This window comes from Pseudomonas arsenicoxydans, assembly GCF_900103875.1.
Taxonomy (GTDB): domain Bacteria; phylum Pseudomonadota; class Gammaproteobacteria; order Pseudomonadales; family Pseudomonadaceae; genus Aquipseudomonas; species Aquipseudomonas arsenicoxydans.
In genome coordinates this window covers 2,546,678-2,659,684 of sequence record NZ_LT629705.1, presented here as the reverse complement: position 1 = coordinate 2,659,684, position 113,007 = coordinate 2,546,678, and the positions used below count along the sequence as shown (strand labels likewise).

The window sequence follows — 113,007 nt, the reverse complement described above, 5'->3', positions numbered from 1 at the left end:
AACTACAGCTACATCGAAGCCAGCCGTTCACTCGGCATTGGTGAATCGGCATTGCGCCGCTGGGTTGACCAGATTCAGAAAGAACATAAAGGCGTCACCCCGCAGAGCAAGGCACTGACTCCGGAACAGCAAAAAATTCAGGAGCTGGAAGCCCGGATTGCTCGGCTTGAGCGAGAGAAATCAATACTAAAAAAGGCTACTGCGCTCTTGATGTCGGAAGATCACGAGCGTTCGCGCTGATTGACCAGTTGAGCGCCCATGAGCCGGTTGATTGGCTGTGCAAGGTGTTTGACGTCACTCGCTCGTGTTACTACGCCCAGCGCCTGCGGCGCCGCACGCCGGATGTTGAACGGCTTCGATTGCGTAGTCGCGTCAGTGAGCTGTTCTCGCAAAGTCGCAGCTCTGCGGGCAGTCGCAGCATCCTGTCACTGATGCGTGAAGACGGTGAGCAACTCGGTCGATTCAAAGTGCGTAGCTTGATGCGCGAGCTTGATTTAGTCAGCAAACAACCCGGCTCCCATGCCTACAAACGAGCAACAGTAGAAAGACTGGATATCCCGAACACATTGAACCGCGAGTTCGACGTGCCAGCGCCCAATCAAGTCTGGTGCGGCGATATCACCTACATTTGGGCACAAGGAAAGTGGCATTACCTGGCTGTCGTCCTGGATCTTTGTACGCGTCGGATCGTGGGCTGGGCGCTGTCGGAAAAGCCAGACGCTGAGCTGGTGATCAAAGCGCTGGATATGGCTTACGAGCAGCGTGGCAGGCCTTCGGATCTGCTATTCCACTCAGACCAGGGATCGCAATATGCAAGCCGACTCTTTCGCCAGCGGTTGTGGCGATACCGCATGCGCCAAAGCATGAGTCGACGAGGAAACTGCTGGGATAACGCACCGATGGAGCGCGTATTTCGCAGCTTGAAAACAGAATGGATACCGACCGTGGGCTATCGAACTGCGCAGGAAGCACAGCGCGATATCAGCCATTTTTTGATGCATCGCTACAACTGGATTCGGCCTCACCAATTCAACGATGGGTTGGCGCCAGCGCGGGCCGAGGAAAAACTTAACGTCGTGTCCGGGATTAGTTGACCACTACACAGTGACTACTCTTACCTGACCCCATCGCACTTCAGTCTCATGCCACCCTAAACATCACCCACCTGCTACAACGCTTTATCCGTGAAAGCTATGCCAGGAGCATTGGCGTTTTCCCAAAATGAAAAAATGGCAACTGCTAAGCATCGGACAAACGCCCTGCCCCCGAGACTGCTTGCATTGCTATGTAGCACGATGAGTGTGCCGCCCTTGTTCGTTGATGCACGGTAGGTCTGCCAGTCCGGCAAGTCGCCCTTGGTTTTGTCGGTGATAAGCGAAACCTGCTTCACGGGAGAAGCAAAACGAGCGGCCTGCTCCCGAACGGAGCACCAAAGCTTGTTGAAGCTAAGCGCCCGGTACGCCTTCAGGTAGCGACTTCCCCGGAGCGCTGGGAGCACTGCCGGTGAGAAACCGAAGAATAAATCAGGCTCTGTTCCGAAGCGCTGAAGAGGCGCCGAAGAGAGGCGCTGAAGACTAATGAATTTTACGTAGAAACACTACGTAGAATCCTAGAATGCAAAAAGCCCCAAGACCTTGATCTATGGGGCTTTTTTATGTATGGCGGAGAGATAGGGATTCGAACCCTAGGTACCGGTGAAGGTACAACGGATTTCGAATCCGTCCCATTCGGCCACTCTGGCATCTCTCCAACGGCGCGCATCATAACAACACTTTTGCCGGAAGCGAACCCCCTAAGCGAAATTTTTCCGTGCTATCAGATGCTTGCGTCGATTAAAGCGGTACGCCCAGACGATTGGCGACTTCTTCGTAGGCTTCGATGACGTCACCGAGGCCCTGACGGAAGCGGTCCTTGTCCATTTTCTTGCCGGTGGCCTTGTCCCACAGACGGCAGCCGTCCGGGCTGAATTCGTCGCCCAGGACGATGGAGCCGTCGGAGAACACGCCGAACTCCAGTTTGAAGTCGACCAGCAGCAGGCCGGCGTCGTCGAACAGTTTGCTCAGGACTTCATTGACCTTGAGCGACAGTTCTTTCATGCGAACCAGTTGCTCGGCGGTGCCCCAACCGAAGGCCACGACGTGGGATTCGTTGATGAACGGGTCGCCCTTGGCGTCGTCCTTCAGGAACAGTTCGAAGGTGTAAGGGTTGAGTTTCATGCCTTCTTCGACGCCCAGACGCTTGACCAGGCTGCCGGCGGCGTAGTTACGCACGACGCATTCGACCGGGATCATGTCGAGTTTTTTCACCAGGCATTCGTTGTCGCCCAGCAGTTTGTCGAACTGGGTCGGCACGCCGGCCGCTTCGAGTTTCTGCATGATGAAGGCATTGAACTTGTTGTTCACCATGCCTTTGCGGTCGAGCTGCTCGATGCGCTTGCCGTCGAACGCCGAGGTGTCGTTGCGAAACAGCAGGATCAAGCGGTCAGCGTCGTCGGTCTTGAAAACCGATTTGGCTTTGCCGCGGTAGAGTTCTTCACGTTTTTCCATGATGGGCTCCGCTTGCTAAGTAGGTGGGCTAGGCGATGTGTCGCCAGTCGAGCCCTGAATCTTGATCGGCCAGTTGCAGCCAGTCCGGGTCGCACCCGAGGGTGTCGACAAAACATTGCCGGGCCAGCTGCGGCAGGTTGTTCTTGCTGCTCAGATGGGCCAGGACCAGGTGTTGCAGGCCTTGCCAGCCCAACTCGGCCACCAGGAATGCCGCCTGATGGTTGTTCAAATGTCCCAGTTCACCGCCTACCCGCTGCTTCAAGAAGTACGGGTAGTGACCACGAGCGAGCATGTCACGGCAATGGTTGGACTCGATCATCAATGCATCGAGGTCCCGATAGCCGTCCAGCACCTTCTCGCAATACGAACCCAGGTCAGTCAGCAGGCCGAAGCGCCGCTCACCGTCACTGAAGACGTACTGCGTCGGCTCCTGAGCATCGTGGGCCACGGCAATGACCCCGATGCTCAGTGCGCCGATCTGCAGTTGCTCGCCGCCGGCCAGAAGGCCAGCCGGTTCAATCGGTTTGCGCATCCCGCGCAGGGTGCCGCGACTGAGGTAGACAGGAAGATTGTAGCGCCGAGACAGCAAACCCACGCCATGCACGTGGTCGGCATGTTCGTGGGTCACGAGTATCGCGCTCAGCTGAGACGGGTTCACACCCAGTCGCAGCAGGCGTTTTTCGGTTTCCCGCAGGGAGAAACCACAATCGACCAGTACATAGGTATCAGCGCTGGCTATCAGCGTGCCGTTCCCTTGGCTACCGCTGCCGAGAACGGCAAAACGCATGTGATCAGCCCAGGTTGTCCTGAATCACGCTCAACACTTTGCGCGCCACTTCTGCCGGCGCCACGGTGTTGATGTTTTTCTCGACGGTGACCTGAACGTTGTCGCCAACCTTGCTCAGGCGAACCTGATAACGCTCGGCACGGGCTTCAACTTCTTCCTTGGTCGGCGCACTGCCGAACAGGCCGCTGAAGAAGCCAGGCTTCTCGTCTTTCTTCTCGGCTTTTTCGGAAAGGTTGATGTAGTACAGACCGAGGCTGCGGTTGATGTCTTCAACCCGCCATTCGCCCTGTTCCAGCGCACGACCGACGCTCGACCAAGCACGGTCCAGGTCATTGCCGACGTTCAGAACCGGGTTGCCGCTGCCGTCTTCGCTCAGGCTGACACGGCTTGGCGTATCGAAATCACGCGAAGCCAGCATCGAAACCGAACCGCCCTTCTCAGAAGTGCGGCTCATGCTCGCGAGCATGTCATCGACCAGTGCTGCGTCCAGGCCAGTGTTGACCGAACGGTTGGTGAAGGCCACATCGGCGGTGCTGCCGGCAGGACGCTCGGCGCTGACCACGTAGACTTCACTGGTGTTGCGTTGCACGCCCGGCTCGATACGCACCCGAACGCGGGTTTCGCTGTCGGTAGCGACGCCGGCTGCGCTCAGGCGCTTGGCCATCGCTGCGGACAGTTCGTCGGAATGTTGCCAGGTGGTGGTGAATTCTCCGGTTTGCGGGCGCTGTTCGTCCAGACGGAAACCGTTGTCCTGGAAGAATTGCACGGCCACTGGCCAGACTTCAGCGGGTGGATTCTGGGCAACGATCCAGCGCGAATCACCGGTCTTTTGCAGGGAATACCCGGTGGCGTCGGCCACTGCCGACAACGGCTGCGGACGCGGCACGACGTATTCGCCCTTGGCGGTGTCATCAGCAACGTTACGTGGAATAGGCAGCAGCGGGTCCAGACGTTTGGAGGTGCTGACGTCCGGCGGCAATTGCATGGGTGCAGTCTGTTGCGCTTCCAGGTAGTCGCTACCACGGTCACGGAAATAACCTTCCGGGCCCCAGACCCATCCACAGCCACTGGTGCTGGAGATAATCAAGGCAAGTGCGGAAAGTCCGGCCAATCGCTTCATGCGTAGTGCTTCCTCAATTAAACCAGTACGCCGGACTGGCGCATGGCCTGCCGCAGCGGTTCGTGACAGGCGGCGCTGAGCCAGGTGAGCGGCAGACGGATACCGTCCGGCATCAAGCCCATTTCATGCAGAGCCCATTTCACGGGGATAGGGTTGGATTCGATAAACAGGGTTTTATTGAGCGGCATCAGCTTTTCGTGAATTGCGCGGGCCGTGACGGCGTCGCCTTTCAGGGCAGCGTTGCACAGGTCCGCCATGTCGCGCGGGGCGACGTTGGCGGTCACCGAGATGTTGCCTTTGCCGCCGAGCAGGATCAGTTCTACTGCGGTGGCGTCGTCACCGGACAGAACCAGGAAGTCTTTGCTGACGCCATCGATGATGGCTTTGGCACGGCTCAGGTCGCCGGTGGCTTCCTTGATGCCGATGATGTTTTTCACGGTCGACAGGCGGATCACGGTTTCGGTCAGCATGTCGCACGCCGTACGGCCCGGCACGTTGTACAGGATCTGCGGAATGTCGACGGCTTCGGCGATGGCCTTGAAGTGCTGGTACAAGCCTTCCTGGGTCGGCTTGTTGTAATACGGGGTGACCAGCAGGCAAGCGTCAGCGCCAGCGGTCTTCGCATTGGTGGTCAGCTCGATGGCTTCGCGAGTTGAATTGGCGCCGGTACCGGCGATCACCGGAATGCGCCCTGCAACCTGCTTCACCACGTAACGAATCACTTCGATGTGTTCGTTCACGTCAAGGGTGGCCGACTCACCTGTGGTGCCGACGGCCACGATGGCGTGGGTGCCGTTTTGCAGGTGAAAGTCCACCAGTTTGCTCAGGCTGTCCCAGTCGAGACGACCTTGTGCATCCATGGGTGTGACCAGTGCCACCATACTGCCCGCAATCATGCAACCGCTCCTGCCGGAAAAAGAGAGCCGTAATGGTACTGGCGCCAAGATGCTTGTACAAGCGAAGTACTGCGCTGCTGCCATTCCCCTTGGCGCTGCTTTTCGCTACCCTTCAGACTTTGATCGGTACTGATAAGCTCGTACGCCGGGTTCCAGCCTCCATTTTCGGCATCACAAGCCCCGATCCAGCGTTGCCGCCCCTCGCTCCTGCCACTCTGGAGCACGTTGCAACCTTCCGGCTCGGGTTTTCTGAATTCGCATCCGCAGGCTCGTCCCCGGTAAAAAAGCCCATTAAGGTATCGACCGCTCATCGCTTTAGGAATGCTGCATGTCCACCCCCACAGTTCGCGAACAATTCCTTGTCATCAGTGCCCTCGGCGCCAACCCCATGGAGCTGACTAACGTCCTGTGCCGCGCCAGCCATGAAAATCGCTGCGCCGTGGTCACCTCTCGCCTGACCCGACATGGCGAGTGCAGCGCGTTGGTTCTTGAGATCTCCGGCAGCTGGGACGCCCTGGCGCGCCTCGAAGGCAGCCTGTCGAGCCTCGCCAAGAAGCACGCCTTCACCGTTAACGTGGTGCGCAGCGCGGCCTTGGAGAACCGTCCACAGGCCTTGCCGTACGTCGCTTATGTCAGCTCGGCCTATCGCTCGGACATCATCAACGAGCTGTGCCAGTTCTTCATGGATCACAACGTCGAACTGGAAAACCTTACGTGCGACACGTATCAGGCGCCGCAAACCGGCGGCACCATGCTCAATGCCACGTTTACCGTGACCTTGCCTGCAGGCGTGCAAATCAGCTGGCTGCGCGATCAGTTCCTGGATTTCGCCGACGCGCTGAACCTCGACGCCCTGATCGAACCGTGGCGCCCACAAAACCCAATGTAAGGAAGCTTTCATGGCTGTTGCCATCGACCAACCGGTTGCCGACTTCGAAGCACCCGCCACCAGCGGGCAGACCATCAGCCTCGCAAGCCTCAAGGGCAAGCAAGTGGTGATCTACTTCTATCCGAAGGACAGCACCCCGGGCTGCACGACTCAGGGTCAAGGCTTTCGCGATCAACTTGAAGCCTTCAAGGCGGCCAACACCGAAGTATTCGGCGTGTCGCGTGACAGCCTCAAATCCCACGAAAACTTTAAGGCCAAGCAGGCGTTCACCTTCGAGCTGATCAGCGACAAGGAAGAAGCGCTGTGCCAGTTGTTCGATGTGATCAAGCTGAAGAAGCTGTATGGCAAGGAATACATGGGCGTTGATCGCAGCACTTTCCTGATCGACAAGGAGGGTGTGCTGCGCCAGGAATGGCGTGGCGTGAAGGTCCCAGGGCATGTTGATGCGGTTTTGGCTGCAGCTCAGGCTCTGAACAAGGCCTGATTCATCTGTTGCCTGTTATTACGCCTTCGCGGGCAAGCCCGCGAAGAGGCGCTCAGCCTTACTGAAGAATCAGGGCTGAGCGTTAAAGCAGTGGCGCCACTACCGGCTCCTTGCGTGGCCACGCGTCCAGCACAGCCTTGAACAGCGTCGCCAGGGGAATCGCAAAGAATACCCCCCAGAAGCCCCACAACCCGCCAAACAACAACACTGCACAGATGATCGCCACCGGGTGCAGGTTGACCGCCTCCGAGAACAGCAGAGGCACCAGCACGTTGCCGTCCAGGGTCTGAATGATTCCGTAGACCGCCATCAAATAGATGAACTGATCGCTCCAGCCCCACTGGAATAACGCAATCAGCATCACCGGAACCGTCACTACTACCGCCCCGACATACGGCACCACCACCGACACGCCCACCAGCAATGCCAGCAGCGCGGCGTAGTTGAGCCCCATAACGACGAAGCCGATGTAAGTCACGCCACCGCAAATGACAATCTCGATGACCTTGCCGCGAATATAGTTGGCGATTTGCCGGTTCATCTCATGGGCAACCCGTGTGATCAGCGTACGCTCACGCGGCAGGTAACCAAGCACCCACTGGCCGATCATCTCCCGGTCCTTGAGGAAGAAGAACACCAGGATCGGTACCAGGACCAGGTAGATCATGATGTTCACCAGCAGCGGCAGACTCGACAGCGAGAAGGTCAGCGCCCACTGGCCAAACTTGCCGATCTCGCCCCGCGCCACTTCGATAGCCTGCAACACCTGCTCATCGGACACCAGATGCGGATAACGCTCAGGCAGCAGCAACAGCAGCGATTGCCACTTGGCAAGCATGCCGGGCAGTTCATTGAAGAGCGTGATCAGTTGATGCCAAAGCAACGGCACCACAACAACGATGAAGACCAGTAAAAGTCCCATGAACAACGCAAAGACCAGCCCAACCGCGACACCGCCGGGAATGCGCAGGCGCTCGAGCGTGACGACCAGGCCTTGCATCAGATACGCCAGCACCATCCCGGCCAGCACCGGCGCGAGCATGCCACCCAACGTGAGCACGGCGGTAAATGCCAGAATCAGCAGGACCGCCAGCACCACGGCTTCTTCGTCGGAAAAGTAGCGCTGAATCCAGTCGCGTAACACCTTGAACATCAATAATCCTTAGAAATGAACGCAGCAGGTTCAGGCTTTTTTCAACCAATAGCGGTAAATACCCGCCTCATCTTCTTCGCGAAGCAGCGTATGACCGGCCAACCGGGCAAAGGTGCGAAAGTCGCGCTGGGAGCCGGCATCTGTCGCGGTGACCTTGAGCACAGCGCCACTGGCCAGCCGATTGAGCTCCAGCTTGGCCTTGAGCAAGGGCAAGGGACAATTGAGGCCACTGGCGTCCAGTTCGGCGTCATGGGCTACAGCATCGGTCATTACGTCACTCCGGGTCAGGTGGTGGAGTTGCCTAGAATATCTGGTCCCAAGCCAAGTGTCCGGCTACAGTAAGCTCTTTGTCGACTAAGGCTTTGTGCATGACTTTTTTGCGCCCTACCCTGCTGACGCTCGCTTGCCTGCTCGCCTCACCGGGCTTCGCTGACGACTTGCCGTCACTCGGCGACGCCAGTTCTGCCATCGTCTCGCCGCAACAGGAATACCAACTGGGCCGCGCATGGCTGGCGCTGTTGCGCAGCCAGGTCAAGCAGCTCAACGATCCGCAGCTCAAGGATTACGTCGAATCCAGCGTTTACCGACTGGTGGAGACCAGCCAGGTCAATGACCGGCGCCTGGAGTTCATCCTGATCAACAGCCCACAGCTGAACGCCTTTGCGGCGCCGGGCGGGATCGTCGGGGTCAACGGCGGACTGTTCCTCAATGCGCAGACCGAGGGCGAATACGCGTCGGTACTGGCCCACGAACTGGCTCACTTGTCGCAACGCCATTTTGCCCGTGGCGTTGAAGCGCAACAGCGCATGCAAGTGCCGATGATGGCGGCGCTGCTGGCCGGTATCGTGATTGCAGCAGCTGGCGCTGGTGATGCGGGGATTGCGGCGATTGCCGGCACTCAGGCAGCAGCCATTCAGGAACAGCGACGCTTCTCGCGCCAGAACGAACAGGAAGCCGACCGCATCGGTATCCTCAATCTGGAAAAAGCCGGTTACGATCCACGGTCGATGCCGACCATGTTCGAGCGGTTGATGCGCCAATACCGCTTCGACGCCAAACCACCAGAATTTCTGCTGACTCACCCGGTAACCGAATCGCGTATCGCCGACACCCGGAACAGGGCCGAACAGGCTAAACTGGGCGGCATCGAAGATACGATGCGGTATCAGCTGATTCGTGCGCGCGTCCAACTGATCTATGAAGAAACCCCGGGACTGGGCGCCAAACGTTTCCGCGCGCAACTCGATGAGAACCCGAGCAGCGACGTCGCCCGGTATGGTTTGGCCATTGCCCAGATCAAAGGCGGCCAGCTCAATGAAGCACGGGAGAACCTCAAGCAGCTGCTGGCGAAGTCGCCGAACGAAATCATCTACAACCTGGCACAGGTCGATCTGGACATCACCAACAACCGCCTGCCCGATGCGCAGACACGGGTCGACCGGATGCTGACCCAGTATCCCGGCAACTATCCGTTGAACCAGGTGCGCGTGGATCTGTTGCTGAAACAGAACCGCGCCGCCGACGCCGAAAAGGCGCTTGAAGGCCTGCTCAAGTCGCGTCCGGACGATCCAGATGTTTGGTATCAGGTGGCCGAGACTCGCGGCCTGTCGGGCAATATCATTGGCCTGCATCAGGCGCGTGCGGAGTACTTTGCCCTGGTTGGGGATTACCGTCAGGCCATCCAGCAACTGGACTTCGCCAAACGCAAGGCCGGTACCAACTTCCCGTTGTCATCGCGCATCGATGCGCGCCAACGCGAACTGATGGAACAGGAGCGCATGATCAAGGACATGATGGGCTGACGCGTACAAGGAACCTAAATTCCGGACACAAAAAAACCGCCTCTTTCGAGGCGGTTTCTTATTCAGCCACCGACTGGTTTATTCAGCCAGTTTGAAGGTGATGAAGCTGGCATGACCTTGACGCAGAACACGCATCGAAACCGAGCGATTCTTCGGCAGCGCCTTGGCAATTTCAGTGAACTGTTTGCTGTCGCTGATCGCCTGATTGTTCAGGTGAGTAATGACATCGCCAGGTTGCAAGCCAATCAGTTCAGCAGGACCGTCTTGCACCTCCTTGATAACCACCCCACCCTTGAGGTCATAGGTCTTCTTCTGCTCAGCGGTTAGATCGCCGACGGCAACACCCAGACGATTGCTGCTGGCTTCAGCACCGGATTTAAGCGGTGAATCCAGCTCCGCGCCCTCATCAGGGATCGCACCCACTGTCAGTTCGACATTTTTGCGTTTGCCTTCACGGATCACTTCGAGATTGGCCTTGGCGCCTTCTTTCAGCGCGCCGACCAGATGCGGCAGATCAGCAGACATAACGATCGGTTGACCGTTCATGCTCAAGATCACATCACCCACCTGCAGACCACCTTTGGCTGCCGGGCCGTCGTCCTGGATCTGAGCCACCAGCGCACCGGCCGGTTTTTCAAGACCGAAAGACTCGGCCAGATCCTTGCTCACTTCCTGAATCACCACGCCCAACCAGCCACGGCTGACTTTGCCACCGGTTTTCAGCTGGTTGGACACGTCCATCGCAACATCGATGGGAATCGCGAACGACACGCCCATGAACCCACCGGAGCGGGTGTAGATCTGCGAGTTGATCCCGACCACTTCACCGGCCAGGTTGAACAGCGGGCCACCGGAGTTACCCGGGTTAATCGGCACGTCAGTCTGGATGAACGGTACATAGTTCTCGTTCGGCAGACTGCGACCGATGGCGCTGACGATGCCTTGGGTCACCGTGTGATCGAAGCCGAACGGCGAGCCGATGGCAACAACCCACTGGCCGGCTTTCAGGTCTTGGGATTTGCCGAGTTTCAGTACCGGCAGGTTTTTGCCTTCGATCTTCAGCAATGCCACGTCGGAACGCGGATCAGTGCCGACCAGCTTGGCTTTCAACTCACTGCGATCGGCAAGGCGAACGAGAATTTCGTCAGCATCAGCGATCACATGGTTGTTGGTCAGGATGTAGCCATCAGGCGAGATGATGAACCCCGAACCCAGGGACTGCGCCTCACGGCGATCACCACGAGGCGAGCGCGGCTGCGGCATGCCCCGTTCAAAGAACTCACGCAGCGCGGGCGGCAAGCCCTCGAGATCAGGCATCTGGCCAGAAACTTTGCGATCTGGCAGTTTTTGCGTGGTACTGATGTTTACCACCGCAGGCGAGGCCTGTTCGACCAGTTGCGTGAAGTCAGGCAATTCGACTGCTTGAGCAGTGACCGCCTGACCGAGCACCAGCACGGTGGCAAAAATGGAGAGATAAGACTTCAAGCGTGGTATCGACATACGGCTCCCGTTACGACGAGCATGGTTAAGCGATATGGAGCAAGGAACACCGGGAAAGATACGCCGGTATTTTTGTTCCGGGAACAACAAAACAAGGCCAGAGCCGTGAGGCTCTGACCTATAGAAAAATTCAGGTTTTTTTGCAAATTGAAATGCTCACCAAACATTTCGGTATCAGCTCACTACTTGGTTGCAGTGGCATCGGTGCGCATGGACAGCGCAATCCGTTCGGCAGTACCTATCGGAATCTCGCCGACCACAGTCACCATTATCTCGCCTTGAGGAGTCGTCAAGCGCCGGGACACAGCGACGGTTGGTCCTAGCTGTGTCCGGGTGTCGGTGACAGTCGCACCGTTCAACGGCTCAAGAAATACCGAGAAGCGCGCCAGACCATCGTCATACATCAGACTGTTGACCTGGGTTTTGGTCTCAGGATCCTTGCGGGCATTGCTGCTGGTCAACTCGAAACCTGGCGGTAGCCAGTCCGAATGCCAGACTTGCGCAACCTTGGCGGCAGAAGCCTTGTCGGTATCGAGGGCAATAGCCTTACAGTCGGGGCCCGGCTGCAATTCACTTTCTGGCGGTACATCGGTGTCCAGTTGCGTGAACTGGAATCGCTCCAGCAATTGCCCTTTCTCATTCAGCAGCAATGATTTGAGGGGCAAGCCGGTTTCTTTATCCAAATGCAGTTCAAAGCCGTATCGGTGCTGATCACGGGGTACCAGTGAAACGATCACTGCCGCCCGTCCAGCCACACGCGACTTGCCGATCACGGCAAGGTCGTACCAATTCTTTAGCTTTTGTGGATCGAGTGAACGAGCAGCGGAGCTGGGGGAATCCCCAAGCCCTGCGATCAGGGTGCCGCTGACGCATTGAGTATGCCCATCAATGCGCACGACTTCCTGCGCTGAGCCGTCGAGCTGGAGTAAACGCTCTCGGACCTTGCCATCCTGGACGCGGTGCCAGATGTTATGGGTAGAAAAACTACCGTTACGCTCGTAAACAAAAGTGCCGTGAAAGCTTTGCTGTTGCTCGGCTTGGCCCAGGCGTGTCAACCAGTCCTGGGCTTCATCAGCATGGGCTGGAACAACAAACCAGCCACCGAGCAGAAGCGAAAGTAGAGGTATGGCGCGCATGATCCTCCTTAACGGTTTTCCAGGCTCGCTGCACGAGCGTAAGGCAGAGCGCTTTCAGTACCTTTCAGTGCAGCCTGTTGAGCATGTTGGCGCAAGTAACCTGGCAGACGCTGATCGTGCCAACCTGGCTGACCTTGCAATACGCCGTTGGCCATAGGGCCAGTGGCATCCGAACTCTCATTGTAGCCTGCTAATACGGCTGGGCCTTTAACTTGAGGAGCGACCAGGCTTTGTTGACTGGAACGCTGTGCCAGCTCAACACCAGCGATCTCGTCCTGGTTATAAAGACGAACACCTGCCAGCACGGCAACGGTCACCGAAGCAGCGACGGCCAGTCGACCCAGGCTACGCCATGGACCGCGAGAGGCTTTTGCCGGCACGGCTTCGTCAGCCAACGCAGCAGAGACTGCCGCGGCGATGTCCAGGCGTGGAAGCAGCAAATCCTTGTGCATCACTGCCCGAGCGATTTGATAACGAGCCCAGGTTTCACGGGTTTCGACATCGTCAAAGGCATTCAATACCCGACGCAATTCCAGTTCGTCCGCTTCGTTATCCATCACTGCGGACAGCGATTCCTGCAGGGCTTCACGACTCATGGCGTTCCTCTCTTGGCTATCGCCGCTGTCTCAGTTTTCCTGCAACAACGGCTGCAGGGCTTTATCGATGGCCTCCCGAGCGCGGAAAATCCGGGAGCGCACGGTACCCACCGGACACTGCATGACGGCTGCAATGTCCTCGTAACTCAGACCATCGAATTCACGTAAAGTTAAAGCCGTACGTAAATCTTCTGGCAGTTGCTGGATGGTTCGATGGACGGTGCCTTCGATCTCATCCCGCAGCAATGCACGCTCTGGCGACTCGAGATCCTTGAGGCCATGATCGCCATCGTAGAACTCTGCATCTTCGGAACTGACATCGCTATCCGGCGGCCGACGGCCGCGTGAAACCAGATAGTTCTTCGCCGTGTTGATGGCGATGCGGTAAAGCCACGTATAAAACGCGCTGTCTCCGCGAAAGTTTCCAAGTGCGCGGTAGGCCTTGATAAAGGCTTCCTGTGCCACATCTTGGGCTTCATGGGTGTCGTGCACGAAACGCACGATCAACCCGAGAATTTTGTGCTGATATTTCAGCACTAGCAGATCGAAAGCTCGCTTGTCGCCGCGTTGAACGCGCTCGACGAGCTGCTGATCCTCTTCCTGGGTTAGCATGAACACTCCTCGATAAGCTCGGAAGAGGCTTGCATAACTAAACGACCAGACTTGCAAACATAGACTCGGGCTTTTCGCAAAAGTTCTCCCCCTCCAAGCAAGTTTCCTGCGGGCTCTGATTTGGCACGCACGAAAAGCGCAGCTCGGCATGACCCGGCTGCGCGAATAATCTTGTCATCGGATCCGCCAGGAAGGACCAACCGCACGTCCCATCCTGAAGCCGACACTGTCCTTCTTTTCAGGCACCGTCTATTGATCTTGAGCCTTCCGCAAAAGTTCCAAATATTTATAGCCGGGCGAAAGCGACATTGTGCAACCGTGAATAGAAAAAGACTGTTAAATCGTTGATACAGTCCCCTTGTCGCCAAACCGGTGGAAAAACCATCCGACGAAGCGTCAGATATTTTCCGTCACAGTAGTTTCACAATGCCATATGCGCTCGGGTATTGTGCCGCTCCCCCCCTCTATATACTAGTGGGCTGTGTGGCTGCCTCGACTCTCCGTTCCAGGAGTCTTGCGCCAACCCCGACCCGGGTCGCTTTGAGCGGAATCCTGAAATGAGCCAACAGTTTCAACATGATGTTCTGGTCATTGGCAGCGGCGCTGCCGGTTTGAGCCTTGCGCTGACCTTACCCGGTCATTTGCGTATCGCCGTACTGAGCAAAGGCGACCTCGCCAACGGCTCGACGTTCTGGGCCCAGGGCGGTGTCGCCGCCGTTCTGGATGACACCGACACTGTCGAATCCCACGTCGACGACACCCTCAATGCCGGCGGTGGCCTGTGCCACGAAGACGCCGTGCGCTTTACCGTCGAGCACAGTAAAGAGGCGATTCAATGGTTGATCGACCAAGGCGTACCGTTTACCCGTGATGAACAATCCGGCACAGAGGACGGTGGATTCGAATTTCACCTGACTCGCGAGGGCGGTCACAGTCATCGGCGGATCATTCATGCTGCCGATGCCACAGGCGCGGCGATATTCAGAACCTTGCTCGCCCAGGCCAGACTGAGGCCGAATATCGAACTGCTGGAACAGCGGGTTGCCATTGACCTGATCACCGAAAAACGCCTGGGCCTTGAAGGCGATCGTTGCCTGGGCGCTTATGTGTTGAATCGCGGCACCGGCGAAGTCGACACTTACGGCGCACGGTTCGTGATCCTCGCATCGGGTGGCGCGGCCAAGGTCTACCTTTATACCAGCAACCCTGACGGTGCCTGCGGTGATGGCATCGCCATGGCCTGGCGTTCGGGCTGTAGGGTGGCGAACCTGGAGTTCAACCAGTTCCACCCGACCTGCCTCTATCACCCGCAAGCCAAGAGTTTCCTGATCACCGAAGCCCTGCGCGGCGAAGGTGCTCACCTGAAGCTGCCTAATGGCGAACGGTTCATGCAGCGCTTCGACCCGCGCGCCGAACTGGCTCCACGGGACATCGTCGCCCGCGCCATCGACCATGAAATGAAGCGCCTGGGGGTCGACTGCGTCTACCTGGACATCAGCCACAAGCCCGAAGCATTCATCAAGTCGCACTTCCCGACGGTGTATGAACGCTGCCTCGAGTTTTCCATCGACATCACCAAGCAACCGATCCCGGTGGTTCCGGCGGCGCACTATACCTGCGGCGGTGTGATGGTCGACCAGAACGGTCGCACCGACGTGCCCGGACTGTATGCCATTGGCGAAACCAGTTTCACCGGCTTGCACGGCGCCAACCGCATGGCCAGCAACTCGCTGCTGGAGTGCTTCGTTTACGCCCGCTCGGCGGCGACCGACATTCTTGAACAACTGCCGCAGGTTTCGGCCCCTGTCGCCCTCCCCGTCTGGGATGCGAGCCAGGTGACCGACTCCGACGAAGACGTGATCATTGCGCACAACTGGGACGAATTGCGGCGGTTCATGTGGGACTACGTCGGTATCGTGCGCACCAATAAGCGCTTGCAACGCGCGCAGCATCGGGTGCGATTGTTGCTGGACGAGATTGACGAGTTCTACAGCAACTACCGCGTAAGCAGAGACCTGATTGAACTGAGGAACCTTGCTCAGGTAGCGGAACTGATGATCAGATCTGCCATGGAACGCAAGGAATCTCGGGGTCTGCACTACACGCTGGACTATCCAGAGATGCTGCCAGAGGCGAAGGATACGATCCTTACACCCGACAAATGAGGCACGTTAGGAGCCCTCAGCGTACATCGTTTGACTGGGTTTTGTAACAGGTTTGGCGCACATTTGTCCCAGCCTCTGGGGTCCTTATGGTGCGCCTGCGAGGGTCCCTATCGCGCCTGAGCGCCTACGCGAGGCCACACGGGGGAACCTGAGCCTGTAGATGCAATGAGGTGGTCATTCCCAAATTTTCTGTATTTTTCCGTCAGGGTCCTTTGAGGTGCCCGTAAAGCCAGAAGACCACTTGGACAGCCACGCAGACCCAGTAGAGGGCCTGCAAGTGGTCCATTGGGCTCTCCTTGAGGGTTCGTTTAGATGGCCTTGAGGCCGAGCTTGATAGCACATGCTGGGGTAATGTGTCCTTTCGCTACAGCAGCGCGTAGGCCCTTCTGGGTGTTCTTGTGTGGAGGCTTGACGCTCCAGTCACAGCGGTCATTGAAGACACTACGCTCAAGGATGGCAGCGCTATGGACGTTGCCCATGCTGCGCATCTTGTCGGCCACCAGTAAGGCGACCTCGGGCATCTCAAGGATCGCCTCGAAGGCGTCATAGACCATCGTCTCGAATTCTTGGGAGACCCATGCGGCGTACTTCAACGCGGCCCTTTTCGTTGCCTTGGTGGTCGGAGTGGCACCCTCGCCTACCGTGTCCAAATTATGGATACGCTCCATTGCCTTGGCATCCTTGTCGCGCCACCGGCTTGGTCGTTTCGTCTTGGGCAACTTGAGGGCCTGCCAGATTTCAGTCAGGTCCCACATGCCAGCATCGTTGGCCTTGAACGGCTTGTCTTCGATGACTATCAGATGACCAGCGTGCTTGTGTTTGATGTCGATAGGCAGCATCTCGGTTTGGTTGGTGATCAACATGTTCATGGTTTCCTTTTGTTTGCTCTCTGAGTTCGCTCCCACGGGCAGCCGAAAGACCCCATGACGGGTACTGACAGTGGCTCAGAGAACAAACAGAAAGACTTTCGTAGGTGATGCCCAGCGACGGGCGATAGGTGGTGTAGCGGTCAGCTCAGATTTGAGCCGTCCTACTTCTCTCTCGATAGCGCTTACGCTTGTCATACTTGAAGGCCCAATAGAGCCTTGACGATTCCTTGAGGGTCTTCCCTTCGAGGAGGAACCGTAGGATGAGCTGTAGGTGATTCTTGGCGTTGCGGTTCATGGACGGTGTCTCCTCCTTGGATGGTGCCCCAGCCGATCCCTCATTGGGTCGGTCTTACGGGGCTCTCATAGATCAAGCGATCAGGTCAGCTTGACGTTGGTAATCATCGGAAAGGCTACCGTGTCAGTTTGAAGACCATCAGCAGTCAGCTTCACCTTGACCTTGCCGTTAGCCACGATGTCCACGACAGCCATGATCTCAAGGTCCCAGCATTGATGGGCACCGTTGCGGGTCGCTTGGATCTTCCAAACGTTGCCGTCACGGCCTTCGCGGTAGCTCAGCGAGGTGAACAGCTTGGGCAACAGGAACAGACCATAGTCAGTACCGCTGTAAGGCTGCACAGAGGCACCAATGAGGTCCTCAAGGTCACCTACGCCAGCTCGTTGAGCAGCACGGTTAAGAACGGCTACCAGAGAGACAGGCAGCAGGACCACGAAGTCGCTCAGCTCAGTGCCCACGGTTTGGTTGATGTGCATGGTCAAGGTGTCGATGAGGTCCTCAGCGATCTCTACAGGCTTGCCGGTTGGCTTGGCCACAGAGAAGCTCTCGGTGCTTGGGGCAGTCGACAGGATTGCAGCGATCTTGCCAGCAGCACTGAGTTCAATATCACGGAGGATCTTGTCAGCGGTCTGGGCCATGGAGCCCTCGGTGAAGCCAGCCATCAGGTTATGGTCGAGGATGGTGACCCGGTGACTGATGGCCAATGCCTTATCGGTTGGCTCCGTAAAGATCACAGAACCGGCCAGGACTGCACCTTTGCTGATGGTCTGGTTATCCCAGTTTTTACGAGGGTCGAAGGTGACGGTACGATCAGCCATCGTAATGATTTGCTGACCCGTGGCAGTAGAGCCAGCCGGACGGAATTCGCAAGGGGTCGCCTCCATGGCAGCTTCGCGCCAATCATCACCGTTCAAGTGGTCCTCAGCGGCTTCCACGAGGGCTTGCACATAGACGGACACATCGGTGGCCGCGAGGGTATCGCTACGGACATCAGCGGTGTTGAATTGGATCGACCCGGCCAAGTGCTCATTGCCATCGTTGATAATGGCAGTGGTGTAGGTCGAAGGTTTGACGTATTGGTTAGGTACTCGCATGGGAATGGTGCTCCTGAGTTAATGAATGAAGTGGTTGGGTGTCGAGGTGCTGGCTACTACCAGCCAGAATTACGGGAGGCAGCACGGACACGAGCGCTTTGCTCACGGATGGCTTCAGCACGGGCTTCCCTGTCGGCTTTCGCTTGAGCCAGCTCACGGGGCGTAGCTTCACGACAGCGCTCAGCATGAGCATTAGCCTCAGCTTGTTGACGGGCTCGCTCAGTCGCCTTTGCGTGCTGGTCTTGGCGGTACTCACGGGCGACATCGGGGATCGCATCGAGCGACAGACCGGCCTCATCGAACGCCTTAACGACCTCGAATTGACGACCACGGACGGAGCCGCATTGGGCGACCAGAATGGGAAGCAAGATGTTCTCTACGTACTCACGGTTCATGGTTTGGCCGTACACGGTTACTTCGTTCTTCAGGACTTTGGTGATGTTGATAAGCATGGTGGTGGATCTCCTGTGAGGTGACCCTTTGATCGACCTTGGCGCCATAGACGCGCACGACAAGACGGCAAGGAGGGAGCCGCATGGGCATCTTCCAAGGTCGATCAAAAGGTTCTTGGTTTGGGTTATGTGGCTAACGCTGGATCAGGACATGGCGGACCTGAGCGGGCATCTTTGAGGGCAACCGTGGCGACGGTCGTTGGAGCAACTGGCGAGCAGCTAACGACGACACAGAAATCTTTTTTCTGATCGCTGAGTGTCTGTCTACAATAGTGAGGGTTTTTAAACGTCCCTTGACGGAACCTTCAAGTCCTGAGTGCGATTCGCTCAGTTCCCGTCAAGGGAATGCTCAACGGGGTCGAAGCGATGGCCTGAAGGCAGAGACCCTTGGCGACCAATTCCGAGAGCTTCTGAGCAGCCATCGAGGAGCACTTAAAGGACACTTCACGAAGCATGGCGTCCATGTCGAAGGTGACCGTCCCAGCCTCGTAGGTTCTAAAGGAGGCGTTGCGAGAACTCAGGATGTTCCGTAGACCCATGAGCTGACCTCGTAAAGGTTTGGTGAAGATCAGAGACAAGGTGTCGAGGTCGATCTCAGAGAGCTGTGAGCTTGCTGGGCAGGTGATGGAGTTGGTCATGAGAGTTCTCCTTGAAGTTGTTCTTTAAGAAGCCCTTGAAGGGAAGATGATTAATAAAATCAAAATTCATCTCCTCATTGAGAATGGTCGATAAGCGTTCTGTTATCTGGTCGATTCCGTTGGTCCTTCAGGGCTCGTTGAGTTCTTTAATAGTATGCGGCATTTAATCAGAGGCGCTTTCAGCACCCAGTGTTCTCAGGTCGTGGTGCAGCTTTGCGAGGACTTCTGGGCTCGGTGGCTCAAGTTGGTCCTCCCAGTCGTTAGGCCGGGTCGAGTCCCTCAAGAAGCCATAACACATCTCGTAGCTCAGGCCATCGGGTCGGCTCTTAAGGAGGTACGGCATTGCCAATTCAATGGCCTTCACGTATCGCTGCGCTTGTCGAAGACCCAACCTGTATTGGGTCATGACGGTGGCCGCAGAGACGACTTCAAGTTCCGAGAGGATCGCAACGAGGCGCTTAACGGACAACGGTTTAGATGAGCCGCCTACGCCGATAGCACGGTCATGCCAGTCAAGCCGAGCGATGCCCGCAAGGATGTCCATAGCGAATTTGGGGTATTGACCCCAGTACGTGTGTGGTCCTATGAAGCCTTGGAACAGGTTGTTGATGATCTTGGTCGGTCGGCCTCGGCCACGCTTGGGGGTCTCGGCTACGGCGGTGGTGATGGCTTCGTGTTGAGCAGGGTTGTAACTGGTCATTGGATCTCCTCAAAGTTGTGTGTGGTCGCAACAGTGAGGGTTTTTAACGACAACGGACTTTCGACCAGCAAACACGGGGCATCTCAGGGATTCGTCACAGATTCAGCCAGGAACAGCCTTCAGCACCACGACGCTACGTGAAGGCAGCAAGGCGAGGACCCAGCGAGTTACTCAGAATCGACGTAGGAACGCCTTATTTCAGCGTGTCGCCAGCCTTGCGGATCGCTTGGAGGTCCTTGTGATACCAGACCGTGCCCTTGGTGACGCCCTCGTAAGGGCTCTTGACGGTGACCACAGGAGCGCCCTGAGTGGGCATCGCTTGGATCAGCAGCTTGAGTTCCGCAAAGTCAGCCCGAAGGGCCTTGAGTTCATCCATGAGACCCAGTGCGATAGGGTTGGTGGACTCCTCAGCCTTGTAAGAGCCGGTCTTGCGGATGGTCGGGAGGACTTCCTCTGTGACCCACTTGCGGAAGGGCTCAGAGGCTGGTGAGTTGCCTCTAAGGAGCATCTGGTATGTCTGAGGCTCAGTCATCATTGCCGTAGTGGACCGTAGACGCTGGCCCCGGTAGTCCTCAGGGACCTTGATGGAACTTTCTTCCATGAAGCTCGCAATGGTGAAGCGGGGGCCATCCTTGCCTACCTTGGATTGGCGGTAGGCCATAACGCTACCCGAGTAGTCACGCAGACCAGCGGCTTTAGCCACTTGGATGCCCACAAAGATCAGCTCGTGCTCAGGGTGACCCACGAGGACATCCAGCTCGATGCCCATGAAATTACGCTTTTCAAAGCAGGTCCACCGCAAGCGGCAGACCCTTCATAACCTCAGAGTAAGGCGGTCTTCAGCGCCTCGGCCATACGGCCAATCTCCACAGACGCGCCAGCCCCGTACAGGTCGTAGCTGATCGACCCCGAAGCGTGCCCCAAGATGGACTCAGCGGTCCCCACAGGAATCTCAGCGGTCTTCAAGGCGCCCGCCAGCGAATGACGTAGCGAGTGGAAGGTCTGGGTTCGGTCGGCCTTTAGGCTCAGGACATCTCGAAGGGCACCATTTAGTAACGCAGAGAACTGACCACCACCCAGCGCGAACAAACGGCTGTCAGCCTTCTCAGGGACAAACTCAAGGAACGCCTGAAGGTCAAACCCATAGGCCCCATCGGTCAACGGGATGACCCTCAAAGCGCTCTTGGTCTTGGCTGTCTTGCCATCGTTCCTGTTGATGTCGATGACCCAGACACCAGCGACCTGCTTAACGTCAGCCTTGGTCAACTGTCGAAGCTCCTCGATACGGGTCCCAGCGATTACCCCAAGGGACAATGCCCAGCGCTGCCATGAGTCTACTGGGAGGGCCTTAGCGTGAGCCATCAGGGCCTTGACTTGATCCTGAGAGAACGCCTCACGGGCGCTATCAGTGCCCTTGGATGGCTTCAGATCATCTGTCAGTGCCCTTGGGATGTAATCGTTATTCACAGCCCAATTCATGACAGTAGACAGTCGGGTCAAGATCTTCTTCACGGTGGACGGCTTGCGATCCTCAAGGAGTTTGTCCCTGAGGTTCTTCATGTGCTCCCGCGTGTGGGTCTTCATGTCCAAGTCACCGAGAATCTCAGCAATAACCTTACAGGTGGACGTTACGTCCCGCATGGTGCTGGCCTCGACGTTGTCCTTGAGTTCGTCCATGTAGAGCCCTGAGAGAGTCTTGAAGGTCAAAGGCTGAATTGGTAATACAGATAGGGACGGAGACAGGGGCACTGGCGTGCTACAAGACAGCTCCTCAACGAGCCCCACGAGTTCCGATGGGCGACCCTCAAGTCTCTCCTGAGCAGCCCTGAGAACCCGTTGCCCCATCCCTACGGCCCGATGCTGGTCCTTATTGAAGCCCTTAACGGAGGCAGCCTCAGCAAGGTCATTGCACATCTGGTCGTAGACCTCCATGTACAGGCTCCGCGTTTCATCGCTATGGCTCATCGACAAGGCTTCCTCAGCGATCACCTTCAGGGCTTCCTTGAGGTCATCCCACGTAGCCTCAGGCTGGTCGAGGTGGAATCGGGCGAGTGTCTTGATGATGTCCTTAGAGAGCGTCATTGCGGTGGCCTTGTCGGTGGTTCTCAGTGAAAGCGTGAAGAAGCCCGTAGCGGTGCCTTTAGGTCGAAGGCGAAGGTAATAGCGACCAGACCGGCGATAGTGGTACGGCTTGGCGAGGGCAGTTTGTAACAGGTTTGTCCCAGTTTGGGAGCGTTGGTTGATGGTCATCGGCTGAAACCCCTGTATCCATTGGGTTTAGCCTCATAGAGTCGAGTTCTACAGCAACTATAAGGTCAGTCGCGATCTGATCGAGTTACGCAACCTGGCCCAGGTCGCCGAGCTCATGATCCAGTCAGCGATGGAACGCAAGGAAAGCCGCGGCCTGCATTACACCCTCGACTACCCGAACATGCTGCCCGTCGCCCTGGACACTATTCTGGTGCCGCCCACCTACGTCGACTGAACTTGAGTCGGACCCGCAGGCGGCGATGGACATCCGCCGCCTGCGAGTCATGGGGGACGCAGAGTGACCTGACGCGGCGTTCGCCTCGCAGACGAAATCGCAGGACCACCATCAATGGCAATGCCAGGCTGTCCGGTCGCAGTTGCACGGACTGCCAGCCCGCCACCTGATTCCACAATTGCCAGCCATCGGCATCGCGACGCAAACCGCGGAATGCTTGCGGATGTGTCAGCAGAATTTGTCGCGGCAGCAGCCAGCTGCCATGCGCCAGGCACAGCGCGAAGGCAGGCAAACTGACCCAGACGGGTATCGAAAGAAGAAACAGCGAACCCAGCGCGAACAGCTGGGCCAAGACATAAGCCGCCAGCAATTGCCGTGAGGCATGCCAGCGGCATTCGAACGCGTTACTTGGGCTGGACACGATCCAGGATCATGCGAACCATGCGCTGAAGCTCCGGATCTTCGGACTCGGCGCGTTCCATGAACCAGCCGAACATGTCCTGATCTTCGCATTCGAGCAGCTTGCGGTAGCAATCGCGGTCGACGTCATTGAGGTGCGGGTAGACCTCTTTCACGAACGGCACCAGCAACACGTCAAGCTCAAGCATGCCGCGGCGGCTGTGCCAGTAGAGGCGATTCAGTTCAACATCTTCGACCATGGAGCGCTCCTCAAATAGGCGGCAAGTATACAGCCCCGGGCACGCTCGAACAGCCGGCTTTGGTCGGGCATGTTCAAGCCTTTGTGAACTACCCATTTCAAGAGCGCCCCCTTATGATGTCCCCCAGACTCTTTACCCTGCGATGACCCATGGCCGATTCTGCTTTTTTCTGCACCCTGTCTCATGAAGGCGTTCTTGCCGTCCGCGGCGCGGATGCGAGCAAATTCCTGCAAGGCCAACTGACCTGCAACCTCAATTACCTGAGCGATACCCAAGCCAGTCTAGGCGCTCGCTGCACGCAAAAAGGGCGCATGCAGTCCAGTTTCCGCATCCTGCTCGAAGGTGACGGCGTGCTGATGGCCATGGCCACCGAGCTGCTGGAGCCGCAGCTGGCGGACCTGAAAAAGTACGCCGTGTTCTCCAAGTCCAAGTTGACGGATGAAAGCGCTGCCTGGGTCCGCTTCGGCCTTGAGCATGCAGACGCCGCGCTGATCAGCCTGGGACTTGAGCTGCCGGCCGACACCGACAGCGTCGTGCGCAATGACGGCCTGATCGCCATTCGAGTCTCGCCGGAACGCGCCGAACTGTGGGTTGCCGCCGATCAAGCCGATGCGATCAAGGGCAAGTTGTCCGCACAGCTGGCCGAAGGCAGTCTGAATCAATGGCTGCTGGGCCAGATCCGCGCAGGGATCGGCCAGGTCATGCCGAGTACCCGTGAGCTGTTTATCCCGCAAATGCTCAACCTGCAAGCCGTCGGTGGCGTCAGCTTCAAGAAAGGCTGCTACACCGGTCAGGAAATCGTTGCGCGCATGCAGTACCTGGGCAAACTCAAGCGCCGCCTGTATCGCCTGACACTGGATGCCAGCGAATTGCCTGAGCCTGGCACGCAACTATTTTCACCAACCCACGGTAGTTCCATTGGCGAAGTGGTGCTGGCTGCCAATGGCCCGCAAAACATTGAACTTCTGGCGGTGCTGCAAGCCGAAGCAGCTGAAGGTGGCGATATTCATCTGGGCGCGCTCGAAGGGCCTGCCCTGTACCTGCTTGACCTGCCTTATCAACTGGATCGCGATCGCGAAATCCAGCGCTAACTGCAGCACTTGTTGCAACACCCTAGAGAAAATAGATGAGCGAGCTGGCGGATAAGGTCCAACAGGATTTGGTTGAGGCCATCGATAACGATGACCTGGTTCTGCCAACTTTACCGGAAGTGGCCCTGCAGATTCGCAAGGCTGCCGAAGACCCGGAAGTCAGTGTCAGTACCCTGAGCAAAGTGATCGGTCGCGATACCGCGCTGTCTGCGCGCCTGATCAAAGTGGTCAATAGCCCACTGCTGCGCGCGACTCAAGAAGTGACTGACCTGCACACGGCAATCACGCGTCTAGGCGTTAACTACAGCAGCAATCTGGCGATCGGTCTGGTGATGGAGCAGATTTTCCATGCCCGATCCGAAGTGGTTGAGCAGAAAATGCGCGATGTCTGGCGCAAAAGCCTGGAAATCGCCGGTATCAGCTACGCGCTGTGCCGCCGATACACACAACTCAAACCTGATCAGGCGGCGCTCGGCGGGCTGGTGCATCAGATCGGCGTATTGCCGATCCTGACCTACGCCGAAGACCATTATGAATTGCTGTCGGACCCGGTCAGCCTCAACCATGTGATTGACCAGATTCATCCGCTGATCGGCGACAAACTGCTCAGGGTCTGGGAATTCCCGGAAATGTTGGTGCAACTGCCGGGCCTGTATCTGGATTTCAAACGCGAGTCCGAACGGATCGATTATGTCGATCTGGTCCAGGTTGCAAGCCTGTATTGCCATAAAGACACCGACCATCCCATCGCTCGCATCGATGCGTTCAGCGTGCCAGCCTTCAAGAAATTGGGGATCGATCCGCAGAACGAGTCAATGTGCCGGAGCCTGGAAGAGTCGCGGTCGATGTTTTACTAGTCGGGACTGCTTGCGATGGGGCCATTAAGGGCGCCATCACTCTCCCGCAATAAAACTCACCCGAACTTTCAAACCCGTCGATTCGCCATCGTGCAGACTGATTTGCGCCAGGTGTGCGCGACAAATCTCACCGACAATTGCCAAGCCCAACCCCGAGCCGGCCACCTGCTGATTTCGCCGGTAAAAGCGCTCGAACACGCGATCCCGCTCATCAATGGGAATGCCTGGTCCGTCATCCTCGACCTCCAGCACCGCTGGTGCCGTAACCCGCAGAATCACATTGCCACCCGGCGGTGTATGCGCCAGCGCATTGTCCACCAGATTGCTCAGCAGTTCGTTCAACAGCGTCGGCTCCCCGCGCATCCACACCGGCTCATCCGCCTCCAGCGCCAGAGCCACGCCGCGCGCGTGAGCCAATGGCGCCATCGCCATGCCCAGCTCTCGAGCCAACTGACTCAGGTCCAGCAATTGCGCCCCGCCCTCGGCAATCGCCCGGGCACCGTTTTCTACCCGTGCCAACGAGAGCAATTGATTGGCCAAATGCGTCAGACGGTCAGTGCCTTGGGCTGCGGTTTCCAAGGTGCTGCGCCAGGTATCGGGTTCATTCGAGCGCAAACCAAGCTCAAGTCGCGCCTTCAGAGCGGCCAATGGCGTGCGCAATTCATGGGCGGCATCGGCGATGAACTGCGCCTGTCGCTCGAATTGCCCACGCAGGCGTTCGGTAAAGTGATTGAGGGCCCGCACCAGCGGCCATAACTCGTGTTGCACTTCCACCAGTGGTAACGGCCGCAGATCGTCCGGCTGGCGCTCTTCCACCGCCGTGCGCAAGCGTTCCAGTGGACGCAACGCCGCACTGACCGCAAACCACACCATCAATAAAGCACCGATGGCCAACATGCCCAGACGCAGCAGCGTGTCGGCGGCCAGGCTGCGGGCCATCGCCACCCTGGCTTCGTCGGTTTCGGCCACGCGTATTTCAGCCATGCCATTCATGTTCGGCTCGCTTACCGGCTTGAGCAAGCTCACCACACGCACGTTCTGCCCCCGGTACTTGGCGTTGTAGAAACGCGCCAGTGCGGGATAGTCATCGGTGCGCGGGGTTCCCGGCGGCGGCGGCGGCAGGTTTTCGTAACCGGAAATCAACTTCTGATTGATGTCGTTGACCAGGTAGAAAATCCGCCCGGCGCTGTCGTAAGCGAAGGTGTCGAGGGCCACGTAAGGCACGTCGGCACTGAGGCTGCCGTCGCGCTGGGACACGCCGGCGGCAATGGTCCGCGCCGACGCCAGCAACGTCCGGTCATAGGCGGTGTCCGCGGCTTCGCGACCATTCCAGTACGCGCTCAAACCGCTGGCCAGCATTAACACCACCAACAACAGCGCCAGGTTCCACAACAACCGCCAGCGCAGGCTGCTGGGCTTATGCATCGCGGCTTTCCAGCAAATAGCCGAGGCCGCGGAAAGTCACGATGGCGACTGGCTGGCCGTCGAGTTTCTTGCGCAGGCGGTGGACGTAGATTTCGATCGCATCGGGGCTGGCTTCTTCATCCAGACCAAACACCTGAGAGGCCAGTTGCTCTTTGCTCATTACACGACCAGGCCGGGCGATCAATGCTTCGAGCACGGCCTGTTCGCGTGAAGTCAGGGTCAGAAGTTCTTCGCCGAGGGTGAAGCGTCGCGTGTCCAGATCGTACGCCAGCACGCCACAGCGTTGCTGACGTTCGCCACCGAGCACACTGCGGCGCAACAAGGCTTTGACCCGCGCTTCGAGCTCCGTCAGCTCAAACGGTTTGGCCAGGTAATCATCGGCGCCCAGGTTCAAGCCGTGCACCCGATCCTTGACGTCGCTGCGAGCGGTCAGCATCAACACCGGCAGGTTCTTGCCCCGGGCCCGCAGGCGCGCCAGCACTTCGAAACCATCCATGCGCGGCAGGCCGACATCAAGGATCGCCATGGCGTATTCCTCGCTGCCCAAAGCCAGGTCGGCCGCCACGCCATCGTGCAGCACATCCACGGTGAGCCCGGTGCTCTTGAGCGCCTGGGCGACACTTTCGGCGAGCTGCAGATGGTCTTCGACGAGCAGAACACGCATGGATCTTTACCTCATTCAGGGATGTTCGACGCCATTCTTTGGCGCGGAGTTTACAGCCGCATCCGCTGCTGTGAAGCCGCAAAACAGTGAAAGTCCACTGAAAGGTTAGCGAAAGGTTGGGTCGTTAGAGTCGGCCCACGGAGGGTTTCGACTGCAGACCGTCCAATCGTAGTTTGAAAACGTGCTTGAACGTAGCTCCCGAAAAACGCCTTGAAGCGTTTTCGCCAATAAGAACAATAAACAGAGGTACTGCACCATGCCGCGCATCGCGCTTGAGACCTACCCGCCCCACCCTTCCTCCCGATTCCCATCGTTGACGCTTGCCTGCGCCGTTGCCGGCTGCACGACGCGAAACCGCCGCATCTGAAACATCCCCAAAAACAAAAACTCCCGTGGAGACAACAATGAATCGATCACTGCGCCGTTTCGCCCTCGCCGCCAGCTGCATGCTGTTCGCCGGCCAACTGATGGCCGAGCCAAAACGCCCTGAATGTATCGCTCCGGCCTCGCCTGGTGGCGGTTTCGACCTCACCTGCAAACTGGCGCAAAGCGCGCTGGTAAACGAAAAGCTGCTGACCAAACCGATGCGCGTGACCTACATGCCCGGCGGTGTCGGCGCGGTGGCGTACAACGCGGTGGTTGCACAGCGCCCGGCAGACGCCGGCACGCTGGTGGCGTGGTCCAGCGGTTCACTGCTGAACCTGGCCCAGGGCAAGTTCGGTCGTTTCGATGAAACCAACGTGCGCTGGCTGGCTGCCGTCGGTACCAGCTATGGCGCCATCGCGGTGAAAAGCGATTCGCCTTACAAGAACCTGGACGATCTGGTTCAGGCGCTGAAGAAAGATCCGAGCAAAGTGGTGATCGGTTCCGGCGGCACCGTCGGCAGCCAGGACTGGATGCAAACCGCACTGATCGCCAAGGCGGCCGGGATCAACCCGCGAGATCTGCGTTACGTCGCCCTCGAAGGCGGCGGTGAAATCGCCACTGCCCTGCTCGGTGGTCACATCCAGGTCGGCAGTACCGACATCTCAGACTCGATGCCGCACATCCAGAGCGGCGACATGCGCTTGCTGGCCGTGTTCGCCGAAAATCGCCTGGACGAGCCGGAAATGAAAGACATTCCGACCGCCAAGGAACAAGGCTATGACATCGTCTGGCCAGTGGTTCGCGGCTTCTACCTCGGGCCAAAGGTCAGCGACGAAGACTACGCCTGGTGGAAAAACGCTTTCGACAAGCTGCTGGCGTCCGAAGACTTTGCCAAGTTGCGCGATCAGCGCGAACTCTTCCCGTTCGCCATGACCGGCCCAGAGCTGGACACCTACGTGAAGAAGCAGGTCGCGGACTACAAAGTGCTGGCCAAAGAGTTCGGCCTGATTCAGTGATCGCCTCTGTCTAGCGGCCGCGGCCCCCGTCCTGCGGGGTCGCGGCACAGGAGTTTCCCATGCTCTTACAACGCATTTTTGCTTCGGTGCTGTTATTGGCCTGTGTTGGCCTGGCACTGATGGCGTGGCCGTACCAGGCCGCTTTTTCCTACGAACCGGTGGGTCCTCGCGCGTTTCCGCTGTTGATGCTGGGCCTGATGGGGCTCGGCTTGCTGTACATGGTGTTTCGGCCAACGCCGATCATCCACAGCGACGACGACCCGAAACTGGACCGTGAAACGCTGATCAAGATCGGCATCTGCGTGGTGCTGTTGCTGGTGTTCGCCGGCACCTTCGAACCCCTTGGTTTCATCGTCTCCAGCATCCTGATCGGCGTTCCCATGGCTCGCCTGTACGGCGGCCGCTGGCTGCCGAGCGCGGTGATCATCAGCCTGATGGCCATCGGTCTTTACCTGCTGTTCGACAAGTTGATGGACGTGCCTCTGCCCTTGGGCGTACTCGACGTTCTGGAGAACTGATATGGATACTCTTGGCTATTTGGGTCAGGGCTTCGGCGTGGCGCTGACCCCATACAACCTGGTGACCGCGCTCTGCGGCACCCTGATCGGCACCGTTGTCGGCCTGTTGCCGGGCCTGGGCCCGATCAATGGCGTGGCGCTGTTGATCCCGATCGCGTTCGCCCTGGGCCTGCCACCGGAGTCGGCCCTGATCCTGTTGGCGGCGGTATACCTGGGCTGCGAATACGGCGGTCGTATCAGCTCGATCCTGCTGAACATCCCCGGTGAAGCCTCCACCGTCATGACCACCCTGGACGGTTACCCGATGGCGCGCAAAGGCCTGGCCGGCGTGGCCTTGTCGTTGTCGGCGTGGAGTTCGTTCATCGGAGCGTTCATCGCTACTTGCGGCATGGTGCTGTTCGCGCCGTTGCTGGCGAAATGGGCGATTGCCTTCGGGCCGGCGGAATACTTCGTGCTGATGGTATTCGCGATTGTCTGTCTCGGCGGCATGGCCGGGGACCGACCGCTGAAGACCTTTATCGCAGCGCTGATCGGTCTGTTCCTGTCGAGCGTGGGGATCGATGCCAACAGTGGCGTCTACCGCTTTACTGGCGACAACATCCATTTGACTGACGGCATTCAGTTCGTGGTGCTGGTGCTGGGCCTGTTCTCCATCAGCGAAATTCTCCTGTTGCTGGAAAAGACCCATCGCGGCCAGGAAGCGGTGAAAGCCACCGGGCGCATGATGTTCAACTTCAAGGAAGCCTCGGCGGTGTTCGTGGTGAACATCCGTTGCGGTCTGCTGGGCTTCATCATGGGCGTGTTGCCGGGTGCGGGCGCGACCCTCGCCAGCGCCGTGGCCTACATGACCGAGAAGCGTATCGCCGGCGCCAAGGGCACTTTCGGCCAAGGTGACATGCGCGGTCTCGCCGCCCCGGAAACCGCCATCGGTGGTGCAGCCTGCGGTGCGCTGGTGCCGATGCTGACACTCGGCGTTCCAGGTTCGGGCACCACGGCGGTGATGATCGGCGCGCTGTCGCTGTACAACATCACCCCCGGCCCGCTGCTGTTCCAGCAACAACCTGACATCGTCTGGGGCCTGATCGCCTCGTTGTTCGTCGCCAACGTCATGCTGGTGATCCTCAACATCCCGATGATCCGCATTTTCACCCGCATCCTCGCCGTGCCGAACTGGGCGCTGGTGCCGGTGATCGCGATCATTACCGGGATCGGCGTCTACGCGGTGCACGCTACCACTTTCGACCTGTTCCTGATGATCGGCATCGGTATCTTTGGTTACATCCTGCGCAAGCTGGACTTCCCGTTGTCGCCGGTCCTGCTGGGTTTCATCCTCGGCGGCTTGATGGAACAGAACCTGCGTCGCGCCCTGTCGATTTCCAACGGTGCGCTGGAGATCCTCTGGTCGAGCCCGATCACGTTCGGTGTCTGGGTGCTGACGGCGATCATGCTGTTGATGCCGATTCTGCGGATCTGGCGCAAACGGTCGGTTGCGCGTCGCGCTATCGCCGATGTCTGATCGAACACCCTTCAACGCCTGGTGGGGTACGCCGCTGGTCGGCGCGCTGGGCGGTTACCTCGCCAGCCTCGTCGGCTGGCCGTTGCCATGGATGGTCGGCTCGTTGCTGGCGATCATCCTGGTGCGTTGCCTGACCCCCTGGCAATTGGCGGAAATACCCGGCGGCCGCAAGTGCGGCCAGTGGATCGTCGGTATCGGCATCGGCCTGCATTTCACCCCGATCGTAATGGAGCAGGTGCTGAGTCACTTCGGCCTGATCTTCTGTGGTGCGTTGATCACCAGCCTGTCCGCCGTGGTCGGGGTCTGGTTGATGCGGCGCACCGGTGAAGATCGCGCCACTGCATTCTTTTCCAGCATGCCGGGCGGCTCCGGAGAGATGGTCAACCTCGGCGCGCGTAATGGCGCGGTGCTTAGCCGGGTTGCGGCAGGACAAAGTCTGCGGGTATTGGTCGTGGTGCTGTGTGTGCCGGCGGCGTTCAAGTATTTGTTGGGTTACGGTGCGCCGGTCTTGCATCCCACCGAGGTCAACTGGTGGCTGCTGGCCCTGCTGTTCCCGGCCGGCGCGTTAGCGGCCTTGATCTGGGAACGTCTGCGCCAACCCAATCCCTGGCTGTTCGGGCCGTTACTGGTCAGTGCGACCGTGAGCATTGGTTGGGATTTGCACATCGGCTTGCCCAATGGTGGCAGCCAGATCGGTCAATGGCTGATCGGCAGCGGGTTGGGCTGTCACTTCAATCGGCAGTTTTTCCGGCGCGCACCGTCGTTCATGGGGCGGACCTTGATTGGCACGGTGCTGACGATGTTGATCGCCACAGCAGCGGCACTGGGCTTGAGTGCGCTGACCCATCTGGATCTGCGTTCGCTGACCCTGGGCATGATGCCCGGCGGGATTGCGGAGATGAGCCTGACGGCAGAAACCCTGCAATTGTCCGTACCGCTGGTCACGGCGATGCAGGTGATGCGGCTGTTGTTTGTGTTGTTTCTGGCGGAGCCATTGTTCAGGTATTGGAACCGGCAACCGGAACAGCCCTTACACTGATCGTTCCCACGCTCTGCGTGGGAATGCAGCCTTGGACGCTCTGCGTCCATCCAAAGCCGAACGCGGAGCGTCCGTTGAGGCATTCCCACGCAGAGCGTGGGAACAATCTTTACGCCACGGGCGGCAACCGCCACTCGATCGGCGTCTCGCCATTCTGCTCGAGATACTTGTTGGTCCGGCTGAAATGCCCGCAACCGAGGAAGCCGCGATAGGCGGACAGCGGTGACGGATGCACCGAAGTCAGCACCAGATGCTTGGTGGCATCGATGAGTTTCTGCTTGCTCTGGGCGTGCGCGCCCCACAGCAAAAACACCAGATGCGGCTGATGCTCGCTGACCACTTCAATAATCCGGTCGGTGAAATGCTGCCAGCCCTTTCCGGCATGGGCGTTGGCGTTGGCACGCTCCACGGTCATGGTGGTGTTGATCATCAGCACGCCTTGGTCAGCCCAGCTTTGCAGGCAACCGTGATTGGGGATGTCGATGTTCAGGTCGCGTTTCAGCTCTTTATAGATGTTCACCAGCGAAGGCGGCGCCGGCACGCCCGGTTGCACCGAAAAGCACAGCCCATGGGCCTGGCCCGGGCCGTGGTACGGGTCCTGGCCGAGAATGACGACTTTGACCTTATCCAGCGGCGTCGAATTGAGCGCGTTGAAAATCATCGGTCCAGGGGGGTAAATTTCTTTGCCCGCCGCGCGCTCCTGCTGCAGGAAATTACGCAACTCTGCCATGTAAGGCTGGTCGAATTCGGCACGCAGCGCTTCCTTCCAGCTCGGTTCGAGTTTGATACGGTCGTCAGCAGTCATGGTTACATCCGGCAAAAACAATGGGGCGAACCCTAGGAAAGCTGACCATGGTTGTCAATTGATCTGACGCAGATCCGCCACTTTCCTGTACAGCGATCATACTGAACGCTTAATTTCCCTATCGAGGTCACGATGAATCTGCACTTCGAAGAACTCACCGGCACCGACGGCGCCCGCATCGGCATCGCCAGCCTGGATGCCGAAAAGTCCCTCAACGCGCTTTCCTTGCCGATGATCAACGCCCTGCGCGACCAAATGGACGCGTGGGCCAAGGATCCGCAAATTGTCTGCGTCCTGCTGCGCGGCAACGGCGCCAAGGCTTTCTGCGCCGGCGGCGAAGTGCGCAGCCTGGTGGAAGCCTGTCGCGCGCATCCGGGGGAAGTCCCGCCGTTGGCTGCGCACTTTTTTGCCGCGGAATATCGCCTGGACTTCAATCTGCACACCTATCCCAAACCGCTGATCTGCTGGGGGCATGGCTACGTGCTGGGCGGCGGCATGGGGTTGTTGCAAGGCGCGAGCATCCGCATTGTCACGCCGAGCAGTCGCCTGGCGATGCCCGAGATCAGTATCGGCCTTTATCCGGATGTCGGCGCCAGTTGGTTTCTGTCACGCCTGCCCGGCAAGCTCGGGTTGTTCCTGGGGCTGACCGGGGCGCACATGAACGGTCGTGATGCGATCGATCTGGACCTGGCCGATCGTTTCCTGCTCGATGAACAGCAACAAGAGCTGATCGAAGGCTTGCTGCAATTGAACTGGCAAGAACAGACACCGATGCAGCTCAACAGTCTGCTCAAGGCCTTGCAACAGGAAGCCGTCGCGCAAATGCCCGAAGCGCAATGGTTGCCGCGACGCCAGCAAATCGACGAACTGCTGGACGTTGCCGATGTGCCCTGCGCCTGGAAAGCCATCAGCCATCTGCGCGACAGCACGGATCTGCTATTTAGCCGCGCCGCAAAGACTATGAGCGAAGGCGCGCCACTGACTGCTCATCTGGTGTGGGAACAGATCGCCCGTGCCCGGCATATGTCGCTGGCTCAGGTTTTCCAGATGGAATACACGATCAGCCTCAACTGCTGCCGACATCCGGAGTTCAGTGAGGGAGTTCGAGCGCGATTGATCGACAAAGACCAGAAACCGCATTGGCACTGGCAAGACATCAATGTGCCTGAAGCGGTCGTGGAAGCGCATTTTCACAAGGTCTGGGAAGGTCGGCATCCGCTGGCGGACCTTTCCGAGTACTGAAATTCGGGCACAAAAAAAGCGGCGCATCATGCGCCGCTTTTCTGAAGGTTTTTCGTCAAGAATTACCAGCGACCACCTCGGTCACCTCGGTCACCATGATCGCCGCGACCATCATGGTCGCCTCGTCCACCGTGATTGCGTCCACCATCGCCACGGTAGTCGTTGTTCCAGCCACCGCGGTTACCGCCGTCCCTATCGTGATTCTGATGGCCCCGGTAGTCGCCTCGTTGCGACTGGTAATAGCGGGGGGCCGGTTGATAAACCCGCGGCTGGTAGTAATACCGTGGGGTTGGCTGGTAATACCGGGCCGGTGGCGCGTAGTAACGACGCGGCTGGCTGTAGTAGCCGTCGCCACCGGAATAATAGACTGGCGCTGGCGAGGTGTAGACCTCGGAACGGTAGTAGCTGGCTCCTCCATCGGAATAGGGTACGCACGCACCAAGAGACAATCCCAATACAGCAATCAGAAGAATTCGTTTGATCCGTTTTCGACAGAGCATGGCGGCCTCCTGGACCGCGAGTGAGCCATACCAGCGACGCTGGCAGGCGACAGTCAATTATTCGGTGACTGTCGATAGATCAGACATCGATTTCGAAATCTGGTGCGTTTCTGAAACACATTGAAACAAGTAGCCGATGAAAGGTTTTTCACCTATTCATGCGCTGATTAGTGGTGGCCACCGTGGTATCCACCTCCGTAATGACGTGGCCCGTACCCGCCCCAATAGTAATAGTGATAGCCGCCGTAAAAACGGGGGCCATAGTAGTAACGGGGGCCGTAATAGTAGTAATAGGGCGAATAGCCAGGGTAGTAATAGGGTAAATAGCCGGGGTAGTAATAAGGCGCGGAATACACATCGTAACCGCCGGCGTAGTAATAGCAGCCGGCCAACCCCAGACCGAGAACCATACCCAACAACAGTCGACGAAACATGGCGGCCTCCTGAAAGACCCTCAACCGCAACAAGCCGGCTGACACCACTTTTGACTGGCAATGCCGGGCCGAGTGCCGAGTGGCGCGGACCTTCGGATCAGTGGCCGGCCCGATCCATTGCGGTGCACCCACGCACCATCACAAAGCACCCTCCTCGCCCTATTCACCGCGCCCATCGCCCAATCTCCCACGCTAGAGCGCTCCAGCCGACTTGGCACGGCTCTCGCTTTAGTAATCCCGTGCAGGAGTCATCACAGGTTCGCGGCACCACAATTTGCAATGGCTGACTAGGGTTCCGGCTCGCTTAAGCGAGTGGCTGGTCCGAGAGTTGGCGACCTCCAGTTGAGGTTACACGGCGGGACAAAAGCCCGGGAGACAAGCCACCGTTCGCGGTGCCGCGTTGACTCCTGCCCGCCCTTGATCAACTGGAGAACCACCCATGCTCAAGCTTCGTTTACCCGCCCTGCTCGCTGCTGCTTTCGCAGCCCTCGTGAGCGTCTCGTCCCAAGCCGCACAGAAAGACCACTTCAGCGTCTGCTGGACCATCTACGCCGGATGGATGCCGTGGGAATACGCTGGCAGCCAAGGCATCGTCGATAAATGGGCGAAAAAGTACGGCATCAAGATCGACGTAGTGCAGCTCAACGATTACGTCGAATCGATCAACCAGTACACCGCCGGCCAGTTCGACGGCTGCACCATGACCAACATGGATGCACTGACCATTCCCGCCGCCGGTGGCGTCGACAGCACCGCGCTGATCGTCAGCGACTTTTCCAACGGTAACGACGGCATCGTGCTCAAGGGCGATGGCAAGAAAGTCACCGACCTCAAGGGCATGGATGTCAATCTGGTCGAGCTGTCGGTTTCCCACTATTTGCTGGCTCGCGCGCTGGATTCGGTCGATCTCACCGAGAAAGACTTGAAAGTGGTCAACACCTCCGACGCCGACATCTCGGCCGCCTTCAACACCGATCAGGTGAAAGCCGTCACCACCTGGAACCCGATGCTTTCGGACATCAAGGCCAAGCCTGCGGTGACCGAAGTGTTCAACTCCAGCCAGATTCCCGGCGAGATCATGGACATGATGGTGGTCAACAGCGCCACCCTCAAAGACAACCCGGCCCTGGGCAAAGCGCTGACCGGCGCCTGGTTTGAAGTGGTCGCATTGATGAACGAGAAAAACGCCGCCAGCAAAGTCGCCCTCGAACACATGGCCAAAGCGTCCGGCACCGACCTGGCCGGTTTCCAGGCGCAACTCGACACCACCAAATTGTTCGCGACGCCCAAGGAAGCCCTGGACTTCTCCACCAGCAAGCAACTGCCGGAAACCATGCGCAAGGTAGCCGAGTTCTCATTCCTGCACGGCTTGCTCGGTGAAGGCGCCAAAGACACCAGCGCCGTCGGCATGGCCTTCGCAAACGGCGTGACCAGCGGCGACAAAGGCAATCTCAAGCTGCGCTTCGACCCGACCTACGTGCAGATGGCGGCCGACGCCAAGCTGTAAACAGGAGGACTGGCCATGCGCCTGATCAATCGCCACCCGGATCGCCCGAGTCGCTTGCTGTTGGTGATCCTGCCGTTCGCCCTGGTGCTGTTCGCCTACTTCATGGGCTCGGCCGAGCGGCTGACGGACAACCCCAACGACAAACTGCTGCCGAGCGCCGTGCAAATGACCGACGCGGTCAAACGCCTGGCGTTCACCGCCGATACCCGCACCGGTGAATATGTGCTGTGGCAAGACACCGCATCCAGCCTGCGACGGCTGGCCATCGGCCTCGGCATCAGTGCGCTGGCCGGGCTGTGCCTGGGCATTGCCGCCGGCACTTTGCCGCTGTTTGGCGCACCGTTGTCACCACTGCTGACCGTACTGTCGATGGTGCCGCCACTGGCGATCCTGCCGATTCTGTTCATCGTGTTCGGGCTGGGGGAATTGTCGAAAGTGATGCTGATCGTGATCGGTATCACCCCGTGCCTGGCGCGGGACCTTGAACAGCGCGCCCGGGAAATTCCGGTCGAGTTGCTGATCAAGGCCCAGACCCTCGGCGCCTCGACCTGGACACTGATGCTGCGCGTGGTGCTGCCACAGCTGTTGCCTCGCCTGTTGATCTCGCTGCGGTTGATGCTGGGCTCGGCGTGGTTGTTCCTGATCGCTGCCGAAGCCATCGCCTCCACCGACGGCCTCGGCTACCGGATCTTCCTGGTGCGCCGCTACCTGGCGATGGACGTGATCCTGCCGTACGTGGTCTGGATCACGCTGCTCGCCTGGCTAATGGATTGGGGCCTGAAACGCCTGACCCAACGCGCCTTTCCCTGGTATGAGGGGGCCCGCGCATGAGCTTCATCACAGTCAAAAACGTTTGGCAGCAGTACGCCGATCAGGTGGTGCTCGAAGGGTTGAACCTGACCGTCAACGAGGGTGAATTCTGCACCCTGGTCGGCGCCTCGGGTTGCGGCAAATCGACGTTCCTGCGGCTGTTGCTTGGCCAGGAACGCGCCAGTCGCGGTGAGATTCTGCTCGACGGCCACGCCCTGGCCGGCGAGCCGGATTCAAGCCGTGGCGTGGTGTTCCAGCGCTACTCGGTGTTCCCGCACCTGACAGTGCTGGACAACGTTGCTCTGGGCCTCGAACTGCCTCGTTCGCCATTGCTCGGACGCTTGTTCGGCAGCGCCAAACGCGACGCTCGGGAACAGGCCTCGATACTGCTGCACAAAGTCGGGCTCGGCCATTCGCTGGATAAATACCCGGCGCAGCTCTCCGGCGGTATGCAGCAACGATTGGCTATCGCCCAGGCGCTGATCATGAAACCCCGGGTGTTGCTGCTCGACGAACCGTTCGGCGCCCTCGATCCGGGCATCCGCAAAGACATGCACGGCCTGCTGCTGGAGCTGTGGCGCGAGACGCAACTGACCGTGTTCATGGTCACCCATGACCTGTCCGAAGGTTTCAGCCTCGGCACGCGCCTGCTGGTGTTCGACAAGGTCCGCGTCGACCCGCACGCCCCCGGCGCCTATGGCGCGCGCATCACCTACGACATCCCTTTGAACAGCGACCGCCGCGTCAATCGCGCCGCCGTCGACGCCCTGCCGCAAGCCCTGGCAGGCACGCTTCGTATCGCTTAGAGGAATTTTGCAATGACTGATTCGACTCAACTGTTCCCACCCTTCGCCGAAGAAATGCTCCCCGGCGGCGGTCATCGTTCCTTCGTGTTGAAACGCGGCCAATTGCTGCGCCTGACTGACCTGCGCGGCGGCGCCAACGTCAGCCTGACGCTGCTCAACGCCAATGAAAAAACCGAACGCCTGAACCTGCCCGACAGCCTCAAATGCCAACACACCGCCAAGCTCACCACTGGCCATTGCCTGTACTCGGACATGGGCCGCGTGCTGGCCGCCATCACTGCCGACACCTGCGGCTGGAGCGACAGCCTCGGCGGCGTGCTCTGCGCCGAAGAAGTCGCTGAAAAGTACGGCGCCGGCCGCTACCAGGAACTGCGCAATGGCTTCTTCCGCAACGGCACCGACAACCTGTTGGTGGAACTGGGCAAGTGGGGCCTGGGCCTGTCGGATTTGCTGATGACCCTCAACCTGTTCAGCCGCGTCAACGTCGATGAGGCCGGGCGTTTCCACTTCGTCGAAGGCAATTCCAAAGCAGGCGACTACATCGAGTTGTACGCGCCAATGGACACGCTGGTGGTGCTCACCGCGCTGCAACACCCGATGGACCCGTCGCCGCAATACGCACCGAAACCATTGAAGCTGAGCTGGATGAACGCCGACGCCAGCGTCGCCGAACACTGCCGTACTTCGCGCCCGGAAAACCAGCGCGGCTTCATCAACACCGACCGTCTGTTCGCCTGAGGATCGCTGCCATGTCACTCGCCATCGCTACCACGCACAAGCATCCAGAAACGGCGGTCTACCGCGCCACCATCCCCGCCGGCGAACCCTGGCTGATGGAGGTCAAGGCCGGCCAGACCCTGCGCATCCTCGATCTGGAGGGCAACCAGGCCGTCGACACCTTGTTTTACAGCGTCGCCAACCCGAAGGAACGCTACGACGTGCAGCGCACCTTGCGTCGGCAGAACAGCGTCTATTTGAGCACCGGCAGCGTGCTGTATTCCAACCTCGGCAAACCGATGCTGACCATCGTCGCCGACACGTGCGGCCGCCACGACACCCTCGGCGGTGCCTGCGCGCAGGAGAGCAACACCGTGCGTTACGCACTGGAAAAACGCTACATGCACAGCTGCCGCGACAACTACCTGCGCGCTTGCGTTCATGACGGACGACTGGGCAAGGGCGACATCGGGCCGAACATCAATTTCTTCATGAACGTGCCGGTCACGGCTGATGGCGGGCTGACGTTTGAAGACGGCATTTCGGCACCGGGCAAATACGTCGACCTGCGGGCCGAGATGGACGTGATCGTGCTGATCTCCAACTGCCCGCAATTGAACAACCCGTGCAACGCCTACAACCCGACCCCTGCGGAGTTGCTGGTATGGAACTGAAAATGGCGTGGTTGCGGCGGTGGTTGTTTGCGTTGTGCCAGGCGCGTTCGGGCCAGTGCCTCAAACAGCCCAAACACCACTAAACCCTGTGGGAGCGGGCTTGCCCGCGATGAGGCCAGCCTATTCAACATTGATGTCGACAGACACACCGCCATCGCGGGCAAGCCCGCTCCCACAGGGGTCGGTGGTGATCTGAAAAAAATTGATTCTGCCGTCGGGGACGACCCCGGCGCTCATCGAAAAACTGCGGGACGGCCCGCATCCCCTTCAGGGGTTATGCCATGTTCGAAAAAGTCCTGATTGCCAACCGTGGCGCCATCGCCTGCCGCATCCTGCGCACACTGCGTGAATTGCAGGTCAAAGGTGTCGCCGTTTACTCCGAAGCCGATGCCGCCAGTTTGCACATCCTGCAAGCCGACGAAGCCCACAGCCTCGGTGAAGGCGCCGCCGCCGGCACCTATCTGGCGGTCGACAAAATGCTCGCCATCGCCACCGCTACCGGCGCCACGGCGATCCACCCCGGCTACGGCTTCCTCTCGGAAAACGCTGGGTTCGCCGAAGCCTGCGAAGCGGTTGGCATCGCCTTCATCGGCCCGACCCCGGAGCAGCTGCGGGTGTTCGGCCTCAAGCACACCGCACGTGCCCTGGCCAAACAACATGGCGTGCCGATGCTCGAAGGCACCGAGCTCCTCGACAGTCTCGACGCGGCCTTGATCGCCGGCGAGCAGGTCGGCTACCCGGTGATGCTCAAGAGCACCGCCGGCGGTGGCGGCATCGGCATGCGCGTGTGCCGCAGCGCAGCCGAGTTGAGCGAATCCTTTGAAGCGGTGAAGCGCCTCGGCCAGAACAATTTCAGCGACGCCGGTGTGTTCATCGAGAAATACATCCAGCGCGCGCGGCATCTGGAAGTCCAGGTGTTCGGCGACGGTCGCGGCGACGTGATTGCCCTCGGCGTGCGCGATTGCTCGGTGCAACGGCGCAACCAGAAAGTCCTCGAAGAAACCCCGGCGCCGAACCTGCCTGAAGGGATGGCCGATGAGTTGTGTGCGGCGGCGATCAAACTGGCAAAAGCAGTGAACTACCGCAGCGCCGGCACCGTGGAATTTGTCTTCGACAGTGAAGACCAGCGCTTCTATTTCCTGGAAGTGAACACCCGCCTGCAAGTGGAACACGGCGTCACCGAGCAAGTGTGGGGCGTGGACCTGGTGCGCTGGATGGTGGAACTGGCGGCCGGTGACTTACCGCCATTGAGCCAGTTGAGCCAGGGCTTGAAGGCAGACGGTCATGCGATTCAGGCACGGCTCTACGCCGAAGATCCGGGCCGTGATTTTCAGCCGAGCCCGGGTTTGCTGACCGCTGTGAATTTTCCGCTCGCCGATGGCAAACAGCTGCGCATCGACACGTGGGTCGAGGCCGGTTGCGAGATTCCACCGTACTTCGATCCGATGATCGCCAAGGTCATCAGCTGGGCGCCGACGCGTGAAGAAGCGCGCGCCGATTTGCATCAGGCGTTGGGTGACAGCCTGCTCTATGGCGTAGAAACCAACCGCGATTACCTGCGGCAGATTCTGCAGGATGTGCCGTTCGCCAGCGGTCAGCCGTGGACCCGTTGCCTCGAAGGTCTGGTGTATCAGGCCAACACGTTTGAAGTGCTCAGCGCCGGCACCCAGACCAGCGTCCAGGACTATCCCGGCCGTCTCGGCTACTGGGCGGTGGGCGTGCCGCCGTCAGGGCCGATGGACAGTCGCGCGTTACGCCTTGGCAATCTTTTACTGGGCAACGACGAAGGCGCCGCCGCGATTGAAATCACCATGAGCGGGCCGCTGCTGCGCTTCAATTGCGATGCGGTGGTGGCGGTGACCGGGGCGGTGATTCCACTGACGTTGAACGGTGAAACCGTCGCGATGAATACGGCGCTGCTGATTCCTGCCGGTGCCACGTTGAGCCTTGGCACGATTGCCGGTGCCGGTGCACGCAGTTACCTGTGCCTGCGCGGCGGCCTGCAAGTGCCGGATTATCTGGGGAGCAAAAGCACGTTCACGCTGGGACAGTTTGGCGGCCACGGCGGTCGTGCGCTGCGCGCGGGTGACGTGTTGCACATGCCTGCGTTGATCGACCGTGGTGTCGGTCAGCAATTGCAACACATCTCCGAGTTGCCTGCCGTGCGGCAGATCCGGGTGATCTACGGTCCCCATGGCGCGCCGGAATACTTCACCGAAAACTACATCGGCACCTTTTTCGCGACCCAGTGGGAAGTGCATTTCAATTCCAGCCGCACCGGCGTGCGCTTGATCGGGCCCAAGCCTGAATGGGTGCGTGCCGACGGTGGCGAAGCCGGGCTGCATCCGTCGAACATCCATGACAATCCGTATGCCATTGGCGCCGTGGATTTCACCGGGGACATGCCGGTGATCCTGGGGCCGGATGGCCCGAGCCTGGGCGGGTTTGTCTGCCCGGTGACGGTGATCGAGGCGGACCTTTGGCAGCTTGGGCAACTGAAGGCTGGGGACAAAGTGCAATTCCAACCGGTCGACCTAAAGACCGCCCGCACTCTCGCCCTGAAATGGAATACCTGTGGGAGCGGGCTTGCCCGCGATGAAGTTGATGCGGTGTCTGGTAGGGCCTCATCGCAGGCAAGCCTGCTCCCACAGGAGATTGTGTCGCCTGTGGTGCTGGATCTGGGTCAGGGGGATACGCGGCTGGTTGCCAGGTTGTCGGGTGATACTCACCTGCTATTGGAAATCGGCGCACCTGAGTTGGACCTGGTCCTGCGCTTCCGCGCCCACGCCCTGATGCAAGCGTTGGAAGGCAAACACCTGCACGGCGTCATCGACCTCACTCCCGGCATTCGCTCGCTGCAAGTGCACTACCAGCCCGAGCAACTGCCGCTGGCCGATCTGCTCGGCATCGTTGCCGGAGAATGGGACGCCGTGTGCGCCGCCAAAAACCTGCAAGTGCCCTCGCGCATCGTGCATTTGCCGCTGTCCTGGGATGATCCGGCCTGCCAGTTGGCGATCGAAAAATACATGACCACCGTGCGCAAGGACGCGCCGTGGTGCCCGAGCAACCTGGAGTTCATCCGCCGCATCAACGACCTGCCGAACCTCGACGAAGTGCAGCGCACGGTGTTCGACGCCAGCTATCTGGTGATGGGCCTGGGCGACGTCTACCTCGGCGCGCCAGTCGCCACCCCGCTCGATCCACGCCATCGGCTGGTCACCACCAAGTACAACCCGGCCCGCACCTGGACCGCCGAAAACTCGGTTGGCATCGGGGGCGCCTACATGTGCGTCTACGGCATGGAAGGCCCCGGTGGTTATCAGTTCGTCGGTCGCACGTTGCAGATGTGGAACCGCTACCGCGAAGTCGCGGCGTTCGATGGCAAACCGTGGCTGCTACGCTTTTTTGACCAGATCCGTTTCTACCCGGTCAGTGCCGATGAACTGCTGCGCATTCGTCGCGACTTCCCCCTTGGGCGCTTCGATCTGAACATCGAGCACAGCCAGTTGAACCTGGCGGATTACCAGGCCTTCCTGGCGAAAGAAGCCGAGACCATCGCCGCCTTCCGCGATCAACAACAAGGCGCGTTCAACGCCGAACGCGAACGCTGGATCGCCAGCGGCCAGGCGCATTTCGACAGTGAAGAACTGATCGCGCAAGTGACTGAAGACGCGCCGCTGGCCAGCGGTGAAATGAGCGTTGACAGCCACATCGCCGGCAATCTCTGGCAGGTGCAGGTAGAGACCGGCAGCCGCGTGGAGGCCGGCGATGTGCTGGTGATTCTGGAGTCGATGAAGATGGAAATTCCGCTGCTCGCGCCCCTCGCTGGCGTGGTGCGCGAGATTCGTGTGCAACCGGGTTCGGCGGTGCGCGCCGGACAGCGCGTCGTGGTGCTGGAACTCGACTGAAGCCATTTTGAAAAGGATCAAGCCATGAACATCAATCTGCAACTCGACGCCCTGCGCAGCGCTTACCGCGACGGCAGCACCACGCCTCGGCAACTGCTGCTGAGCCTGCGCGACAAAGCCGCGGCACTGAACCCGGACTATCACCTGTTCATCCACTTGCTCAGTGTTGAAGAACTGGAACCGTACCTGGCGGCCCTCGACGGCCGCGAACTTGACAGCCTGCCGTTGTACGGCGTGCCGTTCGCGATCAAGGACAACATCGACCTGGCGGGCAGCCCGACCACGGCGGCGTGCCCTGAATTTACTTACGTGCCGCAACGCTCGGCGACCATCGTCGAGCAACTGTTGGCACTGGGCGCGATCCCTTTGGGCAAGACCAATCTGGACCAGTTCGCCACCGGGCTGAACGGCAGTCGCTCGCCGTATGGCGCGTGCCCCAACAGTGTGTTGCCGGAGTATCCGTCGGGCGGTTCGAGCGCCGGCTCGTCGCTGGCGGTCGCGCTGGGCGTGGCGAGTTTTTCGCTGGGCACGGACACGGCGGGGTCCGGGCGAGTCCCGGCGGCGCTGAACAATCTGGTCGGCCTAAAAGCGACCAAAGGGTTGATCTCAACGGCGGGTGTAGTGCCGGCCTGTCGCACCCTCGATTGCGTGACGACGTTTACCGCGACGGCTCGGGAAGCCAGTCAGTTGCTCGCGCTCACCGCGCACCTTGACCCACGGGACGAATACAGCCGCCGCAATCCGCTGTGGAATGACGGCTCGGCGTTCGGCGCACCGCGCCCTTTCCGTTTCGGCGTGCCCCGTGCGCAGGATCTGGAATTCTTCGGCTGCCCTGAAGGCCCACTGCTGTTCGGTGATGCCATCGATCAGCTCAAGGCGTTGGGCGGCGAAGCGGTGGAGCTCGATCTGTCGCCGTTCCTTGAGGCTGCGCGCCTGCTCTATGAAGGTCCGTGGGTGGCCGAGCGTTTCAGCGTCGCCGGCGAACTGATGGAGCAAAATCCGCAAGCCGTGTTGCCCGTGATCCGCGCCGTGCTGGCCAAGGCACCGGCGGTGACGGGCGTGCAGACCTTCCGCGCCCAGTATCGACTGCAAGCCTTGAAGGCGCTGTGCGACAAGGCGCTGGAAGGACTCGACTGCGTCGTCACACCGACCATCGGCCGCCCGGTTACGCTGGCGGAACTGGACGCCGAACCGGTCCTGCGCAATTCGGAACTGGGTTACTACACCAACTTCATGAACCTGCTCGATTACGCCGCCGTTGCGGTGCCAAGCGGCTTCATGGGCAATGGCTTGCCGTGGGGCGTGACGCTGTTTGGCCGGGCGTTTACCGATCAGTATCTGTTAAGCGTGGCGGATGCGTTTCAGCGTCCTTCGGCTGAGCCAGCGCCGACAACGGTCGCCCGCAATGACCGCGCACGCCTGGTGGTGTGCGGCGCGCATCTGGACGGGCTGGCGTTGAACTGGCAATTGAAGCGGCGCGGGGCTCGGTTGGTCGAGACCACGTTCAGTTCACCGGACTATCAACTGTATGCGTTGGCTGGTGGGCCGCCGTTTCGTCCGGGGATGGTTCGGGTGAAGGATGGCGGCGTGGCCATTGCGGTGGAGGTTTGGGAGTTGCCGAGCAGTGAACTGGGCTCGTTCCTGACCGGGATTCCAGCGCCGCTGGGATTGGGCAAGGTGCAACTGGCGGATGGGCGCTGGGAGAGCGGGTTTATCTGTGAGGCGTATGGGTTGGAGGGGGCGGTGGATATCAGTCATCTCGGCGGGTGGCGTGCGTATCTGCGATCCCTTTCATAGCGCGAAAGAACGACTAGACACCTGTGGGAGCGAGCTTGCTCGCGATAGCGGATTGTCAGGCAACATTTATTTTGCCTGTTAGACCGCCATCGCGAGCAGGCTCACTCCCACAAGGGCCGGGCGCAATCTGCAGGGAGCATGTGAGCCATCATTCGCGCTGAACATGGGGCAGTTATTTCCCGGCAGTGCCATTAGAATGCCTGCCATCGGGTCACTGCCAACGGAAACGTCATGCCGCTTCGATCGCCGCTGTACTCACAACGCTCGTTGGTCCTCACGCTCATCGCGTTGCTGGGCGCAGGCTTCCTGGCCACGTCTCTCCTGAGCTACTACGCCTCGCGCGCGTCGATCCGCGACAGCATCATCAACACCGAACTGCCGCTGACCTCCGACACGGTCTACTCGGAAATCCAGAAAGACCTCGTCAGACCGATCCTGATTTCCTCGATGATGTCCCGCGACACCTTCATGCGTGACTGGGTGGTAAACGGCGAGCAAGACCCCGATAAAATGACCCGCTACCTCAACGAGGTCATGACGCACTACGGCGCCTACACCGCCTTTTTCGTTTCCAACACCAGCCTCACCTACTACCACGCCAAGGGCGTACTCAAGCAGGTCAAATCCACTGAGCCGCGCGACGCCTGGTATTTCCGCGTACGCGACATGGCCGATCCCTACGAGATCAATGTCGACCCGGACCTCGCCAACAAGGACAACCTGACCTTCTTCATCAACTACAAGGTCTACGACTACAACAACCGCTTCATCGGCGCGGCGGGCGTCGGCCTGACGGTCGATGCGGTGATCAAGCTGATCGACAAATACCAGCAGCGTTACCAGCGCAGTGTGTACTTCGTCGACAACTTCGGACGCCTGGTGCTCACCGGCGCCGAGGGCGGCCCACAAGGCGCGCATATCGGACAGAAACTCGACGAACTGGACAGCATGAAGGGGCTGGTCAGTCAGTTGCCCAAACCCCACAGCGGCAGCTACGAATATTCCGTCTACGGCCAGGGACATTTCCTCAATGTGCGGTTCATTCCGGAATTGAACTGGTACCTGTTTGTCGATAAACGCGAAGACGGCGCGCTCAATGACATCCGTCAGTCGCTGTACCTCAACCTGCTGATCTGCCTGCTCGTGACGCTGATCGTGCTGGCCCTGCTCAACCGGGTGATCAAGCGCTTCCAGGGCAAGATCCAGGCGCAAGCGACACTCGACAGCCTGACCGAATTGCCGAACCGTCGCGGCTTCGACCTGCTGGCCGCGCAAGCCATGCACGAAGCCCAACGCGAGCCCAAGCCGCTGACTGCGTTGTTGCTGGACCTGGATCACTTCAAGGCCTTGAACGACACCTACGGTCACCTGGCCGGCGATCAAGTGCTGATCGGCTTCGCCCGGGACCTGGAGAGTTGCCTGCGCCATTCCGACATTGTCTGTCGCTGGGGTGGCGAAGAGTTCATCGTGCTGCTCAAGGACACCGACGGTGAGACCGGTCTGATGATCGCCGAGAAAATTCGCCAGCACGTCGAACAGCAGCGTTATGCCTACAACGGAAATGAACTGCAGCTGACAGTCAGCATCGGCCTGACCACCTTGCAAGTCGATGAAACCTTGCACACCCTGCTCTCTCGGGCCGATCATGCGATGTACCGGGCCAAGCAAGCCGGCCGCAACCGAACGTGCGTGGAAATGCCTCACTCCAGTTATGAATACAGTCCTACATGAATAATCCTGACCTGTGCCCGGCCTGCGGCGCCTCCAACGCCTGCACCCTGGCTGACCCGCGAACCGTCGATCAAACGTGCTGGTGCTTTGGCGTCAGCATCGACCCTTCGGTGCTCGAAGCACTGCCGGCGGAACTGCGCAATAAATCCTGCCTGTGCCCACGCTGTGCCGAGGTCGAGGCGCAGTTGTAAGCACCCGCTCGGCTGATCACGTAAGATACGCGCCCTTTCACCACTGATCCTTTGTCATGCGCGTTGACCGTTTCCTCAGCAATCTACCGCGTTTCAACCGTCAACAGGTCCGACTGTTGCTGGTGGAAAAGCGCGTGCGGATCGACGGAAAAGTCGTCAGCGACCCGCACGCCCAAGTGCTGGAATTCAGCCGCGTCGAGGTCGATGGGGATGTGCTGCAAGTCGGCAAGCCCGCACGTTATTTCATGCTGCACAAACCGCCCGGCTGCGTCAGCGCCACCCGCGACCCGCAACACCCGACGGTCCTAGACCTGATCCAGGAGCCGGACAAGGACGACCTGCACATCGCCGGTCGCCTGGATTTCAACACCACCGGCCTGATGCTGATCACCAATGACGGCAGCTGGTCGCGACGCCTGACCCAGCCGCAGACCAAGCTGCCCAAGGTCTACTACGTCGAGACCGAGCAAGAGATCGGCCCGGAATATGCGTTGAAATTCGCTGAAGGGCTGTACTTCGCTTTCGAAGACCTCACCACCCAACCCGCCGGGCTGGACGTGCTCGGACCCACGTCCGCTCGACTGAGCATCGTCGAAGGTCGTTACCACCAGGTGAAGCGGATGTTCGGCCACTTCGACAACAAAGTGCTGCGCCTGCACCGTGAACGCATGGGGCCGCTGGTGCTCGATAACGCGCTAAAACCGGGCGAGTACCGTGCGTTGCGCACCGAAGAGATTCAATTGATCTAAGCAGCCTACCGCTCAGCAGAAGTTGTCGAACAATTTACGAAAGACACTTGCGCGATGCCGTCTCCCCTGCTTGAATCAGGTCGTCAGCCGAAATGTGACTGACGAGTCACAACATACTTCTAAGAAACTTTTTGCCGGTTAGAGAACCCTCAGGTTCCGCCTCAGACCGGCAGACTGCCCGCCAATAATAATACCCGTCGACCTGCAGTACGGATCGACATGGGCCTCCAAATTCCAGGCGTATGCCTACCTGTCACAAAGCTCGTGCAATCTCTTTTGCGCGCATACCCGCTTGCTTGGAGTCTTATGACATGAGGCCAGAAATCGCTGTGCTGGATATACAGGGTCAGTATCGGGTTTACACGGAGTTCTATCGCGCAGACGCCGCAGAGAAGACCATTATCTTGGTCAACGGCTCGATGGCCACGACTGCGTCGTTTGCACAAACCGTGAAAAACCTTCACCCGCAGTTCAATGTGGTCTGCTACGACCAGCCCTACGCGGGCAAGTCAAAAGCCCACAACCTGCATGAAAAATTGCTGACCAAGGAAGTCGAAGGGCAGATCCTCCTGGAGCTGATCGACCACTTCGCCGCCGAACACGTGCTGTCGTTCTCCTGGGGAGGCGCCGCGACCCTGGTCGCTCTCGCTCACCAGCCACGACGCATCGAAAAAGCCGTGATCAGCTCGTTCTCTCCGGAAATCAACGCGCACATGCTCGACTACCTCGAGCGCGGCATCGACTACCTCGGCAGCCGGGACGGCGACCGGGTCGGCAACCTGGTCAACAGCACCATCGGCAAACACCTGCCGACGCTGTTCAAGCGTTTCAACTATCGCCACGTCAGCAGCCTGGCCGAACATGAATACGGGCAGATGCACTTCCACATCAGCGACCTGCTGCACAGCGATCGTCAGTGCTTCCTCAAAGCAGCTGAGAAAATCAACGTGCCAGTGCTGTTCATGAACGGCGAATGGGACGAATACACCGCCGCCGACGGCGCCCGCTTATTCGCCAACCACGTGCAACACGCCACCTTCAGCACCTTGCAAGCCACCGGGCACTTTCTCGACATGGAACACAAAGCCGCTTGCCGAGACAGCCGCGAGGTACTGCTGGGCTTCCTGAAACCGGCGCAGCACGCCAGCCGACCGCGTTACCACTGCGTCCAGGACCAACATGCATTGGCCATCTGAAACAGCGTCATCACGAGCAAGCTTCGCCCCACAGTGTTGAATGCATTCCTGTAGGCACGAGGCTTGCCCGTGATAGACCGTTTCACCTGCACCAAACGCATCGCGCGCAAAGAAAAACTTCATTTCCACGCGCACATCTGGTACAAAGTCAGCCGCTCTGAGCGGGTGTCGTATAATGGCATTACTCCAGCTTCCCAAGCTGATAACGAGGGTTCGATTCCCTTCACCCGCTCCAATCGAATTTAGGTCTCACGTTGTTTTTTGACGGGGGATGCAGATAAAGAAAAAACCGGCCTTGATGGCCGGTTTTTTTGTGTCTGGGGTTTGTGTTTCGAAGCGAAAAATCAGCGTTTTCGCGCAAAACCGGTGTTTTGTTAGCGTTTTTCTTGCCCAGGTAACGGTTTTCTCTGCACCCTTTGCCCTGTATGACCAGATCAACTCGGAGACCGTGGAATGAACCGTAAGCTAATTCTCAACCAAGAAGACCTGAAAGCTGCATTTGCTCGAGTGGAGCAGCTGTGGGGGGCAGGCATTGGTTCGCCTGAAGGTGATGATCTGGAAACTCTGGCGCTGCTCATCGAAAAGTACGAAGACGAGCATTACCCGATGCCGCCCTCCAATCCGATTGAGGCTCTTAAATTCCGTGTGGATCAGCAAGGCCTGTCTCGTTGAAAACAGGATTTAGTGAACCGCTGATTTTTCATCCTGAATGATCAATCAATGCCCGTCATTAGCTGTCGAGAACCCATTCACTAGTGGCACGAAAGTGGCCAATTTTCGAAAAGGCAAGGTCCTACACTACGGTGGGAATTGTCCGTAGACTTGCGCATTGCTGCGCTGTTGTCACGAGGCCTATAGTCCGTTCCGCGCCCAAATGGCGTATTGGGTTTGGCGACTCGATGACAACGATTCAGAAACACTTCGAGCTTTTTCGGAGCTTTTTCTGACTGCACTTTGCTGCGCTTTTTTTGGTAGCTGTGCGTGGGAGACCTTCGGGTCTGCCGGTTTCACCGTTGTCCGGTTCGCCAACCCGCGTACGGCTGCCACCCTAATTGTTTGGCGACGATTGAGTGGTAGGTCTTCCACCTACTAACGGTAATTACGCATGAACGAATACATGGCTTTAACCAGCAACGCCGACGACCTTCCCTCCCTGTTCGTCAACACCACCCAACCGCTGCATTCCCTGCTCAGCACCGCCAGTTACAGAATCCGGGCTGTCACGCAGCTTCTTGAAAACCTCGCGATGCGAGGCGACATCACGTCTGACTCGGTGATCCTCAGCGACTTTGCGTTGCTCTGCTGTGTGCCCTTGCGCGACGGTTGCGATGTGCTGGATGTGATCGCTCGACGTATGGATGCGCAATAGTTGTGACATAAGATTGGGGCGCCTTTCGGGGCGTCCTTTGCGTTCGCCCAACCTGCTAGCATTTCCCTGTCTTCAACCACCCTCTCCCACGCGCGGCCATCAACGAACACGCGCCATCACTCTGCGAGGGAACCCAATCGGCCGCACATGAGTGCCGCCCGTGAACAATCTCAACAGAGCCGCCCAAACATGACCCAAAACATCTACGACGACGCGGAATTTTTTCAGGGCTACAGCCAATCGGCTCGCTCCATCGGCGGCCTCGACGCAGCGCCTGAATGGCCTGCACTCAAAGCCATGCTCCCGCCCATGAAAGGGCTGAAGGTCGTGGACCTCGGCTTCGGTTATGGCTGGTTTTGCCGCTGGGCCAGTGAACAAGGCGCGGAAAGCGTGCTGGGGCTCGACGTCTCGGAAAAGATGCTGGAACAGGCGCGTCACACGACGTCGGCGACGAACATCCAATACGCCCGTGCCGATCTGGAACAACTCGACCTGCCCGAAGCCAGTTTCGATCTCGCCTACAGTTCCCTGGCATTGCACTACATCAAGGATCTAACTGGCCTGTTCGCCAAAATCCACGCGGCCCTTAAACCTGGCTCGCGTTTCGTATTTTCAATCGAACATCCCATCTTCATGGCCCCCAGTAATCCGGGATGGCTGATCGATAACGAAGGGAACAAGCGTTGGCCGCTGGACAGTTATCAACGTGAAGGCGAGCGCGTAACCAACTGGCTGGCCGAAGGCGTGATCAAGCAGCACCGAACCCTCGGCACCTTGCTCAATACCCTGATTGGCGCTGGTTTCAGCATCCAGCATGTCAACGAATGGGGACCGAGCGATGCCGAAGTGGCGGCCCAACCGGCGCTGGCCGAGGAGCGGGAACGGCCGATGATGTTGCTGGTGCAAGTACAGCGCTGACAACCGGCCAGCGCTGGATAAGTGATTTCAGCGAGTCGCGACGATAAACAAGCGCGGGAACGGTAGCAGCACTGAACCATCGGCCAAGGTCGGATAAGCCCGCTCGATCGCCGTTTGGTACTGCTTGAGGTACTGGGCTTTTTCCGCCTCATCCAGTGGATCGAGAAACGGCCGTAAACCGCTGCCCTTGAACCACTCGACCACACCCGACGCGCCACCCGCGAGCGGGTGATGGTAGGTGGTACGCCACACGTCGACTCGCGTACAGTGCGGTCGCAACATCGAGTAGTAATCGCTGGCGCTCGCCATTTCCGTGCGTTGCCCGGCGGCGTCCGCCAACTTGCTGACCCATGGCCCATCGGCAGCCACTTCACGCATCAAGCGGTGCGACGGTTCGTTGAGGTTGTCGGGCATCTGAATCGCCAGGCTACCGCCCTGTGTCAGCCGGGCGGCCAGCGCTGGCAGTAACGTTGCGTGATCAGGCAGCCATTGCAGCACCGCGTTGGCGAAAATCACATCGAACGGGCCCGGCTCGTTCCAGGTATCGATATCAGCGGTGTCGAAGCGCACTTGAGGCAAGCGCTGGCGGGCGGCTTCGATCATGTCGGCCGAACTGTCCAGGCCGCGCACCGTGGCATTGGCGAAGCGCTCGACCAGCAATTGGGTCGAATTACCGGGGCCGCAACCGATGTCGATGGCCACGCGCGCGTCCACGGGCGGGATCGCCGCGAGCAAGTCACGGGCCGGGCGTGTGCGTTCATCTTCAAAAGCGACGTATTGTTTGGCGGACCAACTCATTGCGTTCTCCTGTCGGTGTGTAGATGTGGCCAGAGGCGCACAACCGGTTCGCTACGATACTCCGACCCGTGCGCCCTGCCCTATCCAACCTATGGCGAAAGAAATCAGTTTACCCAACCTCCGCGTTGCCAATACCAGCCCTCATTACGCCGCTCCCAGTGCGGATGCACATAACGATAGCCCGGTCGCTCCGCAACCCAGTGACCATGAACCGCGACGTAGCGCCCACCATCCCAACGCCAGTATCCCCGAGACCAAACGTACCCCGGGCGCGCCACCGGTTCGATTTCGATCACGCGCTCCGGCGGTGCCTGCGGCGCAATGACTTCGACGTACTCGCGCGGCGCTGGACGCCGCTCATGAACCACCCGTTCCTGCACACAGCCGGAAGCCGTGAACATCACCGCCATTAACGCCATATAACGTAACCACATGCTGCCTCCTCAGGCTTGACCGCCACATCGAGTGAACCAGCAAAAAACGCCCCCTTTTTCTGCCCTGCTCCTGCCTGGCTCACTACTTTTGTAACAGGTCATATCTGTCTATTACCTGAACTGGCCTCACTTGGCGCAGGTGGCACAAGGGAGTTTTCAATAAGCGTTTTCTTATCGCCAAATCGTCGGAAGCCACTACTTTTTTGACCGTTCGTCGAGCGAGCAGGCCAGCAATTTTGACAGCCTGTGTTTCGCACCTATAGTCCTAATCGCGGCCCGTCGGAAGGAACCCGAACCGTTTGTTTTCACGCAAGGAGCCAGGCCAGCTCATGCCCGTGACAGGTGGGTTCCGCCCGTAGTGTTTGCGCAACGGCCACAAGGCAAGCAAGCGTTGTTGTGCCTGGAAAGAAGCCAGGCACTCACTATGAACAAGGAGCTTTACTATGTCTCGAGTCACGGATGTACTGGTTTCAATCGACACCGAAACCATTCTGAAAAACTACCCGAACATCAGCAAAAACCCTGCTTCGCCAACACTCATCGACGTCAATCATGTGTACATGGTGACCAACCGGGACAACGTCATCAATGGCCAGGCCGGTGGCGAACTCAATTTGAAGGCCCAGGTGGGCGACCTGATTCGCTGGCGTGAAACCAGCCTGTCGCAGAGCTTCGAAACGGCCGTCATTTTCTACAAATTCATCGGCAACGTCGGCAACGAATTGATCTCTACCCCCACGCCGCGCAAGGCTACCGCCTGTGTCGCCGTCCCCAACACCAGCAATCCATCGGTGCCGAGCTGCCAGAAAGTCGATAACCATTACTGGTCCTCGGAAACCCTTTCGTGCGGCAGCGTGACCTACCACTTCCACTTCCTGATCGTGGATCGCGATTGCAAGATTGTCGGCTGCTGTTCGTGGGACCCGTTCATTACCATCCGTAATTGATCAGAGGCTGGCCCCTTGGCGACAAGGGGCTTGCCCAATACGTTGCCGCTTCGACAGGAACAGGATGTCTTGCATGAACCGAAGCGGTTGCCGTTTTGCGCCAACATCATGAAAGGAATCCATGATGACTTCCGAACCGATCAAATCCCCTGCATCCAGCATCGCGCCAGCCAATAATGTGCTGCTGATCGTCGATGCCGAATCATTGCTGTCACGCTATCCGCAACCCAGCCTTGAACCGCAAAACCCGACCGCGATAGAGAAAGGTTTTATCTTCGCCGTCAGCGGCACACAAACAACCAAAAGTGTCACAAGTGACAGTACGTTAAAGCTGTTCGCCCTAAACGGAAAAAACTTCCATCTGCGCGGCAGAACCGTCAGTTTGCTCGCCGAGCACAGCGTGGTTTTTTACGAGGTGTCTGTAGGCGATGCCGGGGTACTTTCGCCCCCTGAACTGGTGGTCCACGGCAACCTGACCGTGCCCGCACCCGATCCGGCAAACCCGACTCAACCGGGCAGCCATACGGCGGATGATCATTATTGGCATTTCACGCAATTGGCCTCCGGGGTGGAGGCGTGCGTACTGAATTTCATGCTGATCGATAAGAACTGCGAGGCCTTGGGGTACTTCAGTTGGGCGGTTGAGGTGAAGATGACCGACTGAGCCGATCTATACAAAAAAACCGGCCTCAAGGGCCGGTTTTGTCGTCCACCAGTAAGCGGCTAGTCGTAATACCCAACAGTTTTCTTCAAGTGATCCGAGTATTCGTAGATATCATCGATAGAGTTTATGGCGTGCCGGGTTTCGTTCTTCTCTTCATCAAAGATACCGATGTACTTCTGTGACCGATTGAAGTGCAGACGACAGATCGGTTTGCGGTTGTTATCGTCGAGCAGAATGCCGAAATAACTTTGTGTATCCCGCTGAACAATACGTTTAGCATCGACAACAGACCGAACCACAGCGCGGACGATGTGATAGCCCTCCAGCTCTTCCAATGTCGTCAGGACCTTGTCCTCTGACTCGTCACGCAGATCCGGTTGCTCAGTACCACCGGAAGAAACTGGCAAAGAGGCCAACGCAGGTTGAATAGCCCCGCTCATGGCCGATTTAAGCCTGTCGTTGATCTGGTCGTTTAGAAACTGCACCACAGCTTTTCTCGTTAGCTCATGGAACTGCTCACGAACTTTCTGCGTGATTACCCCCTCATAAACGCGCGAAGCAAACACTTTTACAAAGTCGTCATCAGGCTTGCTGACCTGCGAAGCAATGACCTTTTTGATTTGGCTGACGTACTTCAATTCACCTGCGGCACTGATGATCGAATCCACATCGAAGGCTGATTTGGTGAGCTTGACCAATTCAGGAACGGAGTACTCGTCAATATCTAAAAGGTCGAGTTCAAGAAACGGCTTCTCATCCATCTTGTTGGGTGCATCCAGGTCGGTAAAAAATTTGTAGACCTGACCGTTGGTAAGGATGGAGATCCGGGCGCTGGTGACATGGAAGTAACGAAACAATTGGGAGGCGTGATTGATATGCAACGGTTCGCCTATTTTTTTGCACTCTATGAGGATCTGAACCTCTCCTCCCTTCATGATTGCGTAATCGATTTTTTCTCCCTTTTTCGTTCCGATATCGCAGACGAATTCTGGAGTCACCTCAGTTGGATCGAAGACATCGTAGCCCAGCACGGTACTGATAAAAGGCATGACGAATGCATTTTTGGTCGCCTCTTCCGTTTTGATTGCAGCGCTTTGCAAACGAACTTTGGCGGCTAGGCTTGTTAGCTTTTCGAAGAATTCCATGAGTGACCTCTTTGCTGGTTTCGATCCGTGTGTTTGCATACTGGCAAATTGACTGCCTTTGATATTAGTCACAAACCGGCACAAAGAAAGACACAGCCCAAGAAATGGGAGAAGAAGCGACTCTTTCATTCAATGCCAATCAAATCCCCTTTAAAGATGTCGAGATCGCAGCCTTCGGCACCTCCTACACCGAATGCAATCCAACGTAAGTGCTGCCAGGGTTAGAACCCGGTTTTTCATTGCCGGGCACCTTTTAAGTAGAATTTTCAACACGCCGTCGCTGTCTGAAAATCAGGCGCATCCCTTTAAGGAACACGGCAATGAAATTCGCAAAAATCTCGCAGAGACTCGCTTTGTGGGCCGGTAGCCCCAAGACCTTTATGGGTGCATTGATCCTGATCGCTCTGTGGGGGTTGAGTGGTCCGATTTTTCAGTTCAATGACACCTGGCAGCTGATCATCAACACCTCCACCACGATCATCACGTTCCTGATGGTGTTCCTGATCCAGAACACGCAGAACCGCGATACCGACATCCTGCACTTGAAAATCGATGAGTTGCTGCGGGCGAACAAAGAGGCGCAGAACGCGATGCTGGGGCTGGAAGCATTGGACCTCAAGCAACTGGAGGAACTGCGCAGGCACTATCGCGCCATGGGCGAAAAGGATGTGCATGACCTGGCGGGGCTGGCGAAGCCGAGCAAGCACAAGCCCGATTTGAATCAATGCTGAACACAAACAAAAACGGCGCGTGATGTGAATCACGCGCCGTTTTCTTTAACCCCGATAAAAAAATGCTGGTCAGCGACCGGCTTGCAAAGCCCTGGCCATTTGCAGATGATTTTGCAGTTTGGGCAGGGTTTCTTCAGCGAAGGCTTTGATCGCCGGTACATCGGTGGTCTGTGCTTCTTGCTGAAGTTGGTCGATGGCTTCCTGAGTGGTTTTCACCTGACTGGCGGCATAGGCCTGGTCGAAACTCTCGCCGTCCGGCACTTGCGGCATCAACGCCTTGGCTTTGTCGACCACGGCCTCTCGGGGGGCCACCGGCAGGTCCAGCTGCTTGGCGATTTTCGCCAGATGCTGGTTGGCGGTGGTGCGATCGTTGATGACGACGATGGTGTAATCCTTGACCTCTTTGGATTCGGTTTTCTGGTGCGCCAGGCGACTGGCTTCGATGTCGGCCATGCCTTTGGCCGATGCATCATTGATGAATTCTGCGGGCGACTGGGCGAAGGCACAGTTGGCGAACAGCCCCAGCAACGTGGCAAAACCGGCAGTGCATAAACGGGTGGCCATCCGGCTCATGGTCGCGCCCTCCTTTCTAAAAAAATTCAAGCGGGAGCTTTCGCCCCCGCCTCTCAATCAAAACTACCTTTCACCGACTACTTCGACTTCTGACCACCTTTGCGGCCCATTTCTGGTTTCGCAGGATCTTTGTCGACCGTCGTGGTGGTAGTTTTCCCACCTTTGCGACCGGCTTCAGACGCCTTGGTTCGATCGTTGGCGAAGTTTCCCGAGTTCGAGTTTCTTGAATTAGGCATGATTCTCTACCTCTTGGTAATGATCGCGGCGAGCAGGAGCCCGCATAGGATCTGAATTGCGATCGCCGCAAAGGTTTAGAAGAATTGAAATTCGCGCGACGAATGGCGGCAGATTTTTCAGACGCCGAGACGCTGGTGATTTTGGCGTTTGGCCGTGTACATGGCCTCGTCGGCATGCCGGAACAGCTGCTTCTCCTCGGTACCATGTTCGGGGTAATGCGCAACGCCGATGCTTGGCTGGATGTTGACGTTGTGCCCGTCCAGGCGCAGTGGCTGAGCCAATACCTGACGGATTTTTCCTGCCACGTTGTCGGCATCTTCCGACGAATGGATGCTGTGCAACAACACCACAAACTCATCCCCGCCGATGCGCGCCACCGTGTCGGTTTCACGCACACAGCCCTTGAGCCGGTTGGCGACCGCTTGCAACAGCATATCGCCGACCGCATGGCCGTGGGTGTCGTTGACTTCCTTGAAACGGTCGAGGTCCACGTACAGCAACGCCATCCGCCCGCAATCGGCCCGAGCCAGCATCAGCGAGGCTTTGAGTCGATCGCGCAGCAACTCCCGGTTGGGCAGTTGCGTCAGTGGGTCGTACTGCGCCATGCGCTGCAGTCGGGCGTGCAATTGCTTGCGTTCGATCGCGGTCGCGACCTGGGCGCAAACATATTGCAGCAGTTCTTTGTCTTGCTCGGTGTAGCGCTCGCCGCCCGGTATGCTTTTGACGATCAGCGCGCCGATGGTGCCGTTTTGCGAGTTCAGCGGCACACCCAGCCAGCACGGCGAATCCTTACCGGCGACCAGCCATTCGAATCCTTCAAGCGGGCTATCCTGGTCCGGGGTCAGCAGAATCGGCTGGCCACTGCGAATCACTTCGGCGCACAGGCGCCCGGTCATGGTCCCCGGCTGCTCGGGTTGCGGTTCATGATCGTCGACGTGATAGGGGAAATTGAGCTGCGCGCAGTGTTCGTCATGCAGCGCCACGGAAAAATTCAACGCGGGCAGCCATTCGCCAATGATCATGTGGACTCGTTTGAACAGCGCCAGCAAATCTTCCGCCGCGTGGGCCGCTTCGGAGATTGCATACAACGCCGCTTGCCGGGACTCGGCCTGCTTGCGCTCGGTGATGTCGCGAGCCACTGCGATGCGCAATTGATCGACTTCAGACCAACGCGCCGACCACAGGATATGCACCACCGCGCCGTCTTTGCGCAGGTAGCGGTTTTCGAAATTGAGCTTGGGCTCGCCGCCCATGATCTCGCCCGCAGCGTCGAGGGTCCGCTGCCGATCGGCGGGATGCACCATGTCAATCATCTGCTGACCGATCAGCTCGTCCGGGGTATAGCCAAAAATACGCTCGCAGGCCGCGCTGACAAATACGAAGCGACCTTGTTTATCCACCGCACAGACGGCATCCAGCAAGAGATCGATGTAGCTCGCCAACGGCGCGGAATTTCTGGTTGCCATGGTGCGATGTGCGAGTCCTGACAATGCAGCAAAAAAGAACCATCCCTGACTAATCAGTAAAACCGGCGCATCCGGGCGGCCAGTCTCAAGCCTTGTTCGACACCAACCCCGGCAGCGCATGAGCGAGGGCATTGATGGCAAAACCGATAAACATCACCCCGCACAACCGGGTGATAGCCAGTTCATGGCGTTGATACAAGATGCGAACCTGCCGGGCACCGACGACGCCAATGAGGATAGCGTAGGCCATCAGGCCACCGACGAAGCTCAGAACAATCAACCACGGCAACATTGACCAATGCAGCAACTCCGCACGACTGGACAACAGCGCGGTAAATGTCGCCACCGCCACGGGATAAGCCTTGGGGTTGGTCAGCCCGAACAGGATGCCGTGCCAAAAAGGCTGGCGAGCCGGGCCTTGAGGTGCCTCGCTATGGCTGCGTTTGGCCCGTACGGCGCGCAAGCCGAGCCAGAACAGGTACAGCCCACTGAGCAGCCCCAGCACATCAAACGCGGTGCTGCCGATCTCCCGAGCGCCGACAATGGCGATCAGCGCCGTACTGCACCAGACCACGTCCCCCAACAAATGCCCGCACAAAAAACCCGCCCCCGCCCGCCTGCCATGGGCGGCACCGATGCCAAACACCGCCAACACACCCGGCCCTGGCGTTATGCCATAGATAAAGCCCGAGGCAAGAACCGCCATGAGCAACGATGGGGTCATCGGAAAATCCTTTGAACTATTTGGTGAATGCGCGCAAGTCTATATCAGGTCACTGAAATATCGGCTGACTGATCGTCGAAGAACTGCATTCCCGCGTAGGGTTGCTCGCGGCAGGCGGCCAGCCGTGACACCAAGTCGCCGACATGGGCTTCAAGCTTATGGCCGTCCGGGTCGAGGAAATAGAAAGACGCGCCTTCGCTGCGATTGTCACGCCATTCCTGTACATGAGCAGATCGCAGGCGTTCGACAAACACCGGGAAATTAGCGGCATCAATATTGAAGGCGTAGTGGGTGTAGTCGGCGGCGGGTTCGGATTTACGCAGAGGATCGAGGGAAAGGCACAGCCACAGGCCGGGCAGCGAGAGATAGGCGCCGGTATCCCACGTGGCGTCGAGGCGGATTTGCAGCAGATGTTGATAGAACGCCACGCTGCGGTTCAGGTCGGTGACGGCGAGGGTCAGGTGGTTGAGGCCGGTGAGCATGAGTCAAAACCTTTGAGTGCTTCGGGGACGACATACTGTTTACCGTCGTACCGCAAAGTAGATAGCACAGGTTTTGCTTTCGTCTATCGGGATTGATAGCGAAGGGTTTGGTGACGCCAGGTTGAGCGATAACCGATAGATAGCTGACTGTCAGGCCGCCATCGCGAGCAGGCTCGCTCCCACAGTTTGATCGGCGGCGTGGCACAGATCGAGTGTGGGAGCGAGCCTGCTCGCGATAGCGGCCTGAACAGCGCCGCAGATTTCAGAACTTGTCGAGCGTGCGCAGCTTCTGCGGTAACCCCCACAACAGCAACGCAACCGCGATCAATGCGCAGACACCGATGACGTACAGCGCCGGCGTGGTGCTGCCCGTCAGGTCCTTGATCCGTCCGACCATGACCGGGCTGACGATGCCGCCGAACTGCCCGAGGGTGTTGATCACCGCGATCCCGCCCGCGGCCCCGGCACCCGCGCCGGCCAGCAGTTTGGGTGGCAGGGTCCAGAAGCTTGGGATGGACGCGATGATCCCGGCACCGAGCAGGCCCAGCGCGACAATCAGGAAAGTCGTGTGGTTGGCGAAGATCCCTGCACAGAAGAAGCCGACCGCCCCAACGGCGACCAGGCCGGCGACAAACTTGCGTCGTTCACCGGTCGAGTCGGACAACCGCCCGATCACCACCATGCTGATGGCCCCGCAAATGTAGGGGATGGCCGTCAGCAAGCCGATCATCACCGGGCTCTCGGTGCCCGCGCTGCGGATCAGTTGCGGCGCCCAGAAATTCAAGCCGTAGGACGCCACCTGAATCAGGAAGTAGATCAGCCCGAGGGTCAGGAAACCTGGAATCCGCAGCGCGGCGAGTAACGAACCGCCGCTCTTGTGCGGTTCATGGTGCGCGATGCGGCTGGCCAGCAAGGTCTTTTCCGACGGCGTCAGCCAATGGGCGTCTTCGATACGGTCCTTGAGCAACGTCAGTACCAGCAAACCGAGGCCGATGCACGGCACACCACCGAGCAGAAATAGCCAATGCCAACCGCGCATATCGAGGAAGCCGTCGAGGTGTTGCAGCACCAGCCCGGAGAACGGTGCGCCTACCAGTCCGGCAAACGCCGACGACAGAAACAGCATCGAGGTGATGCGTCCATGATAGTGCTGCGGGAACCACAGGGTCAGGTAATACAGCACGCCAGGGGCGAATCCGGCTTCCATCGCGCCGATAACGAAGCGCAAGGCGTAGAACTGCCATTCGCTGTTGACGAAGACCATGGCCGCCGTCGCGAGTCCCCAGGACATCATGATCCGGGCGATCCAGCGTCGGGCGCCGACCTTGTACAGCATCATGTTGCTCGGCACTTCGAAGATCACGTAACCGACCACGAACAGCCCGGCGCCGAGGCCGTAGGCGGTGTCGCTCAGGCTCAGGTCGGTTTGCAGCTGGAACTTGGCGAAGCTGATGTTGATGCGGTCGAAGAAGGCGAACAGGTAGCAGACCATGATCAGCGGCATCAGGCGCCAGGCGACTTTGCTGACCAGGGCTTTTTCTTCGTCGTGGCTAACGGACGGGCTCGCGCCCGCCTCCAGTACATTGAGGCTCATGGTGCTTTCTCCAGGCGGACTTCCCGTGGGTGTCCGATTGTTTTTGTTGTCTGGTTCAGAGGATCGGTGTGGGAGCTTTTTGTGGGAGCGGGCTTGCCCGCGATGGCGGAGTATCAGTCGACATCGATGTTGGATGTGACTCAGTCATCGCGGGCAAGCCCGCTCCCACAGGGATCTCAGTGGTCAGGACGGCGTTGGATGCAAATCACAATTGCGTCCGGCCTTGGCCAACTGACCGGGCACTTCATGACCCAGCAGCGCCGGCAACCCTCGGGACAATTTCAGCAACAGCGGCAGGTCGACGCCGGTGTGAATGCCGATTTCATCGCACAGATTGACCAGATCTTCAGTGCAGATATTGCCCGAGGCACCCGGCGCGAACGGACAGCCACCGAGCCCGCCGAGGGCCGCATCGAAGCGCCGCGCGCCAGCCTCGTAGGCCGCCAGCACGTTGCACAACCCAAGCCCGCGAGTGTTGTGGAAATGCAGGGTCAGATCCGTCGGTGAAACCCGCTGCAACACCCGCCGCACCAGACGATCAACCTGGCGCGGATTGGCCATGCCGGTGGTGTCGGCCAGGGTGATGCCCTGGATCCCGAGTTCCTGATAGGCCTCGACGATTTGCAGGACGCGATCCTCGTCGATCTTGCCTTCGAACGGACAGCCGAAAGAGGTGGCGATGCTGCCGTTGAGGCGCACTTGCGTACCGCCCACGTAGTGGACGATTTCGCCGAACGCGGCCAGCGAGTCTTCGCAACGCATGCGCATGTTGGCCAGGTTGTGTGTCTGGCTGGCGGACATCACCAGGTTCAGCTCATCGGCGCTAGACGCCAGCGCCCGTTGCGCGCCCTTGAGGTTGGGGATCAACGCAACGTAGATCACGCCTGGTTGCCGGGTGATGCCCTTGAACACCTCCTCGCCATCGCGCAACGCCGGAATGGCCTTGGGCGACACGAACGAACCGGCTTCGATGCGGCTGAAACCGGCCAGCGACAGCTGATCGATCAGGGCAATCTTGTCGACGGTTTCGACCCAGGTCGGCTCGATCTGCAAGCCGTCGCGGGGGGAGACTTCCTGAACGATCAGGGTCTCTGAAAAATCGGTGATCATTGCACCACCCCTGCAGTTTTCAGGCGTTCGATGTCCGAAACGGTAAGGCCCAGTTCCGCGAGAATGCCGTCGGTGTGCTGGCCCAGACTTGGCCCGGACCAGTTCACGCCGCCCGGGGTTTCGGACATTTTCGGCACGATGCCGGGCATTTTCACCGTGGCGCCGCCGGGCAGGTCGGCGCTGAGCAGCATGTCCCGCGCCTGATAGTGCGGATCGGCAACAATGTCGGCCACCGAGTAGATGCGCCCGGCCGGCACTTCTGCAGCTTCCAGCGCGGCCAACACCTCGTCGATCGGCAGGCTGCTGGTCCAGTGCGTGATCGCCGCGTCGAGCACATTGCTTTTCAATGCACGACCGTCGTTATGGGCGAATTCTGCTGCGTCGGCCAGATCGCGACGGCCGACCACTTCCATCAGCCGCTTGTAAATCGGGTCGCTGTTGCCGGCGATCACCACGTAGGCGCCATCGGCTGTCAGGTAAGTATTGGACGGCGCGATGCCTGGCAACGCGCCGCCGCTGCGCTCACGAACATGGCCGAGCATGTCGTATTCCGGCACCAGGCTTTCCATCACGTTGAACACGCTTTCGGCCAGGGACACATCGACCACTTGCCCGCCGCCCTGCCCGGTCTTGACCCGCAGCAGCGACATCAACGCACCGATAACCGCGTGCAGCGACGCCAGGGAATCGCCGAGGCTGACGCCGACCCGCGCCGGCGGAGAACCGGGGGTGCCGGTGGTGTAGCGAATCCCGCCCATGGCCTCGCCGATGGCGCCGAACCCCGGACGGTCGCGGTACGGGCCGGTCTGGCCGTAACCGGAAATGCGCACCAGCGTCAGGTTGGGATTGAGGGCGTGCAGTACGTCCCAGCCCAGGCCGAGTTTCTCCAGGGCACCTGGGCGCAGGTTTTCGATCAACACGTCGGCGCTGGTCGCCAGTTGCTTGACCAGTTCAATGCCTTCGGGGGATTTCAGGTTCAGCGCCAGGGACTTCTTGTTTCGCGATTGCAGGTACCACCACAGCGACGTGCCTTCGTGCAGCTTGCGCCATTTGCGCAGCGGGTCACCCTGGCCCATGGCTTCGATCTTGATCACTTCGGCGCCGAACTCGGCGAGCATGCGCGCGGCGAACGGCGCGGCGATCAGCGTGCCGATCTCGATCACTTTGATTGCACTTAACGGGGCAGTCATCGCGGGGACCTCATGTTGTTCTTGGAATATGAGCCAAGGCTAGAGGACCCGAGGGCGATGAATCCAACCCTCAATCGGCAACCTCCGTTCGCGAAACGCGAACGCCCTGACATTTGCGCGACCTCAGTTCAGTCAACAGAGAACTGTCAGACCGGCCCGCGCAAATGCTCAAACAACATCCGGCTCACCGGCGACAACGCTGCTTCATCACGCACGACCAGGATGAGCGCCCGATCCGACCAGTCATCCGTCAGCGGCACCGCATGCAAACCCAGAGCCCGGCCAAACAATTCATAGGCTTTTTGCGGCAGGATGCCGATGCCCATGTTGGCCTGGACCATGCGGCACATCGCATCGAACCCCGGCACATGAATCCTCAGGCGCAGCACTTTGCCCGCCTTGCGTGCAGCGGCGTGTGTACGCATGTTGATCGAACTGGCGGCATGCAGGCCGACGTAATCGCTGTCCAGCGTGTCGACGAAGGCCAGGCTGGAACGACTGGCCAACGGGTGATCGGGCAACATCAACACCACCAGTTTGTCCTGGCGATACAGGACGCTGTGCAGGCCTTTGACGTCGCTGTCACTGGAGCAGATCCCGAGGTCGGCCACGCCATCGAGTACCCCCTGAATCACCCCGCTGCTGGGGCGTTCTTCGAGGTCGGTCTTGACCTGGGAATGACGCGCGGAAAAATCGCGCAGGTCTTCGGGCAGAAACTGAATGATCGCCGACAGGTTGGCGAGCATGCGCACATAACCGCGAATACCGTGGCTGTGTTCGCCCAGTTCAAGGCCCATTTTCTCGACGTTGAACAGCATCTGCCGGGCATGGTGCAGCAGGGTTTCGCCGGCTGCCGTCAGGGTCATGCCTTTGGCCTGGCGCACGAACAGACTGATCCCGAACGCCTCCTCCAACTCCATCAGCCGCTTGCTGGCCGCCGACACCGCAATCGCTTCACGAGTCGCAGCACGGGTCAACGTGCCTTCCTCGTGGACGGCGACGAACAGCTGGAGAGTGATCAGGTCGAGGCGGCGGATCAGGCTTTTTTGCAGCATGGGGGGCTCGATGACTTCAGTTCGACTGAGGCGGCAGGATAGCCCGGTTTTGGCCCACAACGTCACACGCCATCGCCCTACACATAAATCTCTTGTAACACTCAACCATCCCGGAAACAGCCGATTTAAACCCCACGCCACACTCTGTAAAGTCTGGAAACACACATGGACGGCTACACCGCTCAGGGAAAGACCCATTCACATGAACCAGACAACGCACGCAGCAAACAGCTTTACCAACTATCGAAAAATCGTCTCGCTGGCCGATGACGACTGGGAAACCGCGGAAAATGGAAAAGTCGCGGGACTAAACGTCGAGGTCAAAAGCGCGAATCGTATGGTCGACCAGTACGGACGGGCGTTTCATCACTTCTCCACCACCTCTTATCTGGGACTGGACCATCACCCCGCCCTGCTTGGCGGCGCCATGAACACACTGTGGGAAGTCGGCACACTACGTATCGCCAATTCGAAGAACCACTGCAAACTGGCGGTCCTGGAGCAGTTCGAAACCGAGCTGTCCGAGTTGTTCGGCGCCCCTTGCATGAGCACTTTGTCGTGTAGCGCAGCGAGTGCCGGGATCCTTCCGTTGCTGGCCAGCGGCTTGTTCACGCAAAACCGTCCGCCTGTCATGGCGTTCGACAGACTGGCGCATTACTCGATGAACCACCTGAAAGCCGCTTGCGCGGACGAAACCCGAGTCCTGACATGCCCGCACAACGACATGGATTACCTGGAAGACCTGTGTAAAAAACACGCCAAAGTCGCCTATGTGGCCGACGGGGCTTACAGCATGGGCGGGGTCACGGACATGGACAGCCTTTTGTACCTGAAAGATCGTTATGGGCTGTTTCTCTATCTGGACGATTCCCACGCGCTCTCCGCCGTAGGCCGTTTTGGCGCCGGTCTCGTGCGCCCCAGACTGCCTGTCCTGGATGATGACTGCCTGGTTGTTGCATCACTGGCCAAATCGTTTGGCGCCAGCGGCGGACTGGTGATGCTGGGAAGTGAGCAGCAAAGAAAACTCATTGCGCGTTATGGAGGCCCCAGTAACTGGTCGCAAAGCCTCAACAGCGCCGCGATCGGTGCAGGTAGAGCCTCCATCGAGCTTCATCGCACACCGGAATTTGCCGCGTTGCAGGAAAAACTTCAGGGTAATATCCGTCTCTTCGACAGCCTCATACGCACCGAACAACACGCCAGCAACATGGCGATTCGACTGATCCGTTGCGGTAAAGCAGCACTGGCCAACAGCATCGCCATCGAACTGGCCAATCTCGGTTTCTTTACCTCGGCCGTCTTCTTCCCGGTGGTAGCACAAGGCATGGCCGCTATCAGAATCACGCTGCGCGCCGATATGGAACCGACGTTGATCCGACACTTCTGCGACCTCGTCACCGAGCTCTTACGCAATCACGCCAGGGACATTGGCCAGTAAACCCAAGGAAGACTCAATGAAGAGCAGCACCACCCTTCTTGTCACCTGCAGCACAGTGTTTCTTGCCCAACTGGGCATGAGCATTTACTTGCCGGCGCTGCCGGAGATTGCCCGGGATCTGTCCGCCGATGCCTCGCAGGTGTCCTGGGGGTTGGCGGTGTACCTGATTGGCATGGCAATGCCGATGTTGTTCTGGGGCAGCCTCGGTCAGCGCCTTGGCCGCAAACCTGTGTTGCTCGCCGCACTCGGGATCTATGGGCTGGGTAACCTTGCCCTGCCCTTGAGTCAGACGCTTGAATCGTTCCTGTTGTGGCGACTGGTCCAAGGGATTGGTGCCAGCGGGATTTCGGTCATGGCACGGGTACTGATCCGCGACAGTTTTCGCGGTGACCTGCTGGCCAAGGCGCTGTCCTGGATATCGATTTCCTTTGTGGTGGCGCTGGGCATCGGCCAGTACCTGGGGTCGATCATCCAGGTGGCAGTGGGTTGGCCGGCGATTTTCTATCTGTTGGGTGGCGTGAGCCTGTTGATGGCGATGATTGTGGCGCGTGTCAGGTTTGCGCTGCTGGCGGAGGACAATATTCCATTGTCCGCCTGGCCCAGTTACTGGCGCATCTTGCGTAACCGAGCTTTCCTGCTGCCGGCACTCGCCGGTGGCCTGGGATATGGCGTGATCGTCGCGTTCAATACGGCGGCGCCGCTGATTCTGCAAGGCCCTTTCAACTGGTCCGCCGTGGAATACGGGCTGTTGGGCTGGCCGATCAGCGCGGCGTATTTTCTGGGGGCGTTGGGGGTCAATGCCTTCGTGCTTCGTACCGGCCAACGCTGGCTGATGACCGCGGGCGTGGGCTTGGTATTGGGCGGCAGCACGGTGATGTTGCTGGGGAGCATCGCGGGTACATCCATTGCGCTGCTGTTCTGGTTGCCATACTGCGTCGCAGTGTTCGGGCAGTCTTTGAATTACCCGATCAGCCTGTCACTGGCCAACAACGGCTCGCCGGTCGGCGGGGCTTATGCGATGGCGTTGAGCGGTTTCATTCACCAACTGATGGCCGCCATCATTGGCGCGATTGCCAGCCTGATCGCCAGCCAGCAAGCGTGGCCACTGTCCCTGTTTTGCACCTTGCTGGCATTGGGCGCGATGCTCTGCGTGATGCTCGCGCCCGGTCGTCAAACCGACTAGAACGCGCTGCGGAAAATCTCCTCGATCTGGCGCTGATCCGCCACTCGAGGATTGGTCAGGCCACAGGCGTCTTTCAGTGCATTGGTGGCGAGCATCGGAATGTCGTTGAGCCGGGCACCGAGTTCACGCAAACCGGCGGGAATATCCACGTCCCCGGCCAGGCTGCGGATGGCCGCAATGGCTGCTTGAGCGCCCTCTTCCGGGCTGAGACCACGGACATCGGCGCCCATTGCGTGGGCGACGTCGGTCAGGCGCGGAGCACAGACCAGCGCGTTGAAACTTTGCACATGGGGCAACAGCACCGCGTTGCACACTCCGTGTGGCAAGTCGTAGAACCCGCCCAGTTGGTGAGCCATCGCGTGGACATAACCCAAGGAGGCGTTGTTGAACGCCATGCCGGCAAGGAACTGCGCGTAGGCCATGTTTTCCCGCGCATTCATATCGCTGCCATCGCGCACGGCCAGGCGCAGGTTGTCGCTGATCAGGGTGATGGCTTTCAGTGCGCAGGCATCGGTGATCGGGTTTGCAGCCGTGGACACGTACGCTTCGACGGCGTGGGTCAAGGCGTCCATGCCGGTGGCGGCTGTCAGGCCTTTGGGCATGGCGACCATCAGCGCCGGATCGTTGACCGACAGCAGCGGTGTGACGTTACGGTCGACGATGGCCATTTTCACATGGCGCGACTCGTCGGTGATGATGCAAAAACGGGTCATTTCACTGGCTGTGCCGGCGGTGGTGTTGATGGCAATCAACGGCAATTGCGGCTTTTGAGATTGATCGACGCCTTCGTAATCGCGGATCTGCCCGCCGTTGGTCGCGCACAACGCGATGCCTTTGGCGCAGTCGTGCGGCGAACCACCACCGAGCGAGACCACGAAATCGCAGCGACTTTCCTTGAGCAGGCCCAGGCCGCGTTCGACGTTGGCAATACTCGGGTTCGGTTTGGCCCCGTCGAAGATCACCGAATCGATGTCCAGTATCGCCAGTTTTTCGGCAATCATCTTCGCCACGCCGGCCTTGGCCAGCCCGGCATCGGTGACAATCAGGGCTTTACGAAAGCCGTACTTGCCGATGGCGACCATGGCTTCGTCCAGGCAACCAGTGCCCATGATGTTGACGGCAGGGGTGAAAAACGTGCTGCTCATGAGCGACTCTCCAGGCTGGGCCGAATCGGTGGCGCCGATCCAGCGAATGCCCACAGGATCGACCCATCGCTCACGCAGTAACTTGATCTGGCTCAAGGGTTGGTCGTGATAAAGTCGCCGCCCATCTGACCTTTTGCCTTGAGACTTTGACCGCAATGACCGATTTCCAGGATGTTGATGCCCAACTTGAAGACTGGAACGCCTTGCGCACCACCGCCTCGATCAGCGGCTTGCTGGTGGGCAACGGCGCCAGCCGCGCGGTGTGGGACGATTTCGGCTACGACTCGCTGTTCGAAAATGCCCGCACCGTCGAAGAAAAACCCCTGAGCCAGTCCGAACTGAGTGTGTTCGACGCCCTGCAGACGCGCAGTTTCGAACAGGTGCTGAGCGCTCTGAAAACCACCAGCCGGGTCAACAAGGCGCTGGCCGTCAGCTCCGCCGCGCCGCGCAATCGCTATTACGCGATCAAGGAAGCGCTGATCAACACCGTCCACGCGGTGCACATCCCGTGGCGGCTGGTGGTGCCTTCGACACTGGCGACGATCAGTCAGGAACTGGGCAGCTATCGGACGGTGTTCACCACCAACTACGACTTGCTCAATTACTGGGCGATCCAGCATCAGCCGGGGGCGATCACTGATTTGTTCCAGGGCGCTGAGCCAGGTTTTGATTTGAGCGCCAAAGCAACCGACCAAACCCGTTTGCTGTACCTGCACGGTGGCCTGCACCTGGTGCGTAATCAGGACGGCACGGCGCGCAAACTGATATCGACCGAAGGCACGTTGCTGGGCAGTTTTGCGATCAACAACACGATCAAGACCCTGGATGACGTGCCGTTGTTCGTGAATGAAGGGCCGGCGCAGGACAAGCTCAAGACCATTCGCAGCTCGGACTATTTGTCGTTTTGCTACGACCAGTTACTGGGTCATGGTGAGGGGCTGTGTCTGTTTGGTCATGCGTTGGGTGAGCAGGACAGCCACATCATCCATGCGCTGCGCCAAGCGAAACCCAAGGTCGTCGCGATTTCGATCTACCCGCGCAGCAAGGCGTTCATCCAGCATCAGAAGCGGCATTACGCGAAGGTGTTTGAGGGGACCGGGAGTGAGTTGCGGTTTTTTGATTCGAAGACGCATGCGCTCGGCAGCCCGAAGCTTACGGTTCCCGTCGAAGTCTGAAGATCGTTCCCACGCTCCGCGTGGGAATACAGCCCGTGGCGCTCCGCGTCACTGGACGCGGAGCGTCCCCAGAGGCATTCCCACGCAGAGCGTGGGAACGATCTCGAAGGAGGTGTTCAGAGCACCGGCAAGGTCTTGTCCTTGATCACGGTGGTCGGCCCGTTGGCCTTGACGCTGGCGATGCCCTTATCCAGCGCGGCTGCGGAAGAGTAAGCCTCGCTGTTGCCGATGATCTCGTGGTTGGCGGCCCGCAGATTGAAGTAAGGATGGCCATCCTTGGTGGTTTTCTTCTCGTAGCGCGCATCCAGTGGGCTGTTGGCCTGAACCGAGGCAATCCCTTTGTCGGCGGCGCTGCGGGTGGTGTACAGCTCGCTGGTCAGAATGGTTTCGGCGTTGGCCGCTTTCAGCACAAATTTGAACTGACCATTGCTGCTTTTGCTCACTTCGTACCATCCGGACATGCTTGTTCTCCTTGGCAATTGAGAGGCTATGCGCTTCAGAGTAAAGACCAGCCCGGGATTTCTGTCGCCTGTACCGGCCCCATCGCGGGCAAGCCCGCTCCCACAGAGGATTGGTGCAAGAAAATTCCCTGTGGGAGCGGGCTTGCCCGCGATGGTGGCGACACGGTCGGCGTTATTTCACCGCAGCGCGCACCACCGACAACTCCGGCGCCTGCACCCGCCGCTGACTCAGATACCGAGTACAGCTCACCCGCAGAAACGAGGCAAAATTCACCACCTCGCCGCGGTAGTCCATCACCTCTTCATACAGCTTGGCGATCAACTGGTTGGTGGTCATGCCGTCAACCTCGGCGATTTCGCTGAGGATGTCCCAGAACTGATTTTCCAGGCGCAGGGTGGTGACCACCCCGCAGATGCGCAGCGAGCGGGAGCGCGACTCGTAGAGAATCGGATCGGCTTTGACGTAGAGCTCGCACATGGAAACGTCCCTCGTTACAGCGTGATTTTGGTGCCCAGCAACCCGAGGAAACCGGCGAGCCAGCTCGGGTGGGCCGGCCAGGCCGGAGCGGTGGCCAGATTGCCTTGAACGTGACCTTCCGTCACCGGAATATCGATGAACGTACCGCCGGCCAGCCGGACTTCTGGGGCGCAGGCCGGGTAGGCGCTGCATTCACGACCTTCGAGAACACCGGCCGCCGCCAGCAATTGCGCGCCGTGGCACACAGCGGCGATCGGTTTGCCGGCCTTGTCGAACGCGCGAACCAGCTCCAGGACTTTTTCATTCAGGCGCAGGTATTCCGGCGCACGACCGCCAGGGATCAGCAGCGCGTCGTAATCGCCTTCAGCGACCTTGGCGAAATCGAAGTTCAGGGCGAACAGGTGGCCGGGTTTTTCGCTGTAAGTCTGGTCGCCTTCGAAGTCATGGATGGCCGTGCGCACGGTCTGGCCGGCGGATTTGTCCGGGCAAACGGCGTGCACCGTGTGGCCGACCATCAGCAGCGCCTGGAAAGGCACCATCACTTCGTAGTCTTCGACGTAATCGCCGACCAGCATCAGAATTTTCTTGGCAGCCATGGGGAGAACTCCTCTGGGAAATACGTGGGCCTGCAGGAGTATTCAAGGTAGTCCTTATCTGCGGGGTCGGGTAATAACCAGCTACTACCGAGTTATCGTTCATCGCGAGCAGGCTCACTCCTACAGCGGAACGCATTTCAATGTGGGAGCGGGCTTGCCCGCGATGACGGCCGCAAACTGTACGGATAAATCTGCGCCTGGCTGTAACAGAGCAACGCCCCCGGTTTATGGCTATATGGAGGCTCTTCCTTTCATCTGAATTCTGGTCCCCATCATGTCCTCGCGCGAAAACACCGGCATGGCCCTCGGTCTGCTAGGCGTTGTGATCTTCAGCCTCACCCTGCCCTTCACGCGGATCGTCGTGCAGGAACTCCATCCGCTGCTCAATGGCCTGGGCCGGGCGCTGTTCGCGGCGGTGCCGGCGGCGATGTTGCTACTGTGGCGCCGGGAAAAGTGGCCGACCTGGAAACAGGTCAAAGGCCTGACCCTGGTAATCGCCGGCGTGATCCTCGGCTTCCCGGTGTTGTCAGCCTGGGCGATGCAAACCTTGCCGGCCTCCCACGGCGCGCTGGTCAATGGCCTGCAACCGCTGTGCGTCGCGCTGTACGCCGCGTGGTTGTCCCACGAACGACCGTCAAAAGCCTTCTGGGCCTGCGCCGCGCTGGGCAGTGCGTTGGTGCTCGGTTATGCGTTGATCAGCGGGGCTGGCAGCATTCAGGCCGGTGATTTGCTGATGCTCGGGGCGATTGCCGTGGGCGGCCTGGGGTACGCCGAGGGCGGCCGGTTGGCCAAGGAGATGGGCGGCTGGCAGGTGATCTGCTGGGCGCTGGTGTTGTCGACGCCGTTGTTGATCGGACCGGTAGTGTATTTGGCGCTGCAACATCAGGGCGCGATTTCGGCCAAGACCTGGTGGGCGTTCGGTTACGTCTCGCTGTTTTCACAGTTCATCGGGTTCTTTGCCTGGTATGCCGGGCTGGCGATGGGCGGCATCGCCAGGGTCAGTCAGATCCAGTTGCTGCAGATTTTTTTCACCATCGCCTTTTCGGCGTTGTTCTTCGGTGAACACATCGAGCCGATCACCTGGCTGTTTGCCGCCGGGGTGATCGTCACGGTGATGCTGGGGCGCAAGACCGCAGTCAAGCCAGCGCGTGTGGCCACAGCGTAAAGCAAGATCAAAAGATCGCCCTCGGCAGCTCCTACATTGGATGACGTACATCCTGTAGGAGCTGCCGAAGGCTGCGATCTTTTCGGGATCACCTCAGATAACCGTCGGCCCGCAGTAGGGTTTCGAGGCAATGTTCGCTGATGTGGTAGAAATCCTTCAGTTCCTGAATCTTCACCAACAGCTGGGTCGGATCTACCGGCTCGGCGCGTTTGACCGCTAGGATCATTTTGTTCTTGTTGGTGTGGTCCAGTGAAATGAACTCGAACACCTTGGTCTCGTAACCACAGGCTTCCAGGAACAGCGCACGCAAACTGTCGGTGACCATTTCTGCCTGCTGGCCCAAATGCAGACCGTATTGCAGCATTGGCTTGAGCAACGCCGGGCTCTGGATTTGCAGGCGGATCTGTTTGTGGCAGCACGGCGAGCACATGATGATCGAAGCACCGGAACGAATACCGGTGTGAATCGCATAGTCAGTGGCGATGTCGCAGGCGTGCAGCGCAATCATCACGTCCAGCTCGCTCGGCGCCACGCTGCGTACGTCGCCGCACTTGAACACCAGCCCCGGGTGCTCAAGCTTTGCCGCGGCAGCGTTGCACAGGTTGACCATTTCTTCGCGCAACTCGACGCCAGTCACCACGGCTTCGGCGTTCAAGGTGTTGCGCAGGTAGTCGTGAATCGCGAACGTCAGGTAACCCTTGCCCGAACCGAAATCCGCCACCTGCACCGGTTTGTCCAACGCCAGCGGTGAAGTGGTCAGCGCATGGCTGAAGACTTCGATGAACTTGTTGATCTGCTTCCACTTGCGCGACATCGCCGGGATCAGCTCGTGTTTGCTGTTCGTCACGCCCAGGTCGGCAAGGAACGGACGGTTCAGGTCGAGGAAGCGGTTTTTCTCGCGGTTATGCTCGGCGGACGGCACTTCACGCAATTGCTGAGGTTTGCTCTTGAACAGTGAAGACTTGCCCTTTTTGCTGTATTCGAGCTGGGCTTCATCCGTCAGCGAGAGTAAATGCGCATTTTTGAACGAGGCCGGCAGCAACGCGGCGATGGTCGCCACGCCCTCGACAATCGGCAGGTTCTTGGTGATGTCGCGGGTCTTGTAGCGGTAGACGAAGGACAGGCAAGGCTGATCCTTGACGGTGAGCTGCTTGATGATCAGCCGCTGCAAATCAGCTTCGGTGCCGACGTACTTGGCCAAGACCAGTTTGATGAAGGCGTTGTGGTCGAGGCTGGTTTGCAACAAGTCAATGAACTGGGCGTGGTGATCCGGCGCGAGGCTGGCGGGAGTGGCGGTGACAGACATGGAAAAACGGCCTCGGACGGTGCGAATCGGGGAATGGCGGGTATTTTAGGGGGGATGGCCGTCCGGGACACGCAGTTATTTACGAACGGCTTCCTGGTTTCGGCGCAGAGCCCGCTCTCACAGGAAACCAGCGTCAGCCCAACACCACCAAACGGTTCGGCAACTCATTACGCACCTGGGTCACCGGCACATGCACTTTCAGCAACTCGCCGCAGGCTTCCACACACGTCACAAACCCCTGCAAGGTCTGCCCCTGCTTAACCTGCTCGGTAAATGCCGCGACAATCGCGTCCCAGTTCTTGTTGTCCAGTCGCTTGGAAATCCCTTCATCCACCAGGATCTCCACGTAGCGCTCGGCCTCGCAAACAAAGATCAGCATCCCCGTGCTGCCGACGGTGTGGTGCAGGTTTTGCTCCAGGAACTGCCGGCGCGCCAGGTTGGACGCACGCCAATGCCGCACCGAACGCGGGACCAGGTGCGTGGTAACGCTGGGAAGGCGAAACACCAGGCACAGCACGATAAAGGCGATCCATTGCACCAGCAGCAAACTGTGCAGGGTCAGCCAGCCCGTGAGGTAATGCACGATGCCCGGCACCATCAGCGCCAGCAGGCTGGCCCACAGCAACGGGATGTACGCATAGTCGTCGGCGCGGGCCGCGAGCACGGTCACCAGTTCGGCGTCGGTGTCGCGCTCGACCCGGGCAATCGCCTCGGCGACTTTGCGTTGTTCGTGTTCAGTCAGTAATGCCATGTTTATGAATGCCTGCTCGCTATTGTTTTTATCACCAGCCGCCCGACGAACCGCCGCCCCCGAAACTGCCCCCGCCGCCGCTGAAGCCCCCGCCTCCACCGCCGCCGCCAAATCCTCCACCGCCGAAACCGCCTCCCGAGCCGCCACGACCGCCGCCACTGGGCATGATGCCAAGCATCTGGCAGACGAAAATCGTCAGGATTAACAGCATCACCAGAAACACGAATACGCCCGGGTGACGCGACACGAAGTCGCTGCTCTCATCCCCTCGCGGTTCATAAACCGTTGACGGCTCATCCAGTGGATTGCCGCCCAGCACCACCAGCATCGCCGCGACCCCGTCGCTGATGCCCTTGCTGAAGTTGCCGGTCTTGAACGCAGGCGTGATCACCCGATTGATGATCACCGAACTCTGTGCATCGGTCAGCCGGTCTTCCAGGCCATAACCGACTTCGATCCGCAACTTGCGTTCATCGCGCGCAACGATCAGCAATGCGCCGTTGTTCTTGTCCTTCTGGCCAATGCCCCAGGCTCGACCGAGTTGATAACCGAAGTCGGCAATGTCGGTGCCCTGCAGGTTCGGCAACGTCACCACCACCAACTGCTCGCCAGTGGCTTTTTCGTGGGCCTGGAGCTGTTGCGTCAGCTGCTCGCGCACCGCAGGCTCGATCATCTGGGCGTTATCGACCACCCGCCCGGTCAGCTCCGGAAACTTCAACTCGGCCCGGGCCGTCAGGGCAAACACCCAAAGCAACAGCATCAGGCCCACTTTCAACACGCGCATTGGCAACCTCATCCGTGGTGACGCTTGGCTCTTTTGCCGATCAGAACTTCACTTCAGGCGCTTTTTCGGCACCGGGGCTGGTGGCCTCGAAGGTTTCGCGGATCGGCAAATTGCTGTACAGCACGGAATGCCAGAGTCGACCCGGGAAGGTGCGAATTTCGGTGTTGTACTTCTGCACCGCGAGGATGAAGTCGCGACGCGCCACGGCGATGCGGTTCTCTGTACCTTCAAGCTGCGACTGCAACGCAAGGAAGTTCTGGTTGGCCTTGAGGTCCGGGTAACGTTCGGACACCACCATCAAACGGCTCAGGGCACCGGTCAGCTGATCCTGCGCCTGTTGGAACTGCTTGAGTTTCTCTGGATTGTCCAGCGTGTTGGCGTCCACCTGGATCGAGGTGGCCTTGGCCCGGGCTTCAACCACCGCGGTCAGGGTCTCTTCCTCGTGCTTGGCGTAGCCCTTGACGGTCTCCACCAGATTGGGGATCAGGTCGGCGCGGCGCTGATACTGGTTCTGCACCTGGCCCCAGGCAGCCTTGGCCTGTTCATCCAGGGTCGGAATAGTGTTGATGCCGCAACCGGCCAACAGCGTGGTCAGCAACATCAAGGCTGCCACCTGCAGGCTCGACCGATAGTGGTGTCGTACATTCATCTGGTTGACGCTCCCTTGCACATTCCGTTGATAAGACACCTGCAACCCTCTGAGCGGACTCTTGGGGCATAATCTGCCGCCGCCACTGGATTGCATCGAGCCAATGGGCTAAAAGATGCCCCAGCGCTAAAACACGATAGAAGTGTGCTGCATTTACCTGAACAACAATAGTCGCTCCCTAAATTTTGGCTGACCGGCGCGTATTCACTGCCGTTTAGGCCTTTGAGAAAACTATTCATGAAGAAGCTGTGTTTGCTGGGCCTGTTCGTCAGTCTGGCCAGTCATACCGTATTGGCCGCCACGACGCCCGCACCTCTGGAGAACAAGGACGCTTTCATCAGCAACCTGATGAAGCAAATGACCCTCGATGAAAAGATCGGCCAGTTGCGCCTGATCAGCATCGGTCCGGAAATGCCTCGGGAGTTGATCCGCAAGGAAATCGCCGCCGGCAACATCGGCGGCACGTTCAACTCGATCACTCGCCCGGAAAACCGTCCGATGCAGGACGCGGCCATGCGCAGCCGGTTGAAGATCCCGATGTTCTTCGCCTATGACGTGATCCACGGTCACCGCACCATTTTCCCGATCCCGCTGGCCCTGGCCTCGAGCTGGGACATGGACGCCATCGGCCTGTCCGGGCGCATCGCCGCCAAGGAAGCCGCGGCTGACAGCCTGGACATCACCTTCGCGCCGATGGTCGACATCTCCCGCGATCCGCGCTGGGGCCGCACCTCCGAAGGCTTCGGCGAAGACACTTACCTGGTCTCGCGCATTGCCGGCGTCATGGTCCGGGCCTTCCAGGGCACGGGCGCGAATGCGGCCGACAGCATCATGGCCAGCGTCAAGCACTTTGCCTTGTACGGCGCGGTCGAGGGCGGTCGCGACTACAACGTAGTCGACATGAGCCCGGTCAAGATGTATCAGGATTACCTGCCACCGTACCGCGCCGCCATCGACGCCGGCGCAGGTGGGGTGATGGTTGCACTGAACTCGATCAACGGCGTGCCGGCCACGGCCAACACCTGGCTGATGAACGACCTGTTGCGCAAGGAATGGGGCTTCAAGGGCCTGGCAGTCAGTGACCACGGGGCGATTTTCGAGCTGATCAAGCACGGCGTTGCCGCTGACGGTCGCGAAGCCGCGAAACTGGCGATCAAGGCCGGCATCGACATGAGCATGAACGACACCCTGTACGGCAAAGAGCTGCCGGGGCTGTTGAAGGCTGGCGAAATCGAACAGAAAGACATCGATAACGCCGTGCGTGAAGTGCTCGCGGCCAAGTACGACATGGGCCTGTTCAAGGACCCGTACCTGCGCATCGGCAAGGCTGAGGATGATCCGGTCGACACCTACGCCGAAAGCCGCCTGCACCGCGCCGAGGCCCGTGACGTCGCACGCCGCAGCATGGTGTTGCTGAAGAACCAGGGCGAAACCCTGCCGCTGAAGAAAACCGCGAAAATCGCGCTGGTCGGTCCGTTGGCCAAGGCACCAATCGACATGATGGGCAGCTGGGCCGCCGCCGGCAAACCCGCGCAATCGGTGACGCTGTTTGACGGCATGAACGCCGCCGTGGCCGACAAGGCGACGCTGATCTATGCCCGTGGCGCCAACATCACCGGCGACAAGAAGGTGCTCGATTACCTCAACTTCCTCAACTTCGATGCCCCGGAAGTGGTGGACGATCCGCGTTCGGCGCAAGTGCTGATCGACGAAGCGGTGAAAGCCGCCAAGGATGCCGATGTAGTGGTGGCAGCAGTCGGCGAATCCCGTGGCATGTCCCACGAATCGTCGAGCCGCACCGATATCAACATCCCGGCCAACCAGCGTGAGCTGATCAGGGCCTTGAAAGCCACCGGCAAACCGCTGGTGCTGGTGTTGATGAACGGCCGTCCACTGACGATTCTCGAAGAGAAAGACCAGGCCGACGCAATTCTGGAAACCTGGTTCAGCGGCACCGAAGGCGGCAACGCCATTGCTGATGTGTTGTTCGGCGACTACAACCCGTCGGGCAAACTACCGATCACCTTCCCGCGTTCGGTAGGCCAGATTCCGACCTACTACAACCACCTGAGCATTGGCCGGCCATTCACGCCGGGCAAACCAGGCAACTACACCTCGCAGTATTTCGATGACATCACCGGCCCGCTGTTCCCGTTCGGCTTCGGCTTGAGCTACACCGATTTCAGCCTGAGCGACATGGCCCTGTCGTCGACCACACTGAACAAGACCGGCAAGCTGGACGCCAGCGTCATGCTGAAAAACACCGGCAAGCGTGACGGCGAAACCGTGGTGCAGCTGTACATCCAGGACGTGACCGGCTCGATGATCCGGCCACTCAAGGAACTGAAGAACTTCCAGAAAGTGATGCTGAAAGCCGGCGAGCAGAAAGTCGTGCACTTCACCATCACTGAAGACGACCTGAAGTTCTTCAACACCCAACTCAAGTACGCTGCTGAGCCTGGCAAGTTCAACGTGCAGATCGGCCTGGACTCCCAGGACGTGACGCAGCAGAGCTTCGAATTGCTGTAATCCCCGCGGACTGATCGTTCCCACGCTCCGCGTGGGAACGCCTCAAGGGACGCTCCGCGTCCAGTGACGCGGAGCGTCACGGGCTGCATTCCCACGCGGAGCGTGGGAACGATCAGGGCGACTAACCTCGTCGATCCAGCAGATTCACCACCAATCGATCCACCCATCCCCAAACCCTTTGCTTCACCCGCCGCCACAGCGGCCGGCGTTGCCATGCCTCCAGGCTGACTTCCTGGCTCTGCGTGAAATCCTTCTCGAAACTCGCCACCACCGCCTGTGTCAATGCGGGGTCCAGCGCCTCAAGGTTGGCTTCCAGGTTGAAGCGCAGATTCCAGTGATCGAAATTGCACGAGCCGATGCTCACCCAATCATCAATCAGGACCATTTTCAGGTGCAGGAAACACGGCTGGTATTCGAAAATCTGCACCCCGGACTTGAGCAGTCGCGGGTAGTAGCGATGCCCGGCGTAGCGCACCGAAGGGTGATCGGTGCGCGGCCCGGTCAGCAGCAGGCGCACATCAACGCCTCGTCCCGCCGCCCGACGCAACGAGCGGCGGACTTTCCACGTTGGCAGGAAATACGGCGTGGCCAACCAGATCCGCTGCTGCCCGCTGTTCAGCGCACGGACCAGTGATTGCAGAATGTCGCGGTGTTGCCGGGCGTCGGCATACGCTACCCGGCCCATGCCCTCGCCCGCTGACGGTACACGCGGCAGGCGCGGCAAGCCGAAGTGCGAGGCCGGCTTCCAGGCGCGGCGATGACGGTTGGCAATCCACTGGCGATCGAACAGCAACTGCCAGTCGATCACCAGCGGACCGGTGATCTCTACCATCACTTCGTGCCATTCACTGGTGTCTTCGCCCGGCGTCCAGAACTCATCGGTGACCCCGGTGCCGCCGACCACCGCCAGGCTTTGATCGACCAACAACAGTTTGCGATGATCGCGATAGAAGTTGCCGACCCAGCGGCGCCAGCTCAGGCGATTGTAGAAACGCAGCTCCACGCCCGCCGCCGTCAGGCGCTGACGCAGGGTCAGGGTGAAGGCGAGGCTGCCGTAATCATCGAACAGGCAACGCACCCGCACGCCGCGCTCGGCGGCCTGGGTCAACGCCTGAACCATCGCCTCGGCACAGGCACCCGCCTCCACCAGGTACAGCTCCAGTTCAACCTGCTCCTGGGCACGGGCAATCGCGACCAGCATGCGTGGGAAAAACTGCGGCCCATCGATCAGCAGCTCAAAGTGGTTGCCTTCACGCCACGGGAAAATTGCGCCGGCCATGTCAGCGCGCCGTGAAAATCAGTACCGCACCCACCGGCACCGACAGACTGATGGCCGACAGGCCGGCGAGCTTGCGCAAACTTTCCAGCCCGGGGGCCAGGTCGAAGTCTTCGGCGTTGATCACCAAGGGTTCCAGGGTTACGACCTGAAAGCGTCGGTCATCGAGACGGGTCGCCAGCAGTTCGGCGTTGTATTGGTGTTGTTTGCCATGCAGATTGACGGTCACCGGCAACCGCAATTCCAGTTGTGCACCGGGGGCGAGGTCGTTGATCGGGCGCAGATCGATCTGCGCGGTGATCAGCGCTTCGGGGAAGGTCTTGATCTCGAACAGCTCCTTGCGCATCCGCTCATCACGCAACGGGATGCCGCTGTTCACCGAGTCCATCTCGACTTCCACCTCGGCCACGCCTTTGGAATCGACCTTGCCGTGCAGCACCAGAAAGCGCTGCACTTCGGAGATGTTGGCGTTTTTTGTACTGATGAACGACAGCCGCGAGGACTCACCGTCCAGATACCAATTAGCCTGGGCCGACAACGAAGCGCCGGCCAGCAGCGCGAAGGCGAGGGTTTTGCAGAGGAAACGGTTGAACATAGAGACTCGTGTGCCGATAAACCTGCACGAACCTTAACCGCCCGCGAGCTAATTGCAAGGCTTGGCTATCAGCTCAGGCCAAAGCCTGCTGCACATCGCCGAATGAAACAGGCTGGCATGCTGGCCGGCGATCTGGCAGTTGTTCGGGTGACCGCCAGCGCCCGCTCGACGGAGCGCACGCCGCTGGCTTCAGGACATTTGCAGACACGCCGGCGGTCGGCGCTTGACCCATTGCGTCAGCTGTTCATGGGCGTAGGCCAATTGCAGCACCGCTCGATCCGCCTGCGCCGGGCCAATGATTTGCAGGCCCATCGGCAACCCCGCCGCGTTGAAACCAATGGGCACGTTCATGCTCGGCAAACCGGCCAGGGTCGGGCCGATCACCACCTCCATCCAGCGGTGATAGGTGTCCATGGTCTGCCCGCCGACGACGCGCGGCCACGGTGTCTGTGCATCAAAAGGGAACACTTGTGCGGTGGGCAACAGCAGAAAATCGTAACGTTCAAACAACTCGCCCAACGCTCGATACCATTCACTGCGACTGACCGAGGCCTGATAGACGTCGGCCCCGGTGAGGCGCAAACCACCCTCGATTTCCCATTGGGCTTCGGGTTTGAGTTGTTCACGTTTGCGCGGGTCGGCGTACAGCGCGCCGAGGCTGCCCTGCACCAGCCAGTGCCGGTGCACCAGCCACGTTTGCCACAGGCGCTCCATGGAGAACTCCGGTTGGCAGGCCTCAACCTTGCAGCCCAGAGTTGTGAAGTCTTGCAGTGCTGACTCGCAGAGGCTCAACACCCCTTCGTCCATCGGCAGGTAGCCGTTGTAATCCCCCAGCCAGCCGATCCTCACATCGCCCAGATCCTGTTCCAGCGGGTCGTGGAATATCTGCGGGTTTTGCGTCAGTGACAACGGCACGCGCGGGTCGTACCCGGACTGGGTGCCGAGCAACCGCGCGACATCGACAACGCTGCGGCCCATCGGCCCTTCGGTGGCCAGTTGCTGGACGAACACGTCCGGCGCCGGGCCATGCGGCACGCGCCCCATTGAGGGACGAAAGCCGAAGACGTTGTTGAACGCTGCCGGGTTGCGCAGCGAGCCCATCATGTCACTGCCATCTGCCACCGGCAGCATGCGCAACGCCAGCGCCACTGCCGCCCCGCCGCTGCTGCCGCCGGCCGTCAGCGTCGGGTCATACGCATTGGTCGTAGTGCCGAACACGCTGTTATAGGTCTGTGAACCGAGGCCGAATTCCGGAACGTTGGTCTTGCCGATGATGATCGCGCCACACTCGCGAACCCGCGCCACGCTGATCGCGTCCTGTTGCGGAACTTGCCCGGCGAGCAACGGCGAGCCCATGGTCGTGCGCAAACCGGCGGTTGCGGCCAGATCCTTGATCGCTTGCGGCATGCCGTGCATCCAGCCCCGGGACTGCCCTTGGTCCAACTGGCGGTCGCAGACATCGGCCTCGGCCAGCAATTCATCGCTCGGGCGCAGGGAGACCAGTGCATTGACCTGCGGATTGAAACGCTCGATCTGCGCCAGATACGCCTGCATCACTTCGCGGCAGGACAGCCGTCGGGCATGCAAGGCGCGGGACAACGCATCGGCGTCCATTTCTACAATCGGATTGATGCTCAAGGTTTCACCTCAAGGTTACGTGCAGCGGATTGTCGGGCGCGTGGCGCCTCTTGCATGCAGTAAGTACCCAGCAGCGTCAGCAGGCAAGCGAACAAGGACAATCGAATGTGGTTCCACTGTGTGGAACCTGCTCAAGGATTAAGGCGACAGCCCTGGTGTTCGCCAACCCAAACGGCGCTATTGCTGCGGCCCATGCCGCTGACCGTCACGCGTTTGCTGGTGGGGTCATCGGTAAAACCGCTGGTCGGCAACCATTGCTTCACGTAGCCATGGCAATACTCGGCGGCGTTATTCATCACGTACCGGCACGAGCAATATTCCTTCGCGGTATAGGCGCTGATGATGTCGGGAAACGCCCATAACGCCACTCGCTCGTGCCAGCCCCAGCCGAACACGGCGAGCAGCAGCACCAGCAACAACGCGCTGAACGGTCGGCGGCGAACAACGTTGTTCATGGCTGCACCTTCCCGCCAAAGGCCTTGAGCGCGAGCTTGAGCAATTCATTGTGCTGGTAACTGTCGTCGCGATCATCGCCGTAGCGCACGATCACCAGGTGTTCGCTGGGAATCACGTACATCGCCTGGCCCCAATGGCCCAGTGCGGCGAAGGTATCGTCGGGGGCATCGGGCCAGGGTCTGGGCACGCCATCCGCTGCGCGATTGAGCCACCACTGGCCGCCGGGCACCGCGTCATCCTGATGGGCGCGATAGTGCGCGAACGGTTCGCGGTTGAAGGCCACCCAGTCTTTGGGCAGCAGTTGTCGATCTTTCCAGCGACCGTCGCGCGCCATCAACCAACCGATTCGCGCCAGGTCGCGGGCAGTGAGGTAGGCATAGGACGAGGCGACGAAAGTGCCCGTGGCGTCGGTTTCCCAGACGGCATCGCGAATCCCCAGGGGCTCAAACAGTGCGGTCCACGGATAGTCTGCATAACGAGCCGGGCCGACGATGTTTTTCAGTGCGGCGGACAGCAGGTTGCTGTCACCACTGGAATAACGAAATGCCTGCCCGGGCTGAGCGTATTCCTCGTGGCCAGCAGTAAACGCAGCCATGTCCTGATGACCCCGGGTGTAGAGCATGGCCACCACTGAGGACTTCAACGGGGCGTATTCATAGTCTTCCTGCCAGTCCAGGCCCGACGCCCAATGCAGCAGGTCGGCCAGGGTGATTGCAGGGTGTTTTTGCAGTGGCGGATAAAATTTCAGCGCCGGGTCCTGGAGCTTGAACAGGCCCTCGCCATAAGCGACACCGAGGACCGTGGCCATCAAGCTTTTGCTGATCGACCAAGTCAGGTGCGGCGTTTGGGCCGTGGTCGGCCCGGCGTAGCGCTCGTAAATCAATTGGCCGTCGCGGATCACCAGCAACGCATCGGTGCGGATGCCTTTTCGGGTGGCGTCATCGCGAGGTGGGAAGGCGTAGGTTTCCAGGGATTGAAGTGCCGGGCCGGAGATTGCCGGAGCGGTCGACCATTGTTCGGCGGGCCAATACTCGGCGTGGGCGGTAACGCTGAGCAGCAGCAGGAAGAACAGGGACAAGCCTTTGGACATGGCAGGGGCTCGGCGGGGTTATCCTACTGAGCCTAGTTGAGGTTGATGACAGTTCGAGAATTTGTGTCGCCCTTGCGGCCGCCATCGCGGGCAAGCCCGCTCCCACATGATCCGTTTGGCACACCACAAATCCTTGTGGGAGCGGGCTTGCCCGCGATGAGGCCAGTCAGTTCAGCGAAGATCCCGCAAGCGCCTTGGCCAACCGCTTGCCCCGCGCCCCCGCCGCTAAATCCATCACGGACTGATCGCGCTGCCAAATCGCCGCCCAGAGTGGCGGCCCCTCGGCCAGCGCCTGATTGACCTCAGCCTTGAGCCCGTCGAACTGCGCAAACAAGCCCCCCAGCAGGATATGCCCAGCCGGGTTGTTCGGCGCTTGCCGACTGACTTCCGCGCACCCGGCCAGCAGCGCCAGCAAACGCAACTGCAAGGCTTGTGGCCAGTCGCTGTCGTGACCGACGCCATACAGCCACGCCGTCATCGCGCTCAGCACATAAATGTCTTCCAGCGTGCGGAACGGTTTGACGTAGGCATCCCAGCCATCCCCCGCCAGTAATTCGCACAGTGCATTGTCCAGAAACAGGCGTCCGTGACTGATGTCCGGCATCAGCGGGATCGCCGGCAGTTTTTCCACACGCACGCCCGGTTCACCGGGATAGACCACCGCCAGACTCAGGCGCGGAGTTTCGCCGGGGTCTTCGCTACGGGCAGCGACCAGCAGCCAGTCCGCCGCATCACCAGCGGTGACGAAATCCTTGCGTCCACTCACACGCAAACCGCTCAGGCGCGTTTGCATGTCCGCGACTCGCAGGCTGCGCTGTTCGGTCGCGCACAACGCCCCCAGGCTCAGCGGCGCGCTTGGCCAAAGCATGCGCAACGCCGCCTGATAGCCCACCAGAAACGCCAGCCCCGGCGTCGCCATCAACCGTCCACCGACCACTGCCAGCTCGAACGGCGTGACCGTGCCCAACTGATGCAACAACGTTGCGAAACCCTCCGCCAGGTCGGCATTCGCAGGCATTCGGTCGCGGCGGTCGAGCAGGTTTTGCCAGGGCATAAGAGGCTCCTTGGGGGCTGTCATATAAGCATCACCAAAGCTTCATGGCGATGACACCGGGGCTACATAGCCTGACTTTGCACAACACGGCTGCATAAAGAAAGTCGATCGGCTCTAACCCAAGACGGGTGACCAGCCCGCACGGAGATTCGCAATGACTCAGATCGCCCGCATCAGCGACACCGGCAATGAACGCCGTCTGCAAGCCGAACGCCTGGTGGGCGCCGAGGCCTTGCAGGAAGCCCAGGCCTTGCGCTTCAACGTGTTCAGCGGCGAATTCAACGCCAAGCTGAAAGGCGCCGAGCTGGGTCTGGACATGGATGATTATGATGTTCACTGCGCCCACATCGGCGTGCGTGACTTGAACACCGGCCGACTGGTGGCGACTACCCGGTTGCTCGACCACACGGCGGCCAGCAGCCTGGGCAAGTTCTACAGCGAAGAAGAATTCAGCCTGCATGGCCTGGTTCATCTGAAGGGCCCGATCCTGGAAATCGGCCGCACCTGCGTCGACCCGGCGTATCGCAACGGTGGCACCATCGCCGTGCTCTGGGGTGAACTGGCCGAAGTCCTCAATCAGGGCGGCTACAGCTATCTGATGGGTTGCGCGAGCATCCCGATGCAGGACGGCGGGATTCAGGCCCACGCGATCATGCAGCGCCTGCGCGAACGTTACCTGTGCACCGAACACCTGCGGGCTGAACCGAAAAAACCGCTGCCGATTCTGGACATCCCCTCCAACGTCATTGCAGAGATGCCACCGCTGCTCAAGGCCTACATGCGTCTGGGCGCGAAGATCTGCGGCGAGCCGTGCTGGGACGAAGATTTCCAGGTCGCCGACGTGTTCATCCTGCTCAAGCGCGATGAACTCTGCCCGCGCTACGCCAAGCATTTCAAGGCGGCCATGTGATGAGCCGTTTAAGGGTGTACGCGCGAATTGCGCGAGTGCTGGTGGTGGTCGCGCTGGGGTTGAGCATGGCCGGTGTGTTCGGCTTGTTCGAGCGGTTGGGGATTGCTCATTCGATGGTGCGTCGCCAGCGCTGGTCGCGATTTTTCATGGCACGCCTGAGCAATGCCCTGCCCTTTCGCGTAACCGTCCACGGTGAACTGCCGAAGGCGCCGATGCTCTGGGTCAGCAACCACGTGTCCTGGACCGATATTCCGCTGCTGGGCATGCTCACGCCGCTGTCGTTTCTGTCCAAGGCCGAAGTGCGCACCTGGCCGGTCGCCGGCTGGTTGGCGGCGAAGGCGGGAAGTTTGTTCATTCGTCGCGGGTCGGGTGACAGCCAGTTGATTCGCAAGCAGATGACCCGTCATCTGGAGCAACAACACCCGCTGCTGATGTTCCCGGAAGGCACCACCACCGATGGCCGCTCGTTGCGCACCTTCCACGGTCGCTTGCTGTCAGCGGCAATCGACTCCGAAGTGGCTCTGCAGCCCGTGGCCATTCGTTATCTGCGCAACGGTGAGCTCGATTCGCTGGCACCGTTCATTGGCGATGATGATTTGCTCTCGCACCTGATGCGCTTGTTCGCCAATGATCGCGGTGAGGTGGAGATTCATCTGCTCAAGCCGATCGCCTGCGAAGGCCGCGAGCGTGCGGCGCTGGCGTTCGAGGCGCAGCAGGCGGTGCAAAAGGCGTTGTTTGGAGCCATTCCGGAAACCCAGCAAGTCCCGATGCGCCCAGCCATCGCAGCCTGAACACCTTTCCCTGTGGGAGCGGGCTTGCCCGCGATGAGGCCGGAGCATCCAACATCCATGTTGACTGAACCACCGCAATCGCGGGCAAGCCCGCTCCCACAGGGGATTTATGGTGTTGGATAGTTCTGCGCGAAATCCTGAAGCTGTGGATAGAACAACCGAAAGTCCTCGCTCAACGGTTCATACAGCACTCGCAATTCCTGCATCGCTGCCGCCAGCTCCTCAGGCCTGGTCAGCCGCCGCGAAATCCCGCGCAATACCTGCTCCAGCACCTCGAACTCCCGGTAAGAACCCAACCAGTCATTGGCCACCATGTGGGGCGCGATCCGCGCCAGTCGTTCCGGCAACTGCGGCTCGGCCGACAGCACCCGGTACACATCCGAGGTGAATAATTCCAGCGGCTGATCGGCGTAAAGCGTCCAGTCCCGCGCCAGACAATGGTCGAAGAACACATCGAGCACGATCCCGGCATAACGCCGACGCGTAATGGAAAACCGCGACAACGCAGCGTCCACCAAAGGATGGCGGTCGGTAAAGACATCGATGCTGCGATGCAACTGGATGGCCGCCTCGATTTCCGGATCGAACTGCCCTTGCAGCCGTCCTTTGACGAAGTCGCCATACAGGCTGCCGAGCAGTTGACCGGGGCGCTGGCCACCGAGGTGCAGATGGGCTAGATAGTTCATGAGCGAAGCTTAGCATTGCCTCCTTATACTTTTACACGCACCGTATCGTTATAACTCGATATACCGAATTACGATCAGCTCAGAGCTAAATCGTATTTGTATATCGCGAAATACCGATTTAAAGTTCGCCCCATCGCGATATAACGTTTTACTCATCACGAGCCCACACCATGACTCTCAATCTCGACGAAATAATAAAAGCCCTGGCGCACCCGGTACGGCGAGAAATCCTGCACTGGCTAAAAGACCCGGACGTCGAATTTCCCGACCAGTCCCACAGCCACGAGCACGGCGTCTGCGCCGGGCAGATCGATCAACGGTGTGGTTTGTCGCAGTCAACAGTGTCTGCCCACCTGGCGACCCTGCAACGCGCCGGCCTGATCAGCAGCCGCAAAGTCGGCCAATGGCACTTTTTCAAACGTAATGAGGAAACCATCCAGGAGTTCCTCCGCACCTTCAGCAAAGAACTCTGACCCTGTGGGGGCGTTCTCAATTGGTTTTCACGCAGCGCTGGGAAAACCAATTGAGAACGCCCCCCACGTCAGTCAGCCGACAAGGAATCGACAATGCCCCTCTCGCTACTCATCCTGGCCTTGAGTGCCTTCGCCATCGGTACCACCGAGTTCGTCATCATGGGCTTGCTGCCCGACGTGGCGGCCGACCTCGGTGTGTCGATCCCCGGCGCCGGCTGGCTGGTGACCGGTTACGCCCTGGGCGTGGCCATCGGTGCGCCGTTCATGGCACTGGCCACCTCCAGACTGCCGCGCAAGGCCGCGCTGGTTGCGTTGATGGGCATCTTCATCATTGGCAACTTGCTCTGTGCCTTGGCCACTGACTACAACGTGCTGATGTTTGCCCGTGTGGTCACCGCCCTTTGCCACGGTGCGTTCTTCGGCATCGGTTCGGTGGTGGCGGCAGGCCTGGTACCCGCCAACAAACGTGCGTCGGCCGTGGCGTTGATGTTCACCGGCCTGACCCTGGCCAACGTCCTCGGCGTGCCGCTGGGCACCGCGCTCGGTCAGCAAGCCGGCTGGCGCTCGACCTTCTGGGCGGTGACCGTGATTGGCGTGATCGCGTTGATCGGCCTGATCCGTTTCCTGCCGGCCAAGCGCGATGAAGAGAAACTCGACATGCGCGCCGAATTGCGCGCCCTCAAAGGCGCCGGCATCTGGTTGTCGTTGAGCATGACCGCGTTGTTTGCAGCGTCAGTGTTCACGCTATTCACCTACGTTGCGCCGCTGCTGGGCGAAGTCACCGGTGTCTCGCCACGTGGCGTGACCTGGACCCTGATGCTCATCGGCCTGGGCCTGACGGTCGGCAACATCATTGGCGGCAAACTGGCTGATAAAGGCATGGCCGCGACGCTGATCGGCGTCTTCATCTCGATGGCCTTGATCTCCACCGTATTGACCTGGACCAGCATTGCGCTGATCCCGACCGAAATCACCCTGTTCCTCTGGGCCACCGCGTGCTTCGCCGCCGTCCCTGCCCTGCAAGTGAACGTGGTGACCTATGGCAAGGCCGCGCCGAACCTGGTGTCGACCCTGAACATCGGCGCTTTCAACATCGGCAACGCACTCGGCGCCTGGGTCGGCGGCAGCGTCATCGCCCACGGTTTCGGCCTGACTCGCGTGCCACTCGCGGCCGCGGCACTGGCGGTGCTTGCCCTGCTGGTGACCCTGATTACTTTCCGCCAGAGCGGCGATCCCGAACTGGCACCTGCTACCCACTAATTAACCATTACCTCACGAGGGTTGTACTTCATGACGACTATTTTCGATCCGATCAAACTCGGTGATATCGAGCTGACCAACCGCATCATCATGGCGCCGCTGACCCGCTGCCGCGCCGACGAAGGCCGTGTGCCGAACGCGCTGATGGCCGAATACTACGTACAACGTGCTTCGGCCGGCCTGATCCTCAGCGAAGCCACATCGGTCACCCCTATGGGCGTCGGCTACCCGGACACCCCGGGCATCTGGTCCAACGACCAGGTGCGTGGCTGGTCCAACGTGACCAAAGCGATCCACGGCGCGGGCGGCAAGATTTTCATGCAACTGTGGCACGTTGGCCGGATCTCCCATGAGTCGTACCTGAACGGTGAAGCTCCTGTCGCACCGAGCGCCATCCAGCCCAAAGGCCATGTCAGCCTGGTGCGTCCATTGGCCGACTACCCGACCCCACGGGCTCTGGAAACCGCTGAAATCGCCGACATCGTTGACGCGTATCGCACCGGTGCCGAGAACGCCAAGGCCGCCGGTTTCGACGGCGTGGAAATCCACGGCGCCAACGGTTACCTGCTCGACCAGTTCCTGCAAAGCAGCACCAACAAGCGCACCGACATCTACGGCGGCTCCCTGGAAAACCGCGCTCGCCTGTTGCTGGAAGTGACCGACGCCGCCATCGAAGTCTGGGGCGCCGGCCGCGTCGGTGTGCACCTGTCACCCCGCGCCGACTCCCACGACATGGGCGACGACAACCTGGCCGAGACGTTCACCTACGTCGCTCGCGAACTAGGTAAACGCGGCATCGCGTTCATTTGCTCACGCGAGAAAGAAGGCGCCGACAGTCTGGGCCCACAACTGAAAGAAGCCTTCGGCGGCCCTTACATCGTCAACGAACGCTTCACCAAGGACAGCGCCAACGCCTGGCTGGCGAGCGGCAAGGCTGATGCGGTCGCCTTCGGCGTGCCATTCATTGCCAACCCGGATTTGCCAGCGCGCCTGAAGGCCGATGCGCCGCTGAATGAAGCGCGTCCTGAGTTGTTCTATGCCAAGGGGCCGGTCGGTTATATCGACTATCCAACGTTGTAAGTTCCACCCTCTGTAATGAAAAAGCCCCGACTCTCGCGAGCCGGGGCTTTTTAGTTTACTGACTAACAACAACTTACTTATCAACTCACCTATCAAGCATCCATTCAACTAAACACATTAAGACACCATCCGTCGCTTTCGATACTCAGCACTAACCTAGATACTCGCCCTTCAACAAGCAACAACAAACACCTGCTCTACAACACTTCTATCGAAAGGAATCGACATGACCAATATTGAAAACACCAACAACGAAACCCCCGACGCTTACAGCGATATATTCTCGTTCTTCAGCGCTACCTCGATCGGCATTCTCTATCAGCTTTCACCGTTCCTGCTCAGCAAGGAAAACCAGGCGTTGCTGGATGATCTGGTGGGTAAGGCCAAGGTCGAACTGATTGGCTTCCTGGACCGGGCCGAGTCGAGGGTCGCCCTGGGACAACAGATCGAGCAGTGGCGAAATCAGAAGGCGGATCCGAAACAAACCCGGGTCATTATCAAGATCATCAACAACACTTCCCACACTTTCAAGATGGCGCGAACCAGTTTGCCGTTGCGCCAATCAGAGCGTGAGTCGTTCCAACTTGAGCCACAAGAAGAAACAGCCTTCAAATCGGAGTTCGCCTACACTTATGCGTACCCTTGGCCGAAAAACAAAATCATGTTCAATCAGTTTGTAGACTTCGGCGACCAGACTATCGGGGTGCGTTTTGATCTGGGCATGATTATGAATACTTCCTTCGGTGTGTTAACGCCAACACATAAGCCGAGCGTGAAAAACACCGTCACTTCGATCGGCACATCCCGGGTCGACTGCTCAACCAAAATCACCCACATGAGTGATGAGGCGCCCTTCAACTTCGAAGTGGAAATCACCTTGGGCTGACGGTTGCGAACAACCAGACCAGTAAACACTGACTCAGCCAGGAAGTGCAGCGAGGGCTGACCTCCCTGCGACTGAGTCGGTTACACGTTTCAGCCGATTCATAACCGCGTCACAAAATCAGTACAAATTACGTAGCTCGCTACCTTTCAACCTGGCGAGTGTGCGTATATAAAAGCACCCCATTGAAAAGACGCGCGCTCTGATGGGGGGGCAGGCCTGCCTTATTTTGTTGACAGGACCGGATCCAATTACGCATTTTGTTTCATTTGCGCAGGCTACTGCTCAAGCGCAGCATGTCCAACCCTGCATCGATCCACCGTTCGGCGTCGGTGTGCAGTAGAAAACTGTCCGGCGCCAATAGCCACTGATACAGCAGGCCATCGATGTAGGCGTGCAGGCTGATCGCCGCGCGGGCCGTGTCGAGGTCCTCGGGCATTTGCCCGCGATTCACCGCATTACTCAGGGCCAGGGCGATTCGCACATTGCAATCGAGGCTGACCGCTCGGCGCTGTTGACGCAGGTCGCACATTTCATCGGTGAATTCGCACTTATGATACAAAATCTCATTAATGCGTCGGGTTTTCGGGTCCAGTGCAACTTGATGAAACAAATGAATCAGCAGCTTGCGCATGCAGCCCAGTGGATCGAGCTCATCTTCGCTTTCACTGGCCCGGGCCATCTCATCCAGCGGTTCTTGCAAGGTGTCCAGCATTGCTTGCACCAGATCGGCCTTGTTACTGAAATGCCAGTAGATGGCGCCGCGGGTCACGCCGGCCAGGGTCGCGATGTCCGCCAACGTCGTGCGCGCCACGCCCCTTTCAAAAAAGGCTTTTTCTGCCGCTTCGAGTATCTGGCTGCGGGTTTCTTGAGCTTCCTCTTTGGTACGACGGACCATGGCAGTAAAACCTCAATCAGGATGCTTCGGCGATGACCGGATATCCGCTGAATAAAAGTGGGGCGAGCGCTCTTGGGCATCGTCCCCGGCATGCAATTCCAACCTTTGAACGGCTTTTGTAACGGAGTGGGTACGCAGCCAAGGTATTTACAAACAACCATGAACGTAAGTATATTCCTTAGCAAGCTACTTATCCACCCGGCACCTATTTTTTAACCTTCCACCTTTCTCGTGCGTTTCTAGCGCGCCTGACCCGAGGATCTTCATGCAATTCAAGCCAGCTGTTACCGCTCTGGTCACTGCCCTCGCCCTGGCATCGCTGCTCAGCGGCTGCAAAAAGGAAGAGACGGCACAAGCCGCCCCACCACCTCAGGTCGGCGTAGTTACCCTGCAACCCCAAGCGTTTACCCTGACGTCCGAGCTTCCAGGCCGCACCAGTGCGTTCCGCATTGCCGAAGTCCGCCCTCAGGTCAACGGAATCATTCTCAAACGTCTGTTCAAGGAAGGCGGCGACGTCAAGGCCGGCCAGCAGCTGTATCAGATCGATCCGGCCGTTTATGAAGCCACCCTGAAAAGCGCCGAAGCCAACCTGCAACAGACCAAGTCGATCTCCGATCGCTACAAGATGCTGGTCAACGAGCAGGCCGTCAGCCGTCAGGAATACGACACGGCCGTCGCCAACCGCATGCAATCGGAAGCCGCGTTGCAAACCGCGCAGATCAATGTGCGCTACACCAAGGTTTACGCACCGATCTCCGGCCGCATCGGCCGCTCGAACGTGACCGAAGGCGCGCTGGTCACCAGCGGCCAGGTCGATCCGATGGCCGTGATCCAGCAACTGGACCCGATCTACGTCGACGTCACCCAATCGTCCGTCGAGCTGCTTGAGCTGCGCCGCGAACTGGAAAGCGGTCGTCTGCAAAAGGCCGGCGACACCGCCGCCGCCGTCAAGCTGACCCTCGAAGATGGCAGCCTGTACAAGCAGGAAGGCAAGCTCGAGTTCTCCGAAGTCTCGGTTGACCAGACCACGGGGTCGGTAACGCTGCGAGCCGTGTTCCCCAACCCTGATCACACCTTGCTGCCAGGCATGTTCGTTCACGCCCAGTTGCAGTCCGGTGTGAACAGCGCTGCGATCCTGGCCCCACAACAAGGCGTGACGCGTGACCTCAAAGGCTCGCCGACGGCACTGGTCGTCGGTGCGGACAACAAGGTCGAATTGCGTCAGCTCAAGGCCAGTCGCACCGTCGGCAACCAATGGCTGATCGAGGATGGCCTGAAAGCTGGCGATCGCCTGATCACCGAAGGATTGCAATACGTCAAACCTGGCGTCGAAGTCAAAGCCAGTGAAGCGACTAACGTTGGCGCAAAGAACCCGGCCCCCGCACAGGCAGCTGATAAGGCTTCCAGCGGCAAAGGGGAGTAAACCATGTCGAAATTTTTTATCGACCGTCCGATTTTCGCCTGGGTAATCGCCCTGGTGATCATGCTGGTCGGGGCACTATCGATCCTCAAACTGCCGATCAACCAATACCCGAGCATTGCGCCTCCGGCGATTGCCATCTCCGTGGCCTACCCGGGCGCTTCCGCACAAACCGTGCAGGACACCGTGGTTCAGGTAATCGAGCAGCAGCTCAACGGTATCGACAATCTGCGTTATGTCTCTTCGGAAAGTAACTCCGACGGCACCATGACGATCACTGCGACCTTCGAGCAAGGCACCAACTCCGACACCGCGCAGGTTCAGGTCCAGAACAAACTGAACCTGGCCACCCCGCTGCTGCCGCAAGAAGTGCAGCAACAAGGTATCCGCGTCACCAAGGCTGTGAAGAACTTCCTGCTGGTGATCGGCGTGGTCTCGCGTGACGGCAGCATGACCAAGGACGACCTGTCCAACTACATCGTGTCCAACATGCAGGACCCGATTTCGCGGACAGCCGGCGTGGGCGACTTCCAGGTGTTCGGCTCGCAATACGCCATGCGTATCTGGCTCGACCCGGCCAAGCTGAACAACTTCAGCCTGACCCCGATAGACGTCAAGACTGCCATCGCCGCACAGAACGTGCAGATCTCGTCCGGCCAGCTCGGCGGCCTGCCGGCCATGCCCGACACACAGCTGAACGCGACGATCATCGGCAAGACCCGTCTGCAGACCGCTGAGCAATTCAACAAAATCCTGCTCAAGGTCAACAAGGACGGTTCCCAGGTTCGTTTGAAAGATGTCGCCGACGTCGGTCTGGGTGGCGAGAACTACAGCATCAACGCCCAGTTCAACGGCGCCCCGGCTTCCGGTCTCGCAGTGAAACTGGCCAACGGTGCCAACGCCCTCGACACCGCAAAAGCTTTGCGCAAGACCATCGACAGCCTCAAGCCGTTCTTCCCGCAAGGGATGGAAGTGGTGTTCCCGTACGACACCACGCCGGTGGTGACCGAGTCGATCAAGGGTGTGGTTGAAACCCTGGTCGAAGCGATCGTGCTGGTGTTCCTGGTGATGTTCCTGTTCCTGCAAAACTTCCGTGCCACGGTCATCACCACGATGACCGTGCCAGTGGTATTGCTCGGTACGTTCGGGATCCTCGCGGCGTTCGGCTTCAGCATCAACACCTTGACCATGTTCGGCATGGTGTTGGCCATCGGCTTGCTGGTGGACGATGCCATCGTCGTGGTGGAAAACGTCGAACGGGTCATGAGCGAAGAAGGCCTGTCACCCAAGGAGGCCACCAAGAAATCCATGGGGCAGATCCAGGGCGCACTGGTCGGTATCGCCCTGGTGTTGTCGGCAGTATTGCTGCCGATGGCGTTCTTCAGCGGTTCCACCGGGGTGATCTACAAGCAGTTCTCGATCACCATCGTTTCGGCCATGGCGCTGTCTGTGATGGTCGCGTTGATCTTCACCCCGGCACTTTGCGCCACCATGCTCAAGGCCATTCCCAAAGGTGAACACGGCGTACCGAAGCGCGGCTTTTTCGGCTGGTTCAACCGCAACTTCGACCGTAGCGTACGCAGCTACGAACGTGGCGTGGGCAACATGCTTGCGCACAAGGTTCCGTACCTGCTGGCGTACCTGCTCATCCTGGTCGGCATGATCTGGCTGTTCACCCGTATTCCAACGGCGTTCCTGCCGGAAGAAGACCAGGGCGTACTGTTCGCTCAAGTGCAGACCCCGGCCGGTTCGACGGCCCAGCGTACCCAGGTGGTCGTGGACCAGATGCGTGAATTCCTGCTGCGTCCAAGCAAGGATGGCGGTGAAGGCGATGCGGTGAACTCGGTGTTTACCGTGACCGGCTTCAACTTCGCCGGCCGCGGCCAGAGTTCGGGCATGGCGTTCATCATGATGCGTCCGTGGGACGAGCGTAACGCCGACAACAACGTGTTCAAGGTTGCGGCCCGCGCCCAGCAGCACTTCTTCACCTTCCGGGACGCCATGGTGTTTGCATTCGCGCCCCCGGCGGTATTGGAACTGGGTAACGCCACCGGTTTCGACGTGTTCCTGCAGGACCGCGCCGGTATCGGCCACGAAAAACTGATGGCGGCCCGCAACCAGTTCCTCGGCATGGCGGCACAGAGCAAAGTGCTGTCGCAAGTGCGCCCGAACGGTCTGAACGACGAGCCGCAATACCAGCTGGAAATCGACGACGAGAAGGCCAGTGCGCTGGGCATTACCATCGCCGACATCAACAACACCCTGTCGATTGCCCTGGGCAGTAGCTATGTGAACGACTTCATCGACCGTGGTCGGGTGAAGAAGGTTTACGTGCAAGGCCAGCCAGGTGCGCGCATGAGCCCTGAAGACCTGAAAAAGTGGTACGTGCGCAATCGCGACGGCGCGATGGTGCCGTTCACCGCCTTCGCCAAGGGTGAATGGATCTACGGTTCGCCGAAACTGGCCCGTTACAACGGCGTAGAGGCGATGGAAATCCTCGGTGCCCCGGCTCCTGGCTACTCCACCGGTGAAGCGATGGCCGAAGTCGAAGCCATCGCCCAGAAACTGCCGGCCGGTGTCGGTATTTCCTGGACGGGTCTGTCATACGAGGAACGCCTGTCCGGTTCGCAAGCGCCAGCGTTGTATGCGCTATCGCTGCTGATGGTGTTCCTGTGTCTGGCGGCGCTGTATGAAAGCTGGTCGATTCCGATCGCGGTGATGTTGGTCGTACCGCTGGGGATCATCGGTGCGCTGATGGCCACCAGCCTGCGGGGTCTGTCTAACGATGTGTACTTCCAGGTGGGCCTGTTGACGACTATCGGTCTGGCGGCGAAAAACGCCATTCTGATTGTCGAATTTGCCAAGGAGCTGCATGAACAGGGGCGCAGCCTGCGCGATGCGGCGATCGAAGCCTGCCGCATGCGTTTGCGACCGATCATCATGACATCGCTCGCGTTCGTTCTTGGTGTGGTGCCCCTGGCAATCTCCACAGGCGCAGGCTCGGGTAGCCAACATGCGATCGGTACCGGAGTAATTGGCGGTATGCTCACCGCCACGATTCTGGCGATCTTCTGGGTCCCGCTGTTCTTCGTCACCGTGTCGTCCATGGGCCAGCGCAAAATCGCCGACCAGGATGATGCTATTGAACCTTCTAAAGAGGCTGGCCAATGAGCAAGTCGCTACTCTCCCTAGCCGTCGCCGCGTTCGTGCTCGGCGGCTGCTCGCTGATTCCTGACTATCAGCAGCCCGCAGCACCGGTGGCCGCGCAATACCCGCAAGGTCCGGCGTACTCGCCGGCCCAGGCGCCTGCCCAGGCCGCCGCCGAACAAGGCTGGAAGCAGTTTTTCCATGACCCGGCGCTGCAACAGCTGATCCAGGTCGCCCTGGAAAACAACCGTGACCTGCGCGTCGCGGCCCTGAACATCGATGCGTTCGCGGCTCAATACCGCATCCAGCGTGCCGACCTGTACCCGGCCGTTTCGGCCAATGGCACCGGCAGCCGTCAGCGCGTTCCGGCACGGGCCTCGCAGACTGGCGAAGCGGGGATCAGCAGTTCCTACTCGGCCACCGTGGGTATCAGCGCGTATGAACTCGACATGTTCGGTCGGGTTCGCAGCCTCAGCGAAGAAGCGCTGCAGAAGTACTTCGCGACCGAAGAAGGTCGTCGCAGTACGCAGATCAGTCTGGTGGCCAGCGTGGCCAACGCTTACCTGGCCTGGCAGGCCGACAAAGAGCTGCTGAAGCTGACCCAGGACACCCTCGGTGCGTTCGAGCAGAGCTACAAGCTCACCGCGCGCAGCAACGAGGTCGGTGTCGCCTCGGCGCTGGACCTGGCCCAGTCACGCACCTCGGTGGAAACCGCCCGGGTTCAACTGGCGAAGTACACCCGCCAGGTCGCTCAGGATGAAAACAGCCTGGTGCTGCTGCTCGGCACCGGCATCCCGGCCAACCTGCAAGCCGCCAAACCGCTGTCTGACGATTTGCTGAGTGACGTGCCCGCCGGTCTGCCATCGGACTTGCTGCAACGTCGTCCGGACATCCTCCAGGCCGAATACAACCTGAAAGCTGCCAACGCCAACATCGGTGCGGCACGGGCTGCGTTCTTCCCGAGCATCAGCCTGACGGCCAACGCCGGCACCCTGAGCCCGGACTTGTCCGGTCTGTTCAAGGGCGGTTCGGGCACCTGGCTGTTTTCGCCGCAGATCAACCTGCCGATCTTCAACGCCGGCAGCCTGAGCGCCAGCCTGGATTACTCGAAAATCCAGAAAGACATCGGCGTGGCGAACTACGAGAAATCCATTCAAACGGCCTTCCAGGAAGTCGCCGACGGCCTGGCCGCCCGCCAGACCTACACCGACCAGTTGCAGGCGCAGCGTGACAACGTCACCGCCAACCAGGACTACTACCGTCTGGCCGAGCGTCGTTACCGCATTGGTGTCGACAGCAACCTGACTTTCCTCGACGCCCAGCGTCAGCTGTTCAACGCGCAACAAGTACTGATCACTGATCGCCTGGCGCAGTTGGCCAGTGCGGTCAATCTGTACAAGGCCTTGGGCGGTGGCTGGAATGAGCAGACGGCGAAAGTCGAACCGCTCAAAGAAGACGCGCCGAAGATGAAGTTGTTCTGATAGCGCTGTAAACACGAAGCCCACCTATTGGTGGGCTTTTTGTTGTCTGCGGGAAAGATGCAGTGCCGACACCGGCCCGCACAAACACCACAAAATCCAATTCAATCTTACGTTCGATAATCGCCCAAAACCTACTTTTGCCAATTGAACTACCTGGTTCATTCCCCTCAACATCTGCCCCCACAAGACCAATAACATCAGGTTCGACTCCATGTCCCCGCGCCCTGCCCTGTCCGGCTGATCCGTTCCGATTTTGACAATTACGAATCCTTTGTCTGCAACCTCGCCGTTGCGGCAGCGCCCCGTTTCATCCCTAAAAATTAGAGAGACCGCCCCATGACACCTTCCACCGCGCAGTATTATTTTCCCGGCCTGATCGCCATCGCCCTGGCCAGCGCTGCCCTGCCTGTCATGGCCGAGGAATCGGGGTTTGTCGACGGCGCCAAGGTCAACCTGAACCTGCGCAACTTCTACATCAACCGCAATTTCACCAACCCGACCAAGGCTCAAGGAAAGGCTGAAGAGTGGACACAAAGCTTCATTCTCGACGCCAAGTCCGGGTTCACCCAAGGCACCGTCGGGTTCGGCATGGATGTGCTGGGCCTGTACTCGGTGAAACTCGATGGTGGTAAAGGCACCGGTGGAACGCAGTTGTTGCCGCTGGACCACGATGGTCGCCCGGCCGACAACTTCGGTCGCACCAACGTGGCGTTCAAGGCCAAGCTGTCGCAGACCGAAGTGAAAGTCGGTGAATGGATGCCAGTGCTGCCGATCCTGCGCTCGGACGACGGCCGTTCCCTGCCACAAACCTTCCGTGGCGGCCAGATCACCTCGAAGGAAATCACCGGCCTGACGCTTTACGGCGGCCAGTTCCGCGCCAACAGTCCGCGCGACGACAGCAGCATGAATGACATGTCGATGACCGGAAAACCCTCCTTCACCTCCGACCGCTTCAACTTCCAGGGCGGCGAGTACGTGTTCAACGACAAGCGCACGCAGATCGGTCTGTGGAACGCCGAACTCAAGGACATCTACAGCCAGCAGTTCGTGAACCTGATTCACAGCCAGCCACTGGGCGACTGGACCCTGGGCGCCAACCTCGGCTTCTTCTACGGCAAGGACGACGGCAGCGCCCGGGCCGGCGACCTCGACAACAAAACCTTTTATGGCCTGTTCTCGGCCAAGTACGGCGGCAACACCTTTTACGTCGGCCTGCAAAAACTCACCGGCGACAGCGCCTGGATGCGCGTCAACGGCACCAGCGGCGGCACCCTGGCCAACGACAGCTACAACTCCAGCTATGACAACGCCCGGGAAAAATCCTGGCAAGTGCGACATGACTACAACTTCGTCGCCCTCGGTGTTCCCGGCCTGACCCTGATGAACCGCTACATCAGCGGCGACAACGTGCACACCGGCAACATCACCGACGGCAAGGAATGGGGCCGCGAAAGCGAACTGGGCTACACCGTACAAAGCGGCGCGCTCAAGGACCTGAACGTCAAATGGCGCAACTCGACCATGCGCCGCGACTACAGCAATAACGAGTTCGATGAGAATCGGTTGATCGTCAGCTATCCGATCAGCTTGTTGTAAACAGCCATCGAGGGTGGGAGCCGCTGGTCAGATGGGCTGGCGCTTTACCCACCCTCAATTAAAGTCAAAAAACCTGACAGGATTCAGGTGATGTTCAACCTTCTTAGCTTCCGTTATCTGTTGATGTTGGTCCGCAAGACTTGAGCCAGGCTGTCATCGGAAGACACCACTTGATCACCAGAGGACCACCTCATGATCACTCCGCTCAAAACAGCTCCCGCCAAACCCGACTGGGACGCCAAGGCCTACCAGCAATTCTCAAAACTTCGACAACGACCGGTGAACGAGCTACTCGACCGCGTCGACCTGGACAAGCCCAAACGCATCTACGACCTGGGTTGCGGCACGGGCATTGCCACGCAAGTACTTTCCAAGCGTTGGCCCCGAGCCCAACTGATGGGTATCGACAGTTCGAAGCAAATGCTTGTGGCGGCCAGCTGCCTGCCGATCAAGGCGCAGTGGAAGCAGTGCGATTTACAAACCTGGCAACCGGAGCAACCCGCCGATCTGCTCTTTGCCGCCGCTGTGCTGCACTTCATCGACGACCACGAACACCTGCTGCCGCGCCTGCTGGGTTATCTCAATCCGGGCGGTTGTCTGGCGGCGCACATGCCCGACTGGCGAGATGCGATGTGGTATCAGCTGATGCTCGATACCCTTGATGATGGCGGCCCGGGAGGCCAACCGCTGGGTACGCCGCAGTTATGCGAAACCCTGGCTGCGCGCCCATTACTGCCGCTGGAAAGTTACTATCGGTTGCTCTCCCCCATCACCCGCACGCTGGATATCTGGGAGACCGAACAGCTACAGGTCGTCGATGGCAAGTCGCCGATCTACGACTGGATCAAGGTGTCGGCTCTGCGGTCGGTGATGCAAGCGTTGGAGGATAACGAACAGGCGCGATTCATCTATCACTTCATGATGCGGGTGCATGCGCATTACCCGCATGAGCCCGATGGGCGCACGCTGTTTCCTTTCAAGCGGATTTTCATTGTCGCCACGGTTTGAAATACAGGACTGATGCAAGCAGACCCACCGCCATCGCGGGCAAGCCCGCTCCCACAGTTGAACGCGTCACTTGTGGGAGCGGGCTTGCTCCGGGCGGCGTTCCGACGAAGGCGGCCCGTCAGGCAACATACATCCCGAGGATCATTCCCGAGATTCGACTCCCAACTCATCCCACACCGACTCCGCGAGGTGGAATGTTGCATTGGCCGCCGGAATCCCGCAGTAGATCGCGCTCTGCATGATCACTTCCTTGATCTCGCCGCGAGTCACGCCGTTGTTGGCGGCGGCGCGCAGGTGCAGTTTGAGTTCTTCGTTGCGGTTCATGCCGATCAGCATGGCCATGGTGATCAGGCTGCGGGTGTGGCGCGGCAGGCCCGGACGGGTCCAAATATCGCCCCACGCGTGGCGGGTGATCATCTCCTGAAATTCCGAGTTGAACTCGGTCAGGGCGTTCAGACTGCGGTCGACGTGGGCATCGCCCAAAACCGCGCGACGGACTTTCAGACCTTCGTCGTAACGTTGTTTCTCGTCCACAAAAAAATCCTCAGTGGCCAGCCAGAAATGCCAACACCCGCGCGCTGAAAGCGTCGCCGGCCTGGACGTTGGACAAGTGCGCAGCGTAGAACTCGGCGTACTCGGCGCCCTGCACGTGCTCCTGAATGAAGTGCCCGCCGGACGGCGGCGTGACCGCGTCTTCGGTGCCGGCGATGACCAGCAGCGGCACCTTGATCGCAGACAGCTGATCGCGGAAATCGGCATCACGCACGGCAGCGCAGTTGGCCGCATAGCCCTCAGGCGAGGTGGCCGCGAGCATGTCAGTGATCTGCTTCGCCACCGCCGGATTGGCTTGGGCAAAATCGGCGGTGAACCAGCGCGCAATCGAGGCATCGCGCAAAGCGACCATCGCAGCCGGACCGTCACGCAACACGGTTTCGATCCGTGGGTTCCACACCGACGGATCGCCGATTTTCGCGGCGGTGTTGCACACCACCAGTTTATTCAGGCGTTGGCCGGCGTTGATCCCCAGCCACTGGCCGATCAAACCGCCCATCGACAACCCGCAGAAATGTGCGCGTTCTATGTTCAGCGCATCCAGCAGCGCCAGCACGTCATGCCCCAATTGCTCGATGCTGTAAGGCCCCGGCGTCACCAGCGATTTGCCGTGGCCCCGGGTGTCGAAACGCAGCACGCGAAAATGCTCGGCGAACGCCGCCATCTGCGCGTCCCACATGTGCAGGTCGGTGCCCAACGAGTTGGAAAGCACCAGTACGGGCGCGTCGACCGGCCCTTGAATTTGGTAGTGCAGTTCGCCATCGGCGAGTTGTACGAAAGCCACAGCAATCTCCTTCAGGCAGTCAATGCAGAATGTTCAGCCACCGCCCGCTCGACCCAGGTATGGGCCTGGCCGAGGTAGTTGGCGGGGTCCATCAGACGATCCAGTTCAGCGGCAGAAAGCTGGGCGGTCACTTGCGGTTCCTCACCCAGTACCGCACGCAGATGACGCTGTTGCGCCACGGCGCGTTTGCAACACTGTTCCAGCAAATGGTGTGCAGTATCGCGACCAACCCGCTGGGCCAGGACGATGCTCACCGCTTCGGCGAGCACCAGGCCCTGGGTCAGGTCGAGGTTGCGGGCCATGCGTTCGGCGTCCACTTCCAGAGAATCGGCCACCAGCAACGCCTGTTTCAGGCTGCCCGACACCAGGCAGCAAATCTCCGGCAGGGTTTCCCACTCGGCATGCCACAAACCCAGGCTGCGTTCGTGTTCCTGGGGCATCGCGCTGAACAGGGTCGAGAGCAAACCGGGTACGCGAGTGGCCGCACCGATCAGCACCGCCGCGCCCACGGGGTTGCGTTTGTGCGGCATGGTCGAAGAACCGCCCTTGCCCGGCGCCGCGGGTTCGAACACTTCCCCCGCTTCGGTCTGCATTAACAGGCTGATGTCACGGCCGAGCTTGCCGAGGCTACCGGCGATCAAACCCAGCACCGAGCCGAACTCCACCAGACGATCACGCTGGGTGTGCCAGGGTTGCTCCGGCAACGTCAGCTGCAGCTCACCGGCCAAGGCTTCGGCAATCGGCATGGCCTGGTCGCCGAGGGCCGCGAGGGTCCCGGAAGCGCCGCCAAATTGCAGCACCAACAGCCGCGGCTTGAGTTCTTGCAGCCGTTGGCGGCTGCGGCTGACCGCGCCCAGCCATCCGGCGATTTTCATGCCCAGGGTGACGGGCGTCGCATGTTGCAACCAGGTGCGGCCAGCCAGCGGAGTGGCGACGTAGCGCAACGCTTGGGTGGCCAACGTTTCGCCCAGCTGCGCCAGATCACATTCGATCAACGCCAGCGCCTGGCGCAGTTGCAACACCAGGCCGGTGTCCATCACGTCCTGACTGGTGGCGCCCAAATGCACGTAACGCTCAGCCTCGGCATCGTTGGCGGCAATGTGCTTGCCCAATGCCTTGACCAGCGGAATTGCCGAATTACCGGCCGTGGCAATCGCCTCGCCCAACGCGGCAAAGTCGTAAAACCCGGCCTGACAGGCCGCTTCGATAGGCGCAACAGCGGTGTGTGGAATCAAGCCGACTCGCGCTTGCGCTCGTGCCAATGCTGCTTCGACATCGAGCATGGCCTGAACCCGGCCCTGATCGCAGAACACTTCACGCATGTCGCGGGCAGTGAAATAGGCATCGAACAATTGATTGCCCGGTCGCTGGTTCATAAACAATCCCTGAAGGCGTGGGCCAATGTGGCCCACGCGGATAAATCAAAGGTCGTGGTGCAGGTATTTCGCCTCTTTCGGCAAGCGCAGGCTGAACAGGAACGCCACCGCCATCATCACCGTCACGTACCAGTAGAAGGAGTTTTCCATACCGCCGGCCTTGAGGCTCAGGGCCACGTATTCCGCTGAACCGCCGAAGATCGCATTGGCCACCGCGTATGCCAGGCCGACACCCAGTGCGCGCACTTCGGGCGGGAACATCTCGGCTTTTACCAGGCCACTGATGGAGGTGTAGAAACTGACGATCGCCAGCGCCACGGTAATCAGCACAAAGGCCAGGAACGGGCTGCTGATACTTTTCAGGCTGAGCAGGATCGGCACGGTGAACAGCGTCCCGAGGGCGCCGAACCAGAGCATGGAATTACGACGACCGATCTTGTCCGCGAGCATGCCGAACAGCGGCTGCATGCACATATAAAGGAAGAGCGCGCCGGTCATGATGTAGCTGGCGGTCTTGGCCTGCATGCCGGCGGTGTTCACCAGGTACTTCTGCATGTAAGTCGTGAAGGTGTAGAAAATCAGCGAGCCACCGGCGGTGTAACCGAGCACGGTGATAAAAGCTGCCTTGTGATCGCGGAACAAGGCGGTGATGCTGCCAGCGTCCTTGTTTTCACGCATTTCCTTGCTGGTGGTTTCCTTGAGCGTACGACGCAGGAACAGCGAAATCAGCGCCGCCGCCGCACCGACCACAAACGGGATCCGCCAGCCGTAGGCACGCAAGTCATCTTCGGTGAGGAACTGTTGCAGGATCACCACCAGCGACACCGCCAACAGTTGGCCGCCAATCAGCGTCACGTACTGGAACGAGGCAAAGAAACCGCGCTGGCCCTTGAGGGCGATTTCACTCATGTAGGTCGCGGTGGTGCCGTACTCGCCGCCCACCGACAGGCCCTGGATCAGACGCGCGAACAACAGCATGACCGGTGCCCAGACACCGATGTCCTTGTAGGTCGGCAGGCAAGCAATAAGCAACGAACCGAAGCACATCATCAGAATCGAGATCAGCATCGAATTCTTGCGCCCGTGCTTATCCGCCACCCGGCCGAAAATCCAGCCGCCAATGGGTCGCATCAGGAACCCGGCGGCGAACACGCCCGCCGTGTTGACCAGCTGCACCGTCGGGTTATCGGACGGGAAAAAGGCAGGGGCGAAATAAATCGCGCAAAAGGCATACACGTAGAAGTCGAACCATTCCACGAGGTTGCCGGACGAGGCACCGACAATGGCGAAGATCCGCTTGCTGCGCTCTTCGCCGGTGTAATGAACGGGGGTAGCCGTGGGTGTAGTCATTATTTTTTTACTCAATGGGGACAGTGAGAGTCTAGACACACTTCGCAATAGTCCCGTTCCGCAGATGCAGTCTTCATTCCGATCGTTCCCACGCTCTGCGTGGGAATGCCGCCATGGACGCTCCGCGTCCACTGTGACGCAGAGCGTCACGGGATGCATTCCCACGCAGAGCGTGGGAACGATCAGCAGGGTTTGCGGTGATCAATCAATAATCGAAGAACACCGTCTCGGCATCGGTGCCCTGCAGGATCACGTTCCACTGGTAGACACCGCTCGCATCCTGCTTCGCCAGCAACGTACCGCGGCGTTCAGCCGGTACACATTCGAGCAGCGGATCAGCCACATTGGCTGGTTCTGCGTCGAAATAAATCCGCGTCAGCAGGTGCTTGACCAACCCGCGAGCAAACACCAGCACCACCAGATGCGGTGCCTGAGTCGAGCCCTTCAGGCCCTCCACGGTTCCAGGCTTGATGGTGGTGAAACGGAAGCGCCCTTCGGCATCCACCGGCACCCGGCCAAAACCTTCGAAGTTCGGGTCCAGCGGTTTGTCCTGATCGTCTTCCGGGTGGTCGTACTTACCGGCAGCATTGGCTTGCCAGATTTCCAGCATCGCGTCGTTGACGATATCGCCATTGCCGTCGATGACTTGCCCGGTGATCGCTACGCGCTCGCCCAGGGTGTGTTCGACGGTCAGGTTTTCGCGGTTCAGCCAGGTCAGGCCGATGTGGTAGTAAGGTCCGACGGTGTGGGACGTGGTCGCAGTCAGCGTCATCTTATTTCTCCATCGGCGTGGCATCGCGGCCGCGCAAGACGATGTCCCAACGATAACCGAGGGCATAGGAAGGGATGGTTTTTTCCAGGTCGAAACTGGCGATCAAGCGCTCTTTGGCGCTGGTATCGGGCACGCAGTTGTAGATCGGGTCATAAGCCAGTAGCGGGTCGCCCGGGAAATACATTTGCGTGACCAGACGCGTCAGGATGCTCGGTCCGAACAGTGAGAAATGGATGTGCGCCGGGCGCCAGGCATTGTGGTGGTTGCCCCACGGATAGGCGCCGGGCTTGATGGTCTGGAATTGATACCAGCCATCGGCGTCGGTCACGGTGCGGCCGGTCCCGGTGAAGTTCGGGTCCAGCGGCGCATCGTGCAGGTCGCGGTCATGGTTGTAGCGACCGGCGGCGTTGGCCTGCCAGATCTCAACCAGAATCCCCGGCACCGCAAGACCGTTTTCATCCAGCACACGGCCATGAATGATGATGCGCTCGCCCAAAGGCTCGCCCTTGTGCTGGGCGGTCAGGTCATTGTCCTTCTCGTTGACGCGCTCTGCACCGACTGTCGGGCCGGTGATTTCCGACAACGAATGGGGCAAAAACACCAACGGCTTGGACGGCGAGCGACGGTTGGTGGATTGATAGGCTGGGTGCAGGTAGTCAGGCTGAGTGCCTTCCTGCGGACGGCGGTAACCAGGCTTGTCAGTCATTTCACTTTCCTATGTTCTTATTGTCACTGCTGCGCGTCAGACGCGTTCGATCGCCAAGGCCAGACCCTGGCCGACGCCGACACACATGGTCGCCAGACCTTTCTTGCCACCGTTTTTTTCCAGCTGATGCAACGCAGTCAGCACCAGGCGCGCACCGCTCATGCCCAGCGGATGGCCCAAAGCAATGGCGCCACCGTTCGGGTTGACCTGCGCCGCGTCATCCGCCAGCCCCAATTCACGCAGCACCGCCAGGCCTTGGCTGGCGAACGCTTCGTTGAGTTCGATCACGTCGAAATCGCTGACGGCCAGACCGAGGCGCTCGGTCAGTTTGCGCACCGCCGGGACCGGGCCAATCCCCATGACCCGAGGCGCTACACCGGCACTTGCCATGCCCAGCACTTTGGCGCGGGCAGTCAGACCGTGTTTTTTCACTGCTTCGGCCGAGGCCAGGATCAGCGCCGCGGCACCATCGTTCACACCCGATGCGTTACCGGCAGTGACCGTTTTATCGGGACCGTTGACCGGTTTCAGTTTCGCCAGGGTTTCCAGGGTGGTGTCGGCGCGAGGATGTTCATCCTGGCTGACGACGGTTTCCCCTTTTTTGTGGGCAATGCGCACTTCAACGATTTCTTCAGCGAAAAATCCTGCAGCTTGCGCGGCGGCTGTCCGTTGCTGGCTACGCAGCGCGAAAGCGTCCTGATCTTCGCGGGACACTTGGTAATCGTCGGCCACGTTGTCGGCGGTCTGCGGCATCGCATCGACACCGTATTGGGCTTTCATCAACGGATTGATGAAGCGCCAGCCGATGGTGGTGTCTTCCAGCTTCATGTTGCGCGAGAACGCCGCATCAGCCTTGCCCATCACAAACGGTGCGCGGGACATCGACTCGACGCCGCCGGCAATCGCCAACTCCATTTCACCGCTGGCGATGGCACGGAATGCGGTGCCGATGGCATCCATCCCGGAAGCGCAGAGACGGTTGAGGGTCACGCCCGGAATGGTTTCCGGCAGCCCCGCCAACAGCAGCGCCATACGCGCCACGTTGCGGTTGTCTTCACCGGCCTGGTTGGCGCAGCCGAGGAACACTTCGTCCACCGCGTTCCAGTCCACGGATGGGTTGCGCTCCATCAACGCCTTGATCGGCACGGCGGCCAAGTCGTCGGCGCGCACCGCCGACAGGCCACCGCCGAAACGGCCGATGGGGGTGCGAATCGCGTCGCAAATATAAACGTCACGCATCATGCTTCTCCGGGTGCTTGGCCGTGGGCGGCGGCAGTGCGCGCTTCCAGATCCCTGAGCGCCTTCAATTCGACCTCGGTCGGCTCGGCGGTGTTTTCCACGGTTTCGGCAAAGCGAATCGCCCAGCCGGTGGCGGCGGTCACTTGCTCGCGGGTCACGCCCGGGTGCAGTGCGGTGACCACGAATTCATGGGTGCCGGCTTCCGGCTCCATGATGCACAGGTCGGTAATGATGCCGACAGGGCCCGCGCCCGGCAGGCCGAGACGCTTGCGCGAGTCGCCGCCTTCGCCGTGGCCGACCGACGTAATGAAGTCGAGTTTGTCGACGAAGGAACGCGCTGACTGTTTGAGAATGATCAGCACGCTTTTGGCCGAACCGGCGATCTCCGGCGCACCGCCCGCACCCGGCAGGCGGACTTTCGGCGCGTGGTAATCGCCAACCACTGTGGTGTTGATGTTGCCGAAGCGGTCGACCTGCGCGGCGCCGAGGAAACCGACGTCAATGCGCCCGCCCTGCAGCCAATAGCGAAAAATCTCACCGGTCGGGACGACGGTGTCAGCGGTTTCGGCCAGCTCGCCGTCACCGATCGACAGCGGCAATACGCTTGGCTTGGCACCGATCGGACCCGATTCGTAGATCAGCACGACATCCGGCGAAGACGTCAGGCGCGCCAGGTTGGCCGCTTTCGATGGCAGGCCGATGCCGACGAAGCACACTGAGCCGTTTTTCAGGCGGCGGGCGGCGGCAACCGTCATCATTTCATTGGTGGTGTAAGTCATTACTTGGCCTCCGAAGCAGCGGCCAGCTTGGCCTGGAACTCGCTGAAGTCAGCGCAGCCGTGGATGTATTCGTTGATCCACGCGGTGAAGGTTTCACGGTCGCGGGCAATCGGGTCCCAAGCCTGGTAGAAACGGTTGTCGCGTTCGTTGTACCCATGGGCGTAGGACGGATGCGCACCGCCAGGGACGTGGCAGACCGCGCTCAAGGCCCAGGTCGGCAGTACGCAGGAGTTCATCGGAGCATTGAGGTCGTCGACGATTTCTTCAACGGTCACGATGCAACGCTTGGCGGCCAGCGCAGCTTCTTTCTGCACACCGAGAATGCCCCACAACAGCACGTTGCCTTTGCGGTCGGCTTTCTGCGCGTGGATCACGGTGATGTCCGGGCGCACCGAAGGTACGGCGGCCAACGCTTCACCGGTGAATGGGCAGGTCACGGTTTTGATCAGCGGGTTGACCTTCGGCAGGTCGGAACCAGCGTAGGCTCGCAGCACCGCGAACGGCAGGCCAGAGGCACCCGCGACGTAGGCATTGGCCAGGTCGGCGTGGCTGTGCTCTTCGATTTCCAGCGCATGCGGCCACTGCTTCTCGACCGCATCACGCAGACGGTGCAGCGAGCCGACGCCCGGGTTGCCGCCCCAGGAGAAAATCAGCTTGCGAGCACAACCGGCGCCGATCAACTGGTCGTAGATCAGGTCAGGCGTCATTCGCACCAGCGTCAGATCTTTCTTGCCCTGGCGAATGATTTCGTGACCCGCCGCCGTAGGGATCAGGTGAGTGAAGCCTTCGAGCGCGACGGTATCGCCGTCGTTGACGAACTGCTTCACCGCGTCGTGCAGCGAAAGGATTTCAGCCATGGGGCAGGCTCCCGTTTTTATTAACCGACAGTGGAAGAAAAAGGCGCGATGCGCTGCGCCGGAATGACTGAAGATTAAGCCTGCGCAAAACGTCAAACAATCCGATAATCGACTGAGTGTTCGTTTATCGAACAGATTGTTGTTCGGCTACCGATCGTCGACTTTGATCGTCTGATCGTTCCCACGCAGAGCGTGGGAACGATCTAGTAACGCTCATATACCGTCAGGTCGCATCCGCGTGACTGACCATGCCCTTGATCACCACGGCGGTGGTCGCCACGGCTGCCGGAATCACCAGCGCCGTCAGCACCTGTTCGAAACTCCAGCCCAAACCGAGCAACGTCGCGCCCATCCAGGCCCCGAGGATCGCGCCAAACCGGCCAATCCCCAGCATCCATGAGACACCGGTCGCGCGCCCTTGAGTCGGGTAAAACCGCGCGGCCAGCGACGGCATCGCCGACTGCGCGCCGTTGACGCACATCCCGGCCACCAGCACCAGCGTCGCCAAGAGCGTGATGTTGCCCAGGCTCTGCCCTACCGCGTAGGCAAACACCCCGGCCAGCAGGTAGAAAATGCCGATGACCTTGTGCGGATTGAACCGGTCCATCGCCCATCCCACACCCACGGCGCTCAAAACGCCGCCAAACTGGAACAGTGCGCCAATGAACGCTGCTTTCTCCATGCTCGCGCCGCTGTCACGCATCAGCGTCGGCAGCCAGCTCGTCAACAGGTAAACGATCACCAGGCCCATGAAGTACGTCAGCCACAGCAACAAGGTGCCGGTGCTGTAGGTGCCGGAGAAAATCACCGCAAACACGTTGCGCGCCTTCACGCTTTTTTGTTCCGGTACGCTGAAGCTCGAGGCTTGGGCGACAACGGTCGGATCGATGGGGGCCAGGGTCTTGCGCACTTTATCGGTGCCGCGATTGCGCACGACCAGGTAACGCGCCGATTCCGGCAACCAGAACAGCAATACGACGGCGAGGATCAGCGGCAGAATCCCGCCAATCAACAGCAGACTGTGCCAGCCGAACGCAGGAATCAGTTTGGCCGAGATAAACCCGCCGCCGGCCATGCCGAGGTTGAAGCCGCAGAACATGCTGGTCACCAGCAGGGATTTTTTGCGCTCCGGGGTGTATTCCGACAGTAACGTCGTGGCGTTCGGCATGCCGGCGCCCAGACCCAGGCCGGTCAGGAATCGCAGCACCAACAATTGATCAACGTTAGTGCTGTAGGCCGACGCCAGGCTGAAGACGCCGAACAGCAACACCGCGCCGACCAGTACGACTTTTCGCCCGAAGCGGTCAGCCAGCGGGCCGGAGCCCAGCGCGCCAAAGACCATGCCGATCAACGCGGCACTCATCACCGGGCCGAGACTGGCGCGATCGATACCCCAATCCTGAGACAGGGCCGGTGCGATGAAGCCCATCGCCGCGGTGTCGAGGCCATCGAGAAAGACAATCAGAAAACACAGGATCACCACTCGCCACTGGTAGCGCGAAATGGGTTGAGCATTGATGAAGGACTGCACATCGAGGCAGTTTCCTACAGCAGACTGAGGCTGGTTCATTATTTTTATTCCACGCAAGAACGCAGTCGGACAGGTGCCAGCCAAGGCTGGCGCTGCCGCGACAGTAATGATCCCGGGGAAAGAGCGTCAATTCGATAAACGCGACACTGTGCGTTTATCGAACAGCTTAGAAGAAGGCTCAGGCAAACAGTTGCGCGCTGAGGTCGCGACTGGCGCTCAGCAAACCGGGCAGGAAACGTTGCTCCAGTTCATTGCGGCTGACCCGTCCCGCGTGGGTACTGACGTTCAGCGCGGCCACGACCTGACCGGAAGCGTCGTACACCGGAACGGCAATGGAACGCAGGCCTTGCTCCAGTTCCTGATCGACAATGCACCAGCCTTGCTGCCGCACTTCTTGCAGGCATTCGAGCAGCGCCTCGGGGGTGTGCAGGGTTCGGCTGGTCTTGGGCTGGAACTCCGCATGGTCGAGGTACTCGCGCAGCGAAGTGTCGTCCAGCGCCGCGAGAAGAATCCTGCCCATGGACGTGCAATAGGCCGGCAGTCGCCCGCCCACCGACAGGTCCACGGAAATCAGGCGCTGGGTCGTGGCCGAGCGCGCGATGTACAAAATGTCGTCGCCCTCCAGCGTCGCCATGTTGCAAGCCTCGTGAAGCTGTTCACTCATGCGGTCAAGATACGGCTGGGCGGATACCGCCAGTGGCGTAGAGGATAAATAGGCATGCCCCAGGGTCAACACCTTGGGCAGCAGCGAATAGGTGCGACCGTCAGTGGTGGCATAGCCGAGTTTGATCAGGGTATGCAGGCAACGTCGCACAGCAGCGCGGGGAATTTCCGTGCGGTGACTGATCTGGGCAATCGTCAGGTGCCGCTTGCGCTCCTGGAACGCTTGCACCACCGCGAGGCCCCGGGCCAGGGAGGTCATGAAATCCGGGTCGCCGGTCAGGGCCTGGATGCGCTTGGCGGGCGAGGCCACGATTGGCGGTGCCACTGAAGCGAAGGAGTTGCGCATTTGATCATTCATATCAGGTCCTTTCCTACACGGATCAGCGGCTATTACAAGCGGCTACCGGTTCTGCACACAAGCCGCCGGCCGCCAAGATTGGGCGATTATCGAACCATCGACCGATAATCGCAATCGACACCAGCGAACGCCTGCCTTGCGTACGCCCTAATGTTAACGTCGGCACTAGATGTTATTTTTTCTTGATAGATCACGGACTTTAAGGCGCGATGTAATGGGCGTAACTTGCTCGACTTTATGGCGCCAGAAAGACATCGGCGCCGAGTGACATCATCGAGGCGTAGTTGCCGAAAAAGTTGCTATTAACAAAACAATCACACACGGTGAACTACTTTTAACTCAGCGGAGATAGTGTTCTTCCGTTCGACCGCTATAATGGATCTCAGTGGTGACCGGTTTTTACGTGCCGGCTCAGCCACTCGACAGCCCGGTACTCTACCGTCGCTGCCCGCAGCAAACGCTTGACGCTCATTTCATATGCTCGGCCAACGCGCGCGCTGAAATAGGTAACTGATGCTACGTCAGCTGTTTTTCTCTGGTGCCGTGGCCGCCTGCAACATGGAAGTGTTGTTCACCTGCCGTAAAACGATGCCTTGTCGGGCATTGCCCTTTCGGCAAGTGTGGTCAATAGATTCATGCAGTGCGTTTCACCAGAATTTATCTCAACTCATACAGGTAGCACTGTGACGAAAGACGAACTGCGCGCGGAACTTGAGCGCCAGGAACAACGTTACAAGGAAGTTTACGGCGGGGAAGTCACCACCTACGCCGCTCAGCCCGAACCCGAGCGCAAACCTTGGCGTAAACGCGCCACCGTTCAGGATCAGGCGTTCACCCAGGAATTGCAAAAGATGGAAAAGGAACTCAAAGCCGAAGAGCCATGATTGCCTCGGCCTGAATCCTTCCAAGGGTCTGCATCTGCACCTGTTAAAAGCGGGTTGTATGGATGGTGCCTTTCGCGCCCGCTACAAGCGGGCAGCGGCAACCTCATCCATCGGTTGAGGCAAATGGTGCATGCCCGACCCTCTTTTCAGATATTTCACACAAGCGGTCAAGCCTCTCGACTTCACGAGCGAAACCCTTGTGGCTGCGGCCTTTTCTCAAGAATTCAATGACTTGCAAAACCCCGGAAAAAGCTGGGGCATAAGCTATCAGCACAAACTAATTCATTGAAGAATGTTACCGATGAGCAGCAAGTGCATCGATTAGCAGTCTTTTCTGGCATAATCGCGCCCCCTTATGACCGGGTCAGAAAACCTTCATGATCGATTTATTCAGCGGACTAGATGCTTGGGTGCTTGTGAGCCTCTTGCTCGCCCTGGCCTTTGTCCTCGCCTTCGAGTTCATCAACGGCTTTCATGACACCGCTAACGCGGTGGCCACTGTTATCTACACCAAAGCCATGCCGCCTCATCTGGCGGTGTTCTTTTCCGGTGTGTTCAACTTCCTCGGCGTGCTGCTGGGCGGTGTTGGCGTGGCGTATGCCATCGTCCACCTGCTCCCGGTAGAACTGCTGATCAATGTGAACACCGGTCACGGACTGGCCATGGTGTTCTCGTTGCTTGCCGCCGCCATCACCTGGAACCTGGGCACCTGGTACTTCGGTATCCCCGCCTCCAGCTCCCATACACTGATCGGTTCGATCCTCGGTGTCGGCCTGGCGAACGCCTTGATCAACGATATTCCGTTGGCCGATGGCGTGAACTGGCAGAAGGCGATCGATATCGGTGCGTCCCTGGTGTTCTCGCCTCTGGCGGGTTTCATCGTCGCCGCGCTGGTGCTGATCGGCCTTAAATGGTGGCGTCCCCTGTCCAAGATGCACAAGACACCGGACCAGCGCCGCAAGCTCGACGACAAGAAGCACCCACCGTTCTGGAACCGCCTGGTACTGGTGATCTCGGCCATGGCCGTGAGCTTCGTGCACGGTTCCAACGACGGTCAGAAAGGTATCGGCCTGATCATGCTGGTGCTGATCGGTATCGTGCCGGCGCAGTTCGTACTCGACCTGAGCAGCACGACTTACCAGATCGAGCGTACCCGCGATGCGACCTTGCACCTGAGCCAGTTCTATAAGCGCAATTCCGACACCCTGGGCGAGTTCCTGGCGCTGGGCAAAAGCGTGGAAGGCGATCTGCCGGAGAAATTCCGTTGCAACCCGCAACAGACCGAACCGACCATCACTGCCCTGCTCGGCACCCTTAAAGGTGTAGCGGACTACCATTCGCTGCCATCGGACAGCCGCATCGAAGTGCGTCGCTACCTGCTTTGCCTGGACGACACTGCGAAGAAAGTCAGCAAATTGCCTACCCTGGCAGCCCGTGAAAAAGCTGACCTGGACAAACTGCGCAAAGACCTGACCACCACCACCGAATACGCCCCGTTCTGGGTGATTCTGGCCGTCGCCCTGGCCCTCGGCCTCGGGACCATGGTGGGTTGGAAACGCGTGGTACTGACCATCGGCGAGAAGATCGGCAAGCAAGGCATGACCTATGCCCAAGGCATGTCGGCACAAATCACCACCGCGTGCATGATCGGCCTGGCGAACATCTTCAGCCTGCCGGTCTCCACCACACACGTCCTGTCGTCCGGCGTCGCCGGCACCATGGTCGCCAACAAAAGCGGCCTGCAAGGCGGCACCGTCAAAACCATCCTGCTGGCCTGGGTCCTGACCCTGCCAGCAACAGTGGCCCTGTCGGCCGGCCTGTTCTGGCTGGCCTCGAAGGCACTGGGCAGCTGATATTTAGCTGCAACGAAAAAGGCGCGC

Annotated in this window: 109 protein-coding genes, 2 tRNA genes, 2 pseudogenes and 1 riboswitch (1 of these 114 running past the window's edge); of the genes and pseudogenes, 49 read left to right on the top strand and 64 right to left on the bottom strand. The window is 59.4% G+C overall.

Annotated features, from left to right (window positions below):
- A protein-coding gene (locus tag BLQ41_RS12365) for an IS3 family transposase (protein WP_090175779.1) occupies positions 1–1,094 on the top strand; the annotation gives its coding sequence in 2 pieces (ribosomal slippage) (positions 1–187 and positions 187–1,094; 1,164 coding nt in all); it begins 69 nt to the left of the window's first position.
- A 565-nt stretch (positions 1,095–1,659) separates the two neighbouring features.
- Here the strand turns inward: BLQ41_RS12365 and BLQ41_RS12355 are convergent.
- The 5 genes from BLQ41_RS12355 to dapA all read right to left on the bottom strand — a co-directional run bounded on the left by BLQ41_RS12355 (position 1,660) and on the right by dapA (position 5,349).
- Positions 1,660–1,749 (bottom strand) — tRNA-Ser (locus BLQ41_RS12355).
- A gap of 83 nt (positions 1,750–1,832) precedes the next feature.
- Positions 1,833–2,546, bottom strand: a complete 714-nt coding sequence (gene purC / locus BLQ41_RS12350) for a phosphoribosylaminoimidazolesuccinocarboxamide synthase (RefSeq protein ID WP_008034929.1) — start codon at positions 2,544–2,546, stop codon at positions 1,833–1,835.
- 28 nt (positions 2,547–2,574) lie between these two features.
- A complete protein-coding gene (locus BLQ41_RS12345; protein WP_090181227.1) occupies positions 2,575–3,333 on the bottom strand; it encodes an MBL fold metallo-hydrolase in 759 nt (252 codons plus the stop codon).
- Between the two features lie 4 nt (positions 3,334–3,337).
- The gene (bamC, locus tag BLQ41_RS12340) at positions 3,338–4,453 is read right to left on the bottom strand and encodes an outer membrane protein assembly factor BamC (protein WP_090181224.1); all 1,116 of its coding nucleotides are present in this window, start codon (positions 4,451–4,453) and stop codon (positions 3,338–3,340) included.
- 17 nt (positions 4,454–4,470) lie between these two features.
- Entirely contained in the window at positions 4,471–5,349 is an 879-nt protein-coding gene (gene dapA, locus BLQ41_RS12335) for a 4-hydroxy-tetrahydrodipicolinate synthase (RefSeq protein ID WP_090181221.1), read from the bottom strand.
- A gap of 328 nt (positions 5,350–5,677) precedes the next feature.
- Here dapA and BLQ41_RS12325 point away from each other — a divergent pair, with 328 nt between their 5' ends.
- Both BLQ41_RS12325 and BLQ41_RS12320 read left to right on the top strand, forming a co-directional pair.
- Positions 5,678–6,238, top strand: coding sequence for a glycine cleavage system protein R (locus BLQ41_RS12325; protein ID WP_019692529.1), 561 nt, complete (start codon positions 5,678–5,680; stop codon positions 6,236–6,238).
- A 10-nt stretch (positions 6,239–6,248) separates the two neighbouring features.
- On the top strand, positions 6,249–6,722 hold the full coding sequence (locus tag BLQ41_RS12320; protein ID WP_090181218.1) for a peroxiredoxin: 474 nt from the start codon (positions 6,249–6,251) through the stop codon (positions 6,720–6,722).
- An 82-nt stretch (positions 6,723–6,804) separates the two neighbouring features.
- Here BLQ41_RS12320 and BLQ41_RS12315 read toward each other — a convergent pair whose 3' ends face one another.
- Both BLQ41_RS12315 and BLQ41_RS12310 read right to left on the bottom strand, forming a co-directional pair.
- Positions 6,805–7,875 carry an AI-2E family transporter gene (locus tag BLQ41_RS12315; protein ID WP_090181216.1) on the bottom strand — a complete coding sequence of 357 codons (1,071 nt, stop codon included), beginning with the start codon at positions 7,873–7,875 and terminating at the stop codon, positions 6,805–6,807.
- A gap of 30 nt (positions 7,876–7,905) precedes the next feature.
- On the bottom strand, positions 7,906–8,145 hold the full coding sequence (locus tag BLQ41_RS12310) for a sulfurtransferase TusA family protein (protein ID WP_090181214.1): 240 nt from the start codon (positions 8,143–8,145) through the stop codon (positions 7,906–7,908).
- Positions 8,146–8,243: 98 nt separating this feature from the next.
- Between BLQ41_RS12310 and BLQ41_RS12305 the strand changes: the two genes are divergently transcribed.
- Positions 8,244–9,677, top strand: coding sequence for a M48 family metalloprotease (locus BLQ41_RS12305; RefSeq protein WP_090181211.1), 1,434 nt, complete (start codon positions 8,244–8,246; stop codon positions 9,675–9,677).
- Positions 9,678–9,755: 78 nt separating this feature from the next.
- Here the strand turns inward: BLQ41_RS12305 and BLQ41_RS12300 are convergent, their stop codons facing one another.
- The 4 genes from BLQ41_RS12300 to rpoE all read right to left on the bottom strand — a co-directional run bounded on the left by BLQ41_RS12300 (position 9,756) and on the right by rpoE (position 13,521).
- Positions 9,756–11,177 carry a DegQ family serine endoprotease gene (locus tag BLQ41_RS12300; protein ID WP_090181208.1) on the bottom strand — a complete coding sequence of 474 codons (1,422 nt, stop codon included), beginning with the start codon at positions 11,175–11,177 and terminating at the stop codon, positions 9,756–9,758.
- 182 nt (positions 11,178–11,359) lie between these two features.
- Positions 11,360–12,313: a MucB/RseB C-terminal domain-containing protein gene (locus tag BLQ41_RS12295; protein ID WP_090181205.1), complete on the bottom strand. Its 954-nt coding sequence runs from the start codon at positions 12,311–12,313 to the stop codon at positions 11,360–11,362.
- Between the two features lie 8 nt (positions 12,314–12,321).
- Positions 12,322–12,909, bottom strand: a complete 588-nt coding sequence (locus tag BLQ41_RS12290; RefSeq protein WP_090181203.1) for an RseA family anti-sigma factor — start codon at positions 12,907–12,909, stop codon at positions 12,322–12,324.
- Positions 12,910–12,939: 30 nt separating this feature from the next.
- Complete coding sequence (gene rpoE / locus BLQ41_RS12285) at positions 12,940–13,521, bottom strand: RNA polymerase sigma factor RpoE (RefSeq protein ID WP_007944079.1); 582 nt, start codon at positions 13,519–13,521, stop codon at positions 12,940–12,942.
- Positions 13,522–14,078: 557 nt separating this feature from the next.
- Between rpoE and nadB the strand changes: the two genes are divergently transcribed.
- Positions 14,079–15,686: an L-aspartate oxidase gene (gene nadB / locus BLQ41_RS12280; protein WP_090181201.1), complete on the top strand. Its 1,608-nt coding sequence runs from the start codon at positions 14,079–14,081 to the stop codon at positions 15,684–15,686.
- Positions 15,687–15,994: 308 nt separating this feature from the next.
- On the opposite strand, the gene BLQ41_RS12275 is transcribed toward nadB, so the two are convergent.
- The 7 genes from BLQ41_RS12275 to BLQ41_RS12245 form a co-directional block, all read right to left on the bottom strand.
- Positions 15,995–16,549 carry a hypothetical protein gene (locus tag BLQ41_RS12275; RefSeq protein ID WP_090181199.1) on the bottom strand — a complete coding sequence of 185 codons (555 nt, stop codon included), beginning with the start codon at positions 16,547–16,549 and terminating at the stop codon, positions 15,995–15,997.
- 381 nt (positions 16,550–16,930) lie between these two features.
- Positions 16,931–17,944 carry a hypothetical protein gene (locus BLQ41_RS12270; protein WP_090181196.1) on the bottom strand — a complete coding sequence of 338 codons (1,014 nt, stop codon included), beginning with the start codon at positions 17,942–17,944 and terminating at the stop codon, positions 16,931–16,933.
- A 56-nt stretch (positions 17,945–18,000) separates the two neighbouring features.
- A complete protein-coding gene (locus BLQ41_RS12265) occupies positions 18,001–18,396 on the bottom strand; it encodes a hypothetical protein (protein ID WP_090181194.1) in 396 nt (131 codons plus the stop codon).
- Positions 18,397–18,701: 305 nt separating this feature from the next.
- On the bottom strand, positions 18,702–19,034 hold the full coding sequence (locus tag BLQ41_RS12260; protein WP_090181189.1) for a hypothetical protein: 333 nt from the start codon (positions 19,032–19,034) through the stop codon (positions 18,702–18,704).
- Between the two features lie 163 nt (positions 19,035–19,197).
- Positions 19,198–19,734, bottom strand: coding sequence for a hypothetical protein (locus tag BLQ41_RS12255; protein WP_090181187.1), 537 nt, complete (start codon positions 19,732–19,734; stop codon positions 19,198–19,200).
- A gap of 193 nt (positions 19,735–19,927) precedes the next feature.
- On the bottom strand, positions 19,928–20,503 hold the full coding sequence (locus BLQ41_RS12250) for a BRO-N domain-containing protein (protein ID WP_090181184.1): 576 nt from the start codon (positions 20,501–20,503) through the stop codon (positions 19,928–19,930).
- A gap of 53 nt (positions 20,504–20,556) precedes the next feature.
- Positions 20,557–21,984: a tyrosine-type recombinase/integrase gene (locus BLQ41_RS12245; protein WP_090181181.1), complete on the bottom strand. Its 1,428-nt coding sequence runs from the start codon at positions 21,982–21,984 to the stop codon at positions 20,557–20,559.
- 43 nt (positions 21,985–22,027) lie between these two features.
- Here BLQ41_RS12245 and BLQ41_RS12240 point away from each other — a divergent pair.
- Positions 22,028–22,219 (top strand): annotated as a pseudogene (locus tag BLQ41_RS12240) (L-aspartate oxidase); the annotation flags it as partial.
- On the opposite strand, the gene BLQ41_RS12235 reads toward BLQ41_RS12240, so the two are convergent.
- Complete coding sequence (locus BLQ41_RS12235; RefSeq protein WP_090181178.1) at positions 22,188–22,640, bottom strand: protein YgfX; 453 nt, start codon at positions 22,638–22,640, stop codon at positions 22,188–22,190. The pseudogene BLQ41_RS12240 and the gene BLQ41_RS12235 overlap by 32 nt on opposite strands.
- Entirely contained in the window at positions 22,624–22,878 is a 255-nt protein-coding gene (locus tag BLQ41_RS12230) for an FAD assembly factor SdhE (protein WP_007944081.1), read from the bottom strand. Before BLQ41_RS12230 ends, BLQ41_RS12235 begins: the two co-directional genes overlap by 17 nt.
- A gap of 149 nt (positions 22,879–23,027) precedes the next feature.
- Between BLQ41_RS12230 and ygfZ the strand changes: the two genes are divergently transcribed.
- Positions 23,028–23,969, top strand: coding sequence for a CAF17-like 4Fe-4S cluster assembly/insertion protein YgfZ (ygfZ, locus tag BLQ41_RS12225; RefSeq protein ID WP_090181175.1), 942 nt, complete (start codon positions 23,028–23,030; stop codon positions 23,967–23,969).
- 35 nt (positions 23,970–24,004) lie between these two features.
- Positions 24,005–24,826, top strand: a complete 822-nt coding sequence (locus tag BLQ41_RS12220) for an HDOD domain-containing protein (RefSeq protein ID WP_090181172.1) — start codon at positions 24,005–24,007, stop codon at positions 24,824–24,826.
- Positions 24,827–24,862: 36 nt separating this feature from the next.
- Here the strand turns inward: BLQ41_RS12220 and BLQ41_RS12215 are convergent, their stop codons facing one another.
- Positions 24,863–26,251 (bottom strand): sensor histidine kinase, encoded by a 1,389-nt coding sequence (locus tag BLQ41_RS12215; RefSeq protein WP_090181169.1) that lies wholly within the window; start codon positions 26,249–26,251, stop codon positions 24,863–24,865.
- Positions 26,244–26,915 carry a response regulator gene (locus tag BLQ41_RS12210; protein ID WP_090181166.1) on the bottom strand — a complete coding sequence of 224 codons (672 nt, stop codon included), beginning with the start codon at positions 26,913–26,915 and terminating at the stop codon, positions 26,244–26,246. Before BLQ41_RS12210 ends, BLQ41_RS12215 begins: the two co-directional genes overlap by 8 nt.
- A 404-nt stretch (positions 26,916–27,319) precedes the next feature.
- Here BLQ41_RS12210 and BLQ41_RS12205 point away from each other — a divergent pair, with 404 nt between their 5' ends.
- From BLQ41_RS12205 to BLQ41_RS12190, 4 genes are read left to right on the top strand one after another with little or no spacing between them, the layout of a single operon-like run.
- Entirely contained in the window at positions 27,320–28,297 is a 978-nt protein-coding gene (locus tag BLQ41_RS12205; RefSeq protein WP_090181163.1) for a Bug family tripartite tricarboxylate transporter substrate binding protein, read from the top strand.
- 59 nt (positions 28,298–28,356) lie between these two features.
- Entirely contained in the window at positions 28,357–28,815 is a 459-nt protein-coding gene (locus BLQ41_RS12200; protein WP_090181160.1) for a tripartite tricarboxylate transporter TctB family protein, read from the top strand.
- 1 nt (position 28,816) lies between these two features.
- Positions 28,817–30,331: a tripartite tricarboxylate transporter permease gene (locus tag BLQ41_RS12195; RefSeq protein ID WP_090181158.1), complete on the top strand. Its 1,515-nt coding sequence runs from the start codon at positions 28,817–28,819 to the stop codon at positions 30,329–30,331.
- Positions 30,324–31,370 carry an AbrB family transcriptional regulator gene (locus BLQ41_RS12190; RefSeq protein WP_090181156.1) on the top strand — a complete coding sequence of 349 codons (1,047 nt, stop codon included), beginning with the start codon at positions 30,324–30,326 and terminating at the stop codon, positions 31,368–31,370. The genes BLQ41_RS12195 and BLQ41_RS12190 overlap by 8 nt, the downstream gene beginning before the upstream one ends.
- A 109-nt stretch (positions 31,371–31,479) precedes the next feature.
- On the opposite strand, the gene ung is transcribed toward BLQ41_RS12190, so the two are convergent.
- The gene (ung, locus tag BLQ41_RS12185) at positions 31,480–32,175 is read right to left on the bottom strand and encodes a uracil-DNA glycosylase (RefSeq protein ID WP_090181153.1); all 696 of its coding nucleotides are present in this window, start codon (positions 32,173–32,175) and stop codon (positions 31,480–31,482) included.
- A gap of 132 nt (positions 32,176–32,307) precedes the next feature.
- Here ung and BLQ41_RS12180 point away from each other — a divergent pair, with 132 nt between their 5' ends.
- A complete protein-coding gene (locus tag BLQ41_RS12180) occupies positions 32,308–33,417 on the top strand; it encodes an enoyl-CoA hydratase/isomerase family protein (protein WP_090181150.1) in 1,110 nt (369 codons plus the stop codon).
- Positions 33,418–33,479: 62 nt separating this feature from the next.
- Here the strand turns inward: BLQ41_RS12180 and BLQ41_RS12175 are convergent, their stop codons facing one another.
- Both BLQ41_RS12175 and BLQ41_RS12170 read right to left on the bottom strand, forming a co-directional pair.
- Positions 33,480–33,917 carry a hypothetical protein gene (locus BLQ41_RS12175; protein WP_090181146.1) on the bottom strand — a complete coding sequence of 146 codons (438 nt, stop codon included), beginning with the start codon at positions 33,915–33,917 and terminating at the stop codon, positions 33,480–33,482.
- Positions 33,918–34,084: 167 nt separating this feature from the next.
- Complete coding sequence (locus BLQ41_RS12170; RefSeq protein ID WP_090181143.1) at positions 34,085–34,351, bottom strand: hypothetical protein; 267 nt, start codon at positions 34,349–34,351, stop codon at positions 34,085–34,087.
- Positions 34,352–34,627: 276 nt separating this feature from the next.
- Positions 34,628–34,728: riboswitch (guanidine-I (ykkC/yxkD leader) on the top strand.
- Positions 34,729–34,790: 62 nt separating this feature from the next.
- Here BLQ41_RS12170 and BLQ41_RS12160 point away from each other — a divergent pair.
- The 15 genes and pseudogenes from BLQ41_RS12160 (at position 34,791) to BLQ41_RS12085 (ending at position 50,724) form a co-directional block, all read left to right on the top strand.
- Positions 34,791–35,858, top strand: a complete 1,068-nt coding sequence (locus tag BLQ41_RS12160) for a putative urea ABC transporter substrate-binding protein (protein ID WP_090181140.1) — start codon at positions 34,791–34,793, stop codon at positions 35,856–35,858.
- A gap of 15 nt (positions 35,859–35,873) precedes the next feature.
- Positions 35,874–36,689 (top strand): ABC transporter permease, encoded by an 816-nt coding sequence (locus tag BLQ41_RS12155; protein ID WP_033054095.1) that lies wholly within the window; start codon positions 35,874–35,876, stop codon positions 36,687–36,689.
- The gene (locus BLQ41_RS12150) at positions 36,686–37,474 is read left to right on the top strand and encodes an ABC transporter ATP-binding protein (protein ID WP_090181138.1); all 789 of its coding nucleotides are present in this window, start codon (positions 36,686–36,688) and stop codon (positions 37,472–37,474) included. The genes BLQ41_RS12155 and BLQ41_RS12150 overlap by 4 nt, the downstream gene beginning before the upstream one ends.
- 12 nt (positions 37,475–37,486) lie before the next feature.
- Positions 37,487–38,212, top strand: coding sequence for an urea amidolyase associated protein UAAP1 (locus BLQ41_RS12145; protein WP_090181135.1), 726 nt, complete (start codon positions 37,487–37,489; stop codon positions 38,210–38,212).
- Between the two features lie 11 nt (positions 38,213–38,223).
- Entirely contained in the window at positions 38,224–38,865 is a 642-nt protein-coding gene (locus tag BLQ41_RS12140) for an urea amidolyase associated protein UAAP2 (RefSeq protein WP_090181133.1), read from the top strand.
- Positions 38,866–39,146: 281 nt separating this feature from the next.
- Positions 39,147–42,773, top strand: a complete 3,627-nt coding sequence (gene uca / locus BLQ41_RS12135; protein ID WP_090181131.1) for an urea carboxylase — start codon at positions 39,147–39,149, stop codon at positions 42,771–42,773.
- A 24-nt stretch (positions 42,774–42,797) separates the two neighbouring features.
- Positions 42,798–44,570 (top strand): allophanate hydrolase, encoded by a 1,773-nt coding sequence (gene atzF / locus BLQ41_RS12130; RefSeq protein ID WP_090181129.1) that lies wholly within the window; start codon positions 42,798–42,800, stop codon positions 44,568–44,570.
- 231 nt (positions 44,571–44,801) lie between these two features.
- Positions 44,802–46,301, top strand: coding sequence for a sensor domain-containing diguanylate cyclase (locus BLQ41_RS12125; protein WP_090181126.1), 1,500 nt, complete (start codon positions 44,802–44,804; stop codon positions 46,299–46,301).
- The gene (locus tag BLQ41_RS12120) at positions 46,298–46,492 is read left to right on the top strand and encodes a cysteine-rich CWC family protein (RefSeq protein ID WP_090181125.1); all 195 of its coding nucleotides are present in this window, start codon (positions 46,298–46,300) and stop codon (positions 46,490–46,492) included. Before BLQ41_RS12125 ends, BLQ41_RS12120 begins: the two co-directional genes overlap by 4 nt.
- A gap of 56 nt (positions 46,493–46,548) precedes the next feature.
- The gene (locus BLQ41_RS12115) at positions 46,549–47,241 is read left to right on the top strand and encodes a pseudouridine synthase (protein ID WP_090181123.1); all 693 of its coding nucleotides are present in this window, start codon (positions 46,549–46,551) and stop codon (positions 47,239–47,241) included.
- Positions 47,242–47,552: 311 nt separating this feature from the next.
- Complete coding sequence (locus BLQ41_RS12110; RefSeq protein WP_090181121.1) at positions 47,553–48,437, top strand: alpha/beta fold hydrolase; 885 nt, start codon at positions 47,553–47,555, stop codon at positions 48,435–48,437.
- 161 nt (positions 48,438–48,598) lie between these two features.
- A tRNA-Gly gene (locus BLQ41_RS12105) sits at positions 48,599–48,672 on the top strand.
- Positions 48,673–48,890: 218 nt separating this feature from the next.
- Positions 48,891–49,103: pseudogene (locus BLQ41_RS12095) on the top strand (helix-turn-helix domain-containing protein); the annotation flags it as partial.
- 439 nt (positions 49,104–49,542) lie between these two features.
- Positions 49,543–49,806, top strand: coding sequence for a short-chain dehydrogenase (locus tag BLQ41_RS12090; RefSeq protein ID WP_090181117.1), 264 nt, complete (start codon positions 49,543–49,545; stop codon positions 49,804–49,806).
- 189 nt (positions 49,807–49,995) lie between these two features.
- Positions 49,996–50,724, top strand: coding sequence for a class I SAM-dependent methyltransferase (locus BLQ41_RS12085; RefSeq protein WP_090181115.1), 729 nt, complete (start codon positions 49,996–49,998; stop codon positions 50,722–50,724).
- Between the two features lie 27 nt (positions 50,725–50,751).
- On the opposite strand, the gene tam is transcribed toward BLQ41_RS12085, so the two are convergent.
- Both tam and BLQ41_RS12075 read right to left on the bottom strand, forming a co-directional pair.
- On the bottom strand, positions 50,752–51,522 hold the full coding sequence (tam, locus tag BLQ41_RS12080; RefSeq protein WP_090181113.1) for a trans-aconitate 2-methyltransferase: 771 nt from the start codon (positions 51,520–51,522) through the stop codon (positions 50,752–50,754).
- 104 nt (positions 51,523–51,626) lie between these two features.
- Positions 51,627–51,956 (bottom strand): YXWGXW repeat-containing protein, encoded by a 330-nt coding sequence (locus BLQ41_RS12075; protein ID WP_090181112.1) that lies wholly within the window; start codon positions 51,954–51,956, stop codon positions 51,627–51,629.
- 443 nt (positions 51,957–52,399) lie between these two features.
- Between BLQ41_RS12075 and BLQ41_RS12070 the strand changes: the two genes are divergently transcribed.
- Positions 52,400–52,903: an inclusion body family protein gene (locus tag BLQ41_RS12070; RefSeq protein ID WP_090181110.1), complete on the top strand. Its 504-nt coding sequence runs from the start codon at positions 52,400–52,402 to the stop codon at positions 52,901–52,903.
- A 124-nt stretch (positions 52,904–53,027) separates the two neighbouring features.
- Positions 53,028–53,567: an AidA/PixA family protein gene (locus BLQ41_RS12065; RefSeq protein ID WP_090181108.1), complete on the top strand. Its 540-nt coding sequence runs from the start codon at positions 53,028–53,030 to the stop codon at positions 53,565–53,567.
- A 59-nt stretch (positions 53,568–53,626) separates the two neighbouring features.
- Here the strand turns inward: BLQ41_RS12065 and BLQ41_RS12060 are convergent, their stop codons facing one another.
- Positions 53,627–54,712, bottom strand: coding sequence for a type I restriction endonuclease (locus BLQ41_RS12060; RefSeq protein ID WP_090181106.1), 1,086 nt, complete (start codon positions 54,710–54,712; stop codon positions 53,627–53,629).
- A 320-nt stretch (positions 54,713–55,032) separates the two neighbouring features.
- On the opposite strand from BLQ41_RS12060, the gene BLQ41_RS12055 reads away from it, so the two are divergent.
- Positions 55,033–55,443, top strand: a complete 411-nt coding sequence (locus BLQ41_RS12055; RefSeq protein ID WP_090181104.1) for a low affinity iron permease family protein — start codon at positions 55,033–55,035, stop codon at positions 55,441–55,443.
- A 69-nt stretch (positions 55,444–55,512) separates the two neighbouring features.
- Here the strand turns inward: BLQ41_RS12055 and BLQ41_RS12050 are convergent, their stop codons facing one another.
- The 9 genes from BLQ41_RS12050 to BLQ41_RS12010 all read right to left on the bottom strand — a co-directional run bounded on the left by BLQ41_RS12050 (position 55,513) and on the right by BLQ41_RS12010 (position 63,874).
- On the bottom strand, positions 55,513–56,016 hold the full coding sequence (locus tag BLQ41_RS12050; RefSeq protein WP_090181102.1) for a DUF4142 domain-containing protein: 504 nt from the start codon (positions 56,014–56,016) through the stop codon (positions 55,513–55,515).
- Between the two features lie 77 nt (positions 56,017–56,093).
- On the bottom strand, positions 56,094–56,252 hold the full coding sequence (locus BLQ41_RS12045; protein WP_090181100.1) for a KGG domain-containing protein: 159 nt from the start codon (positions 56,250–56,252) through the stop codon (positions 56,094–56,096).
- A 117-nt stretch (positions 56,253–56,369) separates the two neighbouring features.
- On the bottom strand, positions 56,370–57,719 hold the full coding sequence (locus BLQ41_RS12040; protein WP_090181098.1) for a sensor domain-containing protein: 1,350 nt from the start codon (positions 57,717–57,719) through the stop codon (positions 56,370–56,372).
- 85 nt (positions 57,720–57,804) lie between these two features.
- A complete protein-coding gene (locus BLQ41_RS12035) occupies positions 57,805–58,443 on the bottom strand; it encodes a LysE family translocator (RefSeq protein ID WP_090181096.1) in 639 nt (212 codons plus the stop codon).
- Between the two features lie 44 nt (positions 58,444–58,487).
- Positions 58,488–58,925 (bottom strand): fosfomycin resistance glutathione transferase, encoded by a 438-nt coding sequence (gene fos / locus BLQ41_RS12030; protein ID WP_090181094.1) that lies wholly within the window; start codon positions 58,923–58,925, stop codon positions 58,488–58,490.
- A 262-nt stretch (positions 58,926–59,187) separates the two neighbouring features.
- Positions 59,188–60,519, bottom strand: a complete 1,332-nt coding sequence (locus BLQ41_RS12025) for an MFS transporter (protein WP_090181092.1) — start codon at positions 60,517–60,519, stop codon at positions 59,188–59,190.
- A 183-nt stretch (positions 60,520–60,702) separates the two neighbouring features.
- Positions 60,703–61,629: a hydroxymethylglutaryl-CoA lyase gene (locus BLQ41_RS12020; protein WP_090181090.1), complete on the bottom strand. Its 927-nt coding sequence runs from the start codon at positions 61,627–61,629 to the stop codon at positions 60,703–60,705.
- The gene (locus BLQ41_RS12015; RefSeq protein ID WP_090181087.1) at positions 61,626–62,819 is read right to left on the bottom strand and encodes a CaiB/BaiF CoA transferase family protein; all 1,194 of its coding nucleotides are present in this window, start codon (positions 62,817–62,819) and stop codon (positions 61,626–61,628) included. The genes BLQ41_RS12020 and BLQ41_RS12015 overlap by 4 nt, the downstream gene beginning before the upstream one ends.
- A 146-nt stretch (positions 62,820–62,965) precedes the next feature.
- Positions 62,966–63,874 (bottom strand): LysR substrate-binding domain-containing protein, encoded by a 909-nt coding sequence (locus BLQ41_RS12010; protein ID WP_090181085.1) that lies wholly within the window; start codon positions 63,872–63,874, stop codon positions 62,966–62,968.
- 202 nt (positions 63,875–64,076) lie between these two features.
- Between BLQ41_RS12010 and BLQ41_RS12005 the strand changes: the two genes are divergently transcribed.
- The gene (locus BLQ41_RS12005; protein WP_090181083.1) at positions 64,077–65,312 is read left to right on the top strand and encodes an aminotransferase class I/II-fold pyridoxal phosphate-dependent enzyme; all 1,236 of its coding nucleotides are present in this window, start codon (positions 64,077–64,079) and stop codon (positions 65,310–65,312) included.
- Between the two features lie 16 nt (positions 65,313–65,328).
- The gene (locus BLQ41_RS12000; RefSeq protein WP_090181081.1) at positions 65,329–66,495 is read left to right on the top strand and encodes an MFS transporter; all 1,167 of its coding nucleotides are present in this window, start codon (positions 65,329–65,331) and stop codon (positions 66,493–66,495) included.
- Here BLQ41_RS12000 and yiaY read toward each other — a convergent pair.
- On the bottom strand, positions 66,492–67,640 hold the full coding sequence (gene yiaY / locus BLQ41_RS11995) for an L-threonine dehydrogenase (RefSeq protein WP_090188501.1): 1,149 nt from the start codon (positions 67,638–67,640) through the stop codon (positions 66,492–66,494). The two genes, BLQ41_RS12000 and yiaY, sit on opposite strands and share 4 nt — an antisense overlap.
- 155 nt (positions 67,641–67,795) lie before the next feature.
- On the opposite strand from yiaY, the gene BLQ41_RS11990 reads away from it, so the two are divergent.
- A complete protein-coding gene (locus BLQ41_RS11990) occupies positions 67,796–68,815 on the top strand; it encodes a DUF4917 family protein (protein WP_090181079.1) in 1,020 nt (339 codons plus the stop codon).
- A gap of 116 nt (positions 68,816–68,931) precedes the next feature.
- Here the strand turns inward: BLQ41_RS11990 and BLQ41_RS11985 are convergent, their stop codons facing one another.
- The 3 genes from BLQ41_RS11985 to BLQ41_RS11975 form a co-directional block, all read right to left on the bottom strand.
- On the bottom strand, positions 68,932–69,276 hold the full coding sequence (locus BLQ41_RS11985) for a YegP family protein (protein ID WP_090181076.1): 345 nt from the start codon (positions 69,274–69,276) through the stop codon (positions 68,932–68,934).
- 172 nt (positions 69,277–69,448) lie between these two features.
- On the bottom strand, positions 69,449–69,754 hold the full coding sequence (locus BLQ41_RS11980) for a ribbon-helix-helix domain-containing protein (protein ID WP_008152951.1): 306 nt from the start codon (positions 69,752–69,754) through the stop codon (positions 69,449–69,451).
- A 14-nt stretch (positions 69,755–69,768) separates the two neighbouring features.
- Entirely contained in the window at positions 69,769–70,350 is a 582-nt protein-coding gene (locus tag BLQ41_RS11975) for a DJ-1/PfpI family protein (RefSeq protein ID WP_090181073.1), read from the bottom strand.
- Between the two features lie 274 nt (positions 70,351–70,624).
- Here BLQ41_RS11975 and BLQ41_RS11970 point away from each other — a divergent pair, with 274 nt between their 5' ends.
- Entirely contained in the window at positions 70,625–71,515 is an 891-nt protein-coding gene (locus tag BLQ41_RS11970; protein ID WP_090181071.1) for a DMT family transporter, read from the top strand.
- An 88-nt stretch (positions 71,516–71,603) separates the two neighbouring features.
- Here BLQ41_RS11970 and BLQ41_RS11965 read toward each other — a convergent pair whose 3' ends face one another.
- From BLQ41_RS11965 to BLQ41_RS11950, 4 genes are all read right to left on the bottom strand, one after another.
- On the bottom strand, positions 71,604–72,821 hold the full coding sequence (locus tag BLQ41_RS11965) for a class I SAM-dependent methyltransferase (protein WP_090181069.1): 1,218 nt from the start codon (positions 72,819–72,821) through the stop codon (positions 71,604–71,606).
- Positions 72,822–72,954: 133 nt separating this feature from the next.
- Entirely contained in the window at positions 72,955–73,572 is a 618-nt protein-coding gene (locus BLQ41_RS11960; RefSeq protein ID WP_090181067.1) for a TPM domain-containing protein, read from the bottom strand.
- Positions 73,573–73,603: 31 nt separating this feature from the next.
- Complete coding sequence (locus BLQ41_RS11955) at positions 73,604–74,356, bottom strand: TPM domain-containing protein (protein WP_090181065.1); 753 nt, start codon at positions 74,354–74,356, stop codon at positions 73,604–73,606.
- A 40-nt stretch (positions 74,357–74,396) separates the two neighbouring features.
- A complete protein-coding gene (locus tag BLQ41_RS11950; RefSeq protein WP_090181063.1) occupies positions 74,397–75,005 on the bottom strand; it encodes a LemA family protein in 609 nt (202 codons plus the stop codon).
- Between the two features lie 237 nt (positions 75,006–75,242).
- Between BLQ41_RS11950 and bglX the strand changes: the two genes are divergently transcribed.
- A complete protein-coding gene (gene bglX, locus BLQ41_RS11945; protein WP_090181062.1) occupies positions 75,243–77,534 on the top strand; it encodes a beta-glucosidase BglX in 2,292 nt (763 codons plus the stop codon).
- Positions 77,535–77,655: 121 nt separating this feature from the next.
- Here the strand turns inward: bglX and BLQ41_RS11940 are convergent, their stop codons facing one another.
- The 6 genes from BLQ41_RS11940 to BLQ41_RS11915 all read right to left on the bottom strand — a co-directional run bounded on the left by BLQ41_RS11940 (position 77,656) and on the right by BLQ41_RS11915 (position 83,643).
- On the bottom strand, positions 77,656–78,813 hold the full coding sequence (locus BLQ41_RS11940; RefSeq protein WP_090181047.1) for a phospholipase D-like domain-containing protein: 1,158 nt from the start codon (positions 78,811–78,813) through the stop codon (positions 77,656–77,658).
- Between the two features lies 1 nt (position 78,814).
- A complete protein-coding gene (locus BLQ41_RS11935; protein ID WP_090181046.1) occupies positions 78,815–79,405 on the bottom strand; it encodes a YceI family protein in 591 nt (196 codons plus the stop codon).
- A 189-nt stretch (positions 79,406–79,594) separates the two neighbouring features.
- Positions 79,595–81,037, bottom strand: coding sequence for an amidase (locus BLQ41_RS11930; RefSeq protein WP_197678946.1), 1,443 nt, complete (start codon positions 81,035–81,037; stop codon positions 79,595–79,597).
- A 137-nt stretch (positions 81,038–81,174) separates the two neighbouring features.
- On the bottom strand, positions 81,175–81,498 hold the full coding sequence (locus tag BLQ41_RS11925) for an amidase (protein WP_090181044.1): 324 nt from the start codon (positions 81,496–81,498) through the stop codon (positions 81,175–81,177).
- Complete coding sequence (locus tag BLQ41_RS11920; RefSeq protein ID WP_090181042.1) at positions 81,495–82,589, bottom strand: serine hydrolase domain-containing protein; 1,095 nt, start codon at positions 82,587–82,589, stop codon at positions 81,495–81,497. Before BLQ41_RS11920 ends, BLQ41_RS11925 begins: the two co-directional genes overlap by 4 nt.
- 166 nt (positions 82,590–82,755) lie before the next feature.
- Positions 82,756–83,643: an acyl-CoA dehydrogenase middle domain-containing protein gene (locus BLQ41_RS11915; RefSeq protein WP_090181034.1), complete on the bottom strand. Its 888-nt coding sequence runs from the start codon at positions 83,641–83,643 to the stop codon at positions 82,756–82,758.
- 154 nt (positions 83,644–83,797) lie between these two features.
- Here BLQ41_RS11915 and olsB point away from each other — a divergent pair, with 154 nt between their 5' ends.
- Positions 83,798–84,553 carry an L-ornithine N(alpha)-acyltransferase gene (gene olsB, locus BLQ41_RS11910; protein WP_090181031.1) on the top strand — a complete coding sequence of 252 codons (756 nt, stop codon included), beginning with the start codon at positions 83,798–83,800 and terminating at the stop codon, positions 84,551–84,553.
- Positions 84,553–85,344 carry a lysophospholipid acyltransferase family protein gene (locus BLQ41_RS11905; protein WP_090181028.1) on the top strand — a complete coding sequence of 264 codons (792 nt, stop codon included), beginning with the start codon at positions 84,553–84,555 and terminating at the stop codon, positions 85,342–85,344. The genes olsB and BLQ41_RS11905 overlap by 1 nt, the downstream gene beginning before the upstream one ends.
- A gap of 107 nt (positions 85,345–85,451) precedes the next feature.
- Here BLQ41_RS11905 and BLQ41_RS11900 read toward each other — a convergent pair whose 3' ends face one another.
- Entirely contained in the window at positions 85,452–86,030 is a 579-nt protein-coding gene (locus BLQ41_RS11900; protein ID WP_090181025.1) for an acyl carrier protein phosphodiesterase, read from the bottom strand.
- A 170-nt stretch (positions 86,031–86,200) separates the two neighbouring features.
- Here BLQ41_RS11900 and BLQ41_RS11895 point away from each other — a divergent pair, with 170 nt between their 5' ends.
- The 4 genes from BLQ41_RS11895 to BLQ41_RS11880 all read left to right on the top strand — a co-directional run bounded on the left by BLQ41_RS11895 (position 86,201) and on the right by BLQ41_RS11880 (position 89,729).
- Positions 86,201–86,503, top strand: a complete 303-nt coding sequence (locus BLQ41_RS11895; RefSeq protein ID WP_090181020.1) for an ArsR/SmtB family transcription factor — start codon at positions 86,201–86,203, stop codon at positions 86,501–86,503.
- Between the two features lie 93 nt (positions 86,504–86,596).
- Positions 86,597–87,763: an MFS transporter gene (locus BLQ41_RS11890; RefSeq protein WP_090181017.1), complete on the top strand. Its 1,167-nt coding sequence runs from the start codon at positions 86,597–86,599 to the stop codon at positions 87,761–87,763.
- Between the two features lie 30 nt (positions 87,764–87,793).
- Positions 87,794–88,843 (top strand): alkene reductase, encoded by a 1,050-nt coding sequence (locus BLQ41_RS11885; protein ID WP_090181014.1) that lies wholly within the window; start codon positions 87,794–87,796, stop codon positions 88,841–88,843.
- Between the two features lie 226 nt (positions 88,844–89,069).
- Positions 89,070–89,729 carry a hypothetical protein gene (locus BLQ41_RS11880; protein ID WP_090181011.1) on the top strand — a complete coding sequence of 220 codons (660 nt, stop codon included), beginning with the start codon at positions 89,070–89,072 and terminating at the stop codon, positions 89,727–89,729.
- A 262-nt stretch (positions 89,730–89,991) separates the two neighbouring features.
- Here BLQ41_RS11880 and emhR read toward each other — a convergent pair whose 3' ends face one another.
- Positions 89,992–90,624 (bottom strand): efflux system transcriptional repressor EmhR, encoded by a 633-nt coding sequence (gene emhR, locus BLQ41_RS11875; RefSeq protein ID WP_090181008.1) that lies wholly within the window; start codon positions 90,622–90,624, stop codon positions 89,992–89,994.
- A 265-nt stretch (positions 90,625–90,889) separates the two neighbouring features.
- On the opposite strand from emhR, the gene BLQ41_RS11870 reads away from it, so the two are divergent.
- The 5 genes from BLQ41_RS11870 (at position 90,890) to BLQ41_RS11850 (ending at position 99,276) form a co-directional block, all read left to right on the top strand.
- Complete coding sequence (locus tag BLQ41_RS11870) at positions 90,890–92,047, top strand: efflux RND transporter periplasmic adaptor subunit (protein WP_090181006.1); 1,158 nt, start codon at positions 90,890–90,892, stop codon at positions 92,045–92,047.
- Positions 92,048–92,050: 3 nt separating this feature from the next.
- Positions 92,051–95,215 carry an efflux RND transporter permease subunit EmhB gene (emhB, locus tag BLQ41_RS11865; protein ID WP_090181003.1) on the top strand — a complete coding sequence of 1,055 codons (3,165 nt, stop codon included), beginning with the start codon at positions 92,051–92,053 and terminating at the stop codon, positions 95,213–95,215.
- Positions 95,212–96,672, top strand: coding sequence for an efflux RND transporter outer membrane subunit EmhC (gene emhC, locus BLQ41_RS11860; RefSeq protein ID WP_090181001.1), 1,461 nt, complete (start codon positions 95,212–95,214; stop codon positions 96,670–96,672). The genes emhB and emhC overlap by 4 nt, the downstream gene beginning before the upstream one ends.
- A gap of 336 nt (positions 96,673–97,008) precedes the next feature.
- Positions 97,009–98,268 carry an OprD family porin gene (locus BLQ41_RS11855; protein WP_090180998.1) on the top strand — a complete coding sequence of 420 codons (1,260 nt, stop codon included), beginning with the start codon at positions 97,009–97,011 and terminating at the stop codon, positions 98,266–98,268.
- Between the two features lie 192 nt (positions 98,269–98,460).
- On the top strand, positions 98,461–99,276 hold the full coding sequence (locus tag BLQ41_RS11850; protein WP_090180995.1) for a methyltransferase domain-containing protein: 816 nt from the start codon (positions 98,461–98,463) through the stop codon (positions 99,274–99,276).
- 141 nt (positions 99,277–99,417) lie between these two features.
- Here BLQ41_RS11850 and pcaC read toward each other — a convergent pair whose 3' ends face one another.
- The 11 genes from pcaC to pcaR all read right to left on the bottom strand — a co-directional run bounded on the left by pcaC (position 99,418) and on the right by pcaR (position 110,243).
- Complete coding sequence (gene pcaC, locus BLQ41_RS11845) at positions 99,418–99,810, bottom strand: 4-carboxymuconolactone decarboxylase (RefSeq protein WP_033060940.1); 393 nt, start codon at positions 99,808–99,810, stop codon at positions 99,418–99,420.
- Positions 99,811–99,820: 10 nt separating this feature from the next.
- Complete coding sequence (gene pcaD, locus BLQ41_RS11840; protein ID WP_090180993.1) at positions 99,821–100,612, bottom strand: 3-oxoadipate enol-lactonase; 792 nt, start codon at positions 100,610–100,612, stop codon at positions 99,821–99,823.
- Positions 100,613–100,623: 11 nt separating this feature from the next.
- On the bottom strand, positions 100,624–101,988 hold the full coding sequence (locus tag BLQ41_RS11835) for a 3-carboxy-cis,cis-muconate cycloisomerase (protein WP_090180990.1): 1,365 nt from the start codon (positions 101,986–101,988) through the stop codon (positions 100,624–100,626).
- A 45-nt stretch (positions 101,989–102,033) separates the two neighbouring features.
- A complete protein-coding gene (locus tag BLQ41_RS11830) occupies positions 102,034–103,338 on the bottom strand; it encodes an MFS family transporter (protein ID WP_090180987.1) in 1,305 nt (434 codons plus the stop codon).
- Between the two features lie 205 nt (positions 103,339–103,543).
- A complete protein-coding gene (gene pcaG, locus BLQ41_RS11825) occupies positions 103,544–104,110 on the bottom strand; it encodes a protocatechuate 3,4-dioxygenase subunit alpha (RefSeq protein ID WP_090180984.1) in 567 nt (188 codons plus the stop codon).
- A 1-nt stretch (position 104,111) separates the two neighbouring features.
- Positions 104,112–104,816 carry a protocatechuate 3,4-dioxygenase subunit beta gene (gene pcaH / locus BLQ41_RS11820; protein WP_090180980.1) on the bottom strand — a complete coding sequence of 235 codons (705 nt, stop codon included), beginning with the start codon at positions 104,814–104,816 and terminating at the stop codon, positions 104,112–104,114.
- A gap of 36 nt (positions 104,817–104,852) precedes the next feature.
- Positions 104,853–106,058 carry a 3-oxoadipyl-CoA thiolase gene (gene pcaF / locus BLQ41_RS11815; RefSeq protein ID WP_197678926.1) on the bottom strand — a complete coding sequence of 402 codons (1,206 nt, stop codon included), beginning with the start codon at positions 106,056–106,058 and terminating at the stop codon, positions 104,853–104,855.
- Positions 106,055–106,834, bottom strand: coding sequence for a CoA-transferase subunit beta (locus BLQ41_RS11810; protein ID WP_017336838.1), 780 nt, complete (start codon positions 106,832–106,834; stop codon positions 106,055–106,057). Before BLQ41_RS11810 ends, pcaF begins: the two co-directional genes overlap by 4 nt.
- Positions 106,834–107,691, bottom strand: a complete 858-nt coding sequence (locus BLQ41_RS11805) for a CoA transferase subunit A (RefSeq protein WP_090180975.1) — start codon at positions 107,689–107,691, stop codon at positions 106,834–106,836. Before BLQ41_RS11805 ends, BLQ41_RS11810 begins: the two co-directional genes overlap by 1 nt.
- Positions 107,692–107,914: 223 nt before the next feature.
- Positions 107,915–109,261, bottom strand: a complete 1,347-nt coding sequence (locus tag BLQ41_RS11800) for an MFS transporter (RefSeq protein WP_090180972.1) — start codon at positions 109,259–109,261, stop codon at positions 107,915–107,917.
- A 139-nt stretch (positions 109,262–109,400) separates the two neighbouring features.
- Positions 109,401–110,243 carry a pca regulon transcriptional regulator PcaR gene (gene pcaR, locus BLQ41_RS11795; RefSeq protein WP_090180969.1) on the bottom strand — a complete coding sequence of 281 codons (843 nt, stop codon included), beginning with the start codon at positions 110,241–110,243 and terminating at the stop codon, positions 109,401–109,403.
- Between the two features lie 683 nt (positions 110,244–110,926).
- Between pcaR and BLQ41_RS11790 the strand changes: the two genes are divergently transcribed.
- The gene (locus BLQ41_RS11790; protein WP_007935837.1) at positions 110,927–111,127 is read left to right on the top strand and encodes a hypothetical protein; all 201 of its coding nucleotides are present in this window, start codon (positions 110,927–110,929) and stop codon (positions 111,125–111,127) included.
- Between the two features lie 377 nt (positions 111,128–111,504).
- Positions 111,505–112,980, top strand: a complete 1,476-nt coding sequence (locus BLQ41_RS11785; protein ID WP_090180966.1) for an inorganic phosphate transporter — start codon at positions 111,505–111,507, stop codon at positions 112,978–112,980.
- Positions 112,981–113,007: the final 27 nt, after the last annotated feature.

Coding starts and splice junctions, on each gene's coding strand:
- BLQ41_RS12300 (WP_090181208.1), bottom strand. CDS start 11,177: ATGTCGATACCACGCTTGAAGTCTTATCTCTCCATTTTTGCCACCGTG.
- BLQ41_RS12160 (WP_090181140.1), top strand. CDS start 34,791: ATGCTCAAGCTTCGTTTACCCGCCCTGCTCGCTGCTGCTTTCGCAGCC.
- fos (WP_090181094.1), bottom strand. CDS start 58,925: ATGCTCACCGGCCTCAACCACCTGACCCTCGCCGTCACCGACCTGAAC.
- BLQ41_RS11950 (WP_090181063.1), bottom strand. CDS start 75,005: ATGAATGTACGACACCACTATCGGTCGAGCCTGCAGGTGGCAGCCTTG.
- purC (WP_008034929.1), bottom strand. CDS start 2,546: ATGGAAAAACGTGAAGAACTCTACCGCGGCAAAGCCAAATCGGTTTTC.
- BLQ41_RS11870 (WP_090181006.1), top strand. CDS start 90,890: ATGCAATTCAAGCCAGCTGTTACCGCTCTGGTCACTGCCCTCGCCCTG.
- BLQ41_RS12065 (WP_090181108.1), top strand. CDS start 53,028: ATGACTTCCGAACCGATCAAATCCCCTGCATCCAGCATCGCGCCAGCC.
- BLQ41_RS12145 (WP_090181135.1), top strand. CDS start 37,487: ATGACTGATTCGACTCAACTGTTCCCACCCTTCGCCGAAGAAATGCTC.
- BLQ41_RS11925 (WP_090181044.1), bottom strand. CDS start 81,498: ATGAACAACGTTGTTCGCCGCCGACCGTTCAGCGCGTTGTTGCTGGTG.
- BLQ41_RS12125 (WP_090181126.1), top strand. CDS start 44,802: ATGCCGCTTCGATCGCCGCTGTACTCACAACGCTCGTTGGTCCTCACG.
- BLQ41_RS12035 (WP_090181096.1), bottom strand. CDS start 58,443: ATGACCCCATCGTTGCTCATGGCGGTTCTTGCCTCGGGCTTTATCTAT.
- BLQ41_RS12005 (WP_090181083.1), top strand. CDS start 64,077: ATGAACCAGACAACGCACGCAGCAAACAGCTTTACCAACTATCGAAAA.
- BLQ41_RS11980 (WP_008152951.1), bottom strand. CDS start 69,754: ATGTGCGAGCTCTACGTCAAAGCCGATCCGATTCTCTACGAGTCGCGC.
- uca (WP_090181131.1), top strand. CDS start 39,147: ATGTTCGAAAAAGTCCTGATTGCCAACCGTGGCGCCATCGCCTGCCGC.
- BLQ41_RS11830 (WP_090180987.1), bottom strand. CDS start 103,338: ATGACTACACCCACGGCTACCCCCGTTCATTACACCGGCGAAGAGCGC.
- BLQ41_RS11810 (WP_017336838.1), bottom strand. CDS start 106,834: ATGACTTACACCACCAATGAAATGATGACGGTTGCCGCCGCCCGCCGC.
- BLQ41_RS12320 (WP_090181218.1), top strand. CDS start 6,249: ATGGCTGTTGCCATCGACCAACCGGTTGCCGACTTCGAAGCACCCGCC.
- BLQ41_RS12305 (WP_090181211.1), top strand. CDS start 8,244: ATGACTTTTTTGCGCCCTACCCTGCTGACGCTCGCTTGCCTGCTCGCC.
- BLQ41_RS11835 (WP_090180990.1), bottom strand. CDS start 101,988: ATGAACCAGCGACCGGGCAATCAATTGTTCGATGCCTATTTCACTGCC.
- BLQ41_RS11955 (WP_090181065.1), bottom strand. CDS start 74,356: ATGCGCGTGTTGAAAGTGGGCCTGATGCTGTTGCTTTGGGTGTTTGCC.
- BLQ41_RS12015 (WP_090181087.1), bottom strand. CDS start 62,819: ATGACTGCCCCGTTAAGTGCAATCAAAGTGATCGAGATCGGCACGCTG.
- BLQ41_RS11900 (WP_090181025.1), bottom strand. CDS start 86,030: ATGAACTATCTAGCCCATCTGCACCTCGGTGGCCAGCGCCCCGGTCAA.
- BLQ41_RS11850 (WP_090180995.1), top strand. CDS start 98,461: ATGATCACTCCGCTCAAAACAGCTCCCGCCAAACCCGACTGGGACGCC.
- BLQ41_RS12170 (WP_090181143.1), bottom strand. CDS start 34,351: ATGTTTCGTCGACTGTTGTTGGGTATGGTTCTCGGTCTGGGGTTGGCC.
- BLQ41_RS12050 (WP_090181102.1), bottom strand. CDS start 56,016: ATGAGCCGGATGGCCACCCGTTTATGCACTGCCGGTTTTGCCACGTTG.
- BLQ41_RS12290 (WP_090181203.1), bottom strand. CDS start 12,909: ATGAGTCGTGAAGCCCTGCAGGAATCGCTGTCCGCAGTGATGGATAAC.
- BLQ41_RS12195 (WP_090181158.1), top strand. CDS start 28,817: ATGGATACTCTTGGCTATTTGGGTCAGGGCTTCGGCGTGGCGCTGACC.
- BLQ41_RS11915 (WP_090181034.1), bottom strand. CDS start 83,643: ATGCCCTGGCAAAACCTGCTCGACCGCCGCGACCGAATGCCTGCGAAT.
- pcaF (WP_197678926.1), bottom strand. CDS start 106,058: ATGATGCGTGACGTTTATATTTGCGACGCGATTCGCACCCCCATCGGC.
- BLQ41_RS12120 (WP_090181125.1), top strand. CDS start 46,298: ATGAATAATCCTGACCTGTGCCCGGCCTGCGGCGCCTCCAACGCCTGC.
- BLQ41_RS12275 (WP_090181199.1), bottom strand. CDS start 16,549: ATGTTGATCACCAACCAAACCGAGATGCTGCCTATCGACATCAAACAC.
- nadB (WP_090181201.1), top strand. CDS start 14,079: ATGAGCCAACAGTTTCAACATGATGTTCTGGTCATTGGCAGCGGCGCT.
- emhB (WP_090181003.1), top strand. CDS start 92,051: ATGTCGAAATTTTTTATCGACCGTCCGATTTTCGCCTGGGTAATCGCC.
- BLQ41_RS12025 (WP_090181092.1), bottom strand. CDS start 60,519: ATGAGCCTCAATGTACTGGAGGCGGGCGCGAGCCCGTCCGTTAGCCAC.
- dapA (WP_090181221.1), bottom strand. CDS start 5,349: ATGATTGCGGGCAGTATGGTGGCACTGGTCACACCCATGGATGCACAA.
- BLQ41_RS11920 (WP_090181042.1), bottom strand. CDS start 82,589: ATGTCCAAAGGCTTGTCCCTGTTCTTCCTGCTGCTGCTCAGCGTTACC.
- BLQ41_RS12260 (WP_090181189.1), bottom strand. CDS start 19,034: ATGACCAACTCCATCACCTGCCCAGCAAGCTCACAGCTCTCTGAGATC.
- BLQ41_RS12055 (WP_090181104.1), top strand. CDS start 55,033: ATGAAATTCGCAAAAATCTCGCAGAGACTCGCTTTGTGGGCCGGTAGC.
- BLQ41_RS12150 (WP_090181138.1), top strand. CDS start 36,686: ATGAGCTTCATCACAGTCAAAAACGTTTGGCAGCAGTACGCCGATCAG.
- BLQ41_RS11800 (WP_090180972.1), bottom strand. CDS start 109,261: ATGAACCAGCCTCAGTCTGCTGTAGGAAACTGCCTCGATGTGCAGTCC.
- BLQ41_RS12180 (WP_090181150.1), top strand. CDS start 32,308: ATGAATCTGCACTTCGAAGAACTCACCGGCACCGACGGCGCCCGCATC.
- BLQ41_RS12215 (WP_090181169.1), bottom strand. CDS start 26,251: ATGCATAAGCCCAGCAGCCTGCGCTGGCGGTTGTTGTGGAACCTGGCG.
- BLQ41_RS12085 (WP_090181115.1), top strand. CDS start 49,996: ATGACCCAAAACATCTACGACGACGCGGAATTTTTTCAGGGCTACAGC.
- BLQ41_RS12175 (WP_090181146.1), bottom strand. CDS start 33,917: ATGCTCTGTCGAAAACGGATCAAACGAATTCTTCTGATTGCTGTATTG.
- BLQ41_RS11935 (WP_090181046.1), bottom strand. CDS start 79,405: ATGTTCAACCGTTTCCTCTGCAAAACCCTCGCCTTCGCGCTGCTGGCC.
- pcaG (WP_090180984.1), bottom strand. CDS start 104,110: ATGACGCTGACTGCGACCACGTCCCACACCGTCGGACCTTACTACCAC.
- atzF (WP_090181129.1), top strand. CDS start 42,798: ATGAACATCAATCTGCAACTCGACGCCCTGCGCAGCGCTTACCGCGAC.
- BLQ41_RS12075 (WP_090181112.1), bottom strand. CDS start 51,956: ATGTGGTTACGTTATATGGCGTTAATGGCGGTGATGTTCACGGCTTCC.
- BLQ41_RS12040 (WP_090181098.1), bottom strand. CDS start 57,719: ATGGCAACCAGAAATTCCGCGCCGTTGGCGAGCTACATCGATCTCTTG.
- BLQ41_RS12230 (WP_007944081.1), bottom strand. CDS start 22,878: ATGGTCGAAGATGTTGAACTGAATCGCCTCTACTGGCACAGCCGCCGC.
- ygfZ (WP_090181175.1), top strand. CDS start 23,028: ATGGCCGATTCTGCTTTTTTCTGCACCCTGTCTCATGAAGGCGTTCTT.
- yiaY (WP_090188501.1), bottom strand. CDS start 67,640: ATGAGCAGCACGTTTTTCACCCCTGCCGTCAACATCATGGGCACTGGT.
- tam (WP_090181113.1), bottom strand. CDS start 51,522: ATGAGTTGGTCCGCCAAACAATACGTCGCTTTTGAAGATGAACGCACA.
- BLQ41_RS12250 (WP_090181184.1), bottom strand. CDS start 20,503: ATGGGCATCGAGCTGGATGTCCTCGTGGGTCACCCTGAGCACGAGCTG.
- BLQ41_RS12200 (WP_090181160.1), top strand. CDS start 28,357: ATGCTCTTACAACGCATTTTTGCTTCGGTGCTGTTATTGGCCTGTGTT.
- BLQ41_RS12245 (WP_090181181.1), bottom strand. CDS start 21,984: ATGACCATCAACCAACGCTCCCAAACTGGGACAAACCTGTTACAAACT.
- emhC (WP_090181001.1), top strand. CDS start 95,212: ATGAGCAAGTCGCTACTCTCCCTAGCCGTCGCCGCGTTCGTGCTCGGC.
- BLQ41_RS12220 (WP_090181172.1), top strand. CDS start 24,005: ATGAGCGAGCTGGCGGATAAGGTCCAACAGGATTTGGTTGAGGCCATC.
- BLQ41_RS11805 (WP_090180975.1), bottom strand. CDS start 107,691: ATGGCTGAAATCCTTTCGCTGCACGACGCGGTGAAGCAGTTCGTCAAC.
- BLQ41_RS12140 (WP_090181133.1), top strand. CDS start 38,224: ATGTCACTCGCCATCGCTACCACGCACAAGCATCCAGAAACGGCGGTC.
- BLQ41_RS11885 (WP_090181014.1), top strand. CDS start 87,794: ATGACGACTATTTTCGATCCGATCAAACTCGGTGATATCGAGCTGACC.
- BLQ41_RS12295 (WP_090181205.1), bottom strand. CDS start 12,313: ATGCGCGCCATACCTCTACTTTCGCTTCTGCTCGGTGGCTGGTTTGTT.
- BLQ41_RS12310 (WP_090181214.1), bottom strand. CDS start 8,145: ATGACCGATGCTGTAGCCCATGACGCCGAACTGGACGCCAGTGGCCTC.
- BLQ41_RS12115 (WP_090181123.1), top strand. CDS start 46,549: ATGCGCGTTGACCGTTTCCTCAGCAATCTACCGCGTTTCAACCGTCAA.
- BLQ41_RS11895 (WP_090181020.1), top strand. CDS start 86,201: ATGACTCTCAATCTCGACGAAATAATAAAAGCCCTGGCGCACCCGGTA.
- BLQ41_RS12045 (WP_090181100.1), bottom strand. CDS start 56,252: ATGCCTAATTCAAGAAACTCGAACTCGGGAAACTTCGCCAACGATCGA.
- BLQ41_RS12010 (WP_090181085.1), bottom strand. CDS start 63,874: ATGCTGCAAAAAAGCCTGATCCGCCGCCTCGACCTGATCACTCTCCAG.
- BLQ41_RS11855 (WP_090180998.1), top strand. CDS start 97,009: ATGACACCTTCCACCGCGCAGTATTATTTTCCCGGCCTGATCGCCATC.
- BLQ41_RS12020 (WP_090181090.1), bottom strand. CDS start 61,629: ATGATCACCGATTTTTCAGAGACCCTGATCGTTCAGGAAGTCTCCCCC.
- BLQ41_RS12325 (WP_019692529.1), top strand. CDS start 5,678: ATGTCCACCCCCACAGTTCGCGAACAATTCCTTGTCATCAGTGCCCTC.
- BLQ41_RS12155 (WP_033054095.1), top strand. CDS start 35,874: ATGCGCCTGATCAATCGCCACCCGGATCGCCCGAGTCGCTTGCTGTTG.
- BLQ41_RS11975 (WP_090181073.1), bottom strand. CDS start 70,350: ATGGCTGCCAAGAAAATTCTGATGCTGGTCGGCGATTACGTCGAAGAC.
- BLQ41_RS12315 (WP_090181216.1), bottom strand. CDS start 7,875: ATGTTCAAGGTGTTACGCGACTGGATTCAGCGCTACTTTTCCGACGAA.
- pcaH (WP_090180980.1), bottom strand. CDS start 104,816: ATGACTGACAAGCCTGGTTACCGCCGTCCGCAGGAAGGCACTCAGCCT.
- BLQ41_RS12265 (WP_090181194.1), bottom strand. CDS start 18,396: ATGCTTATCAACATCACCAAAGTCCTGAAGAACGAAGTAACCGTGTAC.
- BLQ41_RS12345 (WP_090181227.1), bottom strand. CDS start 3,333: ATGCGTTTTGCCGTTCTCGGCAGCGGTAGCCAAGGGAACGGCACGCTG.
- BLQ41_RS12070 (WP_090181110.1), top strand. CDS start 52,400: ATGTCTCGAGTCACGGATGTACTGGTTTCAATCGACACCGAAACCATT.
- pcaR (WP_090180969.1), bottom strand. CDS start 110,243: ATGAATGATCAAATGCGCAACTCCTTCGCTTCAGTGGCACCGCCAATC.
- rpoE (WP_007944079.1), bottom strand. CDS start 13,521: ATGCTAACCCAGGAAGAGGATCAGCAGCTCGTCGAGCGCGTTCAACGC.
- BLQ41_RS11940 (WP_090181047.1), bottom strand. CDS start 78,813: ATGGCCGGCGCAATTTTCCCGTGGCGTGAAGGCAACCACTTTGAGCTG.
- BLQ41_RS11960 (WP_090181067.1), bottom strand. CDS start 73,572: ATGGCATTACTGACTGAACACGAACAACGCAAAGTCGCCGAGGCGATT.
- BLQ41_RS11970 (WP_090181071.1), top strand. CDS start 70,625: ATGTCCTCGCGCGAAAACACCGGCATGGCCCTCGGTCTGCTAGGCGTT.
- bglX (WP_090181062.1), top strand. CDS start 75,243: ATGAAGAAGCTGTGTTTGCTGGGCCTGTTCGTCAGTCTGGCCAGTCAT.
- BLQ41_RS11890 (WP_090181017.1), top strand. CDS start 86,597: ATGCCCCTCTCGCTACTCATCCTGGCCTTGAGTGCCTTCGCCATCGGT.
- BLQ41_RS11785 (WP_090180966.1), top strand. CDS start 111,505: ATGATCGATTTATTCAGCGGACTAGATGCTTGGGTGCTTGTGAGCCTC.
- ung (WP_090181153.1), bottom strand. CDS start 32,175: ATGACTGCTGACGACCGTATCAAACTCGAACCGAGCTGGAAGGAAGCG.
- BLQ41_RS12090 (WP_090181117.1), top strand. CDS start 49,543: ATGAACGAATACATGGCTTTAACCAGCAACGCCGACGACCTTCCCTCC.
- BLQ41_RS11990 (WP_090181079.1), top strand. CDS start 67,796: ATGACCGATTTCCAGGATGTTGATGCCCAACTTGAAGACTGGAACGCC.
- BLQ41_RS12210 (WP_090181166.1), bottom strand. CDS start 26,915: ATGCGTGTTCTGCTCGTCGAAGACCATCTGCAGCTCGCCGAAAGTGTC.
- BLQ41_RS12110 (WP_090181121.1), top strand. CDS start 47,553: ATGAGGCCAGAAATCGCTGTGCTGGATATACAGGGTCAGTATCGGGTT.
- BLQ41_RS11965 (WP_090181069.1), bottom strand. CDS start 72,821: ATGTCTGTCACCGCCACTCCCGCCAGCCTCGCGCCGGATCACCACGCC.
- BLQ41_RS12205 (WP_090181163.1), top strand. CDS start 27,320: ATGAATCGATCACTGCGCCGTTTCGCCCTCGCCGCCAGCTGCATGCTG.
- emhR (WP_090181008.1), bottom strand. CDS start 90,624: ATGGTCCGTCGTACCAAAGAGGAAGCTCAAGAAACCCGCAGCCAGATA.
- BLQ41_RS11905 (WP_090181028.1), top strand. CDS start 84,553: ATGAGCCGTTTAAGGGTGTACGCGCGAATTGCGCGAGTGCTGGTGGTG.
- BLQ41_RS12255 (WP_090181187.1), bottom strand. CDS start 19,734: ATGACCAGTTACAACCCTGCTCAACACGAAGCCATCACCACCGCCGTA.
- BLQ41_RS11880 (WP_090181011.1), top strand. CDS start 89,070: ATGACCAATATTGAAAACACCAACAACGAAACCCCCGACGCTTACAGC.
- BLQ41_RS12060 (WP_090181106.1), bottom strand. CDS start 54,712: ATGGAATTCTTCGAAAAGCTAACAAGCCTAGCCGCCAAAGTTCGTTTG.
- olsB (WP_090181031.1), top strand. CDS start 83,798: ATGACTCAGATCGCCCGCATCAGCGACACCGGCAATGAACGCCGTCTG.
- BLQ41_RS12270 (WP_090181196.1), bottom strand. CDS start 17,944: ATGCGAGTACCTAACCAATACGTCAAACCTTCGACCTACACCACTGCC.
- BLQ41_RS12000 (WP_090181081.1), top strand. CDS start 65,329: ATGAAGAGCAGCACCACCCTTCTTGTCACCTGCAGCACAGTGTTTCTT.
- BLQ41_RS12190 (WP_090181156.1), top strand. CDS start 30,324: ATGTCTGATCGAACACCCTTCAACGCCTGGTGGGGTACGCCGCTGGTC.
- bamC (WP_090181224.1), bottom strand. CDS start 4,453: ATGAAGCGATTGGCCGGACTTTCCGCACTTGCCTTGATTATCTCCAGC.
- BLQ41_RS11985 (WP_090181076.1), bottom strand. CDS start 69,276: ATGTCCGGATGGTACGAAGTGAGCAAAAGCAGCAATGGTCAGTTCAAA.